This is a genomic window from Streptomyces sp. SCSIO ZS0520, from assembly GCF_025643355.1.
GTDB classification, from domain to species: Bacteria; Actinomycetota; Actinomycetes; order Streptomycetales; family Streptomycetaceae; genus Streptomyces; species Streptomyces physcomitrii.
The window spans coordinates 6,985,132-7,098,954 of sequence record NZ_CP092644.1 but is presented as its reverse complement, the minus strand read 5'-3'; the positions used below and the strand labels follow the sequence as shown (position 1 = coordinate 7,098,954).

Below are 113,823 nucleotides of genomic sequence, written 5' to 3'. Positions count from 1 at the left end.
GTGGACACGACGCGCTTCGGCTCCCGCTCGATGGCGCTCAGCGGATCGGTGCAAGAGGCCACACCGAAGAAGGCGGATCTGTACGACGCGTGAGGAGCGGGGCGTCGGGGTTGCTGGAGGTGGGGCCGCCGCGGCCGGGGTCGAAGCTGCTCGGGTTGCGTGGGGTGGCGGAGCCGCTGGAGTCGTGGGAGCCGCTGGGTATCAACTGACAGATGACGGATGACAGATGACGATATCTGTCATCCGCCATCCGTCATCTGTTATCCGTCACCTGTCAACTGACATGCACGCCCCCGCCCCAACCCCCGCACACCCGCCACCAGCTCAGCCCCACCACCCCGGAGAACTCGAGCACCCCAGCGGACTCAAGCGGCAGAACTCACGCTCCAGGCCAAGCCGAAGCCAGCAACTTCCGTGTGTCCGCCAGGAGTTGGGGCAGCACCTTCGTGTGCCCGACCACCGGCATGAAGTTGGTGTCGCCGCCCCAGCGCGGCACGATGTGCTGGTGCAGATGGGCCGCGATGCCCGCCCCGGCGACGGCCCCCTGGTTCATGCCGATGTTGAAGCCCTGGGCATTCGAGGCGGTCCGCAGCGCCGTCATGGCCTGCTTGGTGAGCACCGCCAACTCGGCGGTCTCCTCGGCGGTCAGCTCCGGGTAGTCGGCGATGTGCCGGTAGGGCACCACCATCAGATGGCCGCCGTTGTACGGGTAGAGGTTCAGCACCGCGTACACGTGCTCGCCGCGGGTGACGACGAGCCCGTCCTCGTCGGACTTCGCGGGGATGGAGCAGAACGGGCAGCCGTCGCCCGCCTCGGGCCCGGTGGGTTTGTTCTCCCCCTGGATGTACGCCATCCGGTGCGGGGTCCACAGGCGCTGGAACGCGTCCGGCGTCCCCACTCCGATCTGCTGCTCCGGCTCACTGGTCATGGGGTGCAGCATATGGCGTCCGGCGGGGCCGGCGGGGGGCCGGGGGCACATCCGCGAACGGGGCCCGGTACGGCATCGCGCCGTACCGGGCCCCGCCCCGAGCCTCAGACCTGGACGCGGTCCTCGACGACCTTGACCAGCTTCTCGATGGCCTCCTCGATCGGGATGCCGTTCTCCTGCGAGCCGTCGCGGTAGCGGAAGGAGACCGAACCGGCGGCCATGTCCTCGTCGCCCGCGATGACCATGAACGGGAGCTTCTGCTTCTGCGCGTTGCGGATCTTCTTCTGCATCCGGTCCGAGGAGGAGTCCACCTCGACCCGCAGCCCCCGCTTGCGCGCCTTCACCGCGAACTCCTGGAGGTAGGGCACGTGCGCGTCCCCGATCGGGATGCCGAGCGCCTGCACCGGCGCCAGCCAGGCCGGGAAGGCGCCCGCGTAGTGCTCCAGGAGCACCGCGAAGAAGCGCTCGATCGAGCCGAAGAGGGCGCGGTGGATCATCACCGGACGCTGCTTGGAACCGTCCGGCCCGGTGTACTCCAGGTCGAAGCGCTCCGGCAGGTTGAAGTCCAGCTGGATGGTCGACATCTGCCAGGTACGGCCGATGGCGTCCTTCGCCTGCACCGAGATCTTCGGCCCGTAGAAGGCGGCGCCGCCCGGGTCGGGGACCAGCGGCAGGCCCTGCTTCTCGGCCACCTTGCGCAGGGTCTCGGTGGCCTCCTCCCAGACCTCGTCCGAACCGACGAACTTCTCCGGGTCCTTGGTGGACAGCTCCAGGTAGAAGTCGGTCAGTCCGTAGTCGCGCAGCAGGTTCAGGACGAAGGTGAGCGTCGAGTCCAGCTCGTCCGCCATCTGCTCCTTGGTGCAGTAGATGTGCGCGTCGTCCTGGGTGAAGCCGCGGGCCCGGGTGAGGCCGTGCACCACGCCGGACTTCTCGTAGCGGTAGACGGTCCCGAACTCGAAGAGCCGCAGGGGCAGTTCACGGTAGGAACGGCCGCGGGCGTCGAAGATCAGGTTGTGCATCGGGCAGTTCATGGGCTTCAGGTAGTAGTCCACGCCCTCGTCGAGCTGCATGGGCGGGTACATGCCGTCCGCGTACCAGTCGAGGTGGCCCGAGGTCTCGAAGAGCTTCCCCTTGGTGGCGTGCGGGGTGTAGACGAACTCGTACCCCTCCTCCTCGTGGCGGCGCCGCGAGTAGTCCTCCATCACCCGGCGGATGATGCCGCCCTTGGGGTGGAAGACGGCGAGGCCCGAGCCGATCTGGTCCGGGATGGAGAACAGGTCCAGCTCGGAGCCGAGCTTGCGGTGGTCGCGCTTCTCGGCCTCGGCGAGGAACTCCAGATGCGCCTTCAGCTCCTCCTTCGAGGGCCAGGCGGTGCCGTAGATGCGCTGGAGCATCGGGTTCTTCTCGCTGCCGCGCCAGTAGGCACCGGCGTTGCGCATCAGCTTGAAGGCCGGGATGGTGCGGGTGGTGGGCAGGTGCGGGCCGCGGCAGAGGTCCTTCCAGGACAGCTCGCCGGTCTTCGGGTCGAGGTTGTCGTAGATGGTCAGCTCGCCCGAGCCGACCTCCACATCGGCGCCGTCGTCCGAACCGGCGGAGCCCTTGATCCCGATCAGCTCCAGCTTGTACGGCTCCCCGGACAGCTCGGCCCGCGCCTCCTCGTCGCTGACCACGCGCCGCGAGAAGCGCTGGCCGCGCTTCTGGATCTCCTGCATCTTCTTCTCGATGGCCTTGAGATCCTCCGGGGTGAACGGCTTCTCGACGTCGAAGTCGTAGTAGAAGCCGTCCTTGACCGGCGGGCCGATGCCCAGCTTGGCCTCGGGGAAGAGTTCCTGCACCGCCTGGGCCATGACATGCGCGGTGGAGTGCCGCAGGATGTTCAGCCCGTCCTCGGAGGAGATCTCCACGGGCTCGACCTGCTCGCCCTCGCCGACCACGTACGCGAGGTCCTTCAGCTCGCCCGCGACCCGGGCGGCGATCACGGTGCGCTCACCGGCGAAGAGCTCGGCGGCGGTAGTGCCCGTCGTCACCACGCGCTCTTCCCGCTCGGAATCGCGTTGGATGATCACACGGACGTCTGACACCGGTCTCTCCTGACTGAAGGTGGTCGCGCGGCCGACGGAAGAGCGCGCGCAGAGGAATCGTACCGAGCCGGGGGCCGCCGGAGCGAAGCGGCAAAAACGCGCCGGGCACGGCGGCGGCCACCGGCCGGACGACCGCGGCGGACCGAGGCCCGGGAAGCAGAAGACCGGCCCGTCGGCTGACGGACCGGTCTCTTCCGGGTGGGCGATACTGGGTTCGAACCAGTGACCTCTTCGGTGTGAACGAAGCGCTCTCCCACTGAGCTAATCGCCCGGGAACGCACTGAACCATACAGGGGGGCGCGCCCCTGCTCCAAACCGCATTCCCGGTACGGGTCTTGATCGGCCGGTGCGGGTTCTCGATCGCCTGGTACGCGTCTCGATCCGCGGTGCCGGGCACCGGTCCCCGGCACGGACCCCGAGTGCCTCCGGCTCACAGCTTCCACCGACAACCGGCGCCCGCACCTCCCCCGCCTCCTCGCCCGGACCTCGCGCACCGCGGCCACGAAGACCTGCGGGTACGGACACCTGCGGTACGCGCCTCCCGGCCGCCGGTACGGACACCTCCCGGCCGCCGCCTCAGCCGACCTCCGCCCGGCTCGCGAGACGGTCCAGGTGCGCGCGCAGCCCGCGCTGCCCGGCCCGCATCATCAGGGCGTGGTTGGCCAGGAACACGGCCCGCCCCGGCACCGCGAGCCTGCGCATCAGCGGCTTGCGCACCTCGACCTCCTGCTCGTAGACCGCCCTGGTGCCCGCGCCGCCGGGTCCGGTACGCACCGTCCAGCGCGCCCAGCCCTGGAGGTCACCGCTCATCTCGATCTCCAGGACGCCCGAGCCGGGGTCCCGCCTGCGCTCCCGGGCCGTGACGACCAGGTCCACCGGCAGCACCGACCTGAACCGCGCCCGCCCGCTGTGCTCGTCCAACGGCACCACCTCGCGCACCTGCGGCCACCACAGCGGGTAGTTCTCCGCGTCCTCCAGCACGGCACCGACCAGCGCCGGACGGGCGGGCAGGTACCAGACACTGCGAAAGCGGTAGTGACACCAGTTCATGCTCCGAGTGTGCCTGGCGAGGCCTGTGGGCGAGGGGTTGCGGCGTGCGGGGCGTCGGCGCATCCGCGCGTAGGAACCGCGTAGGAACACCGCCCCCGCGCTGCTCCCTCCCGGGCCGGGTACCGGCCGCCCTCCCCTCCCCGGCTGAGTACGAGCTGAGTATCCGCACCCATGCCCCGGCGGGGCCCGGGCCAGCAGACTCGGGCCATGACGAACACGCCGACACCCGCCGAGGAACTCCGGCTCCTCGACCAAGAGCTGCGTCAACTCGACGCGCGCCGGGCTCAGTTGCTGGCCCGCAGAGCCTGGCTGCTCGGCATGCTCGGCGGGGTGCCGCAGGGACCCTGGGGGCAGCCGCAGATCCCGGGCCGCCGCTGGGGCTCCGCACCGCGGGCTCCCGGGGCCGGGTGGAGCGGCGCGGCGCCGCAGGCTCCCGGGTCCGGATGGGGCAGCACGGCACCCCAGGGTTCCGGGGCCGGATGGGGCAGCACCGCGTCGCAGGGTTCCGGCTCCGCGGCCCCGCAGGGCCCGGGGACCGGCTGGGGCACCCCGCAGGCCGGAGGCTTCGCCCCGGGGCGCGCCCACGCCCGCACCCCGGTGCACCCCGCCCACCCGGCGGGCGCGCGGCAGACGGCTCCGGAGGCCTCCGGCCCGCGGGTGCAGAATCTGCTGCTGCTCTTCGGCGGGCTGCTGCTGACCATCGCCGCGCTCGCCTTCACCCTGGTCAGCTGGGGCCACCTCGGCATCGGCGCGCGGGCCGCGGTCCTCGCGGCCGTCACCGCCACCGCCCTCGGCGCCCCGGTGCCGCTGCTCCGCCGCGGCCTGCGCTCCACCGCCGAGGCCCTGTCCGCGCTCGGCCTGGCGCTCACCCTCCTCGACGCCTACGCCCTGCACGCGGTCGCCCTGCCCGACACGGACGGCACCGCCTACGCCGCCGCCTCCCTGACCCTGCTGACCGCCCTGTGGACGGCCTACGGCACGGGCCTCCCGAAGCTGCGCCTCCCGGTCCCGGCGGCGGTCGCCCTGGGCCAGGCACCCCTGCTCCTCCTCGCCGCCCACCTCGACGCGGGCCCTTACCTGTGGTCCTCGGCCCTCCTCCTGACCGCGGCCACCGACCTCCTTCTGGTACGTCGGCCGGGACCGCTGCCGGTGCGCCTGGTGGCCGCGGCCTCCGCGCTCACCGCCTTCGCCGTCGCCGTGGCCCTCGCCGCGGAGCTCTCCGCCGAGGCGCAGGGCGCCGGCCCGTCCCTGGGCTCGGCCGCGCTGCTCGGCTGCGCCGGGGCGCTCGCCCTCACTGCCGCCTGGCGACCGGGGCCGCTGGGGATCTCGGTGCCCTCGGCCGCCACGGGCGGACTGCTCCTGATCGCGGCGGCGGGCGGCGCCCTGCGCACCCTGCTGCCCTCCGACTGGGCGGTGCCCGGCTACCTCCTCTGCGCCCTCACCCTGCTGGCCGCCATCGGCCACCACCACCTCCGGCCGACCGGAACCACCGGAACACCCGCCACGGAGAAGGCCGGTTGGGATCAGCAGAACGCGGCGGCCCCCGCCCAGACACCCGGCACCCCCGCCGAGGAAGCCAACGCTCCGTCCCTTCCGCTCGACGTCCGGCGCGGAGTTCTGGGCGCCGCCGCCGCGGTGGCCGCCCTCATCGGCGCCTGGGCGCTGCCCGCCGCCCTGCACACCTTGGCCGCACCGCTCGACGTACTCGACCAGGTGTGGGGCGGCGCCCGCGGCGACTTGCTCGGCCAGGGCCTGGACGAGCCCCGCCCGCTGCCCGCCCTGCTGGTCCTCGCGCTCCTCGCCGCCTGCGTGCGGTACGCGGGCCGTACGGTCCGCAGCGCGCCGGAGGCCCTGCGCGCGGCCGCCGACCCGGTCGCCACGGTGCTCGCCTGGTCCGCCCTGTACTGCCTGCCCCCGGCGGCGGAACTCCCCTATCCGGCCGTGGTCGCCGGGCAGTCGGCACTCTGCGCGGCCCTCCTGCTGCTCGCCGTACGGACCACCGAGGCAGCCCTCTCCCCCACCGCGCTGGGCCTGGCGCTGACCTCCGCGGGCGGCGCGCTCTGCCTCTCCCTGGGCACCGAGGCCTGGACACTCGGCACCCTGGCCATGCTCACCGCCCTGTTCACCGCGACCGCCCTGTTCACCGCGACCGCCGGCCTCGCCGTCCGGTCCACCGCGGCTTCCGGGGCTGGTGCTGCCGCCGGTGCCCCTGTGGCGGCCGGTAGCGGTGCCGGTACCGATCCCACCGCACCGGGTGCCGGCGCTGGCGCCACGGCAACCGCACCCGGCGCCACCGAAGTCGGTCCCGGTGTCGCCGGTGCCACGCATGCACCCAGCGCCGTACTCGGTGCCAGCGCCGCACCCCACGCCGGTCCCACCGCCCTGGTAGCCGTCCGCGCGGCCCTGCGAGCGGCGGCGGTGGCCGCCGCCCTGGCCTTCGGCACCGGACTCCTCGCGGCCGCGGGTGCCGCCGCCGACTGGCCCGCCGCACGTACCGCCCTGCTGGTCCTGGTGCCGGCCGCGCTCGCCGTGCTCCTCGCCGGGCGGGTGCTGCGGGAGCCCGCGGGGCGCCTCGCCGCCGAGGTGACCGGGGCCGCCGCCGCGGTCCTCGCCCTCGGTCTCGCCGCCGCGGAACCGCCCGTACTGGCGCTGGTCCTCGCCCTCTGCGGTGTCCTCGCCGCCGCCGAGGCGCTGCACGAGGACCGCAGGCGCGCGGCGGGCCTTGTCTCCGCGGTGCTCTTCGTCCTGGCGTCCTGGGTGCGGCTCGGCTCCTGGGAGGTCACGGCGCCGGAGGCCTACACGCTGCCCGCGACCGTGCCCGCACTGCTCCTCGGACTGCTGCGCCGCCGCCGCGACCCAGGGGCCTCCTCCTGGACGGCCTACGGTCCCGGGCTCGCCGCCACCCTGCTGCCCTCGCTGGTGGCGACCTGGCTGGACGGCGACTGGCAGCGCCCGCTGCTGCTCGGTCTCGGGGCCCTCGCCCTCACCCTGGCCGGGGCGCACCGGCGGCTCGCGGCTCCGCTGCTGCTCGGCGGGTCCACCCTGGTCCTGGTCGCCCTGCACGAACTCGCGCCGTTCCTGGTGCAGTTGGCCGACGCGCTGCCGCGCTGGGTGCCGCCCGCGCTGGCCGGGCTGCTACTGCTCGCGGTCGGCGCGACGTACGAACGGCGGCTGCGGGACGCACGCAGGCTCCGCGGCGCCCTGTCCCGGATGCGCTGAGGCCGCCCCCGGCGTCCGGTTCCCTCGGGTCGCCGACGGCCCCGGGGGAACCGGGAGTTGTCCCGGTTCCCTTCGCAGGGGTTCGCACGGGGCGCGAAAAGGAAGGACCGTGGGTGAGTTCAGGCCAAGCGGCGGCGAATTCGGCTCGCCCCGGGCGAATTGCGGTCCGCGGCCGCGCACAAAATCGCGGGGCGTCACCGGAACGGAATACGGGGATTCGCATTCCTCCGCCATGGTCACGGATGAGTCACCGTCAGATTCCGGAAAGGGAACCGGAATCCTCCACTACGGAATGCGGACACGACCGCGGCCCGGAGGCGAAGGCCTCCGGGCCGCGGAACCGGGTGGGCGATACTGGGTTCGAACCAGTGACCTCTTCGGTGTGAACGAAGCGCTCTCCCACTGAGCTAATCGCCCGGGCGCACGGAGAACATTACCGCATGTCAGGTGTGCCCCCGACCACCCGGCGATCACCCGCGGGACCGCCCCGGCCCCCCGCGCCCCGGCAGGTCACTCCTTTATGTTCCAGGGCAGTTCCAGGCCGAAGCGCCACAGGTAGACACCCGCGAGCACGGCGATGATCAGCAGCCCGATCGTCGTGAGGATCATGTTGCGGCGCCGCACCTTGGGGTCGAGCGCGCGCTGCGCCGCCGCGGTGACCTTGCGCTTGGTCCAGCGCAGCACCAGCTGGGCCCAGACGAACTCGGTCGCCCAGATGGCCATGCCGCCGAAGATCACCAGCCAGCCGGGCCCCGGCAGCGGAAGCATGATGATGCCCCCGACGACCACCACGAGACCCACCACGAAGACGCCGACCTGCCAGCTCAGATGCAGGTACCTGCGCGCCTTGACGAAGTCCGGAGCCCGCGAACCGAGCGGTCTCTCCTCCCGCTCCTCCTTGACCACCACCACGCCCTCCGCCATCTCGTCACTCCCCGTATTCATGCCGCCAAACCTACCCGACAGAAACATGTCACCGGAATGGGCCCACAGGCTGAAGAAACACTCCGCCATCCGAGGTACCTAAAGCGACTCAAAACACTCAGAGGGGTTTACAACGGCACCGTAGGTGGCATGTCGATTTCGCCGACGTGCGAATCCCCGAGCGCACACTGAGCGAAAGGCCTTGGCGCTTATGAACACCACGGTCAGCTGCGAGCTGCACCTGCGCCTCGTTGTGTCGAGCGAGTCCTCACTGCCTGTTCCCGCAGGACTGCGGTATGACACGGCCGATCCCTACGCCGTGCACGCCACCTTCCACACCGGAGCCGAGGAGACGGTCGAGTGGGTCTTCGCCCGCGACCTCCTCGCCGAGGGCCTGCACCGGCCCACGGGCACCGGAGACGTCCGCGTATGGCCGTCCCGGAGCCACGGACAGGGCGTTGTCTGCATCGCCCTGAGCTCCCCGGAGGGCGAGGCTCTGCTCGAGGCCCCGGCGCGGGCCCTGGAGTCGTTCCTGAAGCGAACGGACGCCGCGGTGCCACCCGGCACCGAACACCGCCACTTCGATCTCGACACGGAGCTCTCACACATCCTGGCCGAAAGCTGAGGCCGGGCCCCCTGGGAGCCCCCCGGCGCCGTCCACTCGGGGAGACGGCGCGGGCACGGACAAGCGCAGACTGACCGGCGTCGCCGCCGCGGTTCGCCGCGGCGCGCGGCGCCGGTGCGCTGCACGGCCGCGGGCCCCGGTCCGGTCGCGGCCACCCCTGGTAACGGGCGACTCACGCCCCTGGTCGGGTACGAGCCGCTAGCATCGGCGGGCATCCGACCGACCCAGGCCAGGGAGCGACCCGTGCAGATCACCCATGACACCCGGTGCGCGCTGCTGACCGTGGTGGACCTGGTGAACTCCGCTCCCGAGGAGGACGGCCCCGACGCCCTGGGCTCGGTGGCCGACCTCGCCGCGTTCGTCCGCGACCACGACGTGAGCGGTGTCGGCGCGCTCTGTGCCGAGGATCTGGCCGCGGTCCACGCGGTCCGCGGCCGCTTCACCGAGGTGTTCGCCGCCGCCGAGCCCCGGGCGGCTGCCGCCGTCATCAACGAGCTGGTCGCCGCCGCGGGCACCACCCCGCAGCTCACCGACCACGACGGCTACGACTGGCACGTCCACTACTTCGCCCCCGGCGCCTCGGTCGCCGACCACCTCGCCGCCGACTGCGGCATGGCCCTCGCCTTCTTCGTCGTCGCGGGCGAGCAGGAGCGGCTGCGCCGCTGCGAGGCGCCGGACTGCCAGAACGCCTTCGTCGACCTGTCCCGGAACCGCTCCCGCCGATACTGCGACAGCCGCACCTGCGGCAACCGACTGCATGTGGCCGCCTACCGGGCGCGCCGCAAGGAGGCCGCGGGCTGAGCCCCCGGTGACCGCGCGTCACCGGACGCCGGGCGCCGGAGGGCCGCTCTCCGGCACCGGAAGGGCACCTCACAGGAACAGCAGATCGTGCAGCGAGGCCGAGAGCAGCAGGCAGCCGATCACCGCCAGGAAGATCATCAGAGGTGGCTGCGAGAGGGCGAAGAGACAGCCTCGGCGCTCCTGGGTCTCGGCGGGGTATTCGGCCGTGGCCTGGGCCGCGGTCGACGGGGCGGCGGGGGTGCGGGAACTGTCGGGCATCTCGCGATGATCATGACGCAGGGCCGGAGGGCCCCCGCCCCGGGACGCGCAGAAACCAAGGGTCTTCGCCGGATCTTGTGACACGCTTGCCACACTCGGCAGCCCCGCGGGCCCTCCCGCCCCCGCAGCGCCTTCCTCGGCCGCCCCGCTTCACCCGCCGAGCAGGCTGCACACCGTTGCACTCGGCGGACCCGGGACGCCGTACGTCAGGGCCCGTATGCCATGTCCCGTACGCCCGATCCCGTGGACCGGACCCGGGACTTCGCAGTCCCGTGCCTCAGATGCCGTGCTTCTTCAGGATGGCCTCGATGTCGCTGAAGTCCTCCGAGCCGCCCGTCGCGGGCGAGGAGCCCCGGCGAGCGGCGGGCTGCTGTCCCAGGGGCGGGGCCGCGGCGGCCGGTGCCACGGCCCGGTCCTGGGCCGCGCGCGCCGCCTTGCGCTCCTTGCGGGTGCCGCCGCCGCGGCGCTCCACGGCGCGCGTACCGGTGAACAGGAGCCAGGCGCCGCCGAGTACGCCGAAGCCCGCCCAGGCCATCGGGCTGAAGGCGGTGTCCACGGCCCACTCCACGGCGCCGGTCATCACCAGGCCGAGGGGCACCAGGGAGTAGGCGGCGAGCCGGGCGGCCGCGAGGAAGCGCTTGCGGTAGGCGGTGACCCCGGCGATGCCAAGGCCCGCCACGGCTACGGCGGAACACACGGTCTCGGCAAGCATCCGGTCCTCCAGCGGCCTCGGCCGTGCGGGTCACGGCTCTCCCTCCATCCTGCACCCGTTGTCCGTCCGGGGGCCACGGTCCCCCCGCGGGCTCAGGGAGATCTCGGGGTCGCCCCTCCTCCCCTGGGCCGGTCGGCCCCTCGTCCGCAGGTCCGAGTTGGGCGTGCGGGCGGCGGGCTGGAACACTGACGGCATGAGCGACTCCACTCCGGCCGGTTCCGCGGCGCTTCCCCTGCTCGACGTCTGGTGCGAGCTGCAGTGTCCGGACTGCCGGACCGCCCTCGCCGACCTGCGCGCGCTGCGGGAGCGCTACGGCGACAAGCTGGAGCTGCGGCTGCGCCACTTCCCCCTGGAGCGGCACAAGTACGCCTTCGCCGCGGCCCAGGCGGCGGAGGAGGCGGCGATGCAGGGCCAGGCCTGGACCTATGTCGAGGCGGTCCTGGAGCGGGTGGAGGAGCTGGAGGCCCAGGGCGAGCCCTTCCTCGTCCAGGTGGCCCGCGAACTCGGCCTGAACGCCGAGGAGTTCGACACCGCGCTGATCGACGGGCGGCACATCCTGATGGTCGACTCCGACCACGCCGAGGGCAAGGCGATCGGCATCACCGGCACCCCGACGTACGTCATCGGGGGCGAACGCCTCGACGGCGGCACGAGCCAGGAGGGGCTGCGCGAGCGGATCGAGGAGATCGCCGACCGCCTGCTCGCCGACGCCAAGGACTGAGCCGCCCCTACCGCAGGGATTTCTCCAGCGGCCCCGAGCCGTCCGTCCCCGTCGCCTCCGGGTCGCCGCCCGGCAGATAGCCCAGGGCGCGCGCGAGCCGCAGGCCGGGGGTGGCGTCGCCGGGCAGGGTCACCGTGATGGCGCCGCAGCCCCAGTCGCGGGCGATCTCCTCGGCGGCGAGCGCGGCCACCGTGCCCCGGCCCCGGTGCCGGTCGGCCTCCTGGATCCGCAGTTCCCGCACCTGGGCCACGCCGGGGCCGCGTTCCGGGTCGGTGGCGAGGTGGACCAGACCGACGGGCCGCCCGTTGACACACACCTGGTAGCGGCGGGACAGCGCGCCGCCCTCGCCTCGCTGGAGCGGCTCCACCGGCCGCAGCGTGGTCGTCATGCCGGGGTGTCTACCCTGCTCCGCGGGTCCGGTACGCCTCCGGGCCGGACGGCCTCGTAGCCGGACTCGGGATCGAGGTCCTGCCCGGCTCAGGGGTCGAGGTCCTGCCCGGCTCAGGGGTCGAGGTCCTGCCCGGCTCAGGGGTCGAGGTCCTGCCCGGCGCGCTCCGCGAAGACACGCATCGCCTTGGCGGTGGCGGGGCCGGGAGCGGCCTCGATCCGGCGGCCGTCCACCCGGTGCACCGCCTGCACATCGCGCAGGGTCGAGGTGAGGAAGACCTCCTCGGCGCGCTCCAGGGCGTCGAGCGGGAGGTCGGTCTCCTTGGCGCCGGTCCACTCCAGGGTGAGGGCCCGGGTGATCCCGGCGAGGCAGCCGGAGGCGAGCGGCGGGGTGTGGATCTCCCCGTCGAGCACCACGAAGACATTGGATCCGGTGCCCTCGCACAGCCGTCCCGCCGTATTGGCGAACAGCGCCTCGGAGGCCTCCTGCTCGTGGGCCCGGGACAGGGCGAGGACGTTCTCCGCGTACGAGGTGGTCTTCAGGCCGGTGACCGCGCCGTGCTCGTTGCGCCGCCAGGGGACGGTCACGACGGCGGTGGAGTCGGGGCGCCGGGTGGTCTCGGAGAGGGCGACGAGCAGGGTCGGGCCGGTGTCGCCGCGCTCGGAGCCGAGCGGCGAGACGCCTCCCGTGTAGGTGACGCGGATCCGGCCGAGCGGCACCGGCTGGTCCGCGAGGACCGCCTCGACGGCGCGGCGGACCTCGGCCCGGTCCGGTTCCGGCAGGCCGAGGCCGAGGGCCGAGCGGACCAGCCGCTCCACATGCCGGGTCAGGGCGAAGGGGCGGCCCGCGAGGGCCTTGACGGTCTCGAACACCCCGTCCCCCACGGTCAGTCCGTGGTCGAACACGGAGACCCGCGCGGACTCGGCGTCCCGCAGGGCTCCGTTCAGCCAGATCTTCACGCCGCTGATCCTCCACTTGGCTCGTAGGTCCCCGACGCTACCGCGAGCAGCCGGGAGGCTTTCAGTTCGGTCTCGCGCCACTCGCGTTCCGGATCGGAGCCCCAGGTGATCCCGGCGCCGGTGCCGAAGCACAGCCGGGCGGTGTTCCGGTCGGCCCGGAAGGTGCGGATCCCGACGGCCAGCTCGCCGCGGCGCCGGTCCGCGTCGACCCAGCCGATCCCGCCGCAGTAGGGCCCGCGCGGCACCGGCTCCAGCGCGCGGATCAGGCGCAGCGCACGGGACTTGGGGGCGCCGCTGACCGAGCCGGGCGGGAAGGCCGCGGCGAGCAGTTCCGGCCAGCCCGCCCCGGCGCACAGCTGCCCGCGGACGGTGGAGACCAGGTGGACGAGGCCGGGATGGCGCTGCACCGCGCAGAGTTCGGGCACGGTGACCGAGCCGGGCTCGCAGACCCGGCCGAGGTCGTTGCGCACCAGGTCGACGATCATCACGTTCTCGGCGCGGTCCTTGGCGGTGAGCGCGGACGCGGTGCGCCCGGTGCCCTTGATCGGCCCGGAGGCGACCTCCCGGCCGCTCCGGCGCAGGAAGAGCTCCGGCGAGGCGCAGGCGACCTCCACCCCGTGCGCGGGCAGCCGGATCAGGCAGGCGTACGGGGCCGGGTTGCCGCGGTCGAGCAGGGCGGCGAGGCCGCCGAGGTCGGCCTCCGGCGGGAGCGGTGCGGTGAGCAGTCGGCAGAGGTTGACCTGGTAGACCTCGCCCGCGGCGATCCGGTCCCGGATGGTGCGCACACCCTCCGTATAGGACCGGTGGCCGAGGGAGGTGTCCCAGGCCTCGGGGGCCGGTCCCGGCCAGGCTCCGGGGCGGGCCGGCGGGGCCGCCTGCTCGCGGACCGCGGCGAAGCGGGCGCAGACCAGGCCGCCCTCGAAGTCCTGGCAGACGGCCCAGAAGCCGGTCGAGTCCAGGGCCGCGGGGTCGTCGGTGACGTCGAGGAGCCCCTCGGCCAGACGGCTCCCGAAGCGGGCATTGGCGGACATATGGCGCACACTCGTGAGTCTAGGCCGGGTGACCTGCGGGTGCCCTGGAGCGGTCACAGCGCAGCACGCTGCGTAAACGCGTTTTTGTGCTGGCCGTGGAATCCGCTAGAGTTCACTTCGTCGCCGGGCCGCGCGAGCGGGCCGAAACGACAGGCGGACGTGGCTCAGTTGGTAGAGCATCACCTTGCCAAGGTGAGGGTCGCGAGTTCGAATCTCGTCGTCCGCTCGACGTGGGGGATCTTCCCGAACCCCCGCTCACTCCTGGTGGAGTGGCCGAGAGGCGAGGCAACGGCCTGCAAAGCCGTCTACACGGGTTCAAATCCCGTCTCCACCTCCAAGGACGATTAGCTCAGCGGGAGAGCGCTTCCCTGACACGGAAGAGGTCACTGGTTCAATCCCAGTATCGTCCACTCGAACCACTGGCAGCAGAGGTTCAGTCCCGCGCGATTAGCTCAGCGGGAGAGCGCTTCCCTGACACGGAAGAGGTCACTGGTTCAATCCCAGTATCGCGCACGCAGTCACCGCGGCCCCGGCCGTGGTCCCCGAGGACGATTAGCTCAGCGGGAGAGCGCTTCCCTGACACGGAAGAGGTCACTGGTTCAATCCCAGTATCGTCCACCAGCTGCAGAGGCGGTCCGGTCGCACGGTGTGCGGGCGGGCCGCCTTCTCGTTTCTCCCCCGCCGCGGCACGACACGGCGAAGTCCCGGACCGCTCAAGGGAGTCCGGGACTTCGCGGGTGCGGGCGCGCGGGCGCACCCGGCGCCTGGCTCAGGAGGAGAAGAGCATGTGCCCGAAGCCCTTGTGCCGGTGGTGTCCGTACTGCCCGTGGTGGCCCTGCGGGGCGCCCCAGGCGGGGGCGGGGGCGGCCGGGTAGGCCTGCGGGGCGGCGGGCGGGGGCGGCGGTGCGGGCTGCGACCACTGCGACTCCAGGCGGGTCAGGGACTCCAGCTCGCCGTAGTCGAGGAAGATCCCGCGGCAACCGCTGCACTGCTCGATCTGCACGCCGTTGCGGTTGTAGGTGTGCATCGGGGCATGGCACTTGGGACACTGCATGCTCGGCTCAACTCCTCGCCGGTGGGTACGGCTTGGCCGGGGACCGCCCGGCTCCGGTGCAGGGAACCCTACTTCGTCGGGTTCGCCGCCGGGCGCCCGGTTCGGCGGTCAGGCGGTGGCGGTGGAGCGCTCGTCCTCGGCCCCGGCCGGTGCCGCTCCGAGGCCGGGGGTGGACTGGCGCACCGCGGGGATGGCGGCGGCGATCGCGGCGGAGAGCAGCGCCACCCCGCAGCCGATCACCAGGCCGGTGCGGAACCCGCTCTCCGAGGTGAAGGTCCGGGCACCCGTACCGGTGGTCAGCTGCGCGAGGACCACGCCCATCACGGCGGCGCCGACCGAGGTGCCGAGCGAGCGCATCAGGGTGTTGAAGCCGTTGGCCACCGCCGTCTCGGAGAGGGCGACCGAGCCCATGATCAGGGCGGGCATCGCACCGTAGGCGAGACCGACGCCGCTGTTGATCACCATCAGGGCCAGCATGATGCCCCAGGCGGAGCCCATCAGGGCCAGGGAGAGGGCGTAGCCCGCGGCGATGACCAGTGCCCCGCTGAGCAGGGTGAGCTTCGGGCCGCGGGCGTTGGTCAGCTTTCCGCCGAGCGGGGAGACCACCATCATCATGAGGCCGCCGGGTGCCATCCACAGACCGGCCGCCAGCATCGACTGCCCGAGGCCGTAGCCGGTCGCCTCCGGGAACTGCAGCAGCTGGGGCATCACCAGCATCCCCGCGTACATCGCGAAGCCGACGAAGACCGAGGCGATATTGGTCAGCAGGACCCTGGGCCGGGCCGTGGTGCGCAGGTCGATCAGCGGGTCGGTGGTCCGGATCTCCCAGCTCCCCCAGGCGAGCAGGAGCACGGCGGAGGCGGCGAACAGGCCGAGGGTGGTCCCCGAACCCCAGCCCCAGTCGGCGCCCTTGGAGACCGCGAGCAGGAGGCAGACCAGACCCGCGCCGAGGCCGAGGGCACCGGGGACGTCGAAGCGCTGGCCCCGGGCGCCGGGCGGCACGTCCGGGATCAGGAACCAGATCAGGGCCGCGATCACCGCGGCCAGGGCGGCGGAACCCCAGAAGAGCACCCGCCAGTTCGCGTACTGGGCGACGGCGGCGGACAGCGGCAGGCCGAGCCCGCCGCCGATCCCCATGGAGGCGCTGACCAGCGCGATCGAGGGGCTGAGCTTCTCCTTGGGGACCACATCGCGCAGCAGGGCGATGCCCAGCGGGACCACGCCCATGCCCATGCCCTGGAGCCCGCGTCCGACGATCATCGGGACGATCGAGGAGGAGAGCGCGCAGATCACCGAACCGGCGAACAGCGGTACGGAGCAGGCAAGGAGCATCCGGCGCTTGCCGAGCAGATCGCCGAGGCGGCCGACGACGGGGACGCACACGGCGGCCACGAGCAGGGTCGCGGTGATCACCCAGGCGGAGTTGGCCGGCGTGGTGTGCAGCAGCACCGGAAGGTCCGCGAGGAGCGGGGTGACGAGGGTCTGCATGATCGCCGCGGTGGTGCCGGCGAAGGCGAGGGTGAGGATGATCGGGCGGGAGTGCGCGGCGGTGTGCGGCGGAAGGTGGGGCGCGGGGTGGAGCGGAGGATGGGGGGCGTCCGGCATGGGGCACTCCTCGACGGGGACCAGTGGATATGCACCATACACATGGCGTGCATCATGCACATCCACGAGAGGGCGTGAGAGAGTGGGACGTCCAGCCCCGAGGCCGCCGTCCCTCCACCCCACAGCCCGGCACTCGCCCCGATTCCGGACCTTGCCCCCGCACCGCCACCCCTCCCGCCACCGCAGATCGACACCCGTCCAACCGGAAGGCACCGGGCGCATGACCAAGCCCACGCATGAGGTCGAGTACGAGCAGATGCTGCTCAGCCGCCACACGTTCCTGAACCAGCGCGGCGGACGCCGCAAGGACGGCCTCCTCGAGCGCAGCGCGTACATCCTGCTCAGCCGCATCCGGGTACAAGGGCCCATGTCGATCGGCGAGTTGAGCGAGGCCTTCGGTCTCGACGCCTCCACCCTCAACCGGCAGACCGCCGCCGCCATGCGCGCCGGTCTCGTGGACCGCGTCCAGGATCCGGGGGGCGGCATGGCCCGCAAGTTCCGCATCACCGAGGTGGGCGAGCGGATGCTCGACGAGGAGCGCGAGGGCATCGTCCGCGCTCTGGACGAGGTCATGACGGACTGGTCGGCCGAGGACGTCCGGGCCTTCGCCGGCTATCTGCGCCGCTTCAACACCGGCATCGAACGCCTGGGAGGACGGCCCTGGCCCCGGGAGGAGTGACGGGGTGGACGGGGTGGGGGCTCCGGCGAGCCCTCCCCACCGACCGGCAGCGGAACCCCGGCAGGCGCCCTCCCCGCGGCAGTTGACCCCGCCCCGGTGATCCGCCCCCGGAACGCCGGTTCCCGCGCCGGAATCGCAACGCCCCCGTGCGCGCCCGGCAACGAAGGCGAAATCCGCGCGGCCGAGGATCAACAAAATGTTGAAACGCCGCGCGGGAGGGGATCAGGGCAGGGACACCACCGCCGTTCTCCGCCATGGCGCGCGGCGGCCCGCTCCCGTACGCCCCGCCCGCCCCGGAGACCCCATGTCACAGGCACCCGACCCGGCCGCACCCGACCGGGCGGCATCCCCCGCACCCGCCCGCCACCCGGTGGACCAAGTCCCCTCCCCCGCCCGGCTGTTGCTGCTCGGGCTGCAGCATGTGCTGGTGATGTACACCGGCTGCGTCACGGTCCCGCTGGTCTTCGGCGCGGCCGCCGGGCTCGACACCTCCACGGTCGGGCTGCTGATCAGCGCCGACCTCCTCGTCGCCGGTGCGGTGACCCTCGTGCAGTCGCTGGGGGTCGGGAAGGTGCTCGGCGTACGGCTGCCCGTGGTCGCCGGGGCCACCTTCACCGCGGTGACGCCGATGATCCTCATCGCCGGTGAGTACGGACTGCGGGCCGTGTACGGGTCGATGATCGCCGCCGGGCTCTTCGGGCTCCTGGTCGCGGTGCCCTTCGCCCGGGCGGTGCGCTTCTTCCCGCCGGTGGTCAGCGGCACCGTGATCACGGTGGTCGGTCTTTCCCTGATCGGCGTCGCGGCGGGCCTGATCGCGGGCGAGGACCCCGAGGCCGAGGGCTACGCGGCCCCCGGCCATCTGGCCCTCGCGGGCGGCATCGTGCTCCTGATCGTCCTGCTCACCCGCTTCACCCGCGGTTTCCTCTCCCAACTCGGCGTACTGATCGGCCTGATCGCCGGCACCCTCGTCGCGGTCCCGATGGGGCTCACCGACTTCTCCGCGGCCAGGGACGCCGACTGGTTCGGCCTCGCCGCGCCCTTCCACTTCGGCGCCCCGGAGTTCCCGGTCGCCGCCGTGGTCTCGCTGTGCGTGGTGATGCTGGTGACCTTCACCGAGTCCACCGCCGACATGCTCGCCGTCGGGGAGATGACCGGGCGCCCGGTGGACCGCCGCTCCCTGGCGCGCGGACTGGCCGCCGACGGCGTCTCCGGCGTACTCGGCGGGATCATGAACGGCTTCCTGGACACCGTCTTCGCCCAGAACGTCGGCCTGGTCGGCATGACCCGGGTGCGCAGCCGCTATGTCGCCGCCGTCGCCGGGGGCATCCTCGTCGTGCTCGCGCTCATACCCCGGCTCGGCGAACTGGTCGCCTCCCTGCCGGGTCCGGTGGTCGGCGCCGCGGGTCTCGTCATGTTCGCCACGGTCACCTCGGTCGGCATCGGGAGCCTGCGCAAGGTCGAGTTCGAGGGCACCGGCAATCTGATGATCGTCGCCGTCTCCCTGGGGGTCGGCATGCTGCCCGTGGTGGCGCCCGACTTCTACCGGGCCTTCCCGACCTGGGTGCAGATCATCGGCGGCAGCGCGATCACCAGCGCCGCCCTCACCGCCTTCCTCCTGAACCTGCTCTTCCACCACACCCCGAGCAGCTGGTCCCGGGGGTCCGCGGACTCCTGAGGCGCCCGGCTCCCCCACCCGGCGGCGCGCACCCGCGCCCGGCCCTTCAGGCAGGCCTACCGGGCGCTCCGGCCGGACCGGGGGCGAGCCCCGCCATCCGTACGCAGGCGTCGGTCATCGACTGCTCCGCCTCGTCGAGCGCGCGGTCCGCCCCGGTGGCCTTCACCAGCGCGAGGGCCGCGGACTGGACGGTCACCGCGCGGGCGGGTACGTCGAGTACGGGCCAGGGGTCGCCCTCCGGGGGCACCGCGGGGCCGCCCGCGGACCGGTAGGCGGACAGGAAGCGCGCCCACTCCCCGGGGCCGAGGATCCCGCAGGCGTACCAGGCAGCGGGCCGGGCGAGGTCCCAGGCGGGGTGCCCGGTGCCGAGGTCGTCCACGTCGATGAGCACCCAGCCGCCGCCCGGCTCCCGTACCAGCTGGCCCAGGTGGACGTCCCCGTGGCACAGCGCGCTCCCGGGCACCGGCGCCTCGCCCCTGGCCCAGGGCGGCAGCGCGGACCAGGCGGCGAGGACGGCCGGGGCGGCGGGGTGCGCGGCGGCGCGGGCGCGCAGCCGGGCCACGGCGCGGGCCGCCCGGGCGGGGCCGCGCATCGCGGGCAGGCCGGACGGCAGTACGGAAGGGTCGGTGCGGTGCAGCCGGGCCAGGAGCCGGGCGGCGGCCTCCCAGGGCGCGGCCTCGGGGTGCTCGGGGTCGACGGGCTCGCCGTGCGGCCACAGGGTGACCGGTCTGCCGTGCAGTTCGACGGGGTCGGTGCGCAGCGGCGGGAGCAGGATGCCGCCGAGCGCGGGGTGCGCGGCCAGCGCCGTACGCAGGGCGAGTTCGCGGGGGTCGGTGCCGGGGGCGTGCGCCTTGGCGACGGCCTCGCCGTGCCGGACCACCGCGGCGTCCTCGCGGTCGGCGAGCACGGCCCCCGGGGCGGGGCAGGCGCAGTCGCGCTGTCCGGGCAGATGGACCGCGCCGCGCACGGTGGCCGCGAGGGCGCGCAGCACGGTCGCAGACACGGACTCCCCCTGATGACTGGTGCCGGGTGCCGGGTGTCCGGCGGACTGTGCTCACCGGTTACCGGTCACCGGAGAACTGGCGGATGTCTCGGTACCGGAGACCCGGCGGACGTCTCGATACCGGAGACCCGGTGGACGTCGTCCCGGTACCGGAGAACCGCCGGACGACCTCGAAAGGGAGCCTACGGGGCGGGACGCGGACGGTGTACCCCGGGGAAAAGCAATGCCGGCGCAGCTCCCCAGCTGCGCCGGCATCTGTGCCGTCCGCCGCACCCCCGTCCCCACGGGGTTGTTCAGGCCGGATGTCCCCGCCCGGGCCGCTCTCCCGGGCCTGGAGTGCCGCTCAGCGCTCCAGCATCACGCCCACGGACGACGCTTGTGTGACCACTGCGTCCCAGCCGCCGAAGACGACCACGAGCAGGGCCGCCAGGGGCAGGACCATGGCCGCCGCCACCGCGGGGTGGCGGGTACCGGAAGGGCGCACTCCAAGCCCTGTCACGGTACGGCGCACGGTCGCACCTGCGAGGGAGAGGGCGGCCGAGGCATGCGGGGCCTGGGCCCTGCGCCTCTGCGTACGGAGAATGCTCCGTGTCGCGGTGTCCGCCATGCTCCCTCTCCTGACCGAAACGGTGGTCCGATGCCGTCCCCCGGCACCTCACCTGGCGGCGGCGGGCGTCTGGCCTCGGGGGACGAGTGCTGCACCCGCCGCTCGACCTCAAATCTAGGGGCGGGGCCGGTCGGCGACGTCATGCCCTCGTATCGAATGGCGGGCCTCCCGGAGGATGAGCGCGGGCGCGGGGTGTACTCCACTGGGTGGAGACGCGGGGTGGAGATCCGGGCGGGTCCTCGGGGTCTTCCCGGAGGGGTCCCGCCCCGGCCCGGGTGAGGTCGCTCACCCCGATGATCACCCAGCGCCCGGCTCCCGTGGGCCCACGGTGACCGCGGGGTGCCTCCCGCGGCCCGGAGCGCCCCGCGGCGCGGGCCCCTCGGGTGCGCTCCCCCTGGAGGTCAACCGGCCTGGTGTGCACGGGAACTGACGGAGCGACAGGAGCGGGAGCGGGTCGGGCGCCCGGCGCTGAGGGTCCCTCAAGTCGCCTGCCCTGTACTGAAGACGGCCCAACGGGAAGGCGCGGCCTCTGCGCGCTCCGCCCGCGGTAAACGTAAGCTGTGGCACGTCAGACGGACCAGCGACGGGGATGAACATGGCGATGATGCGGCTCCGGCGCGAGGACCCGCGAGTCGTCGGCTCGTTCAGGCTGCACCGCCGGCTCGGCGCGGGCGGGATGGGCGTGGTCTACCTCGGCTCGGACCGCCGCGGCCAGCGGGTGGCGCTGAAGGTGATCCGGCCTGACCTAGCGGAGGACCAGGAGTTCCGCTCCCGCTTCGCCCGCGAGGTCTCGGCGGCGCGGCGCATCCGCGGCGGCTGTACGGCCCGCCTGGTGGCCGCGGACCTGGAGGCCGAGCGCCCCTGGTTCGCCACCCAGTACGTACCGGGACCCTCGCTGCACGACAAGGTCGCCGAGGGCGGTCCGCTGACGGCCGCCGAGGTGGCGGCGGTCGGGGCCGCGCTCTCCGAGGGCCTGGTCGCGGTGCACGAGGCCGGGGTGGTCCACCGCGATCTCAAGCCCTCCAACATCCTGCTCTCGCCCAAGGGCCCCCGGATCATCGACTTCGGGATCGCCTGGGCCACCGGGGCGAGCACCCTCACCCACGTCGGCACCGCGGTCGGCTCCCCCGGCTTCCTCGCCCCCGAGCAGGTGCGCGGCGCGGCGGTCACCCCGGCCACCGACGTCTTCTCGCTCGGCGCCACCCTCGCCTACGCGGCCACCGCCGACTCGCCCTTCGGGCACGGGAGTTCGGAGGTCATGCTCTACCGGGTGGTGCACGAGGAGGCGCAGCTCAAGGGGGTGCCCGACGCGCTGGCGCCGCTGGTGGAGGCCTGTCTGGCGAAGCACCCGGAGGACCGCCCGAGCACCCTGCAGCTCTCGCTGCGGCTGAAGGAGATCGCCGCCCGCGAGGCCCAGGGCCTGCCCGAGTCCCGGATCCCGGCACCGCACACCGAGAGCGGCACGACGGAGCGGGTCACCGCCGCGTACCCGGAGCCGCACACCCCGCGCCGCCCCGCCCAGGGCGCCCCGACCGGCCCCCGGCAGACGGCGGCCCGCCCCGGCCCGGCCCGCCAGGGCGCACCCGCCAGGCCGACGTCCGGCCGCCCCGCCACCGGGCGCCCCGCGAACGGTCGGCCCGCCACCGGCCGCGCGCCCCGGCAGGGCGGCAGGCCGACACCGCGGAACAAGGCCGGGCGTCCCGCGCCGCGCGGCACCGGCTCGGTGCGCAGGCCCGCCAACCCCCGGCTGCTGCGCCAGCGGCTCATCGTCTTCGTCGTGGTGACGCTGCTCGTCGCCCTCGGCATCGCGGCGGCCCAGGGCTGCCAGGGTCCGGCCAGCGGGCTCGGCTCCCGGCCCGCGGTCCCGGTGAGCGGGACGGGAGCGGCGCCCGGGGAGGCACCTCAGGTCCGGGACGCGTACGCGCCGTAGAGCCCGGGGGACGTACGGGGACGTACGGGGACGTACGCACGCGAGAGGTGCGCGCCCACGGGAGACGTACGCGTCGTAGGTCCGGGAGACGCGCGGAAGCCCGGAGCCGAGGGGGCCGGGACCGGAGTCGGGCCGGGGCGGACCGGGACCGGAGTCGAGGGTCTTCGCGGCGGTCATGTCCGGTCCGTAGGGCGGTAGTTGGCCGGAACGGGTGGCATTCCGCTCGCTTCGCGCGATATCGCCCCCTCGGGCGTCTACGGTACCGATGTGCCGCACCGTCCCTCGCGGCCGCCCGAGGAGGACTCCCCGTGTCATCGCCCTACGGCCCCGCACACGCTCCCGTCGGTGATGTGGGCACCGCGCTCATGCTGATCGACTCCCAGCTCAAGGCCATCCGCGCGGGACGGACCGAGCACGACCCCGAACAGAAGGCGCTGAGCGACCAGTTCATGGCCTCGCTGGGTCCCGAGGGGGCCGTCGCGGTACTGGACGGCACCTGCACCGTGATCTACATGTTCATGAGCTGGCTGCGGCAGGCCCACGAGCACGAGGACAAGGACGTGATCGAGTACGTGGTGCCGACGCTGGTCGCCTCGCTGCGTCTGATGCCCAGGAGCGTGCGTCCCGAGACCATCCCCACCATGTCCGCGCTGGTCATCGCCGCGGGCACCGGTCTGAGCCCCACCCTGTGGCGCGAGCAGTACGGCGACTGGACGGAGAAGGAGATAACCGCCCTGGAGGCGACCACCTTCCTGCTCGCCGAGCACATCAGCCGCGTCACCGAGGACCCCGACTTCGCGGTCCGCATGGTCACCGAGGCCCTGGCGAACGCCGAGGACCACTGAACTCCCGCCGTCCTGGCGGCACGGGGAACCGGTCGCCTTCTCGGGCCGCCGTGGAGCGCGGAGTCGCGTGGGGGCTCAGAGCCGGGTCGAGGCTCAGAGCCGCGTCGAAGCTCAGAGCCGCGTCGTGTGGAAGGCCACGGCGGAGGCGGCGGCCACGTTGAGGGAGTCCACTCCGGCGGCCATCGGGATGCGGACATGTTCGTCGGCGGCGCGCAGGGCGGCGTCCGACAGCCCGTCGCCTTCGGTGCCGAGCAGCAGCGCCAGCTTCTCGTACCGGCGGGCGGCCAGTTCGTCGATCGTGATCGACCGCTCGCCGAGGCACAGGGCGGCGGTCACGAACCCGTACCGCCGGAAGACCTCGATCTCCTCCGGCCAGGAGGTCAACCGGGTCCAGGGGACGGTGAAGACCGCGCCCATCGAGACCTTCACGGCCCGGCGGTAGAGCGGGTCGGCGCAGCGGGGCGAGAGGAGGACGGAGTCCACGCCCAGGGCGGCGGCGTTGCGGAAGGCGGCCCCCAGATTGGCGTGGTCCACCAGGTCCTCGAAGAGGGCGACGCGTCGGCCCGTACTCCGCTGCGGGTCCCCGGAGGAGGGCGAGGACTCGTCCGCGGGGCGGCCCTCGGCCGAGGACCGGTCCGCGGTCCTGGGGGCGGCGCCGAGGAGTTCGGCCGCGGCGGGCAGCGGCTTGCGCTGGAGGGAGGCGAGGGCCCCGCGGTGCACGTGGTAGCCGGTGACCCGCTCGGCCAGCTCGGGGCTGACCACGTAGACCGGGGCGGTCGCCTCCGCGATGACGTCGGACATCACCTCGACCCACTTGGCGGAGAGCAGCATCGAACGCATCGCGTACCCGGCCTCGCGGGCCCGGCGGATGACCTTCTCGCCCTCGGCGATGAACAGCCCCTCGGCGGGTTCCCGGCGGCGGCGCAGCTCGACGTCGGTGAGCCCGGTGTAGTCGCCGAGGCGGGGGTCGTCGGGGTCGTCGACGGTACGGAGTTCGGCCACGGGGTGAGGCTGCCTTGTCGTAGGAGTGCGGGGTACGGGTGCGCGGGAGCCGTCAGGTGAGGGTGCCGGGGGCTGCCGGGGCCGTGTCGCCGACCTCGACGACCTCGCCGACGACGATCACCGCGGGCGGGCGGACCTCGGCGGCGCGGACGACCTCGCCGACGGTGGCCAGGGTGGCGTCCACCCGGCGCTGGGCCGCGGTGGTGCCCTCCTGGATCAGGGCGACCGGGGTGTCCGGCGCCCGGCCGTGGGCGACCAGCGCCCGGGCGATCCGGCCGATCTTGTCGACGCCCATCAGGATGACCAGGGTGCCGCGCAGCCGGGCGAGCGCCGCCCAGTCGACCAGGGAGCGGTCGTCCTCCGGCGCCACATGGCCGCTGACCACCGTGAACTCGTGCGCCACCCCGCGGTGGGTGACCGGGATGCCCGCGGCCCCCGGGACCGAGATGGAGCTGGAGATGCCGGGGACGACGGTGTACGGCAGGCCCTCGGCGGTCAGCGCCTGCGCCTCCTCCATGCCGCGCCCGAAGACGAAGGGGTCGCCGCCCTTGAGCCGTACCACCGCCTTGCCCTGCCGGGCGTGCTCGATCAGGGCGTGGTTGATGGCCTCCTGGGCCATGTAGCGGCCGTAGGGGATCTTCGCGGCGTCGATCACCTCGACGTGCGGGGGGAGTTCGGCGAGCAGGTCGCGGGGGCCGAGCCGGTCGGCGATGACCACATCGGCCTCGGCGAGCAGACGGCGCCCGCGGACGGTGATCAGATCGGGGTCGCCGGGGCCGCCGCCGACCAGGGCCACCGGGCGCACGCGCGGCGCCTCGTCGGGGCGGACGCCGACCGAGGGCACGGCCAGGGTGCCGTCGCCGAGCGCCTCCACCAGGATGTCCCGGATGGCGGCGGTGCGCCGCGGGTCCCGGTCGTGGACCTCGGTGGTCAGCACGGCCACGGTCACGCCCTCGCTGCGCCCGGTGGCCGGGGTGAGCGCGGTCGCCGCGTCGGCGTCGTCGGCGCGTACGCACCAGATCCGGCCGCGTTCGGCCTCGGCGGAGGCGGTGCGGTTGGCGGCCTTGTCGCTGGTGGCGATCAGCGCATACCAGGCGCCTTCGAGGTCCCCCTCGGCGTACCGCCTGCGTTCCCAGACCAGCTCGCCGGAGTCCGCCATCGCCTCCACCGAGGGGGTCGCGGAGGGCGAGACGAGGAGGATGTCGGCGCCCGCCGCGATCAGCGCGGGCAGCCGGCGCTGGGCCACCTGACCGCCGCCGAGGACGACGGTGCGCCGCCCGGTCAGTCTCAGTCCGACGGGGTAGGCGGGGTGTTCGGCCATGGCGGTACGGCTCCTCGTGCGGGTGGTGCGATGCGGTGCGGGCCGCTGCGGCACTGGAGCGGCGTGTTCACGTACGGTCCCCGGGGCACCTGCTGCTCCCCGGTTCGCGCCCGGTTCCCCGGACGACGCCCGGTCACCCGGTTCACGTGCGGTTTCCCGGTTCCTCAGCTTACGGCGAGGGGCGCGGCGGGGCCCAGTCGCGGCGGTCCGGCGCCCCCTCGGCGGGGGGCCGGGCCGCGAGGACCCGGTCACGCGCGAGCCGGCCGTCCCCGGGCCGTACCGCGCGTGACCCCCTTACTTCTCGGTGACCCCGGCCGAATCGAACGTGGCCACCTCGTGCATAGCGCGGGCGGCGCTCTGCACCACGGGCAGCGCGAGCAGCGCGCCCGTGCCCTCGCCGAGGCGAAGGTCCAGGTCGACCAGCGGACGCAGGCCGAGTTTGTTCAGGGCGGCGACATGGCCCGGTTCGGCGCTGCGATGGCCCGCGATGCAGGCGGCCAGCGCCTCCGGGGCGATGGCGCGGGCCACCAGGGCGGCGGCACCGGCGCTGACGCCGTCCAGGATCACGGGGGTGCGCAGCGAGGCGCCGCCGAGCAACAGGCCGACCAGGGCGGCGTGTTCGAGCCCGCCGATCGCCGCGAGCACCCCGATCGGATCGGCCGGGTCGGGCTGGTGCAGGGCGAGGGCCTGGCGTACGACCTCGGTCTTGCGGGCGAGGGTCTCGTCGTTGATGCCGGTGCCGCGGCCGGTGACCTCGGCCGGGTCGGTGTCGGTGAACACCGCGATCAGGGCGGCCGAGGCGGTGGTGTTGGCGATGCCCATCTCGCCGGTGAGCAGGGCCTTGTTGCCCGCGGCCACCAGGTCGCGGGCGGTCTCGATGCCGACCTCGACGGCGGCGACGACCTCCTCGCGGGTGAGCGCGGGGCCCTCGGTCATGTCCGCGGTGCCCGCCCGGATCTTGCGGGGCAGCAGGCCCGGGGTGGCCGGGAGTTCGGCGGCCACGCCCACGTCGATCACGCAGACCTCCGCGCCGACCTGCGCGGCGAAGGCGTTGCAGACCGCCCCGCCGGACAGGAAGTTGGTCACCATCTGGGCGGTGACCTCCTGCGGCCAAGGGGTGACCTGCTGGGCGTGCACCCCGTGGTCGCCCGCGAAGATCGCCACCGCGGCGGGCTCGGGCACCGGCGGCGGGCACATCCGGGAGAGGCCGGAGAGCTGGGCGGAGATGATCTCCAGCATGCCGAGCGCCCCGGCGGGCTTGGTCATCCGCTTCTGCCGCTCCCAGGCCTCGCCGAGCGCCTTGGCGTCCAGCGGCCGGATACCGGCGACGGTCTCGGCGAGCAGGTCGTGCGGCTCCTCGCCGGGCAGCGCGCGGCGGCCGTACGTCTCCTCGTGCACCACCCAGGACAGCGGGCGGCGCTTGGACCAGCCCGCCTGCATCAGCTCGGGGTCCTCGGGGAACTCGTCGACGTAGCCGACGCAGAGGTAGGCCACGACCTCCAGGTGCTCGGGCAGGCCGAGGGCGCGCACCATCTCGCGCTCGTCGAAGAAGCTGACCCAGCCCACTCCGAGCCCCTCGGCGCGGGCGGCGAGCCAGAGGTTCTCCACGGCGAGCGCGGAGGAGTACGGGGCCATCTGCGGCTGGGTCTGCCGGCCGAGGGTGTGCCGGCCGCCGCGGGTGGAGTCGGCGGTGACCACGATGTTCACCGGGGTGTCGAGGATGGCCTCGACCTTCAGCTCCTTGAACTGCTTGGCCCGCGCCTTGGGCAGCGACTTCGCGTACGCCTCGCGCTGCCGCATCGCCAGCTCGTGCATGGTGCGGCGGGTCTCGGCGGAGCGGATGACGACGAAGTCCCAGGGCTGGGAGTGCCCGACGCTGGGCGCGGTGTGCGCCGCTTCGAGGACCCGGAGCAGGACCTCGTGCGGGATGGGGTCGTCGCGGAAGCCGTTGCGGATGTCGCGGCGCTCCCGGATGACCCGCAGCACGGCCTCGCGCTCGGCCTCGGCGTAGGCCGGGGCGGCGGGACCGCGGGGCGGGGCGGGGTCCCCGGCGGCCGCGGAGGCGGGGTCCGCCCCGCTCACCTGCGCGGCGGCGTCCGGCACCGGCTCGCCGCCGGGGGCTCCGGTCTTCTGGGCCGCGGTGTCCGCGGGGGCCTCGGTACCGGGCTCGGGCACCTCGCGGGCCGCGGACCGGCCGTCGCGGGGCGCCGGGACCGAGGCGGCCTGCTGCGCGTCCGGGGTGGTCCAGGGGGCGGCCGACTCCTCGCCGGGGAGGACGGGTTCACCCGCGGGGGCGGGCACGCCGGGAAGCCGGGGGGCGTCCTGCTCGGCCACCGGATCCGCCTCCGGTCCGGCCGAGGGGTCCGCCTGCTGCGGCTCCTGCTGCGGGGCGAAGGCCACCACCTCCTCGGACGCCTGGAGCGGCTCCCCCGCCTGCGCGGGTACGGCCTCCTGTGCTGCGATGGCAGAGCCCTGCGCCGTGAACTCCTCGTGCGGTACGAGGTGGACACCGGTCCCGCCGAGTACACCCCCGGACTCCACCCCGGGGTGGAACTGCTCCGCGGGGACACCCTGCCCGTCCAGCTCCGCCACCGGGACGGCCTGCGCGGCGGCGTGCGCCTGCTCCGGGGTGAGGGACGGCTCGGCAGCGGGGGCGTCGTCGAACTCCCGCGCGGCGTCGGTGTGTTCGGGGTAGCCGGCGGGGGATACGGGGGCGGGCTCCTCGTAGGACAGGGGTTCCTCGTAGGAGGCGGACTCTCCGTGGGGCGCGGACTCTCCGTGGAGCACCGACTCGTCGTGGGGCGCGGGCTCGTCGTAGGCGGCGGGTTCCTCGTAGGAGGCGGGGACCGGCTCCGCCTCGGTGGGCGCGAGCTGGGCTTCGGTGGCCTGGGCTTCGAGGCCCGGGACCTCGGCGGGCTGCGCCTCGGCGGCGGCCGCCGAGCCGTGCGGACCGTCCTCGGCCGGGGCGGCTGCCACCGCCTCGGACTGCCCGACCGCCTCGGCGAGGTGCGCTTCCTGGTCCAGGCGCGGTGCCTCGGCGAGGTGCGGTGCCTCGACTCCCGCCTCCGGGAAGGCGGTTGCGTCCTCCGGCAGGTGCAGGGGGTGCGGGGGCGTGGGGGCGAGGTGCGGGGTGGTGGGGATGACGCCGTCCACGGGCACGAAGCGTCCGATGGAGTCGGCCTCGCCCGGGGCGGGCTGACCGTAGGGGACGCCCTGCGCGGGGGTGTCCGGCACCGGGGCGTAGCCGGCCGGGGCGGCGCCCGCCTGCGGGGCCGCGTCGAAGGCGCCCGCGGAGGGCGGGAAGCCCGCGTTGTCCTGCGGGGCGGCCGGGGCCTGACCGTGGAAGGCGGGGTCGCCCTGGCCCGGGAAGGCGGGGTCGCCCTGACCGTTGAGGGCAGGGTCTCTGTGACCGTTGAGGGCAGGGTCTCCGTGACCGTTGAGGGCAGGGTCTCCGTGACCGACGAAGGCGGGGTCCCCGTGGGCCGGGAAGGCGGGGTCGGCGTAGGCACCATCGCCGTAGGTCCCGTCTGCGAGGGCACCGTCGCCGTGGGCGCCCTCGGCGTAGGCGAACTGACCGGATTCCGCGCCCTGTTCGGCGGCCGGGTAGCCGCCGGGCTGCCCAGGCTGGTAGTCCGCCTCCGGGTAGCCGCCGGGGTAGGCGGCGCCCTGGTGCGAGGCGTCCGGAACGACCGTTTCTGCCGCCGCTGCCTGCGGGCCCTCCGGGTGGCCGCCGTCCTGGGGCAGGCCTTCGGGGGTCCACGGCACCGCGCCCTGCGGCGGGGTGTCACCGGGGCCCGCGGGGTCCTCCTGCGGGATGTCCAGGTACTCGGGTCCGGTGGCGGGCCCCGGGGTGGTCACGGGGGCGGGCTGGGCGGCGGGGCCGCGGTCGGCCAGCGAACGCACCGGGCTGGCGGGCGGTCCCGAGTGCAGGGGGCGCCGGGGGGCCGCGGAGTGGGCCGCGGCCGGGGTGCGGGCGCTCATGTCGAGGGCGCCGCTGTCCCGGCCGGAGCGCTCGTGGGCGCCGGGCTCGTGTCCGGTCCGGCCGGGGGGGAGCTGGCCCTCCATCCAGGCGCCCTGGGCTCCCGGCATGAGCAGCAGGTCGTCCTCCTCGGCGGGGGCGGCAGAGGGGCCGGCGTAGGCGTAGGCACCCTGGGCGTGCACGCCCGGCTGCTCCACCATGCCCGCGCTCTCCGGCAGTCCCTCGCCGGGGACCTGGCCGGTGTCCGTCATGCGTAACCCCTCGCTCAGTGCTTACTCGGACCGTGCCCGGTCGCGGCCGGGTCCGTACTCCGCGTGTGGCAGCGCACCGACCGCCCACAGGGAGAACGAGCGTGTGCGCCGTGCGGCACGTGCCGTCCGCAGACGAGCGGACACCAGGCATTGTGCTGTGCCGACCACCTCCGGGGCACGTGGATCGGCCACGGCCCGGTGTGGACTGCGCCACTTCACGCCCTTGTGGTGCCGCTGCTCCCCCGGTCCCAAGAGGACCGCCCTTTTGGGACATTGGGCCCTCCGGGACGGTCCGTCCTCAGCGGTACGACGATCGGCCAGCCTACCTGCCGCGGCGTCCGCGGGGGCTCACGGGGCGCGGTCCGGGAGCAGCCCGCTGAGCAGGAAGGCGACCGTGCGCTCGCGCTCCGTCCAGCTGCCGGTGTCCAGTTCGACGGACTGGAGCAGGGCGCATTCGACCTGGTAGCCGTGCTCGGCGAGGTCCCGGCCGAGGAGTTCGGCCTCGTCCCGGGTGGCCGCGTGGGTCACGATCCGCTCGGGTCTGCGGTCGGCGACCGCCGAGACGACGGCCGCTCCCCCGCCGCCCACCCGTACGACATCGGGCTCGGGCAGGCTTTCGAGGATGTGCGGGGCGGTGCCCTGGACGACGCTGAGTTCGACCCCGGCCCTGCGGGCTGCGGCGGCCGTGCGCCCGCAGCTGTCCGGGTCCCGGTCGACGGCGATGACGGCGGCGCCGAAGCGCCCCGCCTCGGCGGCGAAGGCCCCGCTGCCGCAGCCGATGTCCCAGACCAGATCGCCCACCCGCGGGGCGAGCCGGGCGAGTTGGGCGGTCCGCAGCCGCTCCCCCTCGCCCTCCTTCGGGGTGCCCTCGTAGGCGCCCGCGGGCAGCACCCAGCCGCGCGGGCCGCGCCCCGGGTCGCGGCCGGCGATCCAGCCGGTGTCGGGCGCGGTGGTGCCGCCGAGGACGATGACGACGTTCGGGTCCCGCCAGCTGTGGTCGGCGGCCTTCTCCGAGGTGACCACGGTGACCTGCTCGCGCGGGGTGCCCAGCTCCTCGCAGATCACGAAGGTGCGGTGCACCTTGCCGAGGAGCAGGCCGAGTTCGGCGGGTCCGGCCCCGGGTGAGGTGAGCACGGCGACCTTGGGGTGGGCGCGGCAGACGTTGACCGCGCGGCGCAGGGTGCGGCCGTGGGCGACCACCACCTGGGCGTCGTCCCAGGGGGTCCCGGCGCGGGCGAAGGCGGTGGCGACCGAGGAGACCGCGGGGACGACCTCGACCTCCAGGCCGTAGTCGGGCGAGCGCAGGGTGCGCACCACGCCGAAGAAGCCCGGGTCGCCGTCGGCGAAGACCACGGCGGTGCCGCGGTGGCCGACGATGCGGCGGGCGGCGAGGTGCATGCTGCCGAGCCGGATGCGCTCCGCGCCGGGGGGCACCTCGGGCAGGGCCAGGTGGTGGGCAGCGCCGGCCACCAGGGTGGCCGCGGACAGGGCGCCGCGCGCCGCCTCCGTCAGCGGCGTGCCGTCCCAGCCGATCACCGTGACCCGGTCGGCCATCGTCGTCCGTCTCCTGAGGTTCAAGCGTTGTGCGGGGCAGCCGCGAGCGCGGGCACGGCGAGCGTACCTGGTGGCACCCGGTGACCCGGCACGCGGAGGGGAGCGGGGGCGCGCGGACGGGCGGCGGGGGCGGTCAGTTCCAGTCGGGGTAGGAGGCGTAGCCCCCGGCCTCGGCGAGCTGGTCGGCGACGCCCTCCAGGTCCTCCGGCAGCAGGCTCCAGACGATGAGGTCGGTACGGAACTCGCCCCAGCCGCCGTGCTCGTCCTTGCCGCGCGCTATCCAGGCACCCCGCAGCACGCCCTCGCTGATACAGCCGATCTTCTGCGCGACCTGCTGGGCGGCGGTGTTGTCGGCGGCGGTGCGCAGCTCCAGGCGCTCGAACTTCTGGTCGTGGAAGAGCCATTGGGCCACCGCGAGCACGGCCTCACAGGCATAGCCCTCGCCGCGCGCCCAGGGCGCGATGACGTACACCGCCTCGGCGGAGCGCACCCGCCAGTCGGTGTGGCGCAGCTGGACGAAGCCGACCAGGCGCTGGGTGAGGAACTCGGTGACGGCGAGCACGATCCCGCGCCCCTCGGTGCGCTCGGCGGGCGCCTCCTCGGTGAGCCAGGCCCGCGCGTCCGCCTCGGTGTAGGGGTGCGGCAGGGCGGTCCAGGAGGTGACCAGCTCGTCGTTCATCATCTCGGTGAGCGCCGGTACGTCGGGTTCCTCGAGGGCACGCAGCACCAGCCTCTCCGTACTGATGGAGATGTCGGGGAAGGTGGTCGTCATGCGGCACTCCGTAACCTTCAGGCAAGCTGAAGGGCCCAGCATGCAGCATCGCGGGCGTCAACCGCACCACGGGGGTGGGCTGTCGGCGCCGGGGCGCGCACCGGCCCCGCCGCGCGCGGGGCGGGGCGGGGCCGGGTGCCGGGGAGCGGATCAGCCGACGGAGAGCACCGAACCGGCGTACTTGTCCTTGATGAACTTCTTCACCTCGGGCGAGGTGAGGAGCTTCGCGAGCTTCTTGACCCGGGGGTCGTCCTCGTTGCCCTTCTTGACGGCCAGGAAGTTGCCGTACGGGTTGTTCTCGGTGGTCTCCAGGACCAGCGCGTCCTCGGCCGGCTTGAGACCGGCCTCGATGGCGTAGTTGCCGTTGATCACGGCCGCGTCCACGTCCTTGAGGGAGCGGGCGACCTGCGCGGCCTCCAGCTCCTTGAACTTCACCCCGCGCGGGTTCTTCGCGATGTCCTTCGGGGTGGCCTCGTTGCCGACGCCGTCCTTCAGTGTGATGACCCCGTTGGCGTCGAGGAGCTTGAGCGCGCGGGCCTCGTTGACGGTGTCGTTGGGCAGCGCGATGGTGGCGCCCTTGGGCAGCTGCTCCGCCTTCTTCGCCTTCTCGGAGTAGAGGCCGAGCGGCTCCAGGTGGACGGTGACGACCGGGGCGATGTGGGTGTTGTTCTTCTTGTTGAAGTCGTCCAGGTAGGGCTGGTTCTGGAAGTAGTTCGCGTCCACGTCGCCGTTCTCGGTGGCCGTGTTCGGCGTGACGTAGTCGGTGAACTCGCGTACGTCCAGCTTCAGTCCCGCCTTGTCGGCGAGCTTGTCCTTGACGAAGTCGAGTATCTCGGCGTGCGGTACGGGGCTCGCCGCGACCTTCAGCGGGGCGTCGGGGTCGGACTCGGAGTCGCCGCCGCAGGCGGTGAGGCCGAGGGCGAGGGCGCCGGTGGCGAGGGCCGCGGTGGTGATCCGGAGGGTGTTACGCACGAAAAGTGCCTCTTTCTGGGTGGGTGCTGCTCCCCGCCGCGGGGGGTGCGGGGCGGACTGGGTGGGACCGGAAAGGGTTCAGGGGGCCGGGAGTTCGGAGCTCTTGACCGGCTCCGGGGGCTGCCCGGCGGACTGCTCCGGGGACCGCTCGGGCGCCGCGTCCCGGTCGCGCAGGAAGCGCAGCCGGGGCGCCGGGCCCGCGTGGCCGCTGCGGCGGTGCAGGCCCCGGGCCGCGAAGTCGCCGGCGAACTGGATGACGGAGATGACGACGGCGAGCACCGCGACGGTGACCCACATCAGGTCCGACTCGAAGCGCTGGTAGCCGTAGCGCACCGCGAGGTCGCCGAGTCCGCCCGCGCCGACGGTGCCGGCCATGGCGGAGTAGCCGATGAGGGCGACGATCGTGGTGGTGGTGCTGGCGATCAGCGAGGGCAGCGACTCGGGGATCAGGACCTTGCGGACGATGGTCCAGGTGTTGCCGCCCATCGCCTGCACCGCCTCGACGAGGCCGCCGTCCACCTCCCGTACCGCCGTCTCGACGAGCCGGGCGAAGAAGGGGATGGCGCCGATGGCGAGCGGGACGATGGCGGCCTCGCGGCCGATGGTGGTGCCGGTGACCCAGCGGGTGAAGTCCATCAGGGCGACCATCAGGATGATGAAGGGCATCGAGCGGGCGACGTTCACCACCTGCCCGGTGACCTTGTTCACCGCCTGGTTGCCGAGCAGCCCGCCGCGGTCGGTGAGGACGAGCAGGATGCCGAGCGGCAGCCCGCCGACGACGGCGATCAGCGTGGACCAGCCGACCATGTAGAGGGTGTCCCAGCTCGCCTGCTCGAGGAGCGGCTGCATCTCCGACCAGGTCACTTGGTCTCCTCCTTGGCGAGCGCGGCCACCGGGGGCGCGGCGGGTCCTGCGGGCGGTGCGGCGGTCGCGTCCGGGCCGGGGGGCTCGGCGCGTTCGACCTGGAGGCCCTGCTCGCGCAGGAAGCCGATCGGCACCACGTTGTCCTCGTAGCGGCCGGGCAGTTCGATGCGCATCCGGCCGACCTGCTTGCCCGCGACGGTGTCCATGGCGGCGCCGAGGATGGAGATGTCGATGTTGTAGGTGCGGGCGAGCTGCGAGATGACGGGCCGGGTGGCGGCGTCGCCCTGGAAGGTGAGGTCGACGACGGTGCGTTCGGGGTCCTCGCCGCCGCCGCTGACCGGGAAGAGCGCGGCCGCCAGCTCCGAGCCGGGGGTGGCGAGCAGCTCGGTGACGGTGCCGGACTCGACGATCCGCCCCTCGCGCATCAGGGCGGCCGAGTCGCAGATGCTCTTCACCACGTCCATCTCGTGCGTGATGAGCAGCACGGTCAGGCCGAGCTGCCGGTTGAGGTCGCGCAGCAGCCCGAGGATGGAGCGGGTGGTCTCCGGGTCGAGGGCGCTGGTCGCCTCGTCGGAGAGGAGCACCTTCGGCTCGGCGGCGAGTGCCCGGGCGATGCCCACGCGCTGCTTCTGGCCGCCGGAGAGCTGGGCGGGGTAGGCGCGGGCCCGCTCGCCGAGGCCGACCAGGTCGAGCAGTTCGGCGGCCTTGCGGGCCCGCTCGCGGCCGGAGCGGCCGAGGATCTCCAGCGGGAGTTCGACGTTGTCCTGCACGGTGCGCGAGGACAGCAGGTTGAAGTGCTGGAAGACCATGCCGATCCGGCTGCGGGCGGCGCGCAGTTCGCGGCCGGCCCGTGGCCCGCGCCCGGCCAGGGCGGTGAGGTCCTGCCCGGCGACCGTGACGGTGCCGGAGGTGGGGCGCTCCAGGAGGTTCACGCAGCGGATGAGCGAGGACTTCCCGGCGCCGCTCTGCCCGATGACGCCGTACACCTCCCCCTCGGCGACATGCAGGTCCACGTCGTCGAGGGCGGTGATGGCGCGGCCGCGCGGACCGCCGGACCGGTAGATCTTCGTCAGGCCCGAGGTGGTGATCACAGGGTTTCCGTCACTGTCGAGTGCACGGCACGCGGGGTGCCGGGCACGGGGCGTCGGTTGCGGCACGCGGCACGGCCGACCCGCGGGGCGGGATTCCCGGGTCGTGTGCGCGGGGCCGTGCCGCCCGGCTCGGCGGAGCGGGCTGTGGCACGGGGCTCGGCGGCTCGCTTCGGGGCGCGAGTCCAGGCGGTGATGCAGGGGCCCTCAGCAGGCACACATTCGACACATACAGCGAGCACCGGGCGCCGATCGCGCCTCGGTCGCGGGGGTGCGGCTGCTCGTCGTGGTCATGCGGGCAAGTAAAGCAGACGTGCGAGCGGCGGTGACCTCGGATGCCCGTATTCCGGACAGGTTCGTCCGGCACCTGGACACCCCCGCAGGGCCCGTGCCGCGGGGCCCTCGGGGGCCGGTCGTGCGCTGGGCTTTCGCCGCCGCCCGGGCCGCTCCTGTGGTCAAGGCCACTGTCCCGTAGCCGGACAGGGGCGGGATCCGGCGCCCCCGCGCCCCGTAATAAAGTCGGCCCATGCTTGACGCCCTGACGATCGCGATCAGTGCGGCCGCGCTCGCGCTCGCCGCCTGGTGCGGTTTCGCCGCCTACCGGGATCAGCCCACCAAGGACTGGCACTTCATCGGCATGGCGGTGGTGACCCTGCTCACCGTGGTGCAGCTGATCGTCGGCATCGTCCGGCTCGCCCAGGGCCAGGAGGCGGACCAGGGCACCACGATCTTCGTCAGCTATCTGCTCGGCGCCTTCGCCTGCGTACCGGTGACCGGATTCATGTCCCTCGCGGAGCGCACCCGCTGGGGTTCGGCGACGGTGGCCGCGGGCGGCGTGGTGCTCGCGGTGCTCGAAGTGCGGCTCTACGACATCTGGGGAGGCTGAGGTGGCGACACCCGAGAAGGCCGAGGACTCCGGGTCCGGCGGCGAGGCGGCCGAGGCACCCCGCCGCAACCGCCTGATCAGCGGCCCCGGCACCCTGCTCCTCTGGGTCTACGGGGTGATGGTGGTCGGCGCGGTCTCCCGCTCCGCGGTGCAGATCTCCACCGAGTTCGACCACGCCCCGCTCGCCTACTCGCTCTCGGCGCTCGCCGGTCTGGTCTACGGATTCATCACGTACTCCCTGGTGCGCGGCGGCGAGAAGGCCCGGCGGGCGGCGCTGGTCTGCTGCGCCGCCGAACTCGTGGGCGTCCTGACCGTGGGCACCTGGACCCTGGCCGACAAGGCCGCCTTCCCCGACGCCACGGTCTGGTCGGACTACGGCATGGGCTACCTCTTCATCCCGGTACTGCTCCCGCTGACCGCGCTGTGGTGGCTGCGGCGCCCGCGGCCGGACGCGGACTGACGCCGTCGCGGGGCGGGACACGGCGAGCGGGGTTCCGGGGCGGAGCGCCGCCCGGCGCCTAGGCTGACCACGCCTTTCGCCCATGCCCGGCCCGCTCCTCGCGCACCGCCCGCAGCCGGTGGTCCGCACGGCGGGCGCGCGGCGCGTACGCCGCTTCCGGCCGCGGCCGGAGTCAGGAGATCCGCCCGTGGCCGCCCCCGTGCACTGGCTCTTCGGCGATCAGCTCGGCCCGCACTTCCTCGCCCCCGGGCCGGACGGACCCCGCCGGGACACCCCGCTGGTGATGATCGAGTCCCGGGCGGTCTTCCGCCGCCGGCGCTTCCACCGGGCCAAGGCCCATCTGGTGCTCTCGGCGATGCGCCACCGGGCGGCGGAGCTGGGCGAACGGGTCCGCTACGTACGGGCCGAGACCTACCGGGAGGGGCTGCGCGAGGCAGCCGGGGACCGGCCGGTGACCGTGCACCACCCGACCTCGCGCGCCGCCCTCGGCCTGGTGCGCTCCCTGGACCGGGTCACCGTGCTGCCCGCGCGGGGCTTCCTCGTCCCGCTGGAGGAGTTCGGCCGCTGGGCCGAGTCCCGCGAGGGTCTGCGCCAGGAGGTCTTCTACCGCTGGGTGCGCCGCGAGCACGGCCTCCTGATGGCGGGCGGGGAGCCGGAGGGCGGCCGGTGGAACCACGACCACGACAACCGGGAGCCCCCGCCGAAGGGCGCCGCCGACCTCGGTCTGCCCGCGCCCTACCGGCCCCGCGAGGACGAGATCGACGAGGAGGTCCGCCGCGACCTCGACCGCTGGGAACGCGACGGGGAGGTCTCCTTCGTCGGCCGGGACGGACCGCGCCGCTTCCCGGCCACCCGCCGGGAGGCCCTGGCCGCCCTGCGCCGCTTCCTCGGCCACCGCTTCGCGGACTTCGGGCCGTACGAGGACGCGATGCTCGCCGGGGACCCGGAGATGAGCCACAGCCTGCTCTCCTCCTCGCTCAACCTGGGGCTGCTCGACCCCCTGGAGTGCGTGGAGCGCGCCGAGTCGGCCTGGCGCGACGGCGAGGCCCCGCTGAACAGCGCCGAGGGCTTCATCCGGCAGATCGCGGGCTGGCGCGAGTACGTATGGCAGCTGTACTGGCACTTCGGCGAGGAGTACCGGCACCGCAACGCGCTCGGCCAACGCGAGCCGCTGCCCGGCTGGTTCCTCGACCTGGACGCGGACGCGGTCACCGCGCGCTGCCTCTCCGAGGTCCTCGGGCAGGTCCGCGACACCGGCTGGACCGCGCACATCCCGCGCCTGATGGTGCTCGGCAACTTCGCCCTCCAGCGCGGCTGGGACCCGGCCGCGGTCACCGACTGGTTCCACCGCTGCTTCGTGGACGGCTACGACTGGGTGATGCTGCCCAATGTGATCGGCATGTCCCAGTACGCGGACGGCGGCCGGATGGTCACCAAGCCCTATGTCTGCGGCGGCAGTTACCTCAACCGGATGAGCGACTTCTGCGGCCCCTGCGCCTACCGGCCCACCCGGCGCACCGGCGAGGAGGCCTGCCCGTACACCACGGGCTACTGGACCTTCCTGCACCGGCACCGGAGCCGCCTTGAGGGCAACCACCGCATGGCGCAGGCCGTCCGGGGGATGGACCGGCTCGGCGACCTGGCCGAGGTGCGCCGCCTGGAGGCCGGGCGCGAGGGGCCGCCGTGAGCGTCAACGGGCTTGTACGGGAAGGGACTTGTACGTGCAGGGGCTTGAGGGCGACCGTCCGTACGCCTAGGCGCTCTTGACGTACGCCCCGGCCTCCGCGCCCTTGACCAGGGTGACGACGGTGAGCCTGCTGTCCACCCGCTCGCTGCTGAGCGGGGTGTAGCCGTGCTTGCGGTACAGGCGCAGATTGCCCTCGCTGCGGTGGCCGGTGAAGAGCTGGTACCGCTTGACGGCGCCCGCCTCGCCGAGCCGGGACTCCATGGCGGCGAGCAGCCGTCCGCCGAGGCCGTGCCGCTGCATCCGGGGGTGGACGATGAGCTTGCCGATGTGCCCGGTGCCCTCGGCGTCGAGGGTGCCGCGCACGGAGGCGACCACCTCCTGGCCGAGCCGGGCCACCAGGACGGTGCCGGTGCGCAGTTCCTCCTGGACGGAGGCGAGCGGCTGGGTGAGGGGTTCGAGGGAGTAGTCGCCGTAGAGGGCGGCCTCGCTCTGGTAGCAGAGGTACTGGAGCTTGAGGATCTGCTCCGCGTCCCGCTCCCCAGCTGCCGCGATGGTCACGCTCATGCCCATCTGCACACGCCTCCGCTCACCCGTGCCTCAGGTTGTCCCCCACTCCTTTTCCCAGGCTTCGGGGGCGGCAACCTCCGCCGCCAGCATTCTGCGCAGACATCCCAGGCAACGGGAACGTTCCGGCCCCAGACTCCCCTGTGAGATACCCAACTCCCCTGCGATTTCCCGGTAGGTACGGTCCTCCGGCGACAGAAGTGCGGTGACCAGCGCGGCGCAGCGGCCGGGCAGCCGGCGGACCACCGCGTGCAGCCGGGCCCGCTGATGCGCGTTGACGGCGAGCTGCTCCGGGGTGCGGGCGGCGAGACGCTCCGTGAACTCGCCGGGCTCCGGGGCGTCCTGCGCCTCCCAGCGCGTCCGGTGCCGCCAGCCGCGGGCCTCGGCGCGGACGGCGGCGCGCAGCCAGCGGGCGGGCTCGGCGGGCGGGCCCTCGGCGGCGAGGTGCTCCAGGAGGCGCAGCCAGACGCCCTGTTCGAGGTCGGCGGGCTCGGCGCGGACCGCGGCGGCCTCGGCCGCGGCTTCGGCGGCCAGCAGGGGCCGCAGCCCGGCGTACAGCTCCTCGCGAGCCGCGGGGACATCGCGAGCCTCAGGGACATAAGGGGTGGTGCGGCAGGTCATGCCCGAAGGCACGCGGCCGCCCGGCGGTTGGTTGCCCGGGCGGCCGCGGTGCACTCCAAGGGGGTCGCGCTCAGCGCTTGTTGACGAAGTCCTCGCGGGCGAGCCGCGCGGTGTCCGGGTTGTCGGAGAAGATGCCGTCGATGCCGGTCGCGAAGTACACCTGGAAGGCGCCGAAGGCATCCCCGTAGGCGTTCGGGTCGCTGCCGCGCCGGAAGTCCGCGGGCAGGAAGGTGTTCTCGTTGCGCATGGTGTACGGGTGCAGAATCAGGTGCGCCGCGTGCGCGTCGCGGACCAGGGTGGTCGGCTCGGTCAGCTTGCCCGCGGCGTCCTTGGGGATGACCAGGTCCAGGGTGGGGCCGATGCCCTGCGCGAAGCCCGCGATCCACTTCAGGCCCTCGGGCGTGATGAGGTCGGCGACGGTGCGCGGGTCGCCGGACTCCACGAAGTCCCAGGGGCGGCTGTCGGCGGTGGACAGCAGCACGACCCGCGGGCCGGCCACCTGCTTCGCGAGCCGCTGGATGCTGCCCGGCTCGAAGGACTGGAGGAACTGGGGCGCGTTCTTCCGGTGGCGGCCGTACTTGCGCAGCAGCCGCACCAGCGGCTCCTCCAGACCGAGGCCGAGCTTCCGGAAGTACGTGGGGTGCTTGGTCTCGGTGTGCAGCCAGACGGGGCGGCCCCGCCTGCGGCCCTCGCGCTCGGCCCAGTCGAGGACCTCCTCGAAGGTGGGGATCTCCCAGCGGCCGTTGTAGAGGGTGTTGTGCTGGCGGTTGCCCGGGATGCGCTCGATCGCGCGCAGGGTCTTCAGCTCGGCCAGCGTGAAGTCCTCGGTGAACCAGCCGGTGAGCTGCACCCCGTCGACGCTCTTGGTGGTCTTGCGGGCGGCGAACTCCGGGTGCTGGGCGACATCGGTGGTGGCGGTGATGTCGTTCTCGTGACGGCAGACCAGATGCCCGTCCTTGGTGGGCACCAGGTCCTGCTCGACGACGTCCGCGCCGAGGTCGAGGGCCAGCTGGTAGGAGCCGAGGGTGTGCTCGGGCCGGTAGCCGCTCGACCCCCGGTGGCCGACGACGGTGGGCACCGGCAGCGCGTGCGCGCCCCCGCGGTCCCGGCTCGCGGCCCCGGCAGCCGAGGGCACGCCGAGGACGGCCGCCCCCGCTCCGGCCACCGCCGCGCCGAGCAGCGCCCTGCGCCCCGTACCGCCCTGCCGCGGGCCCGCGCCCCTGTCCTGCTCGCCGTCAAAGCCCTGCTTCGCCATCGGCTTTCCTTCCCTGGCTGCTGTCCTGAACCGGTTGTGGCACCTGCGAAATCGAGTCAGATCGTAGGTGCCGCCACATGGCGTACGGGATACCCGCGCCGGAACTCAGGGGTGCGGTCGGGTGACCGGCGGACGGCGGCACAAGGGCCGCGGGGCGGGCGGGACTTGGCGGACCGGGCCGGACGAAGGGGCGCGCGGGGCCGCGAACCGGGCGCCCGGGGGCGTGCGCCACGGACCGGCCGGTGTGCGCCGGAGCCCTGTCCCCGAGTAATGTCCTCACCTGCACAGACTTCGCCGTCGATCGCATGGCTCCGGAGGGTCAGTTGTCCCGTTTCGCGCTCATCAAGGCGGTTTTCGGACCGGTCATGCGCCTGATGTTCCGCACGCGGGTGGAGGGCGCGGAGCACATCCCCGGCGACGGTCCGGTGATCCTCGCCGGCAACCACCTCACCTTCATCGACTCGCTCATCCTGCCGCTGGTCTGCGAACGCCAGGTCTTCTTCATCGGCAAGGACGAGTACGTCACCGGCAAGGGCGTCAAGGGCCGCCTGATGGCCTGGTTCTTCACCGGCGTCGGCATGGTCCCGGTCGACCGGGACGGCGCGAACGGCGGGGTCGCCGCGCTGATGACCGGCCGCCGGATCCTGGAGGACGGCCGCATCTTCGGCATCTACCCGGAGGGCACCCGCTCCCCCGACGGCCGCCTGTACCGCGGCCGCACCGGCATCGCCCGGCTGACCCTGATGACCGGCGCCCCGGTCGTCCCCTTCGCCATGATCGGCACCGACAAGCTCCAGCCCGGCGGCGCGGGACTGCCCCGCCCCGGCCGGGTCACCGTCCGCTTCGGCGCCCCCATGGAGTTCTCCCGCTACGAGGGCATGGACCGCGACCGCTACGTCCTGCGCGCGGTGACCGACTCCGTGATGGCCGAGGTGATGCGCCTGTCCGGCCAGGAGTACGTGGACATGTACGCCACCAAGGCCAAGGCCGCCTGACCCGGCGCACCGGCTGATCAGTGGGGGCGGGCACCGGGTGCCCGCCCCCACCGGCGTGTCCGGCCCCGCTCCCCCACCGGCGTACCGGCCGCTCCCCGCCGGGCCCCGGATGGCGGCGCGGGCGCGGGCGGGCGAGCCTGGAGACCTCGGAGCGCGCACCCGCGAGGAACGCAAGGAGCGCGAGGCACGCGAGAAAGGGGCGCGGACGTGGCAGGCGACGGCGGCCCGGCCAACTCCCCGAAGGCCGACCCCGGCCTGCTGGGGAAGCTCCTCGACACCCTGGAGACCGGCGTCTTCGTCCAGGACGGGGCGGGCACCATCACCTCGGTCAGCCCCCGGGCGGAGGAGCTGCTCGGCCGCGGCGCCGCCGAGCTGATCGGCCGCGACGCCCACGACCATCTGCACCGCACCGAGAACGGCGCCCCCCTCCAGCGCTCCGCCTGCCGCCTCACCCAGGCCTTCCTCAGCGGCCAGACCCTGCTGTCGGGCACCGAGTGGTTCGCCCGCGGCGACGGCGGTGTCATCGCCGTGACCTGCCTGATGGCGCCCTTCGCCGATCCGCGCGAACCGGGCGGCGCCGTCCTCTTCTTCGAGGCGCCGGACCTGACCGCCGAGGGCGCCGGTTCCTCCTCCTCGGACGTGGCCGACCGGCTGGCCCTGGTCGCCGAGTCCACCACCGTGCTCACCTCCTCCCTGGACACCGACAAGGCGCTGCGGGCGCTGGTCGGCCTGATCGTGCCCCGATTGGCGGACTGGGCGGTGGTCGACCTGATCGGCGAGGAGGGCGAGGTGCGCCGGGTCGCCGTGGTCCGCTACTGGGACGGCGAGTACGTCAACATGGAGGAGTTCCTCGGCCCGCTGCCCGCGGCCTCCGGGACCTCCCGGATGCCGCTCTCCCAGGCGCTGCGCGGCGGGGCCGCCGTCCTGGTGCGCGCCGAGGACTACGCGGTGCCGCCGGACTCCCCGCTCACCGAGATCCAGCAGGACTTCTTCCGCTCCACCGGCATGCACTCGGCGGTGATCGCCCCGCTGCGGGCGATGGGCGGCACCGGCGGGCGGATCATCGGCGCGCTCACCGTCGGCCGCGCCGACCAGAAGCGGCCCTTCGGCGCGACCGATCTGGCCCTGGTCGACGACATCGCCCGCCGGGCGGGCCTCGCGGTGGACAACGCCCAGCTCTACGAGGGCCAGCGCCGGGTCGCCGAGAACATGCAGCGGCACCTGCTGCCGCCGATGCCGAAGATCCTCGGCATGGATGTCTGCGCCCGCTACGAACCGGCCCCGCACGCCTCGAAGGTGGGCGGGGACTGGTACGACGCCTTCCCGCTGCCGGACGGCTCGGTGGCGATGGTGATCGGCGACGTGGTCGGGCACGATCTGGCCGCCGCCGCGTACATGTCCCAGGTCCGCAATATGCTGCGCGCCTTCGCCTGGGGTGAGGAGACCTCGCCCGGTGCCGTGGTCTCCCGCCTGGACCGCGCCCTCGGGCACATCAGCGACGCCCCGATGGCGACCATGGTGATGGGCCGCCTCGAAGGTCCGGAGGGCGGGCCCTGGCGGCTGCGCTGGACCAACGCGGGCCACCCGCCGCCGCTGGTGGTGCGCCACGACGGCCGGACGGACTTCCTCCAGGGCGGCGCGGGCATGCTGCTCGGCACCGATCTGCCCAGCACCCGTACCGACGCGGTGACCGCGCTGTCCCCGCACTCGACGGTGGTGCTCTACACGGACGGACTCGTCGAGACGCGCAGCAGCTCGCTCCAGGACGGGCTGACCCGGCTCAGCGCGCACGCCTCCTGGCTGGCCCAGCGGCCCCTGGACGAGTTCTGCGACCGCCTGATCGACCTGACCAGGCCCGTGGACAACCACGACGACATCGCCCTCATCGCGCTCCGTCCGGTGCCGGGGGCCGGGCCGGAGAGCCGGGCCGGGTAGCCTCCCCGGCTCCGGCGGGCCGCTTCGTACGCAGGACCGCGGCGCACAGTGCCAGGGTCCCGGCGTACAGGAGCAGGTAGCCGTTGCCGTAGAGGAGTTCGAGGCCGTGCCACTCGGGCAGGGCCACCAGGCCGAGCGGGGGGCGGTCCATGCGGTGGCCGGTGAAGAAGTGCACCGGCCAGGCGAGGGTGAGCAGGGCGAAGACCGCGAGCGCGGGCACCGCGAGGCGCGGCGGCCAGGGGCGGGCGCATGCCGCGAGCACCACAAGCGGCACGAACCACACCCAGTGGTGGCTCCAGGAGATCGGCGAGACGGCCGCCCCGGTGAGTCCGCACAGGCTCAGGCCGAGCAGCGGCAGACCGCGCCGGTGCGCCGCCGCGGCGAGGGCGAGGCCGAGCGCCGCGAGCAGGAGCGCGGGCGGTCCCCACACCAGGAGGGAGGGTTCGGCGGTGTCGGTCAGCCGGGCGACGGTGCCGTGCACGGACTGGTTCATCTGGCTCGCCACCTCGCCGATGCGCTCGGACTCCAGGAAGGTGCCGCCCCAGTAGTCCAGGCTGTCGGAACCGGCGGCGAGGAAGCCGAGCCCCACGGTCGCCGCCGCGGTGGCGCTCGCGGTGGCCGCGGCCCGGTACTGCCGGGTCAGCAGCAGATACGCGACGAAGATCGCCGGGGTCAGCTTGATCCCGGCGGCGATCCCGACGCCCACGCCCCGCAGCCGCGCTCGGCCCGGGGAGCCGCCGCCCGCCAGGTCCGCCACGATGAGCAGCATCAGCGCCAGGTTGACCTGGCCCAGGTACAGCGTCCAGGCCACCGGCTCCAGCCAGAGCAGCAGCGCGGTGAGCGCCGCGCACCAGGCCCAGGCGGGGCGGCCGCGCACCCCGGCGGCGCGCAGCACGAGGAGCACGGTGCCCGCCAGCATCGCCAGGCCCACCGGGAAGACCAGGGCCTGCCAGAGGCCGAGCGGAAGAACGGTCAGCGGGGCGAAGAGCAGTGCCGCGAAGGGCGGGTAGGTGAAGGAGAACTGGCCGCCGCCCAGGCGCTGTTCGTACAGCGGGGTGCCCTCGCGCAGCGCCTGGCCGCCCGCCCGGTACACCGACAGGTCGAAGAAGTCGCTCATCACGACGAAGCCGGTCTGGTGCCAGTGCACCAGGGCGTGCAGGGCGAGCAGCGCCACCGAGAGCGGTACGGTCCACAGCGCCGCCCGGGCGGCGGGCCCGAGGCGCCCGGCCCGCGGCGCGGTCGCCGCCTCTCCCCGGCGGTTCACCGCTCGCCCCCGGCGGCGGCGCAGTCCCAGAGGCGCTCGGGGGCGCCGGGCGGTCCTGAGACGTGCTGGGAGCGGTAGCGGGCGGGCGGCACCTCGGCGCAGTGCCCGGCCACCCAGCCCTGGCGCTCCTGGGCCACCCGCCCGCCCATCGCGCCGTGGAAGCCGCCGGTCATCACATAGCGCAGCTCCCCCGAGGAGACCAGGCGGGCCAGGCCCGCGGTCGAGGGCACCGGGGCCGCGCCGGTGAAGCCGCCCATCGGCAGCACGCTGCGGCCCGCGCGGAGGTAGGGGGCGGCGGTGTTCGCGGTGGGTACGGCGAGGACGTAGCGCTCGCCGCGGTGGTGGGCCTCGGCGTAGGCGAGCAGGCCCGCGTGCGGGGCGGTCATGTTCATCGTGCCCATCTCGGGTGGGAGCCTGAGGTCAGGGGGGAAGCCGTGCAGGGCCGCCATGGCGGGGGCGGGCAGCGTGGTGCTCCGGGCCGAGACCGGGTTCAGTCCGGTCAGCCCGGTGAAGGGCCGCCCCGAGGCGGACAGCGCCCAGAGCCCCGGCCCGCAGAGCAGGGCGGCGGCGGCCAGGGCGGTCACCCGGGTCAGGACGGCGGGGGCGGCGGCCTGCCTTGTGGCCGTGACGGGATCCGGGGCGGCGAACTGGGTGGCGGCCGGGCGGGAGTCGGTGGCGGACTCGGACTCGGACTCGGACTCGGACTCGGACTCGGACTCGGCGGCAGTCTCGGAGTCAGCGGGGGTCTCGGAGTCGGCGGGGGTCCCGGCGCCGGCGGGAGTCCCGGCGCCCCGGCCCCGTAGCACCGCGGGTCCCGCCGCGAGGACGGCGGCCGCGCTCACCGCCACCGCCGCGACCAGGGTGGACTGCCACAGCGGGGCCCCGCCCCGGGCCGAGAGCACCACCGCCCAGGCGCCGCCGAGGGAGACCGCGAGCGGCAGCAGCGGTCCCGGCCGGGTGCCCGCCGTCCAGGCGCGGGCGGCGAGGATCAGGCCAGCGCCGGTGAGCGCGGCGACCGCGGGGACCAGGGCGGCCGTGTAGTACGGGTGCACGGCCCGGGCCGCGCTCAGCACCACCGCGTGCACGAGCAGCCAGGTGCCCCACAGCAGCCAGCCCGCGCGCACCGGGTCGGTCCGGGGGCGCCCGCGGCGGGCGAGCAGCCCGGCGAGCGCGGCGGCCACCGCGAGCGGCAGCAACCAGCCCACCTCGGTGCCGAGTTGGCCGCCGGTGAGCCGGAGGACGCCGGGCGGGCCCCCGAAGTCGGTGAGGAAGCTGGCGAGGGAGCCGCCGGAGAGGTCGGCCCGGTCGGTGAAGCGGCTCAGCCCGTTGTAGTGGAGGAGCATCTCCCAGACCGAGTTGTGGGCGCTGCCGTCCACATAGGGGCGGTGCTCGGCCGGGGTCAGCGCCACGGACAGCGGCCAGACGGCGCTGGCCGCGAGCACCACCGCCCCGGCGAGGGACAGCCGCCCGAGCCGCCGCCGAAGGCTCCCGGCCGCGGCCACCCCGTAGGCGAGCGCCAGCGCGGGCAGTACCAGATAGGCCGCCGCCATCTTGACGTGGAAGGCCGCCCCGACCCAGAGCGCCGCCGCGAGGAGCGGGCCCCCGCGGTCCTCCTGGAGCGCGCGGAAGCCGGAGCGGGCGGCGCAGACCAGGAAGAGCACGAGGAAGGTGTCGGGGATGTCGACCCGGGCGAGGACCACGGTGACCGGGCTCAGCGCGAAGACCGCGGCGGCGGCCACCCCGGCAGCCGGGCCCGCCCAGCGGCGTACCGCGGAGTACAGCACCGGCACGGTGAGCGCGGCGGCCAGCGCCTGCGGCAGGAGCAGCGCCCAGGTGTGCGCGCCGAAGAGCCGCACGGACAGCGCGGGGAACCACAGGGCGCCGGGGACCTTGTCGACGGTGAGGGAGCCGGCCGGGTCGTAGGCGCCGAACCAGAAGTTGCGCCAACCGCCGCTCATGGAACGGGCGGCGGCCGCGTAGTAGTAGTGCGGGTCGGTGCGGCCGACGGCCCAGAAGGCGAGCAGGAAGGCGGTCGCGGTGGCGGCGGCCACCGCCCAGGTGCTGCCGGGCACCTCGCGCACCCGGCGGGCCAGGAGGGTGCCGCCGGGCGCGGCAGGGGCGGCGCCGGTCAGCGGGCCCGTGGCGGTGCCGCTCATCCGAGGGCGGGGTTGGCGTGGGCCGGGTCGCCGAGCAGGTGCACCCGGCGCAGATGGCGCGGGGCCCGGCTGCGGAAGCGCTCCCGGCCGTGCAGCAGCGCGTGGTTGTCGGCGAGCACCACATCGCCGTCCTGCCAGGCGTGGGCGAGGGACCAGCGGGGGTCGGTGAGCGCCGCGCGCAGCCCGGCGAGCAGTTCCGGTACGTCCTCGGCCCCGACCCCGGCGAACTCGTGGGCGGGCCGGTTGAGGAAGTCCGGCTCCTCCTCGGGCGGCGGGGCGTTGAAACGCAGGGTCGGGGCGCCGGAGACCGGGTGCTCGACGAGCAGCGGGGAGACGGCCTTGCCGCCGTAGTGCACGACCTGCCCGATGCGGTAGGTCACCGTCACCTGCCGCCAGCGGTCGAGGAGTTCGGGATCCGTCTCGTCGAGCAGCCGCACCGTGTCGCAGAAGGTGGTGGCGCCGCCGTCCTCGGGTCCCGGTGCCCGCAGGCAGTGGAAGACCTGGAACTCGGGGACGAAGGGCTTGTACATCCCGTCCCAGTGGAAGGGCACGCTGGAGCAGTCGAAGATGTGGTCGGTGGGGTCCTGCGCCTCCCGCAGCTCCAGTACGTCGCCGAAGGGCCAGCTCATCACCTCGCCCCACTGCCGGCACCAGGCGGCCAACTCCTCGGCCTCGGCGGGCACTTCGTAGCCGCGCAGCAGCACAAGGCGGTGGGTGCGCACCAGTTCGCGCAGGGTGGGCACCGGCAGCTCGGTGAGCCGCTGCCCGCCGTCCGCCCGGCTGCGTACGCCGAAGGGCTCCATGGCGCTCAGCCCGGGGATCCGGGCCTGGTCGGAGGTGAGGGTCATGGGGGCTCCTGGGGTGGGGGTGGGGATACGGGGCCTGAGGTGTCCCGCGGCCGGGGCGCCCGGCGCGGGTGAGCCGAACGGGTCTGCTGCGTACCGGAGTTGCCGAACTGCCCTGCTGCCGGGCCGAGTTGCCCAACTGCCAGGCGGCGGACGCGCGTTGCCGAACCGCGCGGCGCTACACGCGAGTTCAGGTGGGGCGGGCGGCGGGTGCGAGCGGGCGGTCCGCGCTCTCCCGTGCCGGGGGCGCGGTGCGGGTGGCGACGAAGTGGCTCGGCCTGCCATCCCGGTGGACCAGCCGGGCGCCCTCGGCCTCCGCCTCCGAGCGGCGGCAGAGCGCGAAGACGCCGTCCCGTTCGACGGCGACCGCGTGCCAGGGGGTGAGCCAGCCGTCCTCGCCGCGCGCGCTCAGCCGGATGCCGAACTTCGGCGATCCGCAGTCCTGCGGGTGGATCGAGAGCCGTACGGCGCCGGGGAAGTGCTCGGAGACCAGGGTGCCCCAGGCACGGCTGCGGCCGATCACTCCGTAGGCGCGGCGCCGGGCCTCGCGCTGGAGGGCGCTGCGGCTCTCGGTCCGCTCGGGGGTGAGCCGGTCCTCGAAGAGGAAGCGGGTCAGGGCGCGGTAGAGCCGCAGGACCTCGGCGTCCGCGCGCACCTGGGCGCGCAGTTCCTCGGGCGATTCGCCGTAGCGGGCGTCCAGCCAGGCGCGTACCCGCTCATGGGGCTCGCCCCGCATCTCCTCCAGGTCGTCGGCGCTGAACAGGCTGAGCGCGCCGCCGGGCAGACCGGTCAGCATCCGGCCCAACTCGGCCTGGTAGGCGGTGATATGGGCGTCCGGCACATCGATCAGCTCGCTGAAGACCCGGCCGTCCGAGCAGAGCACGATCCGGGCGCCCGGCGGATGGATCTCGCGGATCCGCGCGCACAGCCCGTCCAGGAACTCCAGCGCCAACTGCTCGGCCCGGTCCGGGAGTACGCCGAGGACCTTGGCCGGGTTGGGCGATTTGCAGGGGAAGCCGGGGAGGACGAAGACCACCGGTTCCCCGGCCCGCACCCGCTGCCGCACGGTCTCCAGATGGGGCAGCAGGCACCGCTCGCAGGGGGTGTCCCCGGGGGTGTCGCACCGCCAGGCACCGGGCGCGCCACGGCGGTACCGCATGACCGTCCGCAGGATCTCCCGCGCTGTTTCCTCCGTGCTCGTCACGATTGGCCCCGCCCCGGATCGCCGCCTGAAATCGGAGCTCAACTATGGGTACGGCGGCGCTCTTGTGGCTCATCCCAGAGGTTCATAGGCTCGCCCTATGGTGCTTGAGACCCGGCATCTCCAGGTCGTCCGCGCGGTCGCCGAGGCGGGGAGCGTGACCCGGGCGGCGGCGCTGCTCGGCGTCTCGCAGCCCTCCCTCACCGGCCAGCTCCAGCGGATCGAGAACCGGCTCGGCGGGCTGCTCTTCGTGCGCGACCGGCGGGGCGCCGTGCCCACCCCGCTCGGCGAGTTCGTCCTGGCGAAGGCCCGGCAGGTGCTGCCCGCGATGGAGGCCCTGCACCACGAGTCGCTGCGCTACAACGCCCAGGGCGAGGAGCAGCGCCGGATCCGCTACGGGGCGGTGCCGGGCCCGCTCATGGCGGGCACCTTACGGCGCCTCGGTGAACAGAGCCCCGGCGAGGTCACCCTGCGCACCGAGACCTCCTCGGCGATGCTCGTCCAGCTCATCGCCCATCAGGCCCTGGAGTTCGCCAGCGTCCTGGACCATGTGGAGCGGCCGCTGCGGCTCGGCGCCGAGATCGGCAGCCGGGTGATCGCCGTGGAACCGGCCATGGCCCTGCTGCCGGAGAGCCATCCGCTGGCCCGGCGCCCCGAGGTGGAGATCGCCCAACTCGCCGACGCCACCTGGGTGGTGCCCCCGATGGACGACAACGGGCTGCGCGAGTGCCTGCTGCGGCTGTGCGCCGAGGCGGGCTTCACCCCGCGGATCACCCACGAGACCGAGGCCACCGGCGCCCGCGACCTGATCAGCGAGGGCCACGGGGTGGGCCTCGGCCAGGCCACCTTCCGCGACACCGCGGGCATCGCGGTACGGGGCCTGGCCCGCACCCCGCTGAGCATCCGCCACATCCTGATCTGGCGGCGCGGCGTGCCGGGTCCCGCCCTGGTCGAGGAGGTCGCCGCGCACGCCGCCGCGGCCTACACCGCCGCGGTCGCCCGCAGTCCCGCCTACCTCAACTGGCTGGAGCGCCACCCCGGTTACCCGGCGGGCGCGGACCTGCCCGGGGCCGCCCCGGGGCCGCCCGGCCCGCCGGGTCCGGCCCCGGCGGACTCCGGGGGACTCTTCCGGCGCTGAGCCGCGCGCCTCAGCTCTTCGCCTCGGCCCAGGCCCGCTGCACCGCCAAGTCCTGCTTGACCTCGGCGAGTTGCACGGCGACCGCCGAAGGGCTGGTGCCGCCGCGGCCGTTGCGGGCGGCCAGGGCGCCGGGGACGTCGAGGACGGTGCGCACCTCGGGGGTCAGATGCGGGGAGATACGGGCGAACTGCTCGTCGGTGAGCTGGTCCAGCTCGATCCCGGCGGACTCGCACTCCTTGACGCACTCCCCCGCGACCTCGTGCGCGACGCGGAAGGGCACGCCCTGCTTGACCAGCCACTCGGCGATGTCGGTGGCGAGCGAGAAGCCGGCCGGGGCCAGTTCCTCCATGCGGGCCGCGTTGACCGTGAGGGTGGCCATCATCCCGGTGAACGCCGGGAGCAGCACCTCCAGTTGGTCGCAGGAGTCGAAGACGGGCTCCTTGTCCTCCTGCAGGTCGCGGTTGTACGCCAGCGGGAGGGCCTTGAGCGTGGCGAGCAGCCCGGTCAGATTGCCGATCAGGCGGCCGGACTTGCCCCGGGCCAGCTCGGCGATGTCCGGGTTCTTCTTCTGCGGCATGATCGAGGAGCCGGTGGAGAAGGCGTCGTGCAGGGTGACGAAGGAGAACTCCTTCGTGTTCCAGAGGATGATCTCCTCGGCGATCCGGGAGAGGTTCACCCCGATCATCGCGGTGACGAAGGCGAACTCGGCGGCGAAGTCCCGCGAGGCGGTGCCGTCGATGGAGTTGGCGGCCGAGCCGTGCTCGAAGCCGAGGTCCGCGGCGACGGCCCCCGGGTCCAGGCCGAGCGAGGACCCGGCGAGCGCCCCGGAACCGTACGGCGAGACCGCGGTGCGCGCGTCCCACTGCCGCAGCCGCTCGGCGTCCCGGGACAGGGACTGCACATGGGCGAGGACGTGGTGCGAGAAGAGCACCGGCTGGGCGTGCTGGAGGTGGGTGCGCCCGGGCATGGCGACGGCCGGGTGCGCCTCGGCGAGGCCGGTCAGGGCCTCCTGGAGGTCGGTGAGGAGTCCGCCGATGATCCGCGCGTGGTCGCGCAGGTACATCCGGAAGAGGGTGGCGACCTGGTCGTTGCGGGAGCGCCCGGCGCGCAGCTTGCCGCCGAGGTCGGGGCCGAGCCGCTCCAGGAGCCCGCGTTCGAGGGCGGTGTGCACGTCCTCGTCGGCGACGGTCCCGGTGAAGGAGCCGTCGGCGACATCCGCCTCCAGCTGGTCGAGCCCGGCCAGCATCCGGGTCAGCTCCTCGGCGGTGAGCAGTTCCGCCTTGTGCAGGACGCGGGCGTGCGCGCGCGAGCCCGCGATGTCGTACGGGGCCAGGCGCCAGTCGAAGTGCACCGAGGCCGACAGCCTGGCCAGGGCCTCGGCGGGCCCGTCGGCGAACCGGCCACCCCACAGCCGGACGTCACCGCTGTTGCTGCTCACTTGCCACTGCTTTCGTCGAGTACGGACAGGGAGGTCGTACGGCCGCCGGGCCGGGCCCGGAGGCGGACCGCCTCCCGGCCGAGGCGGCGGGGAGGCGGTGTCAGGCTACGGGGCGGCGCGGTCCCGAGCGGCGCACCCGGCGCGCGTTCCGGTGCGCGGCGGCCGGGCGCGCGGCGCGGCCCCGGCGGGGGCGGCGCTCAGGCGAGGTCGCGCTTGGCGGCGATCTTCGAGGAGAGCCCGAAGATGTCGATGAAGCCCTGCGCCTTGGACTGGTCGAAGGTGTCGCCGGAGTCGTAGGTGGCGAGGTTGAAGTCGTACAGCGACTGCCCGGAGCGGCGGCCGGTGACGACGGCCCGGCCGCCCTGGAGGGTCATCCGGATGTCGCCGCTGACGTGCTGGCTGGCCTCGTCGATGAAGCCCTCCAGGGCGCGCTTGAGCGGGGAGAACCACAGGCCGTCGTAGACGAGTTCGCCCCAGCGCTGCTCCACCTGCCGCTTGTAGCGGGCGAGTTCGCGCTCGACGGTGACGTTCTCCAGCTCCTGGTGGGCGGTGATCAGGGCGATCGCGCCGGGGGCCTCGTAGACCTCGCGGGACTTGATGCCCACAAGCCGGTCCTCGACCATGTCGATCCGGCCGATGCCGTGGGCCCCGGCGCGCTCGTTGAGCTGCTGGACGGCCTGGAGCACGGTCACCGGCTTGCCGTCGATGGCGACCGGCACGCCCTTCTCGAAGGTGAGCACGACCTCGTCGGCCTCGCGGGGCACGGCCGGGTTCTGGGTGTACTCGTAGACGTCCTCGATCGGCGCGTTCCAGATGTCCTCCAGGAAGCCGGTCTCCACGGCCCGCCCGAAGACGTTCTGGTCGATGGAGTACGGGGACTTCTTGGTGGTGGCGATCGGGAGGTTCTTCGACTCGCAGAAGGCGATCGCCTTGTCCCGGGTCATCGCGTAGTCGCGGACCGGGGCGATGCACTTCAGGTCGGGGGCCAGCGAGGAGATGCCCGCCTCGAACCGGACCTGGTCGTTGCCCTTGCCGGTGCAGCCGTGCGCCACGACCTGGGCGCCGTGCTTGTGGGCGGCGGCCACCAGGTGCTTGACGATGGCCGGCCGGGAGAGGGCGGAGACCAGCGGATAGCGGTCCATGTAGAGGGCGTTGGCCTTGATCGCCGGGAGGCAGTACTCCTCGGCGAACTCGTCCTTGGCGTCCGCGACCTCGGCCTCGACGGCACCGCAGGCGAGCGCGCGCTTGCGGATGACGTCCAGGTCCTCGCCGCCCTGGCCGACGTCCACGGCAACGGCGATGACCTCGGCGCCCGTCTCCTCGGCGATCCAGCCGATGGCGACGGAGGTGTCCAGGCCGCCCGAGTAGGCGAGTACGACGCGCTCGGTCACGGGTTTCTCCTCACAGTGCATTCGCTGACATGCATGAGTATGCATTGCTCTGCATGGTTCGTCAATTCCGCTCGCCCGGGCCCCAGCCGAGGAGCTCGCGCAGCACCGTCAGATGGCTCTCCTCCAGCACCTTCGTCGCGGTGAGCAGGACCACCGGGCCCTCGGCCGTACGCCGCCGGAGCTGTGCGAAGGCCTCGGCGGCCGGTCCCGAGTCCAGCTCGGCCCGGTAGCGCTCGGCGAACTCCCGGTAGCGGGACCGCTCGTGGCCGTACCAGGTGCGCAGCCCGGAGGAGGGGGCGACCTCCTTCAGCCAGGTGTCCAGCCGGGCCGCCTCCTTGGAGAGGCCGCGGGGCCAGAGCCGGTCCACCAGGATCCGCGCGCCCGCCGCCGGGTCCACCGGGTCGTAGACGCGGCCCAGGGCCACCGCCCGCCCCCGCTCGTCGCCCGCCCCGCCACCTGTCGTCCGTCCGCTCGTCATGCCGCCATCGTGGCCCCGGGCACGAGGCGGGACGGCGAGCCACACCGGTCGGGGGCGGGCGGATGCGGGCTGCGAGGCGGGCGCGGCGGGTCCCGGCCGCGAGGCGGGCGCGGCGGGTCCCGGCCGCCGGACGGGCGGGTCCGGGTCCAGGGACGGGGATCCGGGTCCCGGGGCGAGCGGATCCGGGCGCCCGGGCGGGCGGGTCCGGGCCGCGCGGGCCGCGGGCGGGCGAGTCACCGGGGCCGGACGAGGGAGTTCCGCCCCTGCGGACGGCCGTCCCGGCCTGCCCCCGCCGCTGGAGCCCCGTAGCGTCGGGGCATGCGCCGAGCCGCCACCGCCACCGCCCTCGTCCTCGCCGCCCTGGCCGTCTGCGGCGCCGCCGCGCCCGCGGGCGGGAGCGCCCGGGACCGGCCGCCGCTGCCCGCCCGGATGGCCGACACCGGCGGCGGCAGCCAGCTGCTCACCGCCGAGGCCCCGCACGCGCGCGCCACCCGGGGCACCCTGACCTGGTGGGAGCGGCGCGGCGGCCGGTGGACCGCGGTGGGCTCGGCCCCGGCGCGCTTCGGGGCGGCCGGGCTGACCGAGGGCACCACCCGCGAGCAGGGCGGCAGGACGACACCCACCGGGCTCTTCGACCTGCCGTACGCCTTCGGGATCCGCCCCGCCCCGGCCGGGACCACCACCGCCTACCGCCGGGTGACCGGGGACTCCTGGTGGTGCGAGGACACCCGCTCCGCCGCGTACAACCGCTGGAGCGAGCCGCTGGCGGCGGACTGCCGGGCGAGCGAGTCGGAGCGGCTGGCCTCCTACGACCCGCAGTACCGCCTCGCCCTGGTGGTCGGCTTCAACTACGAGCGGCCGGTGCGCGGACGGGGTGCGGGGATCTTCCTGCACGTGAACGGCGAGGGCGCGACGGCGGGCTGCGTCTCGGTGCCCGAGGAGGCGATGCGGCGCGTCCTCGACTGGGCCGAGCCCGGGCGCCACCCGCACCTGGCGATCGGGACCACCGCGGGGGCGACGGCGCTCACCCGGTACTGAAGTGGAGGAAGCCGCGTACCGGTCGCGCCGGGACCGGTACCGCGCCGCGATGCACGAGTTCCTGGCGCAGAGCAGCCGGGTGCTCGGCAGGCAGCTGAACCGCGCCTGAGGGACGGGCCCGCACGGGCGCCGGATCCCCACCGGCCGGGACCCGGCGCCCGTACGTGCCGCCCTCAGGCCACCGCGGCCGCCAGTGCCTCCCGGGCCGCGGGCAGGGCGCGCTCGCGGTCGGCGGGGACCAGGCCGATCCGGGTGCGGCGGTCGAGCAGGTCACCCTCGTCGAGGGCGCCCTCGTGCCGTACCGCGAAGCGCAGTTCGGCCCCGGTGATGTGCGCCGCGACCGGGTCGAGCAGGGCGGCGTCCCCGGCGGCCTCGGCGAGGACCGCGGGGGCCTCGCTGCCGTAGCGGGCGACGAGGCGGGCCGGGAGCCCGGCGGTGCGCTCGATCGGGCCCGCGCCGACCAGCGGCAGGGTGCGGGTGCGGCAGGGTCCGGCGCGCAGACCGGCGCGGGCGAGGCCCGCGTCCACCGCCTCCTCGGCCATCGCCCGGTAGGTGGTGAGTTTGCCGCCGACCGCGGTGATCACCCCGGAGGGCGAGGTGAGGACCGCGTGGCGGCGGGAGAGGTCCGCGCTGCGGCCGGTGCCGGTGTCGAGCAGCGGGCGCAGTCCGGCGAAGGCGCCGATCACGTCCTCGCGGCGCAGCTCCACCGCGAGCACCCGGGAGAGGGTGCCGAGCAGGAAGGCGATGTCCGACTCGGGGGCCTCGGGCACCTCCGGCACGGGGGCGTCGAGGGGTTCGTCGGTGAGTCCGGCGTAGACCCGGCCGTCCGGCTGGGGCAGGGCGAAGACGAAGCGGTTGGTCTCGCCGGGCACCGGGACGGTCACCGCCACCCGCGGATTGCCGAGCAGCTCGGCGGGGAGGACGACATGGGTGCCGCGGCTGGGGCGCAGGCGCACCCCGGGGACCAGCCGGTCGGCCCAGACCCCGGTGGCGTTGAGGACGCAGCGGGCCCTCAACTCCAGTGTGTCGCCGGTGAGTTCGTCGCGCAGCAGGGCGGTGTCGCCGGTCAGCTCGACGGCGGAGCAGCGAGTGAGGATGTGCGCGCCGTGGGCCGCCGCGGTGCGGGCGAGGGCGACCACAAGACGGGCGTCGTCGACGAGTTGGCCGTCGTAGGAGAGCTGGCCGCCGCGCAGCCCGGCGGGGTCGAGCGCCGGGGCCAGGGCGAGGGTCAGGGCGGCAGGGATGCGGCGGGAGGGCGGCAGGCTCCCGGCGCCGACCTTGGCGCTCAGCCGCAGGGCGTCCCCGGCGAGGAAGCCGACCCGGGTGAGCACGGCCTGGAGCCGGGAGACGTCCTCGTGCAGCGGCAGCACCATGGGCAGCGCGCGGACCAGGTGCGGGGCGGTGCGGCCCATCAGGACACCGCGCTCGCGGGCGCTCTCGTAGGCGACGCCGACCTCGCCGGAGGCCAGATAGCGCAGTCCGCCGTGGACCAGCTTGGAGCTCCAGCGGCTGGTGCCGTGGGCGAGGTCGTGGCGCTCGGCGAGGACCACGCTCAGCCCGCGGGAGGCGGCGTCCAGGGCGATACCGGCGCCGGTGACCCCGCCGCCGACGACGAGGAGGTCCACCCGGGGCCGCTCGCCGAGGAGTTCGAGGGAGCGGGCCCGGCGTCCGGCGTTCAGCGAGGCGGAGCGGGGGCCGGACTTCGCGGTCGGGGGGTGCGCGGTCATGAGGTGGCCTCCCGGGGGCGCAGATAGCCGTCGAGCAGATGGGCGAGGGAGGCGAGCAGCCGCTCCTCGGTGAAGACGTCCTCGACCAGGCGGCGCGAGGAGGCGATGGACTGCACGGTGAGCAGCACGACGCGGGCCAGCTCCTGCGGGTCGCCCGCGCGTACCGAGCCGTCCTGCTGGCCCTCGGTGATCTGGGCGAGCAGCAGCTCCAGGGCCGCCAGCTGGCTGGAGCCGAGCCGGTGGAAGACGTAGGTGGCGAGCAGTTCGGCCTCGCTGTCGACGAAGCGGTTGAACATCGAGTGGTGCCAGACGGCGGCGACGGTGCCGGTGCAGCCGTGCACGATCCGGGAGAGCGCGTCGGCCTCGGTGGCCGCGGCCGCGGAGGCGGTGAAGACCGCGCGCAGCTCGCGGGTCATGAGGTCGCCGACGAGCGAGGAGATGTCCGGCCAGTAGCGGTAGACGGTCGGCCTGCTCACCCCCGCCCTGCGGGCCACGTCGGTGAGCGTGGTGCGCCGCACCCCGAAGGCCTCCACGCACTCCCGTGCGGCGTCGAGGATGTCGTCCTCACTTTTACGCATTGGCGTCATGTGTAAGACTGTACGACATGAAGCGACCCACTCACCACGTCGTCGACATGGCCTGGAACGCCTGGGGCGATCCGGCCGAGCGCCACGCCCTCGACGAGGACACCCGGCAGCTGATCGCCCAGACCCTCGGCGTCGGCACCGCCGCCCCGGCCCGGGTCCCGGCCGAGGAGGTGGCGCTGCGGCCCACCGCCCTGCCCGAGGAGGCCCGTGCGGCGCTGGCCGCGGTGGTGGGCGAGGAGCACGTACGCACCGACGCGCCCGCCCGGCTGCGCCACCTCGGCGGCAAGAGCACCCCCGACCTGCTGCGCCGCCGCGCCGGGGAGGCGGGCGAGGCACCCGACGCGGTCCTCACGCCCGCCGACCACGGGCAGGTGCAGTCGGTGCTCGACACCTGCGCGCGGCAGGGGGTGGCCGTCGTCCCCTTCGGCGGCGGCACCAGCGTGGTCGGCGGTGTCGAACCCTTCCGCGGCCCCTTCCCCGCGGTGGTCAGCCTGGACCTCCGGCGGCTCGACGCCCTGGTCGCCCTCGACACCGAGTCCGGCACCGCCACCCTCCAGGCGGGCCTGCGCACCCCGGAGGCCGAGGAACTCCTCGGCGCCGAGGGCTTCACGCTCGGCCACTTCCCGCAGAGCTACGAGTTCGCCACCATCGGCGGCTACGCGGCGACCCGCTCCTCGGGTCAGCTCTCCGCCGGGTACGGGCGCTTCGACGCCATGGTCACCGCGCTGAAGGTCGCCACCCCGCGCGGCACCCTGGAGCTGAGCCGGGGCCCGGCCACCGCCGCCGGGCCCGATCTGCGGCAGCTCTTCCTCGGCTCCGAGGGCACCCTCGGCGTGATCACCGAGGTGACGGTCCGGGTGCACCGCACCCCCGAGGAGCGGATCGAGGAGTCCTGGTCCTTCCCCTCCTTCACCGAAGGGGCCGCCGCCGTACGGGAGTTGGCCCAGCGGCAGCTGCTGCCGACCTCGATCCGGGTCTCCGACGAGACCGAGACCTTCATCAACGCGGTCATCGCGGGCGGCGCGGCCCCCGAGGACTGCCTGTCCGTGGTCGGCTTCGAGGGCACCGGGGCGCAGGTGGCCGCCCGGCGGTCGGCGGTGGCCGAGGTGCTCGCCGCGCACGGCGCGGTCAAGGTCGCCGCGGACTCGGCGGCCGCCTGGCGCCGTTCGCGCTTCTCGGCCCCGTATCTGCGCGACGCGCTGCTCGACGCGGGCGTCCTCGCCGAGACCCTGGAGACCGTGACCTCCTGGTCCGGGCTGCACGCGCTGCGCACCGCGGTGACCGGGGCGCTCACCCGCGAACTCGCCCGCGAGGGCTTCGACCCGGTGGTCTACTGCCACCTCTCGCACGCCTACCACTCCGGCGCCTCGCTCTACTTCACGGTGGCGGCGGACGGCGGCGCGGACCCGGCGGGACGCTGGGCGGCGGCGAAGCGGGCGGCGGGCGACGCCATCGCCGCGGCCGGGGGCTCGATCACCCACCACCACGCGGTGGGCATGGACCACCGCCCGTGGATGGAGGCGGAGATCGGCCCGCTCGGCGTGGAGGTCCTGGCCGCCGTCAAGCAGACCCTCGACCCGGCCGGGATCCTCAACCCCGGCAAGCTGATCCCGGCCGGCTCATGACCGGGCACGCCACGCTCCTGGTCAACCCGGCCTCGGCGAAGGGCGGTTCGGCCCGGGTCGCCGGGGAGGCGGTACGGCTGCTCGGCGCGGCGGGCTGGCGTACGGCGGTGATCTCCGGCGACGACGCCGCGCAGTCCCTTGCCGCGGCGCGCGAGCAGGTGGCCGAGGGCACCGATGTGCTCGCGGCGGTCGGCGGCGACGGCACCGTGCACCTGGGCGTCCAGGCGGTGGCGGGGACCGGGGTGCCGCTCGGCGTGGTGCCCGCCGGGACCGGCAACGACTTCGCCCGGATGCTCGGCATCCCGCGCACCGACCCGGCGGCCGCCACCCGGCTGCTCATGGACGGCCGCCGCCGCACCGTCGACCTGGCCCGCTGCGGGGAGCGCTGGTTCGCCACCGTGCTGACCTCGGGCTTCGACGCCCTGGTCAGCCATCGCGTCAACACCCTCAACTGGCCCCGCGGCAAGGCCCGTTACCAGCTGGCCATCGCCCTGGAGGGCCTGCGGCTGCGCCCCTTCCCCTTCCGGATCCTGCTGGACGGCAAGAGCGTCGAGCAGGAGGCGATCCTGGTCGCCGTCGGCAACACCGCGTACTACGGCAGCGGACTGAAGATCTGCCCGGACGCCGCGGTGGACGACGGGCTCCTGGAGGTCACGCTGCTGCGCGCCGCCGGCCGCCGGCAGCTGATCGGCCTGCTCCCGCTCCTCAAGCGCGGCGCCCACCTCGGCCACCCGCTGGTGGAGACCTACCGGGCCCGCGAGGTGGAGATCCACGCACCGGAGGTCTTCGCCTACGCCGACGGGGAGTTCGCCGGAGACCTGCCGCTGCGAATCACCTGCGCGCCCGGGGCGGCCACGGTCCTGGTGCCGTACTAGGGGGTGTCTTCACGGTCCCGTGCGGTGTCCGCGGTGTTCGTTGCGTGCGCTCGGTGCGCCGGGCGAAGGTTCTCGTAGCGGAGCTGCTCGGGCCTTTGCCCGGTGCGGCGAGCGTGCGTGCCGGGCGCCGCGGGCGCCGTGCGGGACGGTGAAGACACCCCTAGGTGTATTGATCACGAGCGTTGTTAACGCTGGTGGGGCTTGATCACGGCGAAGGCCCCCGTGTGTGGTGGAGGTGTCGAATCTTCACCGAACGCACGGAGGCCTTCGTGTCCCACCGTAATGCCCGGCTGACCGTCCACGGCAGGCGCCTGCTCATCACTCGTATCCGCGCGGGCCGCCCGGTCGCGCACGTCGCCGCGGAGATGGGCATCTCCCGGCCCACCGCCCACAAGTGGATCCGCCGCTGGCGGTCCGAAGGCGAAAGCGGGCTCCTGGACCGTTCCAGCCGCCCGCACACGACACCCCACCGCACCGCTTCCCACACCGAAGCCCGCGTCTGCCGCCTGCGGCAGGACCGCAAGCTCGGCCCCGCCCGCATCGGACCGGTCCTGGGCCTGCCACCCTCGACCGTGCACCGCATCCTTACCCGGCACGGCCTGAACCGCCTCGCCTTCCTGGACCGCCCCACCGGCCAGGTCATCCGCCGCTACGAACGCGACAGGCCCGGCGAACTGCTCCACGTCGACGTCAAGAAACTCGGCCGGATCCCCGACGGCGGCGGCCACAAAGCCCTGGGCCGCCAGGCCGGCCGGGCCACCCGCAGCAGCATGGGCTTCGACTACATCCACTCCGCCGTCGACGACCACTCCCGCCTCGCCTACAGCGAAATCCACCCCGACGAGAAGGCCACCACCTGCGCCGGCTTCCTGCACCGGGCCGCCGCCTTCTTCACCGCATCGGGAATTGACCGCATCGAGCGGGTCCTGACCGACAATGCCTGGTCCTACCGCAAGAGCCTCGTCTGGCAGCAGGCTCTGGCCGACCTGGGCGCGAGTCGCAAGCTCACCCGCGCCTACCGGCCCCAGACCAACGGCAAAGTCGAACGCTTCAACCGCACCCTGCTGGAGGAGTGGGCCTACCTGCGGCCCTACACCTCCAACGACGAGCGATCCGCAGCACTGGCAGACTTCCTCCACACCTACAACCACCACCGCTGCCACACCGCACTCGGCGGCCAACCACCCATCACCCGCGTCAACAACCCTGCGAGTCAATACACCTAGGGCCTTTCGTTTGGATCGGGCTGGATCAGGGAGCGGGGGCTGGTGCGTGCAGCTGCAAGGCGGAGGAGGGCGTCGACGCGGAGCGTCGGCAACCGACGACAACGCCGCAGATGTGCGTGCCAGCCCCCGCGAGCCCAGCCCGATCCAAACGAAAGGCCCTAGGGCTGAGCCGGGCGCGGGTCCGCGGTCGTACCGGATGTAGCGACCACATATCGAGACGGCCTTGCGTGCGGCCCGGGTGAGCGCGTTCCATCCGCCCGTGGAAACCGAACAGCGCACTGCCCGCACCACCCCCGCCGCCGACCGGGCCGCCCGGCGCGCGGTCACCCTCTTCCCGGTGCTCGTGCTCGCCGCGGGCGCCCTGGGTCTCGCCGTGCCGGACGCCTTCACCGGGCACGGCGAGCAGGTCCCGTACCTGCTCGGGGTGGTGATGTTCCTGATGGGTCTGACCATGACCGGCAAGGACTTCCAGGGGGTGGTCCGGCGGCCGTGGGCGGTCGGGCTCGGTCTGGTCGCGCACTATGTGATCATGCCGGGCCTCGGCTGGCTGGTGGCGCACGCCCTGGGGCTCTCGCCGCAGCTGGCGGCCGGGGTGATCCTGGTGGGCTGCGCGCCGAGCGGCACCGCCTCCAATGTGGTCACCTATCTGGCCCGGGGCGATGTGGCGCTCTCGGTCTCGGTGGCGACGGTCTCCACCGTGGTGGCCCCGCTGGTCACGCCGCCGCTCACGCTGCTGCTCGCGGGCGAGTACCTGCCGGTGGACACCGGCTCGATGATGACCGACATCCTCAAGACGGTGCTGCTCCCGGTCTGCGCGGGGCTGCTTGTCCGCCTCTTCGCGGGGCGCTGGGTCGACCGGGTGCTCGGCGCGCTGCCCTGGCTCTCCGCGCTGACGGTGGCCCTCATCGTGGCGATCGTGGTCGCGGGCAGCGCCGAGGCCCTCAAGTCGGCCGCCGCGCTCGTGTTCCTGGCGGTGGTGCTGCACAACGGCCTGGGCCTGGCCCTCGGTTACGGCGCCGGGAAGCTCGCCCGCCTCGGGGCACCGGCCTCCCGGGCGATGGCCTTCGAGGTCGGCATGCAGAACTCGGGGCTCGCCGCCTCCCTGGCCAGCGCGCACTTCAGCCCCCTTGCGGCGCTGCCCGCCGCGGTGTTCTCCGTCTGGCACAACATCTCCGGCGCCCTGGTCGCCGCCTGGATGGCGCACCGCGGCAGGGCGGCACCGGCCGGGGACTGAGCGGCACCCCGCGCCAAAGCGCCGAGGCGCCCCTCAGCGGTGCCCGTACTGCTCAGTGGTGTCGGTACCGCCCAGTGGTGCCCGTACCGCTCAGTGGTGCCCGTTCTGCGCGAGCCGCAGCATGTGGTCGGCGAGCGCCTTGCCGCCCGAGGGGTCCCGGCTGATCAGCATCAGGGTGTCGTCCCCGGCGATGGTGCCGAGGATGTCGTGCAGTTCGGCCTGGTCGATGGCGGAGGCGAGGAACTGGGCGGCCCCCGGCGGGGTGCGCAGCACGACGAGGTTCGCCGAGGCCTCGGCGGAGATGAGGAGTTCGGCGGAGAGCCGGCGCATCCGCTCCTCCTTCGCCGACTCCCCGAGCGGGGCGCGCGGGGTGCGGAAGCCGCCCTCGCTGGGCACCGCGTAGATGAGGTCGCCGTCGGTGTTGCGGATCTTGACCGCGTTCAGCTCGTCGAGGTCCCGGGAGAGGGTCGCCTGGGTGACGCTCAGCCCGTCGTCGGCCAGCAGCTTCGCCAACTGGCTCTGCGAACGCACCGGCCCGCGGTTGAGGATGTCCACGATCCGGCGGTGCCGTGCGGTGCGCGTCTGCGGTACCGCGGGCCCCGCCTGCTCGTTGTCCTGCGCCTGGCTCATCGTCGTCTCAATCTCCGGCTCGTCCGTCCCCGCTCGGCCGCAGGGCCCCGTCGAGGACACCGGGGAGCGCTTCGAGGAAGGCGTCGGCCTCGTCGTCGCGGAGGTTGAGCGGCGGCATGAGCCGTACGACATCGGGGGCGGGCGCGTTCACCAGGAAGCCGGCGTCCTGAGCCGCCTGCTGCACCCGGGGTGCGAGCGGCTCGGTGAGCACGATACCCAGCAGCAGGCCCGCACCCCGGACATGTGACGTCAACCGGTGCTTGTGGGACTCGATTCCGGAGCGCAGCCGCTCCCCCACCCGCTTGGCGTTCTCCAGGAGGTGCTCGTCCGCGAGGGTGTCGAGCACGGCGATCCCCGCGGCGCAGGCGACCGGATTGCCGCCGAAGGTGGAGCCGTGCTGCCCCGGGTTCAGGAGCCCGGCCGCGGCGCCGAAGGCGAGCGTCGCGCCGATCGGCAGTCCGCCGCCGAGGCCCTTGGCCAGGGTGAGGACATCCGGCTCGACACCCTGCGCCTGGCAGGCGAACCAGTGCCCGGTACGGCCGATCCCGGTCTGCACCTCGTCCAGGACGAGCAGGGTCCCGGTGGCCCGGGTGATCTCCCGGGCCGCGGCGAGATAACCCGGCGGCGGCACCACGACCCCGTTCTCGCCCTGCACCGGCTCCACCACGAAGAGCGCGGTCTCCTCGGTGACCGCGGCCCGCAGCGCCTCGACGTCCCCGTACGGTACGTGGGTGACCTCGCCCGGCAGCGGGTGGAAGCCCTGCTGCTTGCCGGGCTGGCCGGTGAGGGCGAGGGCGCCCATGGTGCGGCCGTGGAAGCCGCCCTCGGTGGCGACCATGTGCGGGCGTCCGGTCAGCCGCCCGATCTTGACGGCGGCCTCGACCGCCTCCGCGCCGGAGTTGGCGAAGTACACCCTGCCCTCGCGTCCGGCGGCGGCGAGCAGCTTCTCGGCGAGCTGCACCGGCGGCTCGGCGACGAAGAGGTTGGAGACATGGCCGAGGGTGGCGATCTGGTCGCTGACCGCGCGGACCACGGCCGGGTGCGCGTGGCCGAGGGCGTTCACCGCGATCCCGCCGACGAAGTCGAGGTAGGCGCGGCCGTCGGCGTCCCAGACGGTGGCGCCCTCGCCGCGCACCAGGGAGAGCCGCGGGGTGCCGTAGTTGTTCATCAGCGCGCCCTGCCAGCGCGTGGTCAGTTCCTGGTTGCTCACGGCCGCTTCCCTCCGGTGGCCTCGGGCGGGTCCGGCACGACCATGGTGCCGATCCCCTCGTCGGTGAAGATCTCCAGCAGGATCGAGTGCTCCACCCGTCCGTCGATCACCCGGGCGGTGCGGACCCCGCCGCGTACCGCGTGCAGGCAGCCCTCCATCTTCGGGACCATGCCGCTGGCCAGCTCGGGCAGCAGCTTCTCCAGCTCGGAGGCGGTGAGCCTGCTGATCACCTCGTCGCTGTGCGGCCAGTCCTCGTAGAGGCCCTCCACGTCGGTGAGGACCATCAGCGTCTCCGCGCCGAGTGCCGCGGCGAGCGCGGCGGCGGCGGTGTCCGCGTTGACGTTGTAGATGTGCCCGTCGTCCGCGGCCCGGGCGATGGAGGAGACGACCGGGATGCGCCCGTCGTCGAGCAGCGCCTCGAGGGCACCGGTGTCGATACGGGTGATCTCGCCGACCCGGCCGATGTCGACCAGCTCGCCGCCGATCTGCGGCTGGTGCTTGACCGCGGTGATGGTGTGCGCGTCCTCGCCGGTGAGCCCGACGGCGTGCGGGCCGTGCTGGTTGAGCAGCCCGACGAGTTCGCGCTGCACCTGCCCGGCGAGCACCATGCGGACGACGTCCATCGCCTCGGGGGTGGTGACCCTGAGCCCGGCCCGGAACTCGCTGACCAGGCCCTGCTTGTCGAGCTGGGCGCTGATCTGCGGGCCGCCGCCGTGCACCACCACGGGGCGCAGTCCGGCGTGCCGCAGGAAGACCACGTCCTGCGCGAAGGCCGCCTTGAGCTGGTCGTTGACCATGGCGTTGCCGCCGAATTTGATGACGACGGTCTTGCCGTGGTGACGGGTCAGCCACGGCAGCGCCTCGATGAGGATCTCCGCCTTGGGCAGTGCGGTGTGCTTGCGGGTGCTCATGAGGAGTAGGCGCTGTTCTCGTGGATGTAGTCGGCGGTCAGGTCGTTGGTCCAGATGGTCGCGGCGGACTCGCCCGCCGCGAGGTCGGCGGTGATGACGACCTCCCGGTAGCGCATGTCGACCCCCTCGCGGTCCTCGCCGACGCTGCCGTTCCTGCACACCCAGACGCCGTTGATGGCGACGTTCAGGCGGTCCGGCTCGAAGGCGGCGGAGGTGGTGCCGATGGCGGAGAGCACCCGGCCCCAGTTGGGGTCCTCGCCGTGCAGGGCGCACTTGAGCAGGTTGTTGCGGGCGATGGAGCGGCCGACCTCGACGGCGTCCGCCTCGCTGGCCGCGCCCACCACGTCCACCCGGATGTCCTTGCTGGCGCCCTCCGCGTCCCCGATGAGCTGGCGGGCCAGATCGGCGCAGACCGCGCGGACGGCCTCCGCGAACTCCCCTTCCTCCGGGACGACTTGGGCGGCCCCGGAGGCGAGCAGCAGCACGGTGTCGTTGGTCGACATGCAGCCGTCGGAGTCCACCCGGTCGAAGGTGGTGCGGGTGGCCTCGCGCAGCGCCGCGTCCAGCGCCGGGGCCTCGACCTCGGCGTCGGTGGTGAGCACCACGAGCATGGTGGCGAGCCCCGGGGCGAGCATGCCCGCGCCCTTGGCCATGCCGCCGACCGTCCAGCCGGCGCCCTCGACCACGGCGGTCTTGTGCACCGAGTCGGTGGTCTTGATGGCGAGCGCGGCCTTCTCGCCGCCGTGCGCGGAGAGTTCGGCCGCCGCCTTGTCCACGCCCGGCAGCAGCCTGTCCATCGGCAGGGTGACACCGATGAGCCCGGTGGAGGCGACGGCCACCTCGGCGGCGTTCACCTGGAGGACCTCGGCGACCCGCTCGGCGGTGGCGTGCGTGTCCTGGAACCCCTGGGGGCCCGTACAGGCGTTGGCGCCACCGGAGTTGAGGATGACCGCGGAGACCAGGCCGCCCTTGAGCACCTGCTCGGACCAGAGCACCGGGGCGGCCTTGACGCGGTTGCTGGTGAAGACGCCGGCGGCGGCCTTGCGCGGCCCGTTGTTGACCACGAGGGCGAGGTCGGCCTTGCCGTTCTCCTTGATCCCGGCCGCGATGCCCGCGGCCGTGAATCCCTGTGCTGCCGTGACGCTCACTGCATCTCCTTGTTCGTCCCGCGGTTCCTCGCGGTGGTCGTCGCGGTCTTCGTCGCGCGGTAGGTCGTCGTCGTCCCGTACGAGGCCGTCCCGTACGGGATCGTCGCGTATGCCAGCGCCTCGTACGAGGTCATCCTGTATGCCGTGGTCCCCCATGCCGCCGTCCCGTAGGGCGCCTTCTCCCGGCGGGAGGCGCGGGGCCGGGTGGTGCTCACGGGGCGAGGCCGGTGAGCGGGAGCCCGAGTTCCTCGGGCAGGCCGAGGGCGAGGTTCATGCTCTGCAGGGCGCCGCCCGCGGTGCCCTTGGCCAGGTTGTCGATGGCGCTGACGGCGAGCACCCGGCCCGCCTCGGTGTCGTGGGCCACCTGGATCTGCACCGCGTTGGAGCCGTACACCGAGGCGGTGGCCGGCCACTGCCCCTCGGGCAGCAGGTGCACGAAGGGCTCCTCGGCGAAGGCCTTCTCGTACGCGGCGCGCAGCACCTCGGCCGTGACGCCGGGCGCCGCCTTCGCGGAGCAGGTCGCGAGGATGCCGCGGGGCATGGGCGCGAGGGTCGGCGTGAAGGAGACGGTCACCCGCTGCCCGGCCACCGCGCTGAGGTTCTGGATCATCTCGGGCGTGTGCCGGTGCACCCCGCCCACGCCGTACGGGGACATCGAGCCCATCACCTCGGAGCCGAGCAGATGGGGCTTGGCCGCCTTGCCCGCGCCCGAGGTCCCGGAGGCGGCGACGATCACGGCCTCCGGCTCGGCGAGGCCCTCCGCGTAGGCGGGGAAGAGGGCGAGGGAGACCGCGGTCGGATAGCAGCCGGGCACCGCGATCCGCTTCGTCCCGGTCAGCGCGGCCCGGGCGCCGGGGAGCTCCGGCAGGCCGTAGGGCCAGGTCCCGGCGTGCGCGGAACCGTAGAACCGCTCCCAGTCGGCGGCCTCCCGCAGCCGGAAGTCGGCACCCATGTCGACGACGAGGACCTCGGGCCCGAGCTGCTCGGCGACGGCGGCGGACTGCCCGTGCGGCAGCGCGAGGAAGACCACGTCGTGCCCGCCGAGCACCTCGGTGGTGGTCGGCGCGAGCACCCGCTCGGCCAGCGGCAGCAGATGCGGCTGCACGGAGCCGAGCCGCTGCCCCGCGTTGGAGTTCGCGGTGAGCGCCCCGATCTCCACCTCCGGGTGCGCGACCAGCAGACGCAGCAGCTCCCCGCCCGCGTACCCGCTCGCTCCCGCCACTGCCGCACGTACCGTCATGAGTAAGCCTCCTCCTTGAAGGCATGACTATACGTTTCCTCGCACTTTTATGCAATGGGACTTCTCGGGGGTGCGGAGCAGGTTGCGACGGAGATTTTTAGTTGGCACATGGAGAACGCTGGTTGGCAAATCTTGGTCCCCTCACGCTGTGTTGCGGGCAGTACCAGCGAAACGCCCCCGTCGCCGGTCGAGTGCTGCTTCTCTGGATGAGTGGGCGAGGCAGCGAGAGCGAAGATCCCGTCGGATTCAAGTCAGCTGGACCACCTTGTCACGGCGTACGACGGGGACGCCGGACTGCGGGATCGGCTGCGGCTCGGGGACGACTGGCCGCGTCGGTGGAGTTCGACGTGGCAGGTGGGCGCCGACGAGGTCTGCTGGCCGGTCCGGGACATGGCTCACGTACCGGTGATGTCGTCCCGGCCGATGCGGGGGTTCACGTGGCGGGCGAAGCAGCGGCACCGCCCCGGCCTGGAGGCGATGGCGTCAGCGGGCGGGAAGCATGGCTTCGAGTCGCTGAAGGAAGTGAGCCTGCTGGTCGCGCTGGACTTCTTGAGGGCATCGGAAGTGCTGTCGCAGCCGTTCCGGCTTGATTTCGAGCATGCGGGCGGGCGTGCCTGGCACATCCCGGACTTCCTGGCCGTGATCGGCAGTGGGATGTGGTTGCTGGACGTCCGCCCGATGGAGCTGATCAAGGAAGAGGACGCGCTGAAGTTCGCGGCGGCCAGGGAAGTGGCGGCTGCCTGCGGCTGGCGGTACTCGGTGGTCGCGGGCTGGCGACCGCATGTCTGGAGCGTCCTTGACCACCTGTCCTCGCGCCGGCGGCCGGCGAGGGACCTTCTCGGCATGCGCGAGCAGCTGCTCACCGCTATCAGCGGGCAGAAGGGGCAGGCGATGACGTTCTCCGACCTGGCGGAGGCGACCATCGTGCCTTCCGTTGGCCGGGCGAACATCGTCCGGCTGCTCTGGCACCGCGAGCTCGGCGTTGACCTGGGCAGTCCCTTGCGCCACAGCTCACTGATCTGGGCGGTGTGATGGCAGCGAGGCGATTCTTGCAGATCGCGCCGGGTAGGCGGGTCGCGCTCAATGGCGTCGAGTGGACGGTTGACGACGTCCACGGTCAACTCGGCCGGCTCGTCCTCGTGGATGACGACGGCCGCGCGGAGACCCGCTCGTTCCGTTAGCTCATCAACCATGCTGACCTGCGGCTTCTTCCGGCAGTCGCATCAGGGCGCCCGCCGCCGGTCGCCCGGCAGCCGAGGACACTGGCCGACTTGACCAAGGACCAGTTAGAGCGGGCCCGGCTGCGGGCGGCGCACGTGCTGGAGGCCGAGACGGGGTTCCGGAAGGGCCACCCGGCTCGGGCCCTGCCGGGTGAGCCCCGGCCGGCCTACGACCCGGACCGCACGACGTTGACTCAGCGTCGGTACGCGAAGGCTGCGGAGATAGAGGCGATGCCCCGTCCGGAGGCGGTCCGGTGCGGTCTGCAGCACCTCAGCTACCGGACGCTGGTACGTCTGTCGGGACTGGCGGGCGACAGTCTCCTGCTGGCCTGCGCGGACGGGCGCTGGACGCGGCGACGCAGCGGGCACCGCACCATCACGAAGGAGGTCCGGGAGGCGATCTTCGCAGTAAAGGCCGAGTGCGGCCCACGCGCCCGCCTGAGCCAGGGTGCCAAGCACCGGTTGATGCACCAGTACATGCGTGAGCGATTCCCGACGTTTCCCACTGAGAGGATCCCTTCACGCTGGACGCTCGCGGCCGTCTGGAAGGAGTGGTTCGGGCCCAGCGGAGCCCGTCCGCGTTACGGGCGGACGGCGGAGGCGGCCGCGGAGGCCGGGGTCTCCGGCCGGGTGGTGGTCCACAGGCCGGGCCAGGTTCTGGTGCTGGACTCGACCCCGATGCCGGTGAAGCTGCGCGAGACCGTGTTCGGCGACGCGATCACCGCGACGCTGACCCTCGCACTCGATCTCTACACGCACGGGCTGCCGGCCTTCCGGCTCACGCTCCAGTCCGACACCTCGGTCGACATCGCGATGCTGCTGCGGGACGTGATGCTGCCGCTTCCGATGCGGGACGGCTGGGGCGAGGACATGGAATGGCCCTACGCAGGGGTGCCGGCCGAGGTGATCGCCGAGTTCACCGGGCACCGGGTCGCCGCTCTGCCGTTCTTTGCCCCGGGGACGGTCACCACCGACCACGGCGGCCCCTACAAGAATCACGACCTGGTGGAAGCCGAAACGGAGATCGGCTGTCGGATCCTGCCTGCTCGCGTCCTGCGGCAGACCGACAAGTTCGCAGTCGAGCGCCAGTTCCTCACCATCCAGACCATGCTCTTCGAGCACCTGCTGGGATTCACCGGCGGTGACGTCGCGGACCGCGGGGCCGACCCCGAACGCGATGCGAGCCTCACGCTCACGCAAGCCGAGCACATCATCGCGACCTGGATCGTCCAGATCTGGCAGAACCGTAAACTAGGCGAATACGCCCCGAGTTGGGCACCGGGTGAAGACCACAGCCCCAACACCCTGTTCGCTGCCGCGATGGAACAGGGCGGCTTCGACCTGGACTTCCCCGAACCGAGCTTCTACTACAAGGTCCTGCGCAAACACCACGTGAAGATCCATCCTCGTCGCGGGGTGAAGATCCTCGGGCTCTGGTATCACCACCCGGTCTTCGACGAGCCGCGCTTCCAGCAACCCTCCGCCCGGGGCGGCAAACACGCGGGCAAGTGGGTTGTCCGCAGTGACCGGAGGGACCGCCGGCAGGTGTTCTTCCAGGACCCTGCCGACCACGAGACCTGGCACATTCTGCGCTGGAGAGGACTGCCGCCCGAAGGTGAGATCCCTGCTTTCTCAGACAAGACTGCCGACGCCCTGCTGACACGCGTGAGGGCGAACAAGATCAGGATCCATTCCGAGAGCGAGCTCCTGGAACATCTGCTCGGGATCCTCGGCTCGGTCACCCCAGTCGACCAATGGCCCAGCCAGGCCAAGAGGAAGGCCGGAAAGAAGCAGCGCGTCGCCCAAGCCCGCGAGATCACCCGCGCACAGGCTGCGGCCGCTGACCGCCCCGCCGCACCCGCCATCGCGGATGAGCTAGCTCCGGCTGAGATGCCCGCGGCCTGGGCCGAGCACGCCCGCACGATCGACCACGCGGTCGACGCCGACCGCCGTCGACGACGCGAAGAAGCCCTCGCCGACGTCAAGCCCGTAGCCCCGGCAACGCTGTACGAGGCCCTGAACCGGCGTCCCATGTTCCGGCTTCCGCCCCCCGACGACTCGGAAGCCGATACACCTGTCCAGGAGGACCACACGTGACCCGAGCCCTCTCTCACGATGATCCGCTGGACGGTCTGCCTTCACGAGCCAGGATCGCCGAGCTGATCCTGGGCAGCCGCCCGCCCCTCGACACCTACGTTGGCTGGCAGCACTACCGCACCCACTACGACCTACTCGTCCCCGCTCCGACGATCTCCCCGCAAAAGTGGTCGATGCTCCCTGAGAGCCGCCGGTACGACTACGACCTCTACCGGGAGCTGACGAACGCGAACCTCCCGCTGCAGGACACCCCCATGCATGACAAGGTCGGCAAGCTGATCCGGCGCCGGTTGAGCGGCAACACGAGGAAGAAGAACGACCCGACCCGCGCCGGCGTCATGATCAGCGGCTGGGGCAACTACGGCAAGACCGCGTCTGTCTGCTCAGCCGGGGCCGTCTTCGAAAAGCAGTGGCTTGAACTCCACAGCCACCTCAACCCCCAGGCTCTGCCGGGCACCCGCGATCTCCACGCACCGGTCGTCTATGTCTCGACCCCGGTGACGGCAACGCCGAAAAGCCTTTGCACGTCGATCTTAGGCTTCTTCCGGGCCCCGACGCGCAAGTCGGCCACGCTGCCGGAACTGGTACGGCAGGTCGCCGACTCCCTTTACGACCATGGCGTCAAAGCTCTGATTCTGGACGACATCAGCCGGCTGCGGATGCACAGAGCCGACGACCAGGACGTCCTCGACCTGATGCGGGCCCCTATGAGCCTGGACGTCACTCTGATCCTGACCGGCGTCAACATCTCCGGCATCGGGCTGCTGCGTGAGGCCAAGTGGAACAAGAAGACCCGGCAATGGGAGATGCCACCGCTGGAGTCGACCCGCATCCACGGTTTGGAGGTCACCCAGACGGAACACCGCTTCGAGCTCATCGAGATCGACCGGTTCCGCTACACCACCCCGAAACAGATCGCGGCCTTCGTCAATCACCTGAAGGGAATCGAGAAGCACCTGCGGCTGATGAACGCGACGCAGGGCATGCTCACCGGCGGCGGTATGCCGGAGTACTTGATGCGTCGCACCGGCGGTGTCATCGGCCTGCTGGGACGCCTACTCGAAGACGGCGCCCAGGAAGCCATGGACTCCGGGAAGGAAATGATCGACGAGAGCCTGCTGGACGAGATCGTGCTCCGGCGGGACGAGCCCGAGCAGCCGCCGGACGAGCCCGTCATCCCAGCCGCCCCGCGGACCGCCGTCAAGAAGCCCACGCAGGCGAAACGACCCCGGAACACCGTTTTCGATGACCCTGGCCCGGCTGCCCGCGCGGGCGCCTGACGGAGAAGCCACGATGCATCCACTGCCCCGGAGTCTCGAACCTGCCTCAGGAGAGTCCCTTGTCAGCTACCTGCTTCGGCTGGGGCATCGCCTCAGCCTCCCGCCTCTGCAACTGATCCGTGCGGCGGGCTGGACCGATCGCGTCCAAGCCCATCACATCCCAGGCAGTCTGCTGCTGAATCTCACCGGGCCGGAGGCCCAAGGATTCGCCCGACTGACCCGCCAGACAGCCGAGGAAGTGTCGGCACTGACACTGACACAGTGGCGAGACCGGTATCCCCCCATCGCCTGGTCTTCCGTGTCCGGACCGGGACCGGGACAGAGGCCGGACCCATGGCTCTTCGTCGGCTCCCCACGGTATTGCCCCACCTGTCTGGCGGGCGACTGCACCCCAGCCCAGCGATTCCACGGCGGTCCCTGGCGCAAGCTATGGCACCTACCCTTTGTCTTCAGCTGCGTAGAACACCAGACCTATCTGGAAGCAAGCTGCCCGCGCTGTGGGCAGCCGCGCGCCATATCAGGGCGCCTGATTGAGCGGGCCAACGATCACACCCTGCACCCAGCGCAATGCCGGTGGACGATCGGCACCCCAACCCGGAAACGAAAGTCCCGCGCCTGCGGCGGCAGACTCGATCAGCGAGTTGCTACAGATCCTTACCGTCGGCCACACCCAACACCGGACATCCTTCGCTTCCAGCAGTCCCTGCTTGCCCGCCTAGAACCGCTGACTCCGGCCTCGGACGCATCCGAGTACTTCACTGATCTCCGGCTGGCCACCGCACTGATCGCTACTACTTGGCCAGTAGGGCAACATCTTCTCGACACCACCTTCACCGGGCATGTGGCCGCGTACGTCCACTCCGCTTCAGGGAATTCGAGTACCAGCAACGGTTTGCAGCACTCTCGCTTGCGCGATGTACCGCCCCGTGACCCGATCGCCTGTGCCGGACTCCTACGCGCCGCACACGCCTTACTCGAAGCAGACGATCTGTCCGAACACCTTTCCCACCTCGTCCACACCCCCGGGGAACGGCCGACACGTACGCCCTGGGTACGCATCTACGCCCGACATGAAAACTCGTGCTCACCACGATTCCGAGACGCAGCCGAACCCCTGACCCGCACCTACCGCAAAATCGGCGGCCCACAGGGGTTCCGAGCACCACTGCGGGACGACTACCGACCAGAACACATCCCCGCATACCTGGAACTGGACTGGCATGAAAGATACTTCGCACCTATTACCGGCATTGCCCCGAAGGTGCTACGCCGAACCGCTGCAGTCCGGCTCGTCCAATGGGCCATAGGCGGACCCCTAGACGAGGCCGCGGCTTACCTCGGCATCACCCCAAGCCTGGTGCGGTTCAGAAGCAACACCGACTTCAAACGCTGGGAGCGCGCAGGACGCAGTCCAGCCGAGTTCGAACGAGTCCTCCGCGAGCTCGGTGCCGAACTCCGAACACCCCGGCGACCACTCATCGACTACCAGCGCCGACGCGAGGCGCTCAGGGATTGGGCCCTTCCTCCGGACGAATGGGACGCCCTGGTCAGCGAGTTGCCACCGCTTCCCGGCCCCATCCGGCCACCGGTCGGCGACCGCAAACGCCAGGACGCCTCCGTCTACATCTGGGTACAGGTCACACAAGGCGAGCACCTCTTCGCCCCACGCCCCATCGAGGCCGAACAGCCTCAAGACGTCCAACGCGAATGGGCTCTTCGCCGCAACACCACCTGGTACAACCTCGTCCGGCCAGACACCTTTCGGCACTACGCCGACCTACGGAAACTCCTCGCCGAATATGCCCAACAGCTCGCCCGGTTCATCGACTCGGGTACAGGCAGTTCACTAACAGTCAACTAACAGCCCGACGCTCACACACAGTAGACGCGGACTACCACGATCCGCCAACAAGGATTTCCCAGGGGCTACTAACGTGCATGGCTCAGAGCGTGATCTACCCACCAAGAATTCCGGTCACAGCGTTTGCAGGCAGAGCTCGCACGTGTCACAGAGAGGAAGCAGTACTACTCTGGCCACGATCTGACCAAGGCATTCTCACTCGTCGCGAAACGGCGGTGGGAAGCCAAGGTGGGATACGGTGTCATCGAACGCTCCGCCGAGCCGCGCTTAGCCGTGACGCGTTCGAGCAGACGAGCATCTACCATGGCTGCATGCACTGGATCGACAGTGAAAAGGCAGCCGCCTGGACGAATTCCCTCACCCCTCCCAAAACTCGCATACTGAGTAACCGAGTGGGGCCGGTCAGAATTGCACGCGAGGTCGTTCGCCGATATCCCGACTGGGCAGGGTTCGAACATCGACTTCCGGAAGTCCGGAACGATTGATGAAATCAGCAAAGGAGATTCCGGCTGTCTCCATGAGTTCGCAGCAGTGCGCGTTGCAAGAGTACGGGAACTGCTGGATTCCCAAGAGGGCCTGGCTCAACTTTCCTCCCCCCTCGGACCGACAAGGCTTTTTATGCCCGCGAGTAGGTGTGTTCACTCATAACACCGAGCGTTTTTGCTCTAACCAGGAGAGCCGCTAGCGAGACGTGCCACTTCGCTTTCAAGCGAAGAGGGCCAATCGAGATGTTCCGAAAGTCCGGATCTGAAGTCGTTAGCTGACATGAGGAACGCAGCAGCAAACTCGTGGGCTTGGCTCTCGGTGACATCCTCACCGATTTTCCCGGTGAGGCCATGCAAGACCAGGTGCCCTAGTGACGGGAAGCATTTGAGAACATCGCCATGCCGGATCGCTGCCCGCTGGGGGCAAATCCGCGCCCGATCCTGTGGCGTGCAGTCGGCGACTGGGCCGACGACGTAGATTGGCTACAGCGGACTACCGCTCTAGCGGCACACACTCGTCGCCGGCGTGCAGCGCTCCAGGAGCTTTACAGCCAATGCAGACACGTGCATGCGAAGAAGTTTCAACGGGCCCAACACCCTTTCCATGACAGCGAACCCATATAGATTCGCCATAGCCGGAGAGCCCATCAATAGTGTCGGACTGACCGACCGCCCGATGTGCTGACGCGACCGTTGGCGGGCTACTGGTAGACGGTGGTGATCGGCGTGGAGACACTGGCTCCGATGCCGGGGGCTGCGTAGGAGATGGTCCACAGCGCGGCTGTCTTGTTCGGGTAGCCGTACAAGTAGCCGTACAAGTAGCCGCCGTCGTCGCAGCCGTAGTTCAGGCGCTGTCCCGCCAGCGTCGCGGTGCCTCCAGCGTCGCGGTGCCTCCATCGGCGAACGAGCAAAGGGCACCGTTGGCCAGGACAAGGATGATCGGTTCGATGTCGGGTCCGCCCGGCATGTGGTTGTTGTTGCCGGGAAAGCCCTCGACGACCGACAGCTCGACCATGCGGTCGGGGGATTCGTCCAAGCACAGGGCGCTGGTGTCCGCGGGGTTGGAGTCCGGGGAGAAACACGGGTCGAGGATCCGGTCGCCAGCGGTACAGCGCCAGGCGTCCGTGCGCATTGTGGATTCGGCGGGCCCGAAGCAGGAGCCACTGGCCCGGTCAGTGATGGTGATGCCGGTTGCCGGGGTACCGCCCGGCGCCCAGGGACTGAGGGTGACCACCTGGGTCTGCGCCGACACGGACGAGGCCGCGGCGGCCGGGGTCTGTGACTCGCTGATGCCTGGATGAGCGAGTCGTGACGTGGTCGCTGTCGGTCCGGCGGCAGGCGTGGAACGGGCCGCAGTTGCCTGCGGGGAGTGGGTGCCGCGCGCTGGGGCGTGGCCGGAGGCCAACGCGAACCAGGTGCCCGTGGCGGCCGCGGCAAACACGGCGGCCGCTGCGACGATGAGCCAGGCGCGCCTGCCAGGACGGCGTATCTCGGGAGCGGGCCAGGCGGGGTCTTCCGCGGTCGGAGGGTGCCACTGCTCGGCGATCAGGTTCTGGACCTCGGTCGGCCGGTCGTGGACATCTCCGAGGACCTGGGTCGCCTGCTCGCCGAGCAGCTCCCCGGTCTCCTGCGCCACGGCGGCGGACGAAGGCCGGTAGCCCGGGTCTTTTGCGAGGCACGCCGTCACCAGGCTGAGCATGTCATCGGGGACGCCGGCGAGGTCCGGCTCGGCACTGAGGGCGCGGAACGCGAGGGCCTCGGCGTTGCCGGTGCCGAAGGGGTGGCGGCCGGTGGCCGCGAAAGCGAGCAGAGTACCCCAGGCGAACACGTCCCCGGGCGGCCCGGTAGTGCCGTCCCGGTAGTACTCGGGGCTCAGCCAGCCCGGGGTCCCGGTCAGCAGGCCGGTGCGGGTGACTGCGGTACCGTCGGCGACGTGGGCGATGCCGAAGTCCAGCAACCGCGGCCCGTCCGGGGCCAGAATCACGTTCGCGGGCTTCAGGTCGCGGTGTACCACCCCGGCGGCATGCACGGCCGCGAGCGCCCCGGCCGTACCTGCGGCGAACAGGTGCAGTTGAAACCCGGTCAGCGGCCCGTGTACCGCCGTGTGATCGCCGAGCGTCGAGCCGGGTACGTAGGCAGTCGCCAGCCACGGGATGTCCGCTTCGGGATCGGTATCCAGCAGCGGTACCAGGCACGGGCCCGAAACCCGCCGCAGCACCGTGATCTCGCGCCGGAACCGGGCCCGGAACTGGCCATCCGCCGCCTGCCCGGCGTGCACAGCCTTCACCGCTACCCGCTCGCCGCGCTCCCCCACCGCGGCGTACACCGTGCCCATCCCACCCGCGCCCAGCACCCCGACCATCCGGAAACGCCCGATCCGGGCCGGGTCCGAAGCACGACGAGCAGCAATCCGCGACACGAACAAGACCCCCGCCGAGAGCGACTATGGACGAGATGTGAACCCTAGGGGGGATCGCAGACGCCACACGCCAGTTGGCATCAGGTGGGATCCGCCCATGCCTTGCTCGCCTGGTCGGCCGCATAGCATGCGGCACGCTCGCCACCACATTTGCCAGACGCTGCCCAGCGGTGGGCCTGTTGCTCCCCAAGCGGTCCACCGCTTGACCAAAAACTCCCCCACAGCGGCTTTTCGTAACACATACTACTTGTCGCCTCACGCGCCACAGACTGTACGGCGTGGTGATGGCAAGGATTCCGTCGGGCTGCTCCGGGAGCACCATGCACGTCACCCACGCCAAAGTGGCTAACTTCCGCGCCTTGCGTGACGCGGAGATCCAGATCGACGCGTCGACGACACTGGTCGTGGGCCGGAACAATAGCGGCAAAACATCATTCGTCAATCTGTTCGAGAAATTCTTCAGCCCGAGCGACGATGTCAAGTTCGTCCTTGAGGACTTCACCACAAGTCGCATTGCCGACCTGGAGCACGCTCGCCGACAGTTCACTGACGCCGCACAGCTGGACACTGCGGGAGACAGAGAGGCCGCGGAAGCTTTGCGGAGCAAGGCGCTTGAGCTGGTGCCGGCCATTCGTCTCGCGATTACGGTCGAATACGACGAGGAGGACGACCTCGCCCCCATCAGCGCCGCGATCCTCGATCTCGACGAGACCTGCCGCAGTATCCGCATCGTTGCCACGCTGGCCGCCGGCGACCCGGTGAAGCTCGTTGCGGACTTCAGCGAAGCCGCTCGCCGTGCTGGGAGCCAGTTCGACAGCTACAAGTGGCTGCGTCGGAAGTTCAACGAGTACTTCACGGCGACATACCGTGCGGTGAGCCCCGTCGATGACTCGGTCAGCCGTGAACTCAAACCGACTGCCGCGCGGTCGATACTCGCCGTGCGCTTCATCTACGCGCAGAACAAGTTCGACGACACTCCCGCGGACAAGACCCGGACCCTGTCGAAGACGTTCGAGGCCTACTACCGGGCCTCAAGCAGTGATGACAACCGCGGGCAGAATGTCGACCGGATCGAAGAGGCGCTCGCGCTGGCGTCGAAGGAGTTGGACTCCAACTACGACGAGCTCTTCGAGCCGTTCCTCGACGACCTGAGTCGCTTCGGCCTGGAGTTGATGTCTCCACTGCACCCGCCCCGGATCGTCGCTCTGATCGAGGGCGCTGCCGTCCTGCGCGGGAGCACCCGGATCCAGTACCCCTCTGGGGATGATCAGTACCCGCTGCCTGAAGGCCACAACGGCCTCGGCTACAGCAAGCTCATCTTCACCATTTTGCAGATCAGGGGCTTCATCGAGAGCTGCAGCAAGGCCAGCCCACAGCCTGCGCTGCAGATCCTTTTCATCGAGGAACCTGAGGCCCACCTGCATCCCCAGATGCAGGAGACGTTCATCAAGAACATCGAGGAGTACATCCGGAGCAAGACCGACCGGAAGGTGCAGGTCGTCATCACCACGCACTCTTCCCACATGGTCGCCAGGAGCGGTTTCTCGAAGATCCGCTACTTCGACGCCGCGGAGCACCACGTCACCATCAAAGACATGTCCACGTTCCAGGCCAGCGTCAAGAAGAGGAACGACGGCAGGGAAACTCTGCGGTTCCTGGAGCAGTACATGGAACTGCACCGCTGCGACATGTTCTTCGCAGACAAGATCATCCTCATCGAGGGGACGGCCGAACGTCTCCTCCTGCCGAAGATGATCGCCCGTTGCGCAGCGCGTCTCCAGCACCAGTACGTCTCGGTCATCGAAGTAGGCGACGCCTACGCGGTCCGCTTCCGCAGCCTGCTGGAGTTCCTCAACGTCAAGACCCTCATCATCACGGACATCGACTCCGTCGACCCGTCGCAGAAAAAGCGCCCCGGCTGTCATCCTGCCACCCCGGGTGCCTGCACCTCCAACTCCACCCTGAAGCACTGGCTTCCGGGCAAGGAAGTCATCACCGAACTGCTCTCCACACCAAACGAAGACAAGGTGAGCAAGAACGTTCGAGTCGCCTATCAGGTGCCCGAACAGCCAGGCGGGTCCTTCGGTCGCAGCTTCGAGGACGCCTTCATCATCGCCAACGCCCTCGTCCTCGCCGACAACATCTCCGGCCTCGCTCTGAAGGGGCACTTCGAGCGCACTGTGGGCGAGCACCCCAGCGAGGCAGCAATCGCGACGCACGCTTACCAGATCGCGGAGAATCTCCGTGACCACAAGACAGACTTCGCCTTCGACGCCATGCTTCTGGACGGCTGGAAGGTGCCCCGGTACATCGACGAGGGCCTGCAGTGGCTGACACTACCGTGAAGACGACGATCGACAAGGTCATCGGTGAACTGGAAGCACGCCGTAGCTTCCTAGTGGAGGCCGGTGCCGGCGCTGGCAAGACGACGACACTGGTCGAGGCTCTGGAGCACAGCCTCCGGAGCCAGGGTGCGGAATTGGCAAGCAAAGGCCGTCGCATCGCATGCATCACCTTCACCAACGTGGCCAAACGCAAGATCACCGACCGGCTCCACGACAACCCGCTCGTGACGGTTGCAACCATCCATGAGTTTCTCTGGGAGATCATCAAGGGCTTCGGAGCCGAGCTGTGGCAGCAGATCATTGAATATAACGATGCTCTGCCGACGCCCGAGGATCTCAGCGAGCTCAGCAGCCCTCGGCCGCCTGTCCAGTACGTCGACCGGCGACGGCGCCTGGACCGGGGGGAGATATCCCACGACGAGGTCATCGACCTCGCGCTGCGCATGGTGACCCGGCATCCCAAACTCACGCGTCTCATCGCCGATTGCTACCCCGTCGTCTTCGTGGATGAGTACCAGGACACCTCCCCCAAGACAATCCGCCTGCTGCTCGACCACCTCGCCGGGGCCGGCCGACAGTCCTGCGTCGTTGGACTGTTCGGCGACTCCATGCAAAAGATCTACGCCACGGGGCAGGGCGCCGTTCTGCACTCCAAGCTGACCGTCATCACCAAGCACGAGAACTACCGCTGCTCTCCCCCGGTTGTCGCCGTTCTCAACAAGATCCGTCCCGAGTTGCAGCAGGAAGCGGTGGGCGAGCACACAGACGGGGAAGTACACCTCTTCCTCAACTCCGCCCTGCCCACTGGCCAGGCACGCCTCGATGCGGCTCGCCGGCAACTCGCCGAACTGGGCTGGAGCGATGACACCACCAGCTACCTGATGCTCACCCACCGAGGGATCGCGGGAGCCCTGTCCTACGGTGCCCTTCTGCAGCAGTACCAGATCCTCGGCTCGCGAGGTCGCGACAAGCTTCTGGACAACGACGAGCCCTACATCGAATATTTCAGCCGGGTCGAAGCGCTCTGTCGTGCCTTCCACGCGCTCGACTACGCAGAGCTCACAAGCCTTTTGGTGGCAGGACGGACCACCATCACACGTCACACTGACAAGCAGCGGATCGCAGCCGACATCAGACAACTGACCACGGTGCGAGAGTCCGGAACAATCGGTGACGTACTCGACCACATGGCTCGGCAGCACCTTCTGTCAGTGCCCCGCAAGCTCAGCGACCTCGAACGCCGACGGAAGTCTGAGGACCTCGAAGGCTACGACGCAAAACTGGCCGAATTCTCTAACGCCCTGCGGGAAGTCCCCTACAAGGAAGTCATCCGCTTCATCGAGTACCGCGAACAGCTCACCCCGTTCCACACCCAGCATGGAGTCAAGGGCGACGAGTTCGACAACGTCATCGTGATCATCGACGACGGGTCGTGGACCCAGTACAACATGGGCAAGATGCTCACCGGCCGTGACCTCGAGAAACGACTGGAGCGATCACGCAACCTCTTCTACGTCTCGTGCTCCAGAGCCCGCCGTGGCCTCGCAGTCGTCTTCCTCACCGACATCCCCGACGAAGCCCTGCCCAACGCCTTCGACTGGTTCGCGTCGGGCACCGTGCACCCTTGACCCCGAGGAAGGGTATGAGCGCCTCGACGGTCACCCTGGACTTGGGGACTCCCCGACGGGCTCCTCGCCCCGAGTCGGTGCTCCTGCTGCGATCGCCGAACTCGTTGCCCACCATGCGGGCACGGCAGCGGAGCGAGTTCGGGAACGTAGCACGCCCGCAGGTTCTCGACGTGGAATCCACAACTCCCCGTCCGGGAGCTGGCGTTATGTCCTGAGCACCACCCTTTTCATTGATCACTCACTACCTTTCGTCGCCGGAGTCCTCGGCGAGATGTCCGTGGTGCCGGTACACCATTTCGTCGGGGTGACGGGTCACCCGGGCCAGCCGCCAGGCAGCGTCGTAGGACATGCGGCCGTGTTCTTGAGCACGAAGCCGCAGGGCCAGGAGGCTGGTTGCCGGGTCAAGCAGCCAGCGCAGGGCGAGGAGCTTCATCGGGCTGTACCCGCCTCGGAGACGGGGCGCGGCTCTGCGCCCTCGTCGCGGACACTCTCGGACGCATCAGCCGCTGACGGCTCGCCGGGCGCCGGCCAGGCGAGCGCGTCGTTCCATCCCATCTGGTCCAGGACGGTGCGGACGGTGGTGGTGAAACGGGCGTGTTGTCCTGGGTCGCTGCCCAGTTTCTCCCAGACGTACAGGAGGGTGTGGGCTATGCGTTCGGCCTTGGACTGGACGTCGTCGGCCGCTCCGACGAGGGGGAGAATCTTCTCCTTGAAGAGGTCCCAGTCGAGGGATTCCAGGTCGTCCAAGTGTCGGTCGAGCCACCAGATACGCGTGGCGTCCGGGCTGTTGAACACCGCTTGTCTGAACCGATCTCGGCGTTCGTGTTCCAGCGCGACCTGGAGTGTCACCTCGCGTAAGGCGTCTTGGTACCTCTGGGCCCGGTCCGCGTCTTGCTCGGTGAACAGCAGGGTGATGTGTGCTTTCAGCCAGAGGCCTGGTGTGTCCTTGGGGGTGTGCCAGTGCGCCGCGGCGAGTGTGAGGTCTTCTTGTGCACTGGTGAGCTGTTCGGGCATGTGGTTCTGGGTGATGCCGCGGCCGAGTTCGTCCAGGGCGAGTCGTGCGGCGGCTCGGGCGGTGGCTGCTCCGCCGGCCTTGATGTTGGCGTGTGTCCGGTAGGTGAGGGTGCCGCGGGCGCAGAAGCGGATGCCGGGCAGGCGTGTGGGCCACTGGGCCCGGATCCGACTGCGCCGGCGGCTCCACCACGGGCCGGGTCCGTCGGTCGTCAAGGGGTCGATACCTCCTTGGACGCCTGGTAGCGGTTGGCGGCCAGCACCAGGACCTCGCGCCAGAAGGGGAGGATGGCTGCTTCCTCCGTGACCATGAGCCGGTCGAGACCGGGGCGGAGGCTGGGCGGGGCAAAGATGTCTGCGAGGACGTCCACCACGGCTTCCCGGCGGTCGGGGTCCTCTTGGAATCGCTCATGCCATCGCGACAGTTGCGTGACGACCGCGTCCACGGCGTCGTCGGTGGACAGCAGCTTCTGCCACGCGTGGATGATGCGCGGCCGGGCTTCGGTGTCTCGTGTGTTGTGCAGGATCAGGTCTGTTCCCTCGTCGCTGGAGACGAGGGCGAGGAAGGATCCGAGAGTCTGGCGGCGCAGGGTCTCGTCGGCGGGCCGGCTTTCAACGTCGGTGAGCCATTGGTCGACGGCCTTGCGTACATCGTCAGGTCGTTGCAGCGTTAGCTGCTGGAAGGCGTTGATGACGGTTGCGGAGCCGAATGGCTTGTGGCCTGCGGCTTTACCCAGCCGTGTCAGTGCGAGGGCCGGTTGTTGGATTCCCCAGCTGCCTGCGCAGATCTCGATGACGAGGTCAACCTTGTCGTCCGAAGGGTTCTTGGCGTCCATCCACTGGCGCAGGCGGTCCCTGACGTAGCGGCCGAACTCGGCATCCCCGGCTGCTTTGGTGAGTGCTTCCACGGCCAGGGCCCTCCGGGGTCCCTTGAGGTCACTCGCCAGTCCGTCGAGGATGGCCCGGTCGTGGCGGTGCGCCGCCAGTTTCCACAGTGCGGTGGTGATCAGTCGGGCGTCCTCTTCCGGGACGGTCCGGTCTGCGGCGATGCCGATGGCCCACCTGCGCAGGAGCTCGTGCTGGGTGGGGAACTCGTCCCACAGGTGACGCAGGATGGCGGTGGGCAGGCCTTCCTTCTGCGTGTCGTGAAAGGCCCGGTCTCCGTCGCGAGTGATCTTCGCGGCGTCCAGTCGGCTCGATGTGGTGGCGTCGGTCAGAACGTTGACAGGGTTGCGTTCGAGGCCGAGTCGGGTCAGGAGGTCATCGGCTGCCTTAATGACCGACCTGCGTTGTCCTCCGTGCAGCAAGGCGCCGGCCCAGACTGTGACCCGGGTGGACAGCAGCTGCGCGTCGCCCCCCGTTGCCCGATTCCTGTTGAGGAGTTTCTCGACTTCCGTGTGCCAGTCGCCGAACTCATTGACGATCGCCTGGATCTGCTCCGGGCCGGAGGCCCGGAGCAGACGGTCTGCCAGGCGCCACGCGGCGCGCGCGGACGGGTTGGCCTTCCAGATGTCAGCGAACTCGGTCCTGTCCAACCAGGCCACACGATCGCTGCGGTAGTTCGCCCGGAATTCCGCTGTGACGAGGGCCCGTGCGTCGGGCGACTCCAGCCGGACGGTGAAGGGCAGCGTGGGCTCAGCCCAATGGCCGTACCAGTCGGCGGGCGTGGCCAGGATGACGAGGAAGGAGTTGTTCTTGCGCAGCTCCGCCCCATGGCCGACCAGGTCGGTGCCGAGCCGCTCGCCAGGTTGCTCCGCGAGGTCGGAGAGATCGAGGATGCATCCCATCCCCGCCTCTCTCGGCAGCGGGCGGACCGAGGGCCTGGACCATTCCGGGTCGAGGTCGAAGAGGGCCGGCGGAGGACTGGTCACGGTACGCAGCAGGCGTATGGCAGCCGTGCGCCGGCCGGTGCCCTGTGCCGCGCAGAGCACGATGACTCCGTATTCGTCCAGCAGTTTGGAAGCGGCCTCCCACTGGTCTATGTTGCGCGGTGGGACGAACCGACCGTCCTGGCTCGCCTTGCAATCGGCGTCGCTCTCGGTGATGGGGATGGGGATCGCCTGATCACCGTTCAAGTGCAGGTTGTAGGCCTGGATACCGTGCTCACCGGAGTGATTGAAGCTCACGGAGCTGGACTGCCTCTGGCCGTTCAGCTCGCCGCCCTCCGGCAATGGAGGGGAGCCTGCGGGCGCAGCCGACTCGACGGGCTCCCCCGACGGTGGCTCCGCCGACAGCGACGTGATCTCCGTGCCTTCTCGCTGGCCCTGCTCGTTGTCGATCATCATTGCCCCCGTCCAGCGCCGAAGTGGTTGTATGCCTGGACGCCGTGCTCGCCCGTGTGACTGAAGCTCACCGTGCCCGGGGCCGGGGGTGCTGGCTGCGGTGATGCTCCGGGCGCAGGGGCCGGCTGCTCCGTGGCCGCATCCGTGGTGTCGAGGGGTTCGAAGATGTCCGGGTCCGCGAGCCGCCAGTCGAAGCCGGGGATGTGGACATAGGCCGGCTGCTGGAACTTCTTCACCTTCACCAGGTGCCGCATGAACTGGTCGGGCAGGACATCGCCGTTGACGCAGCCGCTCTCGAAGACATCCTCGTAGACGCGTTGCGAAATGATCACCGCGGTGTTGGTGATCTCCGGGTTCGCACGGTTCAGCAGGGTGCGCAGTGCGTCGTCGTCCAGGAGTCGGTGGGTGTGCACCATCGGTACGCCCAGCCCGGTGTGCGGCAGCGGGCCGACGTGAATGCTGACCCTGAGCTGCAGGGGCGTACTGGCGGGGCTATCCGCGCGTCGACGCCCCAGAACCTGACTCAAGGCACCGGGGAAGCAACCCACCAGCGCGGGCAACACCTCCGGGTCCATGCCAGCGACGTAGCTGTCTCCGGCATGCTGGCCGAACACCCGCAGCTGCCACTGAGCGCTCACGTTGCTGGCACTGAGCGCCTCGGACAGCAACGGCAGGATGTCGGCGTTCACTTGCTGCATGCCCTTGCTGTCCAGCGCACTGAAGTTCCGGGCGTCCACCGCCAGTACGGCCCGGTAGGGCCACAACGGCTCCCACGACGGCAACATGTGCCGCTCCTCTCGTCGGGTGCTGTGCCGCGAAATCGCGGCGAACACGACCCTCGTGGAGCAGCAGGGACGAGATGGTCCAGGACTGGACGGTACGGGCGTGCCCTGAGTCACATGCTGGCGTCGCCCTGGCAGCCGATGCCCCCCGGACGCTCCTTCTCGTCCCGGGCGGCTGCCCTGAGGTGGGCGACATCGTTGATAACCAGGTTCCGGCGGCCGAGTGTGAGGGCCCCGGCCGCCTGAAGCTGGCTGAGAGCGTCAAGCGCTGATGAGCGACTCATGGACGCCATGGTGGCCAGCTCCGTGCGGACCATGCCCAACTCAACGACCAGGCCGTCGTCGCCGTGCGGGTGGCCGATTTCATCTGCGAGGTGACTGACGATTCGGGCCATGCGCGCCACGCGTGGCAGGTGCGCGAGGTCCGCTCGCAAACGTTCGTGGCTGTTAAGCCGTTCTACGGTCAGCCGGTAGACCACCGTCTCCAGGCGATGACGCTCTATGTAGCCGCGGAAGGCGTGAGCCGGCAGAACGAAGCCTGTACACGGACGGACCGCGGTAACAGTGGCCGAGCGTGGGCGCCCGAGTAAGACGCCCATTTCCCCGAGCACTTCGCCTGGTCCGCGCAGCGTCAGCGTCAGTTCGTCCCCGCACTCATTGATCTGCGTCACCTTTACCAGGCCGTCGACCAGTGCGATGACGGAGTCCGGCGACTCCCCTTCTCGCAACAGCACGGATCCACGCCGGAACGTTCGCCGGCGCCCGCGTTCCACGAGGTCGCGCCATACGTCGGCGGATACCAGGGAGCAGAAGTTCATCAGCGGCCTGCCTTCCTGGTATGTCATCCGACCACGGTCGCGAGAGCGAAGGCGGTGCAGCCCGCAACCGCAAACATGAGCGACCACTGCACACGGCGGTGCTTGATCCAGGCGATCTCGCTCATCACCACCAATTGCCGCGCCAGCGGTGGCAACGGATCTTTGTCCCGGAGAACCTCTTCGAGCGCCGCCGGTTCCAAGTGTCGAACATGCCCGAAGTACAAAAAGTCGTCATCCCGTTCAGGCCCCCGCCGCTCCTTTCGGAGGTTCGGCGAAATGGCCCAGGCAGCGCAGCAGGCGCCGCCCACCATGAGCAAGACGCCGCACCACAGCAACAACCGTGATGCGCCCGAGTCGAGGTCACCCGCGGACCGTTGAGAACTCGCCAGCAGTCCTAAGACAGCCAAGGACGTGGATTGCATGGTCAGCGCAAACGAGGCCTTCGAATCAGCCTTGGCTGTCAAATCCGCAACGGCCGCCTGAATCCGCCACGCAGTCTCCGTCGACTCGACCGCCATCAGCGCTCCCCCTTTGTGTCAGGCAGGGCATCCACCTGTCAGCCCGGGCAGAAGCATGGACAACGCAGGCGTTCCGAAAACCTCACTTGGGACACTTTGGCCAAGAACGGACTCCCCGGGTGCTGCAGCAGGATGCGACTCGCCTGACGACAGGGTTCCTCCCCGCGTACTGGACACGCGCCAACAACGAAAGCGTCTGGATCCCACAAGAACCAGCGCCAAAGCCGAGCGTGAACCTGAAGCGCTCCGGTAGCGCCCAGGACTGACAACGGACGCCACTTCCCGACCCCGAACGTCCGACTCCTACGGGACCGAGTTCACCAGGCGCTCGGCATCGCCGACGAGGAACCGGCCCACCCCATCACTCACTCACAGTGAGCATCCAAGCTCATGATTCGCCAACTATGCCTCTCATGATTTGCCAACAAGGATTCTCCACGTGCTCCCGACCTGCGCGTCCCGGTCCATGATTCGCCAACTACAGTTCTCGGTCACAAGGTGCATAAGATCCCCGGCATGACACTGCGCCCCGTCCTGGTGAACATCAAAGCTGTCGACGACTCGGCGGTCGGCCGGTTCTGGGCGGAGGCGCTCGGCTGGCAGGCCTCCGGCGGGGAACCCGGGGCGACCGCCGTCAAACCGGACGGCTTCGACTGGCGGGACCCGGTCTCCGTCTGCCTCGACGTCATCGCCGTGCCGGAGCCGAAGACGGCGGTGAAGAACCGGGTGCACCTCGACCTCGCCACCACCTCCGCCGCCCATCAGGCGGAGCTGATCGCCCGTCTGCGGGACCTCGGCGCGACCCCCGCCGACGTGGGCCAGGGCGAGGTGCCGTGGACGGTCCTCGCCGATCCGGAGGGCAATGAGTTCTGCGTGCTCGAACCCCGGGAGGTCTACCGGGACACCGGGCCGATCGCCGCCGTGGTGGTCGACTGCGCGGATCCGCGGACCATGGCCCGGTTCTGGGACCAGGCGATCGACTGGACCCTGCACGAGGTGACCGAGCAGCGCGCGGTCTGGCGCTCCGCCCGGGGCGTCGGCCCGTACCTCGAATTCCTCCGCGTCGGCGGGAAGAGCGTGCCGGACCGCGTCCATCTCGACCTGGTGCCGGACGCCGGTGACGACAAGGCGGCGGAGGTGGCCCGGCTGCGGGCGCTCGGCGCCGGGGATCTCGACATCGGGCAGGGCGAGGTCCCGCGGACGTGCCTGGTGGACCCGGAGGGCCATGAGTTCTGCGTCCTCGCCCGGTCGTAGGGAGTGCCGTGCGGCGGTGCGCTCCCCCGGCCGGGGCTCCGACGACCTCCCGGCGGCCGGGCCCGGTCGCGGTTGACCTTGAAACGGTTGACCTTGAAACGGTTGACCGTGACACGGTTGACCTCGACACGGTTGACCTTGACACGGTGGCAAGCTCTTCACTCCTCGTCGAGGAGGTGGTCTCGATGACGACCACGGGACAGGAGTCCGGGGCGGCCGGGCAGACGGAGGCGGTACGTACGCTCAAGGGGCTGGCGGACGCGCGGCCGTCCGTACGGCTGGGGGCGGCGCTTGCGGCCGGTGCGCACCCCGACCCGCGCTACGTCGGCACGCTGATCGAGCGCTGCGCGAGCGAGCCCGAGTTCTTCGTCCGCGACACGCTGACCTGGGCACTCACCCGCCACCCGGTGTCCCTGACGCTGCCGGGGCTGCTCCGCGCACTCCGCTCGGAGCACGCCCAGGCCCGGAGCCAGGCCCTGCACACCCTCTCCAAGATCGGGGACCGGGGGGCCTGGCCGTCGCTCACCCGGGCGCTCCTCGCCGACGCCGAGGACGAGGTGGCGCGGAGCGCCTGGCGGGCCGCGGTGGTACTCGTACCGGAAGGCGAGGAGCCCGCCCTGGCCGCGGCCCTCGCGACGCAGCTCGGGCGCGGTGAGCGGGAGACGCAGCTGAGCCTGAGCCGGGCGCTGGTCGCGCTGGGCGAGGTGATCGTGCCGGAGCTGCTCGCGGCGGAGGCGGCCCCCGACCCCCGGGTACGCGCGCACGCACTGGCCACCCGGCAGCTGCTGCGCGACCCGGACACCGGCTTCGGGTACGCCGTCGAGGAGGCGAAGCGCGTCGTGGCGCTCGGCGGCTCCGAACCGGAGGGAGGCCTCTAGGTGTTGATCGGTGAGGTGGCGCGGCGGTCCGGGGTCAGCGCCCGGATGCTCCGGCACTACGAGTCGCTCGGCCTGGTGCGCCCCGCGGCCCGCAGCGGCTCCGGCTACCGGGAGTACTCCGGGGAGGACGTCCGGCGGATCTTCCACATCGAGAGCCTGCGGGCGGTGGGGCTCTCGCTGCGGGAGATCGGACGCGCGCTCGACGACCCGGGCTTCACGCCCACCGCGCTCGTCGACGACCTCATCCGCCGCACGCGCGAACGCCTCGCGGCGGAGGGCGAGTTGCTGACCCGGCTGGGCCGGATCCGGTCCGCGGACCCCGGCGGCTGGGACGACGTCCTGCGGGTGGTCGCCCTCCTCCAGGCGCTGGGTTCGAAGAGCCCCGGCGCCCGCCAGCGCGCCGCCCTCTCCTCGGCCGAGGAGGTCCCGGTGCCGGTGGAGGCCCTGGCCGAGGCGGCGCTGAACGAGACGGAGCCCCATGTCGCCGGGGCCCTGCGCTGGGCGCTGGCCCGCTCCGGCGAGGGCGTCCCGGCCCTGCTCGCGGAGGGCCTCGGCTCACCGGCGGCCGCGGTGCGCGAACGGGCCGTACGGTCCCTCGCCGAGCTGCCCGGCGAGGAGGCCGCCGCCCTGCTGCGGGAGGCCCTGGCCCACCCCGACGAGGTGGTCCGCGGGCAGGCGGCGCTGGCGCTCGGGACGCGCGGGGAGACCGGCACCGTCCCGACGCTCCTGGACATGATCGTGGCGGGCCGGAACGACACCGACGCCGCCGACGCCCTGAGCGTGCTGGCGGGCGACCCCGCGGCGGCGGACCGGATCGCTGCCGAACTCCTCGAACGCCTCGGCCGCGAGACCACCGCGGCGCCCGCCCGCGGACGGCTGACCCAGGCGTTGGCGGACATCCCGGGGGCCAGGGCCGCGGACGGCCTCGGGGCGCTCTCGGGGGATGCGGACCCCGCCGTCGCGCTGACCGCGCGCTATCTGCTCCGGCTGCGCGGGGCGGGGTGACCGGCTGCCGCCACGGTCTCGGCGTATCTCTCCGCTCGCTCGCTCGGGCTTCGCGGAGGGACCATGACGGGGCCCGCCCCGGGTGCCGCGCGCCCCGCGCCGGTCCACGCGCGGCGAGGAGGCCTCAGCTTCCGGCGGCCTCGCTCCCGACCGCCTCCGCGATCCGCCGGGCGGCCTGGGCGGGCGTGAGGTACGTGGTGTCGACGACCTCGGCCGCGGTGTGCAGCCAGGTGCGGGCGGCCTCGGCGTACGGGGCGAGGTACCGGAGCCGGAACGGGGAGTCGGGGCCGATGGCGGTGTCGCCCGCGATACGCGCGCGGAGGGTCTCCTGATCCGCGTGGAGGACGAAGTGCCGTACCGGGATGGCGTGGTGGGCGAGGCCCGCGCTGATCTCGCGCCAGTACTCCTCGACCAGGACGGTCATGGGCATCACCAGGGTGCCACCGGTGTAGTCGAGGACGCGGCGGGCGGTCTCCACCACGAGCTGCCGCCAGGGCGGCCAGTGCTGGAAGTTGTCCGTGGCGGGCAGCCCCGGCGTGATGTCCATGAGGGTCTCGCCGACCTTCTCGGCGTCGAACACCCGGGAATCGGGCAGCAGTTGCCGCACCTGCGCGGCGGTCGTCGTCTTGCCCGCGCCATGGGTGCCGTTGAGCCATACGATCACGGACCCACGCTAGGGCGGTCCGGCCGCGTACGTCTGCCGCGCGGTCGGGCGAGGCCGTCGCGGGCCGCGGGGCTCCGCTCTTACTGCGGTCCGTCCCGTGCGCATTCCTGCGGTCCGTCCCGTACGACCGCACGCACGCCCCACGCCCGAGCCGCCGCGCCTTGCCGCAGGGGCATACGGTGTTGCCCATGACGCAGGCCGACGGAGAACTGGACAGCTTGGTACGCGGGCGGATCCGGGCGCTGCGGGTGGCCCAGGGCTGGTCCCTGGAGGAGCTGGCCTCCCGGGCGCGGCTCAGCCAGTCCACGCTCAGCCGGATCGAGAACGGGCAGCGGCGCCTCGCCCTGGACCAGCTCGTCACGCTCGCCCGCGCGCTGGACACCTCCCTCGACCAGCTGGTCGAGAGCGCCGCCGAGGAGGTCGTCTCCAGCCCGATGATCGACGCCGCCCACGGGCTGATGCGCTGGCCCCTCAAGGCGGAGCCCGGCATGACCGTCGTACGCCAGCGGATGACCGAACCGCCGCCCGACAACCCCGCGCGGATGCGGGCCCACCCCGGCCGCGAATGGCTCGTGGTGCTGTCCGGCACCGCGGTGCTGCTCCTCGGCAACCGGCGGCTGCGGATCGAGACCCATCAGGCGGCGGAGTTCCCCACCATGCTCCCGCACGCCATCGGCGCCGAGGGCGGCCCCTGCGAGATCCTCGGCATCTTCGACCGCGACGCCCGCCGCGGCCACCAGCGCGGCAAGGACCCTGGCGGGATGCAGAGCCCGGAGGCATGAGCGCTCCCGGCACTGCGAGCACTGCCAACGCTGCGAGCACTGAGAGCGTCGTGAACGCCATGAACGCTGTGAGCGCGGTGGAGGCGTGTACGTGGCGGAGGCCATGGATGCCCTGAGCGCCGCGAGCGCTTCTTGCGCGTACGGCAGCAGGGCGGGCCATCGTCTTGCGTATCGCGAAAACATCCTCCCGGTAGACGCAAGACCCGCCTAGCTTGGCGGCATGGACCACACCCCGCACTCCCCCTCGCCCCACACCCCGCACTCCTCCTCGCCCCACACCACTCACGCGAGCGGCCACGGCGGCCACGGCGGCCACGACCACACCGCCGACCAGTCGGAGATCCTCGACCTGGACGCGGAAGTCCTCGCCGACCACCTCGACGCGCTCACCGCCTGGCTCCCGGTCGGGGCCGCGCCCCGCCGCATCCTCGACCTGGGCTGCGGCACCGGGGCGGGCACCCTCGCCCTGCTCGGCCGCTTCCCCGGGGCCGAGGTGACCGCGGTGGACGCCTCCGCCGCGCACCTGGACCGGCTCCGCGAGAAGGCCGCGGCGGTGGGAGCGGACGACCGGGTGCGCCTCGTACAGGCCGACCTCGACGCATCCGCCTGGCCCGGCCTCGGCACCCCGCAGCTGGTGTGGGCCTCGGCCTCCCTGCACCACCTGGCCGACCCCGCCCGCGCCCTGCGCCGGGTACGTGAACTCCTCGCCCCTGGCGGGCTGTTGGCGGTCGTCGAACTCGCCGGGTTCCCCCGCTTCCTCCCCGCGGACGCCCCCGAGAGCGCCCCCGGCCTGGAGGAGCGCCTCCACGCCGTGCTCGACCACCGGCACGCCGCCCAGCTGCCCCACCGCGGCGCCGACTGGGGTCCCCTGCTCACCGGGGCCGGATTCACCGTCGAGGATCAGCGCACCCTCCGCCTCGCCATCGGCTCCCCGCACACCGAGGCCGTGGGCCGCTACGCGCTCGGGGGCCTGCGCCGGATGCGCGAGCGCGCCGCCGCCGAGCTGGCCCCCGGCGACCTGGCCGCCCTCGACCGGCTGCTCGACACCGCGGGCCCGCAGAGCCTCCTGCGCCGAGCCGACCTGGCCGTACGCACCGAGCGCACCGCCTGGGCCGCCCGCCGCGACTGAGCGGCACCCCGCGCACCGCGCGCACCGCGTGCACCGATGAGCTTCCGCGCCCCTCGGCGGAGTTCGGGACGTACGGGGGTGGGGAGCAGGCCGCGGGAGCGCCCCGGGGCCCTCCCGCGGACGCCGTCCGGAGGTCGCGCCGACGCCGTCCGGGGCCACAATGGGGCACATGAACCTGGACGACCTGGTCCGGCTGCGCCGCGCGCGGGACACCATGGACCGGGACTACGCGGAGCCGCTGGACGTTCCCGCGCTGGCCGCGGTGGCGCTGATGTCGCCGGGGCACTTCTCCCGCAGCTTCCGCACCGCCTTCGGCGAGAGCCCGTACAGCTATCTGATGACCCGGCGGGTGGAGCGGGCCAAGGCGCTGCTGCGGCGGGGCGATCTGAGTGTGACCGAGGTCTGCTTCGCGGTCGGCAGCACCTCGTTGGGCTCCTTCAGCTCGCGCTTCACGGAGCTGGTCGGCGAGAGCCCGAGCGCCTACCGCGCACGCGGCCACGAGGAGAGCGCCGCGATCCCGCCCTGCGTCGCCAAGTACGCCACCCGCCCGGTCAGGAACTGAACCGCCCTCGGGAAGGGGGCTCCGGCCCGGCTCCGCCAGGCGAACCGCTCACGCGAACCGGCCGGGCGAACGGGTCAGCCGAACCGGTCAGGCGAACCGGTCAGGAATGGAGAAGCAGGATCCGCCCCCGGCTCGTAGCGTCGTCGGCATGGACATCAAACTCGCCACCTGCTTCCTCGCCGTCGACGACCACGACAAGGCGCTCGCCTTCTACCGGGACATCCTCGGCCTGGAGGTACGCAACGACGTCTCCTTCGAGGGGATGCGCTGGGTGACCGTCGGCAGCCCCGCCCAGCCCGATGTGGAGGTCGTCCTCGAACCCCCGCTCGCGGACCCCAACGCCTCCGCGGCCGACCGGCAGGCCATGGCGGAACTGCTCGCCAAGGGGCTGCTGCGCGGGGTGCACTTCGCCACCGACGACCTGGACGCCACCTTCGAGAGAATCCGGGCGGCCGGCGGCGAGGTGCTCCAGGAGCCGATCGACCAGCCCTACGGCGTCCGCGACTGCGCCTTCCGCGACCCGGCGGGCAACATGCTCCGCTTCAACCAGGCCCGCGGGAAGTAGGGCCGCGGGCGGCGGGACCGCCGGGGGCCGGGACATGACCCGTTCGTACGGTAGTGTCCCGGCCCCGGCCTGGGAGGACCCGGGGCCGAGCGCGGACGGTTCCATCGGCGGACGCGACGGCGGAGCCGGATCCGGCCGCGTGAGCCGGACCCGAAGACGGACGCGCAGACGAAGACGGACGCAAGGACGGGGACGGGGACCGCTGGGGGCGGACCCTGCCACAGAGCGGAGAGAGCATGAGCAAGCCCAAGGGGACGGACACGCAGCCGCCCGCGCCGCACGCCGCGGACAGCCACGACCTGATCCGGGTGCACGGCGCGCGCGAGAACAACCTCAGGGATGTCAGCATCGAGATCCCGAAGCGGCGCCTGACGGTGTTCACCGGCGTCTCCGGCTCGGGCAAGAGCTCCCTGGTCTTCGACACGATCGCCGCCGAGTCGCAGCGGCTGATCAACGAGACGTACAGCGCCTTCGTCCAGGGCTTCATGCCCACGCTCGCGCGGCCCGAGGTGGACGTGCTCGACGGGCTGACCACCGCCATCGCCGTCGACCAGCAGCGGATGGGCAGCGACCCCCGCTCCACGGTCGGCACCGCCACCGACGCCAACGCGATGCTGCGCATCCTCTTCAGCCGCCTCGGCGAGCCGCACATCGGACCGCCCGGCGCCTACGCCTTCAACGTCCCCTCGGTGCGGGCCAGCGGGGCGATGACGGTCGAGCGCGGCGCCAAGAAGGCGGAGAAGGTGACGTACTCGCGCACCGGCGGCATGTGCCCGCGCTGCGAGGGCCGCGGCTCGGTCTCCGACCTGGACCTCGGCCAGCTCTACGACGACTCGCTCTCGCTCCACGAGGGCGCGCTGACCATCCCCGGCTACAAGACGGGCGGCTGGAACTACCGGATGTACACCGAGTCCGGCCTGGTCGACCCGGACAAGCCGATCCGCGGGTACACCAAGCGGGAGCTGCACGACTTCCTGCACCGCGAGCCGACCCGGCTGAAGATCGCGGGCATCAACATGACCTACGAGGGCCTGGTCCCGCGGATCCAGAAGTCGATGCTCGCCAAGGACCGGGAGGCGATGCAGCCGCACATCCGGGAGTTCGTGGACCGGGCGGTCACCTTCACCACCTGCCCCGACTGCGAGGGCACCCGGCTCACCGAGGGCGCCCGGGCCTCGAAGATCAAGCGGGTCTCCATCGCCGACGCCTGCGCGATGGAGATCCGGGATCTGGCCGAGTGGGTCCGCGGCCTGGCCGAGCCCTCGGTGGCGCCGCTGCTCACCGCGCTCCAGCAGACCCTGGACTCCTTCGTGGAGATCGGCCTCGGCTATCTCTCGCTCGACCGGCCTGCGGGCACCCTCTCCGGCGGCGAGGCGCAGCGGGTGAAGATGATCCGCCACCTCGGCTCCTCGCTCACCGATGTCACCTACGTCTTCGACGAACCCACCTCGGGCCTGCACCCGCACGACATCCAGCGGATGAACGAACTGCTGCTGCGGCTGCGCGACAAGGGCAACACCGTGCTGGTCGTGGAGCACAAGCCGGAGCTGATCGCCATCGCCGACCATGTGGTCGACCTCGGCCCGGGGGCCGGTACGGAGGGCGGCACCGTCTGCTTCGAGGGCAGCCTCGCCGGGCTGCGCGGCAGCGACACCGTCACCGGGCGCCATCTGGACGACCGGGTCGCCGTGAAGGAGGCGGTACGCGAGCCCAGCGGCGCCCTGGAGATCCGCGGGGCCACCGCGAACAACCTGCGCAAGGTCGACGTGGACATCCCGCTCGGGGTGCTGACCGTCGTCACCGGGGTCGCGGGTTCCGGCAAGAGCTCGCTGGTGCACGGTTCGCTGCCCGGGCAGGCCGGTGCCGAGGGTCTGGTGTCGATCGACCAGAGCCCGATCCGCGGCTCGCGGCGCAGCAACCCGGCGACGTACACCGGTCTGCTGGAACCGATCCGGAAGGCCTTCGCCAAGGCCAACGGCGTGAAGCCCGCGCTGTTCAGCGCCAACTCCGAGGGCGCCTGCCCGCATTGCAACGGCGCCGGGGTCGTCTACACCGACCTGGCGATGATGGCGGGAGTGGCCAGCACCTGCGAGGAGTGCGAGGGCAGGCGGTACCAGGCCTCGGTCCTGGAGTACCGCCTCGGCGGGCGGGACATCAGCCAGGTGCTCGCGATGTCGGTGGCCCAGGCCGAGGAGTTCTTCGGCTCCGGCGAGGCGCACACCCCGGCCGCCCACCGGATCCTGGACCGGCTCGCGGACGTCGGGCTCGGCTACCTCACCCTCGGCCAGCCGCTCACCACCCTCTCCGGCGGCGAACGGCAGCGGCTGAAGCTGGCGACCCATATGGCCGAGAAGGGCGGCGTCTACGTCCTCGACGAGCCGACCACCGGACTGCACCTCGCCGATGTCGAGCAACTGCTGGGCCTGCTCGACCGGTTGGTGGACTCCGGCAAGTCGGTCATCGTCGTCGAGCACCATCAGGCGGTCATGGCCCACGCCGACTGGATCATCGACCTCGGCCCCGGCGCGGGCCACGACGGCGGAAAGATCGTCTTCGAGGGCACCCCCGCGGACCTGGTCGCGGCCCGGTCCACCCTCACCGGTGAGCACCTGGCGGAGTACGTGGGCGGGTGAGGCCGACCACCGGTCCGCTCGCCCGGGCGGACTGTCGGCGGATCCGGTCGCCCGGGCGGGCTCTCTGCGGGTTCGGTCGCCCGGGCGAGCTGAGGGCCGATCCCGTCAACTGCCGTGCGCGGGACCGGACTCGGGGGCGCGGGCGGCCCGCTCGGTTCCACCGGGGGTACGCCCGCTCCCCCGGCGGGTGAGGAGCGGCAGGCACACCAGGGCGCCGAGAGCGTGGAGCGCGGCGGCGGCGAGCAGTGCCGCGGGGACCGAGAACGTGGCGAGCAGCCCGGCGAGTCCGGTGCCCGCGGCGAAGCCGGTGATCTTCAGGCTGGCCCCGGTGGTGAAGACCTGCGCGTGCAGGTAACCGGGCGCGTCCCGGTGGCGCACCGCGAACAGGGCGGTGAGCTGCGGACCCCCGGCCGCCCCGAGGGGCAGGACGGCCGCCAGGAGCAGCAGCGGCACACCCGTGGCCGCGAGCAGGCAGGCCGCCGCGAGCGCCAACGGCGTCCAGAACAGCAGGAGTTCGGGCCGGACGAGAGATGCGCGGCGGGCGAGCAGCGCATTGCTCAGCAGGGAGACGAGCGCCGCCGCGGTCAGCAGATGGGCGCCCCGCCCCGGCGCACCGAAGGCCGCCGCGCCCAACAAGGGGACGCAGGCGAGAAACGCGCCCTCGCCCGCACACCCGCACACGGAGGCGGCGGTGGCCCGTGCCAGGGCGCGGGTGGCCCCCAAGGCGCGGACACCCGCGCGGAGTTCGGCCGCCAGGCCGGGCGGCGCCCAGGTGGCCGACCTCGCGCGGGCGCCGACGCGGAAGCGGGCGGCCAGGTCCGGCAGCGTACGGACGGCCGCCAAGGCGCGGACGCACACGGGTAGTTGAGCCATGAGGCCCGGCAGCCTACGGATGGGCGCCAAGTGGCGGAACACGGACGGGAGTTGAGCCGTGAGTCTCGGCGGCGTACGACTGGGCACCAGGTCGCTGACGCACGAGGGAAGTCGGGGCACACGGCCCGGCAACGCAGGGCGGGGCGCCAAGTCTCGCAAGTCGGCGGGGAGTTGAGCGGCGGTGCCCGGCGGGCAGACGGCCGTCCCGTCCGGCGTGCGGCCCTCAGGGCGTGTGCGGCTCTGCTCCCCCGGACGGCCGCCGGGTGCCCCGCCTCGCGGGGGCAGGCGCAGGGCCACCGGCGCGGCCGCCCCGATGAGCAGGGCGGCGAGGAGGACGCCGTACGGTGCCCCGGCGAGTGCCGCCGCGGTACCGGCGAGGGCGGGGCCCGCGAGCGCGGCGAACTGGAAGGTCATGGCGTCCCTGGCGTTGGCGCGTGCCAGGCCCTCGGGGCTTACCAGGCGCGGCAGTTGGGAGGTCCAGCCGCCGGAGAGGGCGGGGCCGAGCAGGCCCGCGCAGCCCGCGAGTGCCGCGCTCAGCACGAAGGGGGCGCGGCCGAGGCTCACGAGCAGCAGGAGCAGCGCCGCCGCGTGGCCGCCGAGCGCGAGGGCGAGCAGTCGGCCCGGCCGCGCCGAGCGGTCGAGGAGGGCGCCGAGCAGCGGCCCGCCGAGCGCCGCCGCCGCGGTCAGGGCGGCGAGCAGCCCCGAGGCCCGCGCGGCGGAACCGGTGACGGCCAGCGCGGTCAACAGCAGGGCGGGGCCGCAGAGTTCGTCTCCGGTACGGGCGCTCGCGGCACCGCCGAGGTAGACGCGCGGGGTGCGGTCCGGCCGGGCGCCCGCACTGCGGTCCGGCCAGGCACCCGCACTGCGCTCGGGCCGGGCGCCCGCACTGTGCTCGGGCCGGGTGCGGGGAAGGCGGTCGGGCCGGGCTCGGGGTGGGTGACCGGGGCCGCCGGGGGGACGGTTTCGCATGGGCGGCACGGTAGGGACGTAACGCAGAAGTTGACCAGGCGCGTTACATTGGGCCGGTGACTGCCTCCGCGTACGAGTGGTCCACGCGCCACTCGGTCCTGACCAACGCCCGCCGGACCGCGGCTCTGGTGAACGTCCTCTCCGAGGAGGACGCCGACTCGGAGGCGGTGGCCGAGGTGCTGCGCGCCTACGGGGAACGCGGCCCGCTCACGCTCACCGGAGCCGAGGTGAGCGCCATGCGCGAGGTGGCGCGACAGCTGCGTACCGTCTTCGCGGCGGACGGCACCGACGCGGCGGCCGAGGCGCTGAACCAGCTCCTGGCGCGGACCCCCGGCGCGCTGCGGCTCAGCGCCCACCAGGGCGGCACGCCCTGGCACCCGCACCTGGACAGCAGCGACGAGGCCCCCTGGGACGAGTGGTTCCTCGCCTCCTCCTGCCTCGCCCTGATGGTGCTGGTCTGGGACCAGCAGCGGCCCCCGGGCGGAGTCTGCGCCGCGGACCGCTGTACACGCGTCTACCTCGCCCAGGGCAGCGGAATGGCCCGCCGGTACTGCTCACGCCGGTGCGCGACGCGGTCCAGAGTGGCGGCGCACCGGGCTCGCTCCTGAGCGGGGCGGACGGAGCCGGGCGGATAGAAGCCAAGCGGACGGAGCCGGGCGAGCGGGGGCCAGACGGACGGGGCCAGGCGGACGGGGGCCAGGCGCAAGCGAACCGAGCGGACACGGGTCGAGCAGGCCCGGACCAGGCGAGCCCGGACCGGACGGACGCGGACCCGGCGAACGCAGGCCGGGCGTACGGGCCAGGCGGACGCGGGCCAGGCGAACGCGGCAGAGCCACGCTCACCGCAGCGCGACCCTCACCACAACCCGCCCCGCCCTCACCGCAGTGCCACCATCACCGCGTCCGTAGTCGAGCACCAGGCCTGTCGGGCCTCGGTGAAGCCCTGGGCGCGGAGGGTGTCGGCGTGCCACTGGACCGTGGTGGGCCGGTCGGGGCGGGGTGCCGCGTGGTCGGCCGGGGTGCGGGGGTCGCCGAGCAGGGCAAAGCGGCGGGCGGCGGGTTCGGCGAGGGCCTCGTCCTCGGCGAGGTGGCGCCACCAGTGGGACCAGTCCAAGGCGCCCTCGGCCAGGGCGCGTTCCTTGCGCGCACAGTGGAAGGCGGCGACGGCGGCGTTGATGCGCGGGGCGGACTCGTCGGTCATGTGGTCGGCGTTGAGGAAGGCGCCGCCCTCCCGGACCGCCTCGGCCAGCTCCCCGTACAGCCTCCGCAGCGGGGCCTCGTCCAGCCAGTGCAGGGCGGTCGCGGTGAGGACGACGTCGTAGGTGCGGTGCGGCAGGGCGGACCGCCAGTCGGGGCCGGTGAGGTCGGCGGTGACGAAGGCGGCGCGGGGCTCGTCCGCGAAGTGGCCGCGGGCGATGGTCAGCAGGGCCGGGTCGAGGTCGACGCCGGTGCTGTGCGCGCCGGGGAAGCGGCGGAGCAACCGGTCGGTGATGCTGCCGGTGCCGCAGGCCAGGTCGAGGACGCGCGGTTCGGTACCCACCAGGGCCTCGACCAGGTCCAGCATGACCCGGAACCGCTCCTCGCGGTCGGGCATGTACCACTCCTGCTGGCGGTCCCAACTCTCCTGCCAGGCACCCCAGTTCGTACCGCTCGCGGTCACGGTCATGCGTCCTGCCTCCTTGCTCCGGCCCCGGTGGCGGGCCCGCGACGCTCCTCGTCACGGCCTCCGTCAGCGCGGGACGGCCTTTCCTGATCCCTGCTTTGATCCCTGCTTTGATCCCTGTGCTGGTCCCCGTCCTGATCCCTGCTCCAGCGGTCGCGGGCCCGGTCCGGGGACCGTCGCCGCCTCCGGGCCCGGTTCTTCCGCCGGTTCCTGTCCGCTCAGCGCCGCCTCGACCAGCTCCCGGCCCGCCGCCGAGCGGGGTGCCGCGAGCAGCGCCGCGCACTCCCCCGCCTCGGCCACCCGGCCCGCGTCGAGGATCACCAGATGCTCGGCCAACTGCCGTACGAGGCCCAGCTCGTGGCTGATCCAGAGCAGGGCGGTGCCCTCGGAGCGCAGCCGGTCGGCCACCGCGAGCAGCCGGGCGGCGGCCACCGGGTCCAGGGCGCTGGTCACCTCGTCGCAGATCAGCACCCGGGGCCGGGCCAGTGCGGCGCGCGCGAAGGCGGCCCGCTGGAGTTCGCCGCCGGAGAGCCCGCCGGGGCCGCGCCGGGCCGTCTCCTCGGGCACGCCCAGCTCGTCGAGCAGGGCGGCGGCCTCCGCGCGGGCGGCGGCGGGGCTCAGCGCCCGCAGCCGTACGGCGGTGCGGGCCACCTGGTCGAGCACCGGGCGGCGCGGGTCGAAGGAGCCCTTCGCCTCCTGCCAGACGTACTGGAGCCGGCGGATCTGTGCCGTGCCCCGGCGGCGCAGGATGTCCAACCTCACGCCGTCCAGGTGGACTTGGCCGTTGTGGCGCTCGTGGAGTCCGGCCAGGCAGCGGGCCAGGGTGGTCTTGCCGCTGCCGGAGCGCCCGGCGACCGCCAGGCAGCCGCCCGGGGCGAGCCGCAGGCCGATGTCGTGCAGCACCCGGCCGCGGCCCCCGGGGCGCAGCCAGGCGTGCAGCCCGCTGACCTCCAGGCCTTCGGCGGCGGCCACCGGCGGTGCGGACTGCGGGCGCGGGCGCGGCGCGGGCAGGGCGGTGCGGGGCAGCACCTCGGCGGGGCTGCCCTCGGCGGCCACCCTGCCCGCTTCGAGGCGGACGGCGCGGTCGGCCAGCGCGCGGACCAGGCCGTGGTCGTGGCTGAGCAGGAGGAGGGCGAGGCCCTGACCGGCGAGGGCGGTGAGTTCGCGGGTCAGGTCGAGCCGGGTGACCGCGTCGAGACCGGTGCCCGGTTCGTCGAGGACGAGGACCCGCGGCCCGCAGGCCAGGACCTGCGCCAGCGCGACCCGCTGCCGCTGCCCGCCGGAGAACTGGTGCGGGAAGCGGCGCAAGATGCCCCGGTCGTACGGGAGTTGGGCCCCGGCGAGCGCGGCGGCGGCCGACTCGGCGGGGGTGCGTCCCGGCTCCGGGCGGTGCAGCCGGGCGAGTTCGGTGAGCACGGCGCCGGTGCGCCGGGCCGGGTTGAGCGCGCTGCCGGGGTGCTGCGGCATATACGCGAGGGTGCCGCCGCGCACCTCGGCGGCGCGGTCCGTGACGCCGCCGGGGCCGAGCACGGGGACGCCCGCGACGGTGATCTCACCGCTCAGGCGCACCCCCGGTTCGTACTCGCCGAGCAGGGCGAGCGCGGTGGTGGTCTTGCCGCTGCCGGAGGGCCCGACCAGCGCGGTGACGCGGCCGGCCGCCAGCCGCAGGTCGACCCCGTCGAGGAGGAGTCGGTCCCCGGCGCGCGCGGTGAGCGCGCGGACCTCGACCAGCGGGTCCCGGCCGGTCGGCTCCCCGGTCAACTCCTCGGTCGGCGCGCTCACTCGGGTGCCTCCTCGGCCCGTACCGCGAGCGCCCGGCCCGCGGGGGCGGCCGTACCCGCCTCGGCGGCGGGGGCGAGCAGGCGGTCGGCGAGGAGGTTGAGGCCGACGGTGAACATCACCAGCATCGCGGCCGGGGCGCAGACCGCCCAGGGCTGGACGAGCAGGGCCTCGCGGCTGCCGGCAACCGTGACGCCCCAGTCGGCGGAGGTGGGCTCCATGCCGAGGCCGAGGAAGTTCGCGGCGGCGACGGTGAAGACGGCGGTGGCGATCCGGGTGCCGATGTCGGCGGCGGCCACCGGCAGCACCGCCCTGCCGATGTGGCCGAAGAGCACCCGGGAGCGGGACTCGCCCTGCATCCGCATCGCCTCGGCCACCGGGCTCCCGGCGGCGTCCAGCGCGGCGGCGCGGACCAGGCGGGCCACGGCGGGGACGTTGAGCGCCGCCACGGTCAGCGCGATGGCGAGCGGCTGCCCGCGCCAGCCCACCCCGACCACGCTGATGACAAGCAGCGAGGGCAGCGGCAGCAGGATCTCCACCGGCCGCATCAGGATCTCGTCGACCGCCTGGTGCCTGCTCGCCGCGGCGGCGAGGCCGAGGGTGCCGCCGAGGAGGTAGGCGAGGGCCACCGCGCCGGTGGCCACCCCGAGGGCGCTGGGTCCGCCGCGCAGCAGCAGGCCGAGCACATCGCGTCCCATGCCGTCGGTGCCGAGCGGATGCCCGCCGCCTCGGGCGTAGGGGGCGCCGTCCGCGGGGGTGACGAGCGGTGCGAGCAGGGGCCCGAACAGGGCGGTCGCGAGCGGCAGGGCGAGCAGCAGGGCCGCTCCGGTGGCGAGCAGGCGCCGGGGGCGGTGTGGGGCGGGGGCCGTCATCGCAGCACCTCCGTGCGCGGGGCGAGCCGGTGGCAGACCAGGTCGGCGGCGAGGTTGACGAGCAGGGCGAGGGCGGCGAGCAGCAGGGTCAGCGCCTGCACGGTGGGGACATCGCGGTTCTGCACCGCGTCGACGAGCGCGGTCGCGGTGCCGGGGATCGCGAAGACCGCCTCGACCACCAGGACGCCGCCGAGCAACTGGTCGCCGGTGCGGGCGAGTTCCTGCACCCCGGGGACCGCCGCGTTGGGCAGGACATGGCGGAGGACGAGCCGCCCGCGCGGCACCCCGAGGCGGCGGGCCTGCACCGCGTAGCCCGCGGAGAGCGCGGCGAGGGTGCCCGCGCGGATCTGCCGGGAGAGCAGGCAGACGGTACGCGCGAGGAGCACGGCCACCGGCAGCACGAACAGGGCGGGGTGGCGCAGCAGATCGCCGCTGTCCGCGCCCACCCAGGTCGAGGGCAGCCAGCCGAGGCGCAGCGAGAAGACCGCCACCAGGGCGAGGGCGAGCACGAAGTCGGGCAGCGAGGTGAGGGCGAGCAGCACGGCGGACAGGGCCCGGTCCAGGCGGGTCCCGGCGCGCAGCCCCATCAGGAGGCCGAGCACCACGGCGAGCGGCACCACCAGGGCGGCGGTGACCGCGGCGAGCAGCAGGGTGGCCGCCAGGGAGTCCGCGAGGATCGCGGTGACGGGCTGGTGCCCGGCGAGCGAGGTGCCGAGGTCGCCGTGGAGCAGGGCACCGGACCAGTCGGCGAAGCGCTCCACCAGGGGCCGGTCCAGGCCGAGTCGGGCCCGCAGCTCGTCGACCTGGACGGCCCCGGCCTGCTCGTTGAAGGCGACCTCGGCGGCGTCCCCGGGCAGCATCGAGGTGAGCAGGAAGACGACGACGGCGAGCACGGCGAGCTGGCCGAGGGTGAGCAGGCCGCGGCGCAGCGCGTAGCGCAGCATGCTCAGCGGTCCCCTCGCCCGGTCCGACGCGCGGCTCGCGGCCCGGCGGGCGGGGCTTCGTACGCGCTCATCTCAGGTGAGCCAGACCTTGTCGAAGCGGGCCCAGTCCACGGTGTTGGGCGGGGCGGCGCGGACGCCGTGCAGCCGGTGCGAGACGGCGTTCAGCCAGTCCGGGTGGCCCCACAGGAGCAGTCCGCCGCGCTCGCGCACGGTGCGCTGGAGGCGGCCGTAGCGCGCGCCGCGGTCCCGCTCGTCCACCACGGCCTGGGCGGCGGCGAAGTCCGCGTCGAAGTCCTCGTGCCGCCAGGCGGTGGCGTTCTGCGGGGAGTCGCGCAGCAGCCGCTGGCTCAGATAGGTGGGGATGGGCATGGCGCCGCAGCGGTGGCTGCCGAGGGTGCCCTTGGTGAGCATGTCGGTGAAGTAGCTCTCCGGCGGGCCGCTGCGCACCTCGACGCGCAGCCCGGCCTCCCCGGCCTGCTGGGCGAAGAGATGGGCCGCGTCCACGAATCCGTCCGCGGCGGTCGAGGTGTAGAAGTCGATCTTCTTGTTGAGCAGTCCGGTGCGGCGCAGCAGCCGCCGCGCCTCGTCCACGTCGCGCTCGCGCTGCGGCACCCCCTGCGGGTAGTACGTGAACCCCTTGCCGTACATGTCGTTGCCGAGTCCGCCGCGCCCGCCGAGGACCACCTCGACGAGGCGTTCGCGGTCGGCGAGGAGCTTGAGCGCCATGGCGGCGTCGGGGTCGTCGAAGGGCGGCCGGTCGGTCTTGAGCGCGATGCCCTCGGCGCTGCTGCTGGGCGCGGAGACGATCCGCACCCGCGGGTTGCCGTCGACCACGCGCGCGAAGGTCGGCGTCATCTCGTGCGCGTAGTCGACCTCGCCCGCCTGGACGGCGCTGCCGCGGGCCTCGGTGGCGGCGGAGTGGATGCGGATCTCGTCGAGGTAGGGCGCCCCGTCCCAGTGGTCGTCGAAGCGGACGGCGGTGAAGGAGCGTCCCGCGGTGAAGGAGCGGAAGCGGAAGGGGCCGGTGCCGACGGGCTTGCGGGGGTCGCGGTAGCCGCGGCGCACGACGGGGGTGCCGGTGGTGGCGAGCAGCGAGGGCAGTTCGGCGCCGGGGGCCTTCAGGACCAGTTCGACGGTGCGGGTGCCGATCGCGCGCGAGCGCCGCAGGTCGATCAGGGCGAGCGAGGGCCGGGCGAGGTGGTCGGGGGCCTTCGGGTCGAGGATCCGGGCGAGGCTGTACAGGACGTCCTCGGCCTCCAGCCGGTGCCCGTCGTGGAAGACCGCCTCGCGCAGCGTGAAGCGCCAGACCCGGGCCTCGGCGTCCGGCTCCCAGCTGCGGGCGAGCCGGGGCACCGGGCGCAGGTCGGCGTCGAGGTCGACCAGCTTGTCGAAGACCGCCTTGTGCCGCGCCATGTCCACGAACTGCCGCTGGGCGTGCGGGTCCATGGTCTCCTTGGCCCCGAAGCCGGGGAAGGCCGCGCGCAGGGTGCCGCCGCGGCGCGGGGGCCCGCCGCCCTCGCCGCCGCCGTCCGCGGCGCAGGAGGTGAGCAGCGCGGCCCCGGTGGCGGTGGCGAGCCGGAGGAAGCCTCGACGGGTGCTGTCGGCCTGCACGCTGTTCCTTTTCGCCGTGATGTGCTCGCGGGGCCGGGGACGCGGAGGTCCGCGCACACCCCTTATTGCGAATAGCTCGCAATAAGTCGCCTTCGCCAAGAGGGCATCACGGAAGGCCGGGCACCGTCAAGAAGGCGCTCGTCACATCACCGGGCGCCGCCAACTGCCCCTGCACGCCGCCCCGCACGCCCCCTGGGCCCGCCGGCGACCGGGCCGACGCGGCTCCCACCGCCGCGCACACCGGCCGGGGCCGGCTCGGCGGCGGGCGTGAACTGCCCTGCCACAGCCGCCAGTTGGTCGCGCAGCCGGGTGAGCCGGTCGATCTCCGCGTCGAGGGCGGCCACCCGGCCCGCCACCACGTGCGCGGTGCCCGGGTGGGGCGTGCCCCCGCAGCGGCGCGGGGCCGGATCGCCCGCCAGCTCGTCGAGCCGGTCCGCGCAGCGCCGTACGTCCCGCACCGTGAGCCCGAGGCCGAGGAGTTCCCGGACGACCCGGATCCGGGCCAGGTCCGCGGACCCGTAGACGCGCTGCCCCGAGGCCGAACGGACGGGCGCGGGCAGCAGCCCGTTCTGCTCGTAGAACCGCAGCGCCCTCGGTGTGGTGCCCGCGGCCGCCGCCGCGTCGCCGATCCGCATGGCCTCCTCGCCGCTCCGCATGGCCGCGCCCTTCCTTCCGTACGGGCCCCGCCGGACCCGGTGCCTGCCGTCCCCGGGGGCCGGTGCCGCCGCCGGGCTCGCCGGGCGGCTCACCCCTCGCCGGTGAGGTCCACGAGTACGGTGCCGAAGTGGGCGCCGCCCAGCATGTCCTGCAACGCCCGCGGCGCCCTTTCCATGCCCGGGATCCTGACGTGCGGGAAGCTGATCTCCCCCGCCCGCAGCCAGTCGCCGAACCGGGCCAGCCACTCGGGCCCGGCCTCGGGGTGGTCGCCGCCGTTGAGCCCGTACAGCGTGATGCCCTTGGTGATCACCCGGAAGACGTCGACGGCGGTGGGCGCGCTGCCGCCGCCCCGCGCGGGGTCCAACTGCCCGGAGAGCGCGCCCACCAGGGCGAAGCGCGCGCCCTGCCGGGCCGCGAGCACGGCCGCGGCGAGCTGCTCGCCGCCCACGTTGTCGAGGAGGACGTCGATGCCCTCGGGCGCGGCGCGGCGCAGCTGCTCCGCGAAGGACCCGGCGCCGCGCACCAGCACCGCGTCGTAGCCGAGTTCCGTCCGCAGCCGCTCGGCCTTCGCCGGGGAACCGGTGGTGCCGATCACCCGGGCGGCGCCGAGCCTGCGCGCGATCTGCCCGGCCAGCGAGCCCACCCCGCCCGCGGCCCCGGTCACCAGGACGGTCTCGCCCTCCCGCAGCCCCGCCAGGTGCACCAGCCCCGCGTAGGCGGCCGAGCCCGAGGACAACCGGGCCGCCGGATCGGGCAGTTCGGCACCCACCGGAGTGCACCCCTCCACGGGGACGCTCGCGTACGTACGCCAGCCCGCCAGATGCTCCACCAGCGCGCCCTCGGCCAGTCCGCTGCCCGGCGGCGCGCTGACGACCTCCCCGAGGGCCGGACCGAAGAGCGTGTCACCGACGCCCAGCGGGGGCAGCGGCAGTCCCTCGGTGTCCCCGCCGAGGAGGGTGCGCAGACCGGCGAAGAGCTGGAAGTACCGGTTGCGTACGAGGACTTCGCCGGGGGCGGGCCGCGGCAGGGGCCGCTCGACCAGCTCGAAGTCGCCCGCGCGGGGCAGCCCTTCGGGCAGGCGCCGCAGACGCACCTCGGTGGCGGAAGCGGGCAGGGCGGGGCTCATGGTTCCTCCTGGCGGGACGGCCGGTGGCGATCGGCGATCACCGATCGGGCGGCGAAGCTAACTCCTGACCCGCACGTCAGGGGCAAGGGGGATTTTCGGTTCGGTCGCGGTCGGCGGTCGCGGTTGCGGAACCGGTTTCGGAACCCGTCGCGGTCCCCGGCCGCGGTCTCGTCCTCGGCCCGGGCCCGGACCCGCCCCCAGCCCCCGGCAGCCCGCCCGCACCCCGATCCGGGGGGGGAGGCGGCGTCACCCTGGTCCTCTCCGCAGGATGCGGCACCCTCGCTCACGTCGCAGGGAGGCGCGCCCTCAGCCTCCTGACCGGCGCCCCGGCCCCCTCACCAGGCGGCGCCCCCGCCTTCCAGGCACAGGCTCCACCGGCCCTGGTGCCCGTCGAGGACCACCGTGGAGAGCGGGCGGGCGTCGATGTTCCAGTACGTGCCGGGCGGGGCCTTGAGCGCGTAGACGACGGCGGCGCGTACCACCGAGGCGTCCGCGACGGCGAGGACGCGGCCGTCGGCGGTGACCGGCCGGGTGTCCAGCCAGCGGCCGATGCGGCTGATGAAGCCGAGCAGCGACTCCCCGCCGTGCGGGGCCGAGCGGGGCTCGCCGAGCCAGTGGTCGACCGCGCCCGCCTCGTGGGCGGCGACCTCGGCCAGGGTGTGCCCGCGCCAGCGGCCCATGTCGCAGTCGCTCAGGGCGGGTTGGGGCAGGGCGGCGTAGCCGAGCGCGTGGGAGGTGTCGCGGCAGCGCGGGGAGGGTCCGCAGTAGCGCAGTTCGGCCACGCCCAGGGGGACCAGCGCCGGTGCGGCGAGCTGTACTTGGTCCCAGCCCAACCGGTCGAGGGGACGGTCGTCACCGAAGCGTTCGGAGAGCAGTGAGGTGCTGCGCGCGGCTGCGAGAAGCGTGACCCGAACAGGCATGCGGCGATCGTGGAGGCGCGCGCCCGGGCGGTCAAGGGCGCATGCCGGGCGCTCGGCCACGCGTGCGCGCCGGTTCGTGCCCGGATGCCCCGCCGCCCGGGCGGCCGTCCGGTCGGCCGCGCCTCAGCCCCGTACCTCCGACCAGGCCTCACCGAGCCGCTTCACCCCTTCCGCGACCTCCGCGGTGCTCGCCACGGCCGCGTAGGTGAGCCGCAGGTGCGGGGCCGGGGGTTCGGCGCTGAAGTAGGGGCGGCCGGGCGCCACGGCGACACCCCGGCGCAGCGCGGCGGCGGCGAGCGCGCCCTCGTCCGCGCCGTCCGGCAGCCGCAGCCACAGGTGGTAGCCGCCCAACGGGAGGTGGGTGAGGGCGAGTTCGGGCAGCACGGTCCGCAGTGCGGTGGCCATGGCCGTCCGCCGCCCGGTCAACTCGGCGGCCACGGCGCGCAGATGGCGCGGCCAGGCGGGGGCGCCGACCAGTTCGAGGGTGGCCTCCTGGAGCGGGCGGGGCACGAAGAAGTGGTCCACCACCTGGATGGCGCGCAGCCGCTCCAGGACCGGGCCGCGGGCGGCGAGGCAGCCGATCCGCAGGCTCGGCGAGGTGGCCTTGGTCAGCGAGCAGACGTGCACCACCACGCCCTCGGTGTCCTCGGCGGCGAGCGGGCGCGGCAGCGGCCCGCTGTCCTGGTGGGCGAGGCGGCGGATGTAGTCGTCCTCGACGACGAAGGCCCCGGCCTCCCGGGCGAGGGCGAGCACCTCCCGGCGGCGCCCGGCCGCGAGGACCGCGCCGGTCGGGTTCTGGAAGAGCGGCTGGCAGACGAAGACCCGGGCCCCGGTCGCGCGGAAGGCCTCCGCGAGGAGTTCGGGCCGCACCCCCTCGGTGTCCACCGGCACCGGCACCGGGCGCAGGCCCGAGGCGCGGGCGATGGCGAGCATGCCCGGGTAGGTCGGCGACTCGACGAGGACGGGGGCACCGGGGCCCGCCAGCGCCCGCAGCGCGGTGGTCAGGGCGTTCTGGCCGCCGGAGCAGACCAGGACCTCGGCCGCGGTGACCGCGCCGCCGATGCCCCGGGCGAACCAGTCCCGCAGCTCGGCGAGCCCCTCGACCGGCGGCCTGCCCCAGGCGCCGGGCCGCCGTCCGGCCCGGGCGAGGGCGCCGGACATCGCCCGCTCCGGCTGGAGCGAGGGGTGCAGATAGCCGCCGTTGAACTCGATCACCCCGGCGGGCGGCGCGGCGAGGGTGGCGAGCACCCCGGAGGCGTCGACCGTGCGGGGCACCGCCTCCGCCGTCGACTCGGCGCTGAGCGCGACCTCCTGCCAGGAGGTGTCCCCCACCACCGGCCGGGCCCGGCCCCCGGCTCCCGGGGCGCGGAAGGCACCGGCGCCGGGGCGGGTCACCACCAGCCCCTCGGCGACCAGGACTGCGAGCGCGCGGGAGACGGTCACCGGGCTGACCCGGTAGCGCTCGACGAGCTGCCGACTCGACGGCAGCTTCTCACCGTCCGAGTAGCGGTTCAGTTCCCCGCGCAGCCTTTCGGCCAGCTCACCCACGCTGCTACGCTCGTTCATGAGGACCGAGAATAGCGCTACCGACGCAAGCCCGATAGCAGTCGCCCCACCGCCGGCCACCCCGGGACCCACCGGTACGAAGGCCGGGAGCACCCCCTCCAACACCACCGGCACCACCGGCCCCGCCGCCGGAACCGCCCTCGCCGCGCTCGGGGTTCTCGCCTTCTCGCTGACCTTCCCGGCCACCGCCTGGGGCCTCGAAGGCTTCGGCCCCTGGTCGCTGGTGACGGTGCGCTCCGTCCTCGCCGCACTGCTCGCCGGGGGCTGCCTGCTCGCCCTGCGGGTGCGGCCGCCCGCCCGCCGCCACCGGTGGCCGCTGGCCGTGGTCGCCGCCGGGGTGGTGCTGGGCTTCCCGCTGCTCACCACTCTCGCCCTGGAGACCTCCACCACCTCGCACGCCGCCGTGGTCGTCGGGCTGCTGCCGCTGACGACGGCCCTGTGCTCGGCGCTGCGCACCGGGGCCCGGCCCTCGCGGACCTTCTGGACGGCCGCCTGCGCGGGCGCCGCCGCCGTACTCGCCTTCACCCTCACCCAGAGCGGCGGCGCCCTGAGCCGGGCGGACCTCTACCTCTTCGGGGCGCTGCTGATCTGCGCCGCCGGGTACACCGAGGGCGGCCGCCTGGCCCGGGAGATGCCCGGCTGGCAAGTCATCGGCTGGGCGCTGGTCCTCGCGCTGCCGCTCACGCTGCCCGGCGCGGCCCTCGCGCTGGCCGCCGAGCCCGCGGCGCTGACCGCGCACAGCGTCACCGGGCTGCTCTGGGTGGCCGCCGGTTCGCAGTTCCTCGGCCTGGTGGTCTGGTACCGGGGCATGGCCGTGATCGGCATCCCCAAGGCGAGCCAGCTGCAGCTCGCGCAGCCGCTGCTCACCCTCGGCTGGTCGGTGTGGCTGCTCGGCGAACCGCTCGGCTGGGCGGCCCCGGTGACCGCGCTCGCCGTCCTCCTGTGCATCGCGGCCACCCAGCGGGCCCGCGGCTGAGAGTCGCGCGCGGCCCCGCGGTCGTAAACTGGCCGGGCGGACAGGACCGGGCCGGTGAGCGGCTGTCCTGGCAGTACGAGGAGGTGACTCCCGATGCACGCAACCAAGGGCGACGAGCTGCGGGTGCACGGCAGGGTCGTGGGCCAGCAGGACAAGGTCGCGGAGATCGTCGAGGTACTGGGCTCGGGCGGGAATCCGCCCTATCGCGTCCAGTTCGAGGACGGGCACCGGGCCATCATGTCGCCGGGGCCGGACAGCGTCGTCCAGCACCGCGGCGGCAGCGGCCGGACCGGGCAGGATCTCGACGACACCCCCTAGGGGCTCCCCGAGCCGGCCCGATCCGGCCGCGGGACCCCGCGGGGCCGAGCCCGCGGGGGCGCCCCGTTCTCAGGCGGGCGGCACGGCCCGGTCGCGGTAGTGGCCGGTGACGATGCGGCGCAGCGCCCCCGCGGGGTCGCGCACCACGTCCTTCGCGGCGAAGTACACATGGCCCCGCACCTCGGGCGTCTTCTCGGCGAGCGCGAGGTGCCGGGAGAGTTCGGCCGGATCCCGCCAGGCCTTCGGCTGGGCCGGGTCGCCCGCCTTGTAGAGCGCCTCGCCGGTGTAGAGCCGGACCCCGGTGCCGCGTACGACCCCCGCCCACCAGGGCAGCAGTTCCGCGTAGTCGGCGCCCTTGTTGCCCAGGTGCCAGTAGAGCTGCGGGCAGACGTAGTCGATCAGGCCCTCGCGCACCCAGCCGCGGGTGTCCGCGTACAGCTCGTCGTAGGACTGGAGTCCCGCGCTCTTGGAACCCCGCGCGTCGGTGGAGGCGTTGCGCCAGATCCCGAAGGGGCTGATGCCGAAGGCGGTGCCCGGGCGGAGCTTCTTCAGGGCGGCGCCGGTCTCGCGCACCAGGCGGGTCACATTGTCCCGCCGCCAGTCGGCCAGGCTCCGCCCGCCGCCGTGCGCCTTGAAGGCCGCGGCGTCGTCGAAGCGCTGCCCGGCCACCGGGTACGGGTAGAAGTAGTCGTCCCAGTGCACCGCGTCCAGCGGGTAGCGGCGGACGGCGTCGAGCATGGCCTCCCGTACGAAGCCGCGGACCTCGGGCAGGCCCGGGTTGTAGTAGAGGGAGCCGCCGTAGCGGACCGTCCAGCCGGGATGCTTGCGCGCGGGGTGGCTCGCGGCGAGCCGGGCGGGGTCGTCGTGCTGGGCGATGCGGTACGGGTTGAACCAGGCGTGCAGTTGGAGCCCCCGGCTGTGCGCCTCCTTCACGGCGGTGCCCAGCGGGTCCCAGCCGGGGGCCTTGCCCTGGGTGCCGGTGAGCACGGCCGACCAGGGTTCGTGCGGCGAGGGCCACAGGGCGTCGGCGGCGGGGCGGACCTGGAGGACGACGGTGTTGAGGCGGCGGCGGACCGCGGTGTCGAGCAGGGCGAGGAGTTCGTCACGCTGGGCGGCGGCGCTCAGCCCGGGCCGCGAGGGCCAGTCGCGGTTGGCGATGCTCGCCACCCACATCCCCCGCAACTCCCCCTGCTTCGCGGGTGCGGGGCGGGCGGCGCCCGTGGTCGTCAGACCGGCGAGGGTCAGTGCCGCGGCCGTGCTGAAACCGCGTCGGCTCATGCGTTCCATGCGTCGGACCTCACATCAGATACTCGTAGATTTCGGGCATTTCGCCGCTAAGCATGCCCGACCCGGCCCGTGGACCCGTGGATGATCCGGAGTAACGTGCAGGGGCGAGGCGGACGCCGAGACCCGGACGGCCGCCGGCTTGAGGATCAGCGAAAGGTGCCTTGTGACCGACATCGAACGCGTCGGAGTAGTGGGCTGCGGCCAGATGGGAGCGGGCATCGCAGAGGTCTGCGCCCGCGCCGGACTGGACGTCATGGTCGCCGAGACCACCGGCGAAGCCCTGGAGATAGGCCGCACCCGGCTCTACAACTCCCTCTCCCGGGCCGCCCAGCGGGGCAAGATCAGCCAGGAGGAGTTCGACTCCACCCAGGCGCGGCTCAGCTTCACCACCGACCTCGGCGAGTTCGCCGACCGCGACCTGGTCATCGAGGCGGTCGTGGAGAACGAGCAGGTGAAGACGGAGATCTTCCAGGTCCTCGACCAGGTGGTGACCCGCCAGGACGCGATCCTCGCCTCCAACACCTCCTCCATCCCGCTGGTCAAGCTCGCGGTGGCGACCTCCCGCCCCGACCACGTCATCGGCATCCACTTCTTCAACCCGGCGCCGGTGCAGAAGCTGGTCGAGCTGATCCCGGCCCTGACCACCTCCGAGGGGACCGTCGCCCGGACGCAGTCCATGGTGGAGAAGGTGCTCGGCAAGCACGCCATCCACGCCCAGGACCGCTCGGGCTTCGTGGTGAACGCCCTGCTCATCCCCTATCTGCTCTCCGCGATCCGGATGTTCGAGTCCGGCATCGCGAGCCGCGAGGACATCGACAACGGCATGGAGCTGGGCTGCGCCCACCCGATGGGCCCGCTCAAGCTGAGCGACCTGATCGGCCTGGACACGGTGGCCTCGGTCGCCGACTCGATGTACGCGGAGTACAAGGAGCCGCTCTACGCCGCTCCCCCGCTGCTGCAGCGGATGGTCGACGCGGGCCGCCTCGGCCGCAAGACGGGCTCCGGCTTCTACGCCTACGCCTGAGCCGCCCGCCCGCTCCTTTTCGGACGGACCCGGCCCCTCCTCCTGAGCCCTCCACCCGAGCCCTCCGCCTCCGGATGGAGGGCTCCGGTGCGGGCGCCTCCACCCCACAGCGTCACTTTCCGTAGGCGATTACGCGCCATTTCCGGCCCGGAACCGCCCCCTCCGCCTTTCACACGGTGTGTGCGGAGCGCTCACGCATATGCCCCGTCCACACCCTCCCGCCGCGCCCACCAGCGGAGTTGACTCGTATTCGCACACACGAGCGACAATTTCGAGAGAAATGGGAGGCCGGTACGTGACCGCCGAACACGAGCGTCTCTTCGACCAGGACGAGTGCAGGGAGTTACGAAGGGACCTGGACGTGGGGCTCGCGCGGGTGGAGGGCAGGCTCGCCCTGCTCACCCAGCGCGATGAACAGAGCGCCAAGGAGCAGGACGAGCTGAACGCCCGCCTCGCCGCCCTGGAGCACACCCGCTGGCCGCTGCCCGCGATCACCGCGCTCACCGCGGCGGGCGCCCTCGCCGTCACCCTGTGGGCGACCTTCGGGCGCTGAGCCGGTGAACGCGCGCCCGGGCAGCGGCCGTTCGGGCGGGACTCAGCCCAGGCGCAGATGGTGCAGCAGGAGCAGCGCCGCCGCCATATTGGCGGCCGGCACCTCGCCGCGGGCGATCAGGTCGGGGACCAGCTTGAGCGGGACCCACTCGCGCCGGTCCGACTCGAAGGCGTCCTCGGGTTCGCCGGTGCACCGGGCCTCCTCGGCCCAGTAGATGTGGTGCCGGGCGTCGGTGATGCCGTTGGAGGGCTCGACGCTCATCAGGTGCCGCAGCGGTCCGGGCCGCCAGCCGGTCTCCTCGTGGAGCTCCCTGGCCGCGGCCGCGGCGAGGTCCTCACCGTCCTCGACCACGCCCGCGGCCAGCTCCCAGCCCCAGCTGTCGGTGATGAACCGGTGCCGCCACAGCAGCAGCACCTCGTTGGCGGCGTTGACCACGGTCGCCGCGGCCACCGGGCGCATCCGTATCAGGAAGTGGTCCAGGTGGCGGCCGTCGGGGAGTTCGACGTCCGCGAGGTTCACCTGGAACCAGGGGTTGCCGTACACGGTCTCTTCGCTCTGCTTCGCCCACTGCACGTGGAGCCACCTCCGGGGGTACGGGGAGTAGTGGCTCCATGGCAGCAGGCGGCGGTGCGCCGGGGCAGGCACCGGACCTCACAAGGGCACGCGCAGCGCCTTCTCGATCACCTCGGCCGCACCCGCCGCCTCGGGCGAACTGCTGCCGAGCAGCGAGGCCCGTACGGTGCGCATCCGGTCCCGCAGCCGCTGGGACTCCATGCCGCGCGCCTCCTCGGCCATCCTGGTCGCGGTCGCGGCGGCCGAGTCGTCGGCGCCCAGGCGCAGTTCGACCTTGCTGAGCATCGCGAGCCGGTGCACGCGGCCCCGGTCGTGGGCGGGCGCGGCCACCGCGGCGACGGCGTTCTCGCGCGCGGCCCGCAGCTCCCCGAGGCCGAGCAGCGCCTCCGCCACCTGGACGTTGACCAGGCCCGGCTGCACATACCCGGTCTCGTCGGGCTCCTGGCCGCGGTGGATGCGGCCCGCGGCGGACTCGGCGCGGGAGATGCAGCGGTAGGCGCTCGCGGTGTCGCCGAGCCGGGCGTAGGCCTTGGCCTGCATCGCGTACAGGTCGCAGGCGAGGGCCGGGGTGATCTCCCGGCCGGCGGCCCGCAGCGCCGCCTCCGCGAAGGCGACCGACTGCCGGAACTCCCCCATGAACAGGGACTGGTTGACGAGGAGGGCGATGACATAGGCGCCCAGTCCCCGGTCGCCGCTGGCCTTGGCCAGGCGCAGGGCCTGATGGAAGTAGCGCTGGGCGAGTCCGTGCGCGTTGGAGTCGTAGGCGCAGATCCCGGCGACGGCGACCAGGCCGCCGGTGGCGCGGTGCAGCTGGCGCCCGGTCGCGTCCGGGTAGCTGCCGCGCAGCAGGGCGGCGGTCTCGGAGTTGAGGAAGCCGACGATGCGGGCGCGGGTCGCCACCCCGCCCGCCTTGCGGTACATCTGCTCGTAGTGGGTACGGGCCGCGCGCAGCATCTCGATGTCGGCGCGGTCCACCCGGCGGGCCCCGCCCCGCGAGACGTCGATGTCCTCGGGCGGGTTCTCCCACTCCCAGACCGGCATCACCGCGGGGGTGCCGGTGACCGCCGGGGCGCCGAGCAGATGGGGGCGCTGCTGCTCGTCGCTGCGCCACAAGGCGGTCGCCCGCTCCACGAAGCCGGAGAGCGAGGAGGTCGGCGCGGCGCCCGGCTCCCCCGGCACCCCGAGCCCGATGTCGTCCAGGGTGACCGGGCGGCGCAGCCGTGCCGCGAGC

General features: G+C 72.8%; 99 protein-coding genes, 7 tRNA genes and 1 pseudogene (2 of these 107 cut by a window edge). 44 read left to right on the top strand and 63 right to left on the bottom strand.

Translation table 11 applies throughout. The features are described 5' to 3' along the window. Positions 1-93 carry the 3' end of a hypothetical protein gene (locus MID12_RS28930; RefSeq protein WP_052482682.1) on the top strand. It extends 1,584 nt beyond the left edge of the window, so only the last 93 of its 1,677 coding nucleotides appear in the window; its start codon lies beyond the left edge, outside the window; its stop codon occupies positions 91-93. A gap of 286 nt (positions 94-379) precedes the next feature. On the opposite strand, the gene MID12_RS28925 is transcribed toward MID12_RS28930, so the two are convergent. From MID12_RS28925 to MID12_RS28910, 4 genes are all read right to left on the bottom strand, one after another. Next, complete coding sequence (locus MID12_RS28925; protein WP_107071553.1) at positions 380-928, bottom strand: HIT family protein; 549 nt, start codon at positions 926-928, stop codon at positions 380-382. A gap of 104 nt (positions 929-1,032) precedes the next feature. Beyond that, positions 1,033-3,009 carry a threonine--tRNA ligase gene (gene thrS, locus MID12_RS28920; protein WP_263171907.1) on the bottom strand — a complete coding sequence of 659 codons (1,977 nt, stop codon included), beginning with the start codon at positions 3,007-3,009 and terminating at the stop codon, positions 1,033-1,035. 199 nt (positions 3,010-3,208) lie between these two features. Next, a tRNA-Val gene (locus MID12_RS28915) sits at positions 3,209-3,280 on the bottom strand. 305 nt (positions 3,281-3,585) lie between these two features. Beyond that, complete coding sequence (locus tag MID12_RS28910) at positions 3,586-4,059, bottom strand: SRPBCC family protein (RefSeq protein WP_040255061.1); 474 nt, start codon at positions 4,057-4,059, stop codon at positions 3,586-3,588. Positions 4,060-4,266: 207 nt separating this feature from the next. On the opposite strand from MID12_RS28910, the gene MID12_RS28905 reads away from it, so the two are divergent. Then, entirely contained in the window at positions 4,267-7,278 is a 3,012-nt protein-coding gene (locus MID12_RS28905) for an SCO7613 C-terminal domain-containing membrane protein (protein WP_263171903.1), read from the top strand. 345 nt (positions 7,279-7,623) lie between these two features. Here MID12_RS28905 and MID12_RS28900 read toward each other — a convergent pair. Then, a tRNA-Val gene (locus tag MID12_RS28900) sits at positions 7,624-7,695 on the bottom strand. Positions 7,696-7,788: 93 nt separating this feature from the next. Further along, positions 7,789-8,223, bottom strand: a complete 435-nt coding sequence (locus tag MID12_RS28895) for a TIGR02611 family protein (RefSeq protein ID WP_263171902.1) — start codon at positions 8,221-8,223, stop codon at positions 7,789-7,791. 190 nt (positions 8,224-8,413) lie between these two features. Between MID12_RS28895 and MID12_RS28890 the strand changes: the two genes are divergently transcribed. Next, positions 8,414-8,827, top strand: coding sequence for an SsgA family sporulation/cell division regulator (locus tag MID12_RS28890; RefSeq protein ID WP_003959770.1), 414 nt, complete (start codon positions 8,414-8,416; stop codon positions 8,825-8,827). Between the two features lie 243 nt (positions 8,828-9,070). Then, positions 9,071-9,628: a CGNR zinc finger domain-containing protein gene (locus tag MID12_RS28885; protein WP_040255058.1), complete on the top strand. Its 558-nt coding sequence runs from the start codon at positions 9,071-9,073 to the stop codon at positions 9,626-9,628. Positions 9,629-9,697: 69 nt separating this feature from the next. Here the strand turns inward: MID12_RS28885 and MID12_RS28880 are convergent, their stop codons facing one another. Together MID12_RS28880 and MID12_RS28875 are read right to left on the bottom strand one after the other, a co-directional pair. After that, a complete protein-coding gene (locus tag MID12_RS28880) occupies positions 9,698-9,886 on the bottom strand; it encodes a hypothetical protein (protein ID WP_040255057.1) in 189 nt (62 codons plus the stop codon). A 277-nt stretch (positions 9,887-10,163) separates the two neighbouring features. After that, positions 10,164-10,598 carry a hypothetical protein gene (locus MID12_RS28875; RefSeq protein WP_040255056.1) on the bottom strand — a complete coding sequence of 145 codons (435 nt, stop codon included), beginning with the start codon at positions 10,596-10,598 and terminating at the stop codon, positions 10,164-10,166. Between the two features lie 193 nt (positions 10,599-10,791). Here MID12_RS28875 and MID12_RS28870 point away from each other — a divergent pair, with 193 nt between their 5' ends. Then, positions 10,792-11,319, top strand: a complete 528-nt coding sequence (locus MID12_RS28870) for a DsbA family protein (RefSeq protein ID WP_040255055.1) — start codon at positions 10,792-10,794, stop codon at positions 11,317-11,319. Positions 11,320-11,326: 7 nt separating this feature from the next. On the opposite strand, the gene MID12_RS28865 is transcribed toward MID12_RS28870, so the two are convergent. From MID12_RS28865 to MID12_RS28855, 3 genes are all read right to left on the bottom strand, one after another. Then, on the bottom strand, positions 11,327-11,707 hold the full coding sequence (locus tag MID12_RS28865) for a GNAT family N-acetyltransferase (protein ID WP_411577016.1): 381 nt from the start codon (positions 11,705-11,707) through the stop codon (positions 11,327-11,329). A gap of 137 nt (positions 11,708-11,844) precedes the next feature. Beyond that, on the bottom strand, positions 11,845-12,666 hold the full coding sequence (locus MID12_RS28860; protein WP_040255054.1) for an aminotransferase class IV: 822 nt from the start codon (positions 12,664-12,666) through the stop codon (positions 11,845-11,847). Further along, complete coding sequence (locus MID12_RS28855; RefSeq protein ID WP_263173514.1) at positions 12,663-13,697, bottom strand: chorismate-binding protein; 1,035 nt, start codon at positions 13,695-13,697, stop codon at positions 12,663-12,665. Before MID12_RS28855 ends, MID12_RS28860 begins: the two co-directional genes overlap by 4 nt. A gap of 153 nt (positions 13,698-13,850) precedes the next feature. Between MID12_RS28855 and MID12_RS28850 the strand changes: the two genes are divergently transcribed. From MID12_RS28850 to MID12_RS28830, 5 genes are all read left to right on the top strand, one after another. Beyond that, positions 13,851-13,923, top strand: a tRNA-Gly gene (locus tag MID12_RS28850). 37 nt (positions 13,924-13,960) lie between these two features. Beyond that, positions 13,961-14,034, top strand: a tRNA-Cys gene (locus MID12_RS28845). 1 nt (position 14,035) lies between these two features. Beyond that, positions 14,036-14,107: transfer RNA gene (locus MID12_RS28840), tRNA-Val, on the top strand. 31 nt (positions 14,108-14,138) lie between these two features. After that, positions 14,139-14,210 (top strand) — tRNA-Val (locus tag MID12_RS28835). Positions 14,211-14,243: 33 nt separating this feature from the next. Next, positions 14,244-14,318 (top strand) — tRNA-Val (locus MID12_RS28830). A gap of 148 nt (positions 14,319-14,466) precedes the next feature. On the opposite strand, the gene MID12_RS28825 is transcribed toward MID12_RS28830, so the two are convergent. After that, positions 14,467-14,751 (bottom strand): zf-TFIIB domain-containing protein, encoded by a 285-nt coding sequence (locus MID12_RS28825; protein ID WP_070083150.1) that lies wholly within the window; start codon positions 14,749-14,751, stop codon positions 14,467-14,469. 108 nt (positions 14,752-14,859) lie between these two features. Then, a complete protein-coding gene (locus MID12_RS28820) occupies positions 14,860-16,356 on the bottom strand; it encodes an MFS transporter (RefSeq protein WP_078845285.1) in 1,497 nt (498 codons plus the stop codon). A 220-nt stretch (positions 16,357-16,576) separates the two neighbouring features. Between MID12_RS28820 and MID12_RS28815 the strand changes: the two genes are divergently transcribed. Beyond that, on the top strand, positions 16,577-17,035 hold the full coding sequence (locus MID12_RS28815) for a MarR family winged helix-turn-helix transcriptional regulator (protein WP_040255051.1): 459 nt from the start codon (positions 16,577-16,579) through the stop codon (positions 17,033-17,035). Between the two features lie 304 nt (positions 17,036-17,339). Next, a complete protein-coding gene (locus tag MID12_RS28810; protein ID WP_263171876.1) occupies positions 17,340-18,710 on the top strand; it encodes a nucleobase:cation symporter-2 family protein in 1,371 nt (456 codons plus the stop codon). Positions 18,711-18,756: 46 nt separating this feature from the next. Here the strand turns inward: MID12_RS28810 and MID12_RS28805 are convergent, their stop codons facing one another. Together MID12_RS28805 and MID12_RS28800 are read right to left on the bottom strand one after the other, a co-directional pair. Further along, positions 18,757-19,713 (bottom strand): phosphotransferase, encoded by a 957-nt coding sequence (locus MID12_RS28805; protein ID WP_411577015.1) that lies wholly within the window; start codon positions 19,711-19,713, stop codon positions 18,757-18,759. A 343-nt stretch (positions 19,714-20,056) separates the two neighbouring features. Beyond that, a complete protein-coding gene (locus tag MID12_RS28800) occupies positions 20,057-20,320 on the bottom strand; it encodes a hypothetical protein (RefSeq protein WP_168541907.1) in 264 nt (87 codons plus the stop codon). Between the two features lie 589 nt (positions 20,321-20,909). Here MID12_RS28800 and MID12_RS28795 point away from each other — a divergent pair. Further along, positions 20,910-22,250, top strand: a complete 1,341-nt coding sequence (locus MID12_RS28795) for a serine/threonine-protein kinase (RefSeq protein ID WP_263171873.1) — start codon at positions 20,910-20,912, stop codon at positions 22,248-22,250. 308 nt (positions 22,251-22,558) lie between these two features. Next, positions 22,559-23,095, top strand: a complete 537-nt coding sequence (locus MID12_RS28790; RefSeq protein ID WP_040255047.1) for a hypothetical protein — start codon at positions 22,559-22,561, stop codon at positions 23,093-23,095. A gap of 111 nt (positions 23,096-23,206) precedes the next feature. On the opposite strand, the gene MID12_RS28785 is transcribed toward MID12_RS28790, so the two are convergent. The 8 genes from MID12_RS28785 to MID12_RS28750 all read right to left on the bottom strand — a co-directional run bounded on the left by MID12_RS28785 (position 23,207) and on the right by MID12_RS28750 (position 34,901). Then, the gene (locus MID12_RS28785) at positions 23,207-24,097 is read right to left on the bottom strand and encodes a TrmH family RNA methyltransferase (RefSeq protein ID WP_263171872.1); all 891 of its coding nucleotides are present in this window, start codon (positions 24,095-24,097) and stop codon (positions 23,207-23,209) included. 52 nt (positions 24,098-24,149) lie between these two features. Further along, on the bottom strand, positions 24,150-25,418 hold the full coding sequence (cobA, locus tag MID12_RS28780; RefSeq protein WP_263171869.1) for a uroporphyrinogen-III C-methyltransferase: 1,269 nt from the start codon (positions 25,416-25,418) through the stop codon (positions 24,150-24,152). A 294-nt stretch (positions 25,419-25,712) separates the two neighbouring features. After that, positions 25,713-29,648, bottom strand: a complete 3,936-nt coding sequence (cobT, locus tag MID12_RS28775) for a nicotinate-nucleotide--dimethylbenzimidazole phosphoribosyltransferase (protein ID WP_263171867.1) — start codon at positions 29,646-29,648, stop codon at positions 25,713-25,715. Between the two features lie 348 nt (positions 29,649-29,996). Then, positions 29,997-31,202 (bottom strand): precorrin-6y C5,15-methyltransferase (decarboxylating) subunit CbiE, encoded by a 1,206-nt coding sequence (gene cbiE / locus MID12_RS28770; RefSeq protein WP_263171866.1) that lies wholly within the window; start codon positions 31,200-31,202, stop codon positions 29,997-29,999. A 133-nt stretch (positions 31,203-31,335) separates the two neighbouring features. Further along, positions 31,336-31,974, bottom strand: coding sequence for a GNAT family N-acetyltransferase (locus MID12_RS28765; protein ID WP_040255042.1), 639 nt, complete (start codon positions 31,972-31,974; stop codon positions 31,336-31,338). Between the two features lie 150 nt (positions 31,975-32,124). Further along, complete coding sequence (locus tag MID12_RS28760) at positions 32,125-32,946, bottom strand: MetQ/NlpA family ABC transporter substrate-binding protein (protein WP_040255041.1); 822 nt, start codon at positions 32,944-32,946, stop codon at positions 32,125-32,127. A 78-nt stretch (positions 32,947-33,024) separates the two neighbouring features. Next, positions 33,025-33,810, bottom strand: coding sequence for a methionine ABC transporter permease (locus tag MID12_RS28755; RefSeq protein WP_263171863.1), 786 nt, complete (start codon positions 33,808-33,810; stop codon positions 33,025-33,027). Then, on the bottom strand, positions 33,807-34,901 hold the full coding sequence (locus tag MID12_RS28750) for a methionine ABC transporter ATP-binding protein (RefSeq protein WP_263171861.1): 1,095 nt from the start codon (positions 34,899-34,901) through the stop codon (positions 33,807-33,809). The genes MID12_RS28755 and MID12_RS28750 overlap by 4 nt, the downstream gene beginning before the upstream one ends. A 523-nt stretch (positions 34,902-35,424) precedes the next feature. Here MID12_RS28750 and MID12_RS28745 point away from each other — a divergent pair. From MID12_RS28745 to MID12_RS28735, 3 genes are all read left to right on the top strand, one after another. Further along, a complete protein-coding gene (locus MID12_RS28745; RefSeq protein WP_040255038.1) occupies positions 35,425-35,784 on the top strand; it encodes a hypothetical protein in 360 nt (119 codons plus the stop codon). Position 35,785: 1 nt separating this feature from the next. Beyond that, positions 35,786-36,244: a hypothetical protein gene (locus tag MID12_RS28740; protein ID WP_040255037.1), complete on the top strand. Its 459-nt coding sequence runs from the start codon at positions 35,786-35,788 to the stop codon at positions 36,242-36,244. A 187-nt stretch (positions 36,245-36,431) separates the two neighbouring features. Continuing rightward, complete coding sequence (locus MID12_RS28735) at positions 36,432-37,931, top strand: cryptochrome/photolyase family protein (protein ID WP_263171858.1); 1,500 nt, start codon at positions 36,432-36,434, stop codon at positions 37,929-37,931. A 66-nt stretch (positions 37,932-37,997) separates the two neighbouring features. On the opposite strand, the gene MID12_RS28730 is transcribed toward MID12_RS28735, so the two are convergent. From MID12_RS28730 to MID12_RS28720, 3 genes are all read right to left on the bottom strand, one after another. Next, complete coding sequence (locus tag MID12_RS28730) at positions 37,998-38,501, bottom strand: GNAT family N-acetyltransferase (protein WP_040255035.1); 504 nt, start codon at positions 38,499-38,501, stop codon at positions 37,998-38,000. A 27-nt stretch (positions 38,502-38,528) separates the two neighbouring features. After that, positions 38,529-39,116 (bottom strand): RNA polymerase sigma factor, encoded by a 588-nt coding sequence (locus MID12_RS28725; protein ID WP_263171856.1) that lies wholly within the window; start codon positions 39,114-39,116, stop codon positions 38,529-38,531. 70 nt (positions 39,117-39,186) lie between these two features. Next, entirely contained in the window at positions 39,187-40,371 is a 1,185-nt protein-coding gene (locus MID12_RS28720; RefSeq protein WP_052482679.1) for a glycerophosphodiester phosphodiesterase, read from the bottom strand. A gap of 305 nt (positions 40,372-40,676) precedes the next feature. Here MID12_RS28720 and MID12_RS28715 point away from each other — a divergent pair, with 305 nt between their 5' ends. Together MID12_RS28715 and MID12_RS28710 are read left to right on the top strand one after the other, a co-directional pair. Continuing rightward, positions 40,677-41,366 (top strand): lysophospholipid acyltransferase family protein, encoded by a 690-nt coding sequence (locus MID12_RS28715; protein ID WP_107071409.1) that lies wholly within the window; start codon positions 40,677-40,679, stop codon positions 41,364-41,366. Between the two features lie 207 nt (positions 41,367-41,573). Next, complete coding sequence (locus tag MID12_RS28710) at positions 41,574-43,301, top strand: SpoIIE family protein phosphatase (RefSeq protein ID WP_263171852.1); 1,728 nt, start codon at positions 41,574-41,576, stop codon at positions 43,299-43,301. On the opposite strand, the gene MID12_RS28705 is transcribed toward MID12_RS28710, so the two are convergent. The 4 genes from MID12_RS28705 to MID12_RS28690 form a co-directional block, all read right to left on the bottom strand. Then, complete coding sequence (locus MID12_RS28705) at positions 43,249-44,565, bottom strand: glycosyltransferase 87 family protein (RefSeq protein WP_263171850.1); 1,317 nt, start codon at positions 44,563-44,565, stop codon at positions 43,249-43,251. The two genes, MID12_RS28710 and MID12_RS28705, sit on opposite strands and share 53 nt — an antisense overlap. After that, positions 44,562-46,721, bottom strand: coding sequence for an ArnT family glycosyltransferase (locus tag MID12_RS28700; protein ID WP_263171848.1), 2,160 nt, complete (start codon positions 46,719-46,721; stop codon positions 44,562-44,564). Before MID12_RS28700 ends, MID12_RS28705 begins: the two co-directional genes overlap by 4 nt. Then, positions 46,718-47,569, bottom strand: a complete 852-nt coding sequence (locus MID12_RS28695; RefSeq protein WP_263171845.1) for a TauD/TfdA dioxygenase family protein — start codon at positions 47,567-47,569, stop codon at positions 46,718-46,720. The genes MID12_RS28700 and MID12_RS28695 overlap by 4 nt, the downstream gene beginning before the upstream one ends. 187 nt (positions 47,570-47,756) lie before the next feature. Continuing rightward, positions 47,757-48,770 carry an L-tyrosine/L-tryptophan isonitrile synthase family protein gene (locus MID12_RS28690; protein WP_237282967.1) on the bottom strand — a complete coding sequence of 338 codons (1,014 nt, stop codon included), beginning with the start codon at positions 48,768-48,770 and terminating at the stop codon, positions 47,757-47,759. A gap of 97 nt (positions 48,771-48,867) precedes the next feature. Here MID12_RS28690 and MID12_RS28685 point away from each other — a divergent pair, with 97 nt between their 5' ends. Beyond that, positions 48,868-49,905: a LysR family transcriptional regulator gene (locus tag MID12_RS28685; protein ID WP_263171842.1), complete on the top strand. Its 1,038-nt coding sequence runs from the start codon at positions 48,868-48,870 to the stop codon at positions 49,903-49,905. 10 nt (positions 49,906-49,915) lie between these two features. Here the strand turns inward: MID12_RS28685 and argH are convergent, their stop codons facing one another. The 3 genes from argH to MID12_RS28670 all read right to left on the bottom strand — a co-directional run bounded on the left by argH (position 49,916) and on the right by MID12_RS28670 (position 53,212). Further along, positions 49,916-51,343: an argininosuccinate lyase gene (argH, locus tag MID12_RS28680; protein WP_040255031.1), complete on the bottom strand. Its 1,428-nt coding sequence runs from the start codon at positions 51,341-51,343 to the stop codon at positions 49,916-49,918. Between the two features lie 197 nt (positions 51,344-51,540). Then, the gene (locus MID12_RS28675) at positions 51,541-52,734 is read right to left on the bottom strand and encodes an argininosuccinate synthase (protein ID WP_263171839.1); all 1,194 of its coding nucleotides are present in this window, start codon (positions 52,732-52,734) and stop codon (positions 51,541-51,543) included. Positions 52,735-52,795: 61 nt separating this feature from the next. Further along, positions 52,796-53,212, bottom strand: a complete 417-nt coding sequence (locus MID12_RS28670; protein WP_263171838.1) for a DUF488 domain-containing protein — start codon at positions 53,210-53,212, stop codon at positions 52,796-52,798. A 318-nt stretch (positions 53,213-53,530) separates the two neighbouring features. On the opposite strand from MID12_RS28670, the gene MID12_RS28665 reads away from it, so the two are divergent. Further along, positions 53,531-54,250 (top strand): L,D-transpeptidase, encoded by a 720-nt coding sequence (locus MID12_RS28665; protein WP_263171837.1) that lies wholly within the window; start codon positions 53,531-53,533, stop codon positions 54,248-54,250. A gap of 173 nt (positions 54,251-54,423) precedes the next feature. Here MID12_RS28665 and MID12_RS28660 read toward each other — a convergent pair whose 3' ends face one another. Both MID12_RS28660 and MID12_RS28655 read right to left on the bottom strand, forming a co-directional pair. After that, complete coding sequence (locus MID12_RS28660; protein ID WP_040255026.1) at positions 54,424-55,977, bottom strand: glycerol-3-phosphate dehydrogenase/oxidase; 1,554 nt, start codon at positions 55,975-55,977, stop codon at positions 54,424-54,426. Further along, positions 55,974-56,555, bottom strand: coding sequence for a TetR/AcrR family transcriptional regulator (locus tag MID12_RS28655; RefSeq protein ID WP_263171835.1), 582 nt, complete (start codon positions 56,553-56,555; stop codon positions 55,974-55,976). Before MID12_RS28655 ends, MID12_RS28660 begins: the two co-directional genes overlap by 4 nt. Before the next feature lie 26 nt (positions 56,556-56,581). Here MID12_RS28655 and MID12_RS28650 point away from each other — a divergent pair, with 26 nt between their 5' ends. The 4 genes from MID12_RS28650 to MID12_RS28635 all read left to right on the top strand — a co-directional run bounded on the left by MID12_RS28650 (position 56,582) and on the right by MID12_RS28635 (position 61,524). Further along, complete coding sequence (locus tag MID12_RS28650; RefSeq protein WP_263171833.1) at positions 56,582-58,189, top strand: FAD-binding oxidoreductase; 1,608 nt, start codon at positions 56,582-56,584, stop codon at positions 58,187-58,189. Next, positions 58,186-59,064, top strand: a complete 879-nt coding sequence (locus tag MID12_RS28645) for a diacylglycerol/lipid kinase family protein (RefSeq protein WP_263171831.1) — start codon at positions 58,186-58,188, stop codon at positions 59,062-59,064. Before MID12_RS28650 ends, MID12_RS28645 begins: the two co-directional genes overlap by 4 nt. A gap of 269 nt (positions 59,065-59,333) precedes the next feature. Next, on the top strand, positions 59,334-60,290 hold the full coding sequence (locus MID12_RS28640; RefSeq protein ID WP_263167017.1) for an IS481 family transposase: 957 nt from the start codon (positions 59,334-59,336) through the stop codon (positions 60,288-60,290). 259 nt (positions 60,291-60,549) lie between these two features. After that, positions 60,550-61,524, top strand: coding sequence for a bile acid:sodium symporter family protein (locus MID12_RS28635; RefSeq protein ID WP_263171829.1), 975 nt, complete (start codon positions 60,550-60,552; stop codon positions 61,522-61,524). A gap of 90 nt (positions 61,525-61,614) precedes the next feature. On the opposite strand, the gene MID12_RS28630 is transcribed toward MID12_RS28635, so the two are convergent. Genes MID12_RS28630 through argC form a run of 6 tightly spaced genes read right to left on the bottom strand, consistent with a single transcriptional unit; the run spans position 61,615 to position 66,663 of the window. Further along, entirely contained in the window at positions 61,615-62,154 is a 540-nt protein-coding gene (locus MID12_RS28630; protein WP_040255021.1) for an arginine repressor, read from the bottom strand. A 7-nt stretch (positions 62,155-62,161) separates the two neighbouring features. Continuing rightward, on the bottom strand, positions 62,162-63,364 hold the full coding sequence (locus MID12_RS28625; protein WP_040255020.1) for an acetylornithine transaminase: 1,203 nt from the start codon (positions 63,362-63,364) through the stop codon (positions 62,162-62,164). Next, positions 63,361-64,275, bottom strand: a complete 915-nt coding sequence (argB, locus tag MID12_RS28620; protein WP_263171826.1) for an acetylglutamate kinase — start codon at positions 64,273-64,275, stop codon at positions 63,361-63,363. Before argB ends, MID12_RS28625 begins: the two co-directional genes overlap by 4 nt. Further along, positions 64,272-65,423, bottom strand: a complete 1,152-nt coding sequence (argJ, locus tag MID12_RS28615; protein ID WP_263171824.1) for a bifunctional glutamate N-acetyltransferase/amino-acid acetyltransferase ArgJ — start codon at positions 65,421-65,423, stop codon at positions 64,272-64,274. The genes argB and argJ overlap by 4 nt, the downstream gene beginning before the upstream one ends. Further along, positions 65,420-65,638: a hypothetical protein gene (locus MID12_RS28610; RefSeq protein WP_263171822.1), complete on the bottom strand. Its 219-nt coding sequence runs from the start codon at positions 65,636-65,638 to the stop codon at positions 65,420-65,422. The genes argJ and MID12_RS28610 overlap by 4 nt, the downstream gene beginning before the upstream one ends. Then, positions 65,635-66,663: an N-acetyl-gamma-glutamyl-phosphate reductase gene (gene argC / locus MID12_RS28605; protein ID WP_263171820.1), complete on the bottom strand. Its 1,029-nt coding sequence runs from the start codon at positions 66,661-66,663 to the stop codon at positions 65,635-65,637. Before argC ends, MID12_RS28610 begins: the two co-directional genes overlap by 4 nt. Positions 66,664-67,017: 354 nt before the next feature. On the opposite strand from argC, the gene MID12_RS28600 reads away from it, so the two are divergent. The 4 genes and pseudogenes from MID12_RS28600 to MID12_RS28585 all read left to right on the top strand — a co-directional run. Continuing rightward, positions 67,018-67,695 carry a TnsA-like heteromeric transposase endonuclease subunit gene (locus MID12_RS28600; RefSeq protein WP_263171818.1) on the top strand — a complete coding sequence of 226 codons (678 nt, stop codon included), beginning with the start codon at positions 67,018-67,020 and terminating at the stop codon, positions 67,693-67,695. 239 nt (positions 67,696-67,934) lie between these two features. Further along, positions 67,935-69,980 (top strand): transposase, encoded by a 2,046-nt coding sequence (locus MID12_RS28595; RefSeq protein ID WP_263171817.1) that lies wholly within the window; start codon positions 67,935-67,937, stop codon positions 69,978-69,980. Next, a complete protein-coding gene (locus MID12_RS28590) occupies positions 69,977-71,260 on the top strand; it encodes a TniB family NTP-binding protein (RefSeq protein WP_263171814.1) in 1,284 nt (427 codons plus the stop codon). The genes MID12_RS28595 and MID12_RS28590 overlap by 4 nt, the downstream gene beginning before the upstream one ends. Next, a pseudogene (locus MID12_RS28585) lies at positions 71,226-71,726 on the top strand (TniQ family protein); the annotation flags it as partial. The gene MID12_RS28590 and the pseudogene MID12_RS28585, both read left to right, overlap by 35 nt. Before the next feature lie 849 nt (positions 71,727-72,575). Here MID12_RS28585 and MID12_RS28580 read toward each other — a convergent pair. Continuing rightward, positions 72,576-73,028: a hypothetical protein gene (locus tag MID12_RS28580; protein ID WP_263173604.1), complete on the bottom strand. Its 453-nt coding sequence runs from the start codon at positions 73,026-73,028 to the stop codon at positions 72,576-72,578. Positions 73,029-74,450: 1,422 nt separating this feature from the next. Next, entirely contained in the window at positions 74,451-75,968 is a 1,518-nt protein-coding gene (locus MID12_RS28575; RefSeq protein ID WP_263171813.1) for a serine/threonine-protein kinase, read from the bottom strand. Between the two features lie 341 nt (positions 75,969-76,309). On the opposite strand from MID12_RS28575, the gene MID12_RS28570 reads away from it, so the two are divergent. Both MID12_RS28570 and MID12_RS28565 read left to right on the top strand, forming a co-directional pair. After that, positions 76,310-78,370 carry an ATP-dependent nuclease gene (locus MID12_RS28570; protein ID WP_263173508.1) on the top strand — a complete coding sequence of 687 codons (2,061 nt, stop codon included), beginning with the start codon at positions 76,310-76,312 and terminating at the stop codon, positions 78,368-78,370. After that, on the top strand, positions 78,367-79,998 hold the full coding sequence (locus tag MID12_RS28565) for a UvrD-helicase domain-containing protein (RefSeq protein WP_263171811.1): 1,632 nt from the start codon (positions 78,367-78,369) through the stop codon (positions 79,996-79,998). Before MID12_RS28570 ends, MID12_RS28565 begins: the two co-directional genes overlap by 4 nt. 241 nt (positions 79,999-80,239) lie before the next feature. Here the strand turns inward: MID12_RS28565 and MID12_RS28560 are convergent, their stop codons facing one another. The 6 genes from MID12_RS28560 to MID12_RS28535 form a co-directional block, all read right to left on the bottom strand. Continuing rightward, complete coding sequence (locus tag MID12_RS28560) at positions 80,240-80,431, bottom strand: hypothetical protein (RefSeq protein WP_263171809.1); 192 nt, start codon at positions 80,429-80,431, stop codon at positions 80,240-80,242. Next, positions 80,428-81,225: a hypothetical protein gene (locus MID12_RS28555; RefSeq protein ID WP_263171807.1), complete on the bottom strand. Its 798-nt coding sequence runs from the start codon at positions 81,223-81,225 to the stop codon at positions 80,428-80,430. The genes MID12_RS28560 and MID12_RS28555 overlap by 4 nt, the downstream gene beginning before the upstream one ends. Beyond that, complete coding sequence (locus MID12_RS28550; RefSeq protein WP_263171805.1) at positions 81,222-83,294, bottom strand: hypothetical protein; 2,073 nt, start codon at positions 83,292-83,294, stop codon at positions 81,222-81,224. The genes MID12_RS28555 and MID12_RS28550 overlap by 4 nt, the downstream gene beginning before the upstream one ends. After that, on the bottom strand, positions 83,291-84,076 hold the full coding sequence (locus MID12_RS28545) for a hypothetical protein (protein WP_263171803.1): 786 nt from the start codon (positions 84,074-84,076) through the stop codon (positions 83,291-83,293). The genes MID12_RS28550 and MID12_RS28545 overlap by 4 nt, the downstream gene beginning before the upstream one ends. Positions 84,077-84,186: 110 nt before the next feature. After that, entirely contained in the window at positions 84,187-84,918 is a 732-nt protein-coding gene (locus MID12_RS28540) for a Crp/Fnr family transcriptional regulator (RefSeq protein WP_263171801.1), read from the bottom strand. Further along, complete coding sequence (locus MID12_RS28535) at positions 84,915-85,409, bottom strand: Pycsar system effector family protein (protein ID WP_263171799.1); 495 nt, start codon at positions 85,407-85,409, stop codon at positions 84,915-84,917. Before MID12_RS28535 ends, MID12_RS28540 begins: the two co-directional genes overlap by 4 nt. A 516-nt stretch (positions 85,410-85,925) precedes the next feature. Between MID12_RS28535 and MID12_RS28530 the strand changes: the two genes are divergently transcribed. From MID12_RS28530 to MID12_RS28520, 3 genes are all read left to right on the top strand, one after another. Next, positions 85,926-86,663, top strand: coding sequence for a VOC family protein (locus MID12_RS28530; RefSeq protein WP_263171797.1), 738 nt, complete (start codon positions 85,926-85,928; stop codon positions 86,661-86,663). A gap of 185 nt (positions 86,664-86,848) precedes the next feature. Further along, positions 86,849-87,541, top strand: coding sequence for a HEAT repeat domain-containing protein (locus tag MID12_RS28525; RefSeq protein WP_040255014.1), 693 nt, complete (start codon positions 86,849-86,851; stop codon positions 87,539-87,541). Then, entirely contained in the window at positions 87,542-88,546 is a 1,005-nt protein-coding gene (locus MID12_RS28520) for a MerR family transcriptional regulator (protein ID WP_263171795.1), read from the top strand. Between the two features lie 124 nt (positions 88,547-88,670). On the opposite strand, the gene MID12_RS28515 is transcribed toward MID12_RS28520, so the two are convergent. Then, the gene (locus MID12_RS28515) at positions 88,671-89,210 is read right to left on the bottom strand and encodes an AAA family ATPase (protein ID WP_263171793.1); all 540 of its coding nucleotides are present in this window, start codon (positions 89,208-89,210) and stop codon (positions 88,671-88,673) included. A 188-nt stretch (positions 89,211-89,398) separates the two neighbouring features. Here MID12_RS28515 and MID12_RS28510 point away from each other — a divergent pair, with 188 nt between their 5' ends. The 5 genes from MID12_RS28510 (at position 89,399) to MID12_RS28490 (ending at position 94,881) form a co-directional block, all read left to right on the top strand. Next, positions 89,399-89,992 (top strand): helix-turn-helix domain-containing protein, encoded by a 594-nt coding sequence (locus tag MID12_RS28510; protein WP_186095482.1) that lies wholly within the window; start codon positions 89,399-89,401, stop codon positions 89,990-89,992. A gap of 220 nt (positions 89,993-90,212) precedes the next feature. Beyond that, the gene (locus MID12_RS28505) at positions 90,213-91,121 is read left to right on the top strand and encodes a class I SAM-dependent methyltransferase (protein WP_263171790.1); all 909 of its coding nucleotides are present in this window, start codon (positions 90,213-90,215) and stop codon (positions 91,119-91,121) included. Between the two features lie 169 nt (positions 91,122-91,290). Continuing rightward, complete coding sequence (locus MID12_RS28500; protein ID WP_040258449.1) at positions 91,291-91,683, top strand: helix-turn-helix domain-containing protein; 393 nt, start codon at positions 91,291-91,293, stop codon at positions 91,681-91,683. 148 nt (positions 91,684-91,831) lie between these two features. Continuing rightward, positions 91,832-92,248, top strand: a complete 417-nt coding sequence (locus MID12_RS28495; RefSeq protein WP_040255010.1) for a VOC family protein — start codon at positions 91,832-91,834, stop codon at positions 92,246-92,248. A gap of 236 nt (positions 92,249-92,484) precedes the next feature. Further along, positions 92,485-94,881 (top strand): ATP-binding cassette domain-containing protein, encoded by a 2,397-nt coding sequence (locus MID12_RS28490; RefSeq protein WP_040255009.1) that lies wholly within the window; start codon positions 92,485-92,487, stop codon positions 94,879-94,881. A gap of 105 nt (positions 94,882-94,986) precedes the next feature. Here MID12_RS28490 and MID12_RS28485 read toward each other — a convergent pair whose 3' ends face one another. Further along, positions 94,987-96,723, bottom strand: coding sequence for an MFS transporter (locus tag MID12_RS28485; protein ID WP_263171786.1), 1,737 nt, complete (start codon positions 96,721-96,723; stop codon positions 94,987-94,989). Between the two features lie 56 nt (positions 96,724-96,779). On the opposite strand from MID12_RS28485, the gene MID12_RS28480 reads away from it, so the two are divergent. Beyond that, on the top strand, positions 96,780-97,331 hold the full coding sequence (locus tag MID12_RS28480) for a CGNR zinc finger domain-containing protein (RefSeq protein ID WP_263171784.1): 552 nt from the start codon (positions 96,780-96,782) through the stop codon (positions 97,329-97,331). A 269-nt stretch (positions 97,332-97,600) separates the two neighbouring features. Here the strand turns inward: MID12_RS28480 and MID12_RS28475 are convergent, their stop codons facing one another. The 9 genes from MID12_RS28475 to MID12_RS28435 all read right to left on the bottom strand — a co-directional run bounded on the left by MID12_RS28475 (position 97,601) and on the right by MID12_RS28435 (position 107,861). Then, entirely contained in the window at positions 97,601-98,389 is a 789-nt protein-coding gene (locus MID12_RS28475; protein WP_263171782.1) for a class I SAM-dependent methyltransferase, read from the bottom strand. 63 nt (positions 98,390-98,452) lie between these two features. Beyond that, on the bottom strand, positions 98,453-100,168 hold the full coding sequence (locus tag MID12_RS28470; protein WP_263171780.1) for an ABC transporter ATP-binding protein: 1,716 nt from the start codon (positions 100,166-100,168) through the stop codon (positions 98,453-98,455). Beyond that, positions 100,165-101,037, bottom strand: a complete 873-nt coding sequence (locus MID12_RS28465; RefSeq protein WP_263171779.1) for an ABC transporter permease — start codon at positions 101,035-101,037, stop codon at positions 100,165-100,167. Before MID12_RS28465 ends, MID12_RS28470 begins: the two co-directional genes overlap by 4 nt. Then, positions 101,034-101,981 (bottom strand): ABC transporter permease, encoded by a 948-nt coding sequence (locus MID12_RS28460; RefSeq protein ID WP_040255005.1) that lies wholly within the window; start codon positions 101,979-101,981, stop codon positions 101,034-101,036. The genes MID12_RS28465 and MID12_RS28460 overlap by 4 nt, the downstream gene beginning before the upstream one ends. A gap of 72 nt (positions 101,982-102,053) precedes the next feature. Next, positions 102,054-103,592 (bottom strand): ABC transporter substrate-binding protein, encoded by a 1,539-nt coding sequence (locus MID12_RS28455; RefSeq protein ID WP_263171776.1) that lies wholly within the window; start codon positions 103,590-103,592, stop codon positions 102,054-102,056. A gap of 146 nt (positions 103,593-103,738) precedes the next feature. Further along, positions 103,739-104,248 carry a MerR family transcriptional regulator gene (locus MID12_RS28450; protein WP_317633411.1) on the bottom strand — a complete coding sequence of 170 codons (510 nt, stop codon included), beginning with the start codon at positions 104,246-104,248 and terminating at the stop codon, positions 103,739-103,741. Between the two features lie 89 nt (positions 104,249-104,337). After that, positions 104,338-105,375 carry an MDR family NADP-dependent oxidoreductase gene (locus tag MID12_RS28445; RefSeq protein ID WP_040255004.1) on the bottom strand — a complete coding sequence of 346 codons (1,038 nt, stop codon included), beginning with the start codon at positions 105,373-105,375 and terminating at the stop codon, positions 104,338-104,340. Positions 105,376-105,710: 335 nt separating this feature from the next. Further along, complete coding sequence (locus tag MID12_RS28440) at positions 105,711-106,295, bottom strand: histidine phosphatase family protein (protein ID WP_263171773.1); 585 nt, start codon at positions 106,293-106,295, stop codon at positions 105,711-105,713. Between the two features lie 123 nt (positions 106,296-106,418). Further along, complete coding sequence (locus MID12_RS28435) at positions 106,419-107,861, bottom strand: PLP-dependent aminotransferase family protein (protein WP_263171771.1); 1,443 nt, start codon at positions 107,859-107,861, stop codon at positions 106,419-106,421. Between MID12_RS28435 and MID12_RS28430 the strand changes: the two genes are divergently transcribed. Together MID12_RS28430 and MID12_RS28425 are read left to right on the top strand one after the other, a co-directional pair. Next, positions 107,860-108,837, top strand: a complete 978-nt coding sequence (locus MID12_RS28430; RefSeq protein WP_263171769.1) for a DMT family transporter — start codon at positions 107,860-107,862, stop codon at positions 108,835-108,837. The two genes, MID12_RS28435 and MID12_RS28430, sit on opposite strands and share 2 nt — an antisense overlap. Positions 108,838-108,930: 93 nt before the next feature. Then, entirely contained in the window at positions 108,931-109,155 is a 225-nt protein-coding gene (locus tag MID12_RS28425; RefSeq protein WP_263171767.1) for a DUF1918 domain-containing protein, read from the top strand. A gap of 69 nt (positions 109,156-109,224) precedes the next feature. Here the strand turns inward: MID12_RS28425 and MID12_RS28420 are convergent, their stop codons facing one another. Further along, positions 109,225-110,442 (bottom strand): glycoside hydrolase family 10 protein, encoded by a 1,218-nt coding sequence (locus tag MID12_RS28420; RefSeq protein ID WP_263171765.1) that lies wholly within the window; start codon positions 110,440-110,442, stop codon positions 109,225-109,227. A 163-nt stretch (positions 110,443-110,605) separates the two neighbouring features. On the opposite strand from MID12_RS28420, the gene MID12_RS28415 reads away from it, so the two are divergent. Then, on the top strand, positions 110,606-111,466 hold the full coding sequence (locus MID12_RS28415; protein ID WP_040254998.1) for a 3-hydroxybutyryl-CoA dehydrogenase: 861 nt from the start codon (positions 110,606-110,608) through the stop codon (positions 111,464-111,466). 295 nt (positions 111,467-111,761) lie between these two features. After that, positions 111,762-112,019: a hypothetical protein gene (locus MID12_RS28410; protein WP_411577014.1), complete on the top strand. Its 258-nt coding sequence runs from the start codon at positions 111,762-111,764 to the stop codon at positions 112,017-112,019. 42 nt (positions 112,020-112,061) lie between these two features. Here MID12_RS28410 and MID12_RS28405 read toward each other — a convergent pair whose 3' ends face one another. Together MID12_RS28405 and MID12_RS28400 are read right to left on the bottom strand one after the other, a co-directional pair. After that, positions 112,062-112,592: an NUDIX hydrolase gene (locus MID12_RS28405; protein ID WP_040254996.1), complete on the bottom strand. Its 531-nt coding sequence runs from the start codon at positions 112,590-112,592 to the stop codon at positions 112,062-112,064. A 78-nt stretch (positions 112,593-112,670) separates the two neighbouring features. Continuing rightward, positions 112,671-113,823 carry the 3' portion of a hypothetical protein gene (locus MID12_RS28400; RefSeq protein WP_040254995.1) on the bottom strand. The gene runs 188 nt beyond the window's last position, so the window shows 1,153 of its 1,341 coding nt (coding positions 189-1,341); its start codon lies off the right edge, out of view; the stop codon is at positions 112,671-112,673.

Excerpts from the sequence above, each read along its gene's own strand:
- MID12_RS28720 (WP_052482679.1), bottom strand. The coding sequence starts at position 40,371 with ATGGCGAAGCAGGGCTTTGACGGCGAGCAGGACAGGGGCGCGGGCCCG.
- MID12_RS28475 (WP_263171782.1), bottom strand. The coding sequence starts at position 98,389 with ATGACCGTGACCGCGAGCGGTACGAACTGGGGTGCCTGGCAGGAGAGT.
- MID12_RS28655 (WP_263171835.1), bottom strand. The coding sequence starts at position 56,555 with ATGCGTAAAAGTGAGGACGACATCCTCGACGCCGCACGGGAGTGCGTG.
- cobT (WP_263171867.1), bottom strand. The coding sequence starts at position 29,648 with ATGACGGACACCGGCCAGGTCCCCGGCGAGGGACTGCCGGAGAGCGCG.
- MID12_RS28540 (WP_263171801.1), bottom strand. The coding sequence starts at position 84,918 with ATGACATACCAGGAAGGCAGGCCGCTGATGAACTTCTGCTCCCTGGTA.
- MID12_RS28560 (WP_263171809.1), bottom strand. The coding sequence starts at position 80,431 with ATGAAGCTCCTCGCCCTGCGCTGGCTGCTTGACCCGGCAACCAGCCTC.
- MID12_RS28660 (WP_040255026.1), bottom strand. The coding sequence starts at position 55,977 with ATGACCGCGCACCCCCCGACCGCGAAGTCCGGCCCCCGCTCCGCCTCG.
- MID12_RS28875 (WP_040255056.1), bottom strand. The coding sequence starts at position 10,598 with ATGCTTGCCGAGACCGTGTGTTCCGCCGTAGCCGTGGCGGGCCTTGGC.
- MID12_RS28530 (WP_263171797.1), top strand. The coding sequence starts at position 85,926 with ATGACACTGCGCCCCGTCCTGGTGAACATCAAAGCTGTCGACGACTCG.
- MID12_RS28575 (WP_263171813.1), bottom strand. The coding sequence starts at position 75,968 with ATGGTCGGGGTGCTGGGCGCGGGTGGGATGGGCACGGTGTACGCCGCG.
- MID12_RS28890 (WP_003959770.1), top strand. The coding sequence starts at position 8,414 with ATGAACACCACGGTCAGCTGCGAGCTGCACCTGCGCCTCGTTGTGTCG.
- MID12_RS28670 (WP_263171838.1), bottom strand. The coding sequence starts at position 53,212 with ATGACGAGCGGACGGACGACAGGTGGCGGGGCGGGCGACGAGCGGGGG.
- MID12_RS28905 (WP_263171903.1), top strand. The coding sequence starts at position 4,267 with ATGACGAACACGCCGACACCCGCCGAGGAACTCCGGCTCCTCGACCAA.
- MID12_RS28715 (WP_107071409.1), top strand. The coding sequence starts at position 40,677 with ATGGCTCCGGAGGGTCAGTTGTCCCGTTTCGCGCTCATCAAGGCGGTT.
- MID12_RS28570 (WP_263173508.1), top strand. The coding sequence starts at position 76,310 with ATGGCAAGGATTCCGTCGGGCTGCTCCGGGAGCACCATGCACGTCACC.
- MID12_RS28825 (WP_070083150.1), bottom strand. The coding sequence starts at position 14,751 with ATGCAGTGTCCCAAGTGCCATGCCCCGATGCACACCTACAACCGCAAC.
- MID12_RS28545 (WP_263171803.1), bottom strand. The coding sequence starts at position 84,076 with ATGTTGCCGTCGTGGGAGCCGTTGTGGCCCTACCGGGCCGTACTGGCG.
- MID12_RS28925 (WP_107071553.1), bottom strand. The coding sequence starts at position 928 with ATGACCAGTGAGCCGGAGCAGCAGATCGGAGTGGGGACGCCGGACGCG.
- MID12_RS28910 (WP_040255061.1), bottom strand. The coding sequence starts at position 4,059 with ATGAACTGGTGTCACTACCGCTTTCGCAGTGTCTGGTACCTGCCCGCC.
- MID12_RS28700 (WP_263171848.1), bottom strand. The coding sequence starts at position 46,721 with ATGAGCGGCACCGCCACGGGCCCGCTGACCGGCGCCGCCCCTGCCGCG.
- MID12_RS28650 (WP_263171833.1), top strand. The coding sequence starts at position 56,582 with ATGAAGCGACCCACTCACCACGTCGTCGACATGGCCTGGAACGCCTGG.
- MID12_RS28815 (WP_040255051.1), top strand. The coding sequence starts at position 16,577 with ATGACCAAGCCCACGCATGAGGTCGAGTACGAGCAGATGCTGCTCAGC.
- MID12_RS28490 (WP_040255009.1), top strand. The coding sequence starts at position 92,485 with ATGAGCAAGCCCAAGGGGACGGACACGCAGCCGCCCGCGCCGCACGCC.
- MID12_RS28450 (WP_317633411.1), bottom strand. The coding sequence starts at position 104,248 with ATGCGGAGCGGCGAGGAGGCCATGCGGATCGGCGACGCGGCGGCGGCC.
- MID12_RS28665 (WP_263171837.1), top strand. The coding sequence starts at position 53,531 with ATGCGCCGAGCCGCCACCGCCACCGCCCTCGTCCTCGCCGCCCTGGCC.
- MID12_RS28525 (WP_040255014.1), top strand. The coding sequence starts at position 86,849 with ATGACGACCACGGGACAGGAGTCCGGGGCGGCCGGGCAGACGGAGGCG.
- argB (WP_263171826.1), bottom strand. The coding sequence starts at position 64,275 with ATGAGCACCCGCAAGCACACCGCACTGCCCAAGGCGGAGATCCTCATC.
- MID12_RS28810 (WP_263171876.1), top strand. The coding sequence starts at position 17,340 with ATGTCACAGGCACCCGACCCGGCCGCACCCGACCGGGCGGCATCCCCC.
- MID12_RS28495 (WP_040255010.1), top strand. The coding sequence starts at position 91,832 with ATGGACATCAAACTCGCCACCTGCTTCCTCGCCGTCGACGACCACGAC.
- MID12_RS28820 (WP_078845285.1), bottom strand. The coding sequence starts at position 16,356 with ATGCCGGACGCCCCCCATCCTCCGCTCCACCCCGCGCCCCACCTTCCG.
- MID12_RS28420 (WP_263171765.1), bottom strand. The coding sequence starts at position 110,442 with ATGGAACGCATGAGCCGACGCGGTTTCAGCACGGCCGCGGCACTGACC.
- MID12_RS28895 (WP_263171902.1), bottom strand. The coding sequence starts at position 8,223 with ATGAATACGGGGAGTGACGAGATGGCGGAGGGCGTGGTGGTGGTCAAG.
- MID12_RS28535 (WP_263171799.1), bottom strand. The coding sequence starts at position 85,409 with ATGGCGGTCGAGTCGACGGAGACTGCGTGGCGGATTCAGGCGGCCGTT.
- MID12_RS28630 (WP_040255021.1), bottom strand. The coding sequence starts at position 62,154 with ATGAGCCAGGCGCAGGACAACGAGCAGGCGGGGCCCGCGGTACCGCAG.
- MID12_RS28425 (WP_263171767.1), top strand. The coding sequence starts at position 108,931 with ATGCACGCAACCAAGGGCGACGAGCTGCGGGTGCACGGCAGGGTCGTG.
- cobA (WP_263171869.1), bottom strand. The coding sequence starts at position 25,418 with ATGGCCGAACACCCCGCCTACCCCGTCGGACTGAGACTGACCGGGCGG.
- MID12_RS28880 (WP_040255057.1), bottom strand. The coding sequence starts at position 9,886 with ATGCCCGACAGTTCCCGCACCCCCGCCGCCCCGTCGACCGCGGCCCAG.
- cbiE (WP_263171866.1), bottom strand. The coding sequence starts at position 31,202 with ATGGCCGACCGGGTCACGGTGATCGGCTGGGACGGCACGCCGCTGACG.
- MID12_RS28730 (WP_040255035.1), bottom strand. The coding sequence starts at position 38,501 with ATGGGCATGAGCGTGACCATCGCGGCAGCTGGGGAGCGGGACGCGGAG.
- MID12_RS28465 (WP_263171779.1), bottom strand. The coding sequence starts at position 101,037 with ATGACGGCCCCCGCCCCACACCGCCCCCGGCGCCTGCTCGCCACCGGA.
- MID12_RS28440 (WP_263171773.1), bottom strand. The coding sequence starts at position 106,295 with ATGCCTGTTCGGGTCACGCTTCTCGCAGCCGCGCGCAGCACCTCACTG.
- MID12_RS28685 (WP_263171842.1), top strand. The coding sequence starts at position 48,868 with ATGGTGCTTGAGACCCGGCATCTCCAGGTCGTCCGCGCGGTCGCCGAG.
- MID12_RS28550 (WP_263171805.1), bottom strand. The coding sequence starts at position 83,294 with ATGATGATCGACAACGAGCAGGGCCAGCGAGAAGGCACGGAGATCACG.
- MID12_RS28645 (WP_263171831.1), top strand. The coding sequence starts at position 58,186 with ATGACCGGGCACGCCACGCTCCTGGTCAACCCGGCCTCGGCGAAGGGC.
- MID12_RS28430 (WP_263171769.1), top strand. The coding sequence starts at position 107,860 with ATGAGGACCGAGAATAGCGCTACCGACGCAAGCCCGATAGCAGTCGCC.
- MID12_RS28745 (WP_040255038.1), top strand. The coding sequence starts at position 35,425 with ATGCTTGACGCCCTGACGATCGCGATCAGTGCGGCCGCGCTCGCGCTC.
- MID12_RS28725 (WP_263171856.1), bottom strand. The coding sequence starts at position 39,116 with ATGACCTGCCGCACCACCCCTTATGTCCCTGAGGCTCGCGATGTCCCC.
- MID12_RS28695 (WP_263171845.1), bottom strand. The coding sequence starts at position 47,569 with ATGACCCTCACCTCCGACCAGGCCCGGATCCCCGGGCTGAGCGCCATG.
- MID12_RS28800 (WP_168541907.1), bottom strand. The coding sequence starts at position 20,320 with ATGGCGGACACCGCGACACGGAGCATTCTCCGTACGCAGAGGCGCAGG.
- MID12_RS28855 (WP_263173514.1), bottom strand. The coding sequence starts at position 13,697 with ATGTCCGCCAATGCCCGCTTCGGGAGCCGTCTGGCCGAGGGGCTCCTC.
- MID12_RS28435 (WP_263171771.1), bottom strand. The coding sequence starts at position 107,861 with ATGAACGAGCGTAGCAGCGTGGGTGAGCTGGCCGAAAGGCTGCGCGGG.
- MID12_RS28445 (WP_040255004.1), bottom strand. The coding sequence starts at position 105,375 with ATGAGCCCCGCCCTGCCCGCTTCCGCCACCGAGGTGCGTCTGCGGCGC.
- MID12_RS28485 (WP_263171786.1), bottom strand. The coding sequence starts at position 96,723 with ATGCGAAACCGTCCCCCCGGCGGCCCCGGTCACCCACCCCGAGCCCGG.
- MID12_RS28505 (WP_263171790.1), top strand. The coding sequence starts at position 90,213 with ATGGACCACACCCCGCACTCCCCCTCGCCCCACACCCCGCACTCCTCC.
- MID12_RS28865 (WP_411577016.1), bottom strand. The coding sequence starts at position 11,707 with ATGACGACCACGCTGCGGCCGGTGGAGCCGCTCCAGCGAGGCGAGGGC.
- MID12_RS28460 (WP_040255005.1), bottom strand. The coding sequence starts at position 101,981 with ATGCTGCGCTACGCGCTGCGCCGCGGCCTGCTCACCCTCGGCCAGCTC.
- MID12_RS28510 (WP_186095482.1), top strand. The coding sequence starts at position 89,399 with ATGACGCAGGCCGACGGAGAACTGGACAGCTTGGTACGCGGGCGGATC.
- MID12_RS28500 (WP_040258449.1), top strand. The coding sequence starts at position 91,291 with ATGAACCTGGACGACCTGGTCCGGCTGCGCCGCGCGCGGGACACCATG.
- MID12_RS28870 (WP_040255055.1), top strand. The coding sequence starts at position 10,792 with ATGAGCGACTCCACTCCGGCCGGTTCCGCGGCGCTTCCCCTGCTCGAC.
- MID12_RS28765 (WP_040255042.1), bottom strand. The coding sequence starts at position 31,974 with ATGACGACCACCTTCCCCGACATCTCCATCAGTACGGAGAGGCTGGTG.
- argC (WP_263171820.1), bottom strand. The coding sequence starts at position 66,663 with ATGACGGTACGTGCGGCAGTGGCGGGAGCGAGCGGGTACGCGGGCGGG.
- MID12_RS28795 (WP_263171873.1), top strand. The coding sequence starts at position 20,910 with ATGAACATGGCGATGATGCGGCTCCGGCGCGAGGACCCGCGAGTCGTC.